Annotated in this window: 92 protein-coding genes, 2 tRNA genes and 2 pseudogenes (1 of these 96 running past the window's edge); 45 read left to right on the forward strand and 51 right to left on the reverse strand. The window is 57.7% G+C overall.

Features of this window, described 5'->3' with window-relative positions; genetic code table 11:
* Positions 1-132: 132 nt before the first annotated feature.
* From HNE_RS12215 to HNE_RS12225, 3 genes are read left to right on the forward strand one after another with little or no spacing between them, the layout of a single operon-like run.
* Positions 133-909 (forward strand): hypothetical protein, encoded by a 777-nt coding sequence (locus tag HNE_RS12215; protein ID WP_011647465.1) that lies wholly within the window; start codon positions 133-135, stop codon positions 907-909.
* Between the two features lie 11 nt (positions 910-920).
* Positions 921-1,475, forward strand: a complete 555-nt coding sequence (locus tag HNE_RS18745) for a hypothetical protein (protein ID WP_011647466.1) — start codon at positions 921-923, stop codon at positions 1,473-1,475.
* A gap of 4 nt (positions 1,476-1,479) precedes the next feature.
* Entirely contained in the window at positions 1,480-5,244 is a 3,765-nt protein-coding gene (locus HNE_RS12225) for an Ig-like domain-containing protein (RefSeq protein ID WP_011647467.1), read from the forward strand.
* Positions 5,245-5,396: 152 nt separating this feature from the next.
* On the opposite strand, the gene HNE_RS12230 is transcribed toward HNE_RS12225, so the two are convergent.
* The 15 genes from HNE_RS12230 to selA form a co-directional block, all read right to left on the reverse strand.
* Complete coding sequence (locus tag HNE_RS12230) at positions 5,397-5,786, reverse strand: hypothetical protein (protein WP_011647468.1); 390 nt, start codon at positions 5,784-5,786, stop codon at positions 5,397-5,399.
* A gap of 395 nt (positions 5,787-6,181) precedes the next feature.
* Positions 6,182-6,976 carry a sulfur oxidation c-type cytochrome SoxA gene (gene soxA / locus HNE_RS12235; protein ID WP_011647469.1) on the reverse strand — a complete coding sequence of 265 codons (795 nt, stop codon included), beginning with the start codon at positions 6,974-6,976 and terminating at the stop codon, positions 6,182-6,184.
* Positions 6,973-7,293 carry a thiosulfate oxidation carrier complex protein SoxZ gene (soxZ, locus tag HNE_RS12240; RefSeq protein WP_011647470.1) on the reverse strand — a complete coding sequence of 107 codons (321 nt, stop codon included), beginning with the start codon at positions 7,291-7,293 and terminating at the stop codon, positions 6,973-6,975. The genes soxA and soxZ overlap by 4 nt, the downstream gene beginning before the upstream one ends.
* 14 nt (positions 7,294-7,307) lie before the next feature.
* Entirely contained in the window at positions 7,308-7,781 is a 474-nt protein-coding gene (locus tag HNE_RS12245; RefSeq protein ID WP_011647471.1) for a SoxY-related AACIE arm protein, read from the reverse strand.
* 7 nt (positions 7,782-7,788) lie between these two features.
* The gene (gene soxX / locus HNE_RS12250) at positions 7,789-8,244 is read right to left on the reverse strand and encodes a sulfur oxidation c-type cytochrome SoxX (protein WP_011647472.1); all 456 of its coding nucleotides are present in this window, start codon (positions 8,242-8,244) and stop codon (positions 7,789-7,791) included.
* Positions 8,241-9,518: an NAD(P)/FAD-dependent oxidoreductase gene (locus HNE_RS12255; protein WP_011647473.1), complete on the reverse strand. Its 1,278-nt coding sequence runs from the start codon at positions 9,516-9,518 to the stop codon at positions 8,241-8,243. The genes soxX and HNE_RS12255 overlap by 4 nt, the downstream gene beginning before the upstream one ends.
* The gene (locus HNE_RS12260; protein WP_011647474.1) at positions 9,515-9,856 is read right to left on the reverse strand and encodes a c-type cytochrome; all 342 of its coding nucleotides are present in this window, start codon (positions 9,854-9,856) and stop codon (positions 9,515-9,517) included. Before HNE_RS12260 ends, HNE_RS12255 begins: the two co-directional genes overlap by 4 nt.
* Before the next feature lie 2 nt (positions 9,857-9,858).
* Positions 9,859-12,045, reverse strand: a complete 2,187-nt coding sequence (locus HNE_RS12265) for a xanthine dehydrogenase family protein molybdopterin-binding subunit (protein ID WP_011647475.1) — start codon at positions 12,043-12,045, stop codon at positions 9,859-9,861.
* Between the two features lie 15 nt (positions 12,046-12,060).
* Positions 12,061-12,516 carry a (2Fe-2S)-binding protein gene (locus HNE_RS12270; RefSeq protein ID WP_011647476.1) on the reverse strand — a complete coding sequence of 152 codons (456 nt, stop codon included), beginning with the start codon at positions 12,514-12,516 and terminating at the stop codon, positions 12,061-12,063.
* 389 nt (positions 12,517-12,905) lie between these two features.
* Entirely contained in the window at positions 12,906-13,313 is a 408-nt protein-coding gene (locus HNE_RS12275; protein ID WP_011647477.1) for a hypothetical protein, read from the reverse strand.
* A gap of 120 nt (positions 13,314-13,433) precedes the next feature.
* A complete protein-coding gene (locus HNE_RS19065; RefSeq protein WP_011647478.1) occupies positions 13,434-13,952 on the reverse strand; it encodes a UGSC family (seleno)protein in 519 nt (172 codons plus the stop codon).
* Positions 13,953-14,008: 56 nt separating this feature from the next.
* A complete protein-coding gene (locus HNE_RS12290; protein ID WP_011647479.1) occupies positions 14,009-15,598 on the reverse strand; it encodes a TlpA family protein disulfide reductase in 1,590 nt (529 codons plus the stop codon).
* Positions 15,599-15,668: 70 nt separating this feature from the next.
* Positions 15,669-15,763: transfer RNA gene (locus HNE_RS12295), tRNA-Sec, on the reverse strand.
* A gap of 40 nt (positions 15,764-15,803) precedes the next feature.
* On the reverse strand, positions 15,804-17,675 hold the full coding sequence (gene selB / locus HNE_RS12300) for a selenocysteine-specific translation elongation factor (RefSeq protein ID WP_011647480.1): 1,872 nt from the start codon (positions 17,673-17,675) through the stop codon (positions 15,804-15,806).
* A complete protein-coding gene (gene selA / locus HNE_RS12305; RefSeq protein ID WP_233351909.1) occupies positions 17,672-19,051 on the reverse strand; it encodes an L-seryl-tRNA(Sec) selenium transferase in 1,380 nt (459 codons plus the stop codon). The genes selB and selA overlap by 4 nt, the downstream gene beginning before the upstream one ends.
* Positions 19,052-19,224: 173 nt before the next feature.
* Between selA and selD the strand changes: the two genes are divergently transcribed.
* Positions 19,225-21,411, forward strand: a complete 2,187-nt coding sequence (gene selD, locus HNE_RS12310) for a selenide, water dikinase SelD (protein WP_011647482.1) — start codon at positions 19,225-19,227, stop codon at positions 21,409-21,411.
* Here the strand turns inward: selD and mnmH are convergent.
* The 3 genes from mnmH to HNE_RS18585 form a co-directional block, all read right to left on the reverse strand.
* Positions 21,404-22,486: a tRNA 2-selenouridine(34) synthase MnmH gene (gene mnmH, locus HNE_RS12315; protein WP_011647483.1), complete on the reverse strand. Its 1,083-nt coding sequence runs from the start codon at positions 22,484-22,486 to the stop codon at positions 21,404-21,406. The two genes, selD and mnmH, sit on opposite strands and share 8 nt — an antisense overlap.
* 454 nt (positions 22,487-22,940) lie before the next feature.
* On the reverse strand, positions 22,941-23,324 hold the full coding sequence (locus tag HNE_RS12320) for a hypothetical protein (protein ID WP_035590989.1): 384 nt from the start codon (positions 23,322-23,324) through the stop codon (positions 22,941-22,943).
* Between the two features lie 83 nt (positions 23,325-23,407).
* Positions 23,408-23,749 (reverse strand): hypothetical protein, encoded by a 342-nt coding sequence (locus HNE_RS18585; protein WP_148205882.1) that lies wholly within the window; start codon positions 23,747-23,749, stop codon positions 23,408-23,410.
* Between the two features lie 72 nt (positions 23,750-23,821).
* Here HNE_RS18585 and HNE_RS18590 point away from each other — a divergent pair, with 72 nt between their 5' ends.
* Positions 23,822-24,268, forward strand: a complete 447-nt coding sequence (locus HNE_RS18590; RefSeq protein WP_148205883.1) for a hypothetical protein — start codon at positions 23,822-23,824, stop codon at positions 24,266-24,268.
* On the opposite strand, the gene HNE_RS12330 is transcribed toward HNE_RS18590, so the two are convergent.
* From HNE_RS12330 to HNE_RS12340, 3 genes are all read right to left on the reverse strand, one after another.
* Positions 24,255-26,669, reverse strand: a complete 2,415-nt coding sequence (locus HNE_RS12330; RefSeq protein ID WP_011647487.1) for a fimbria/pilus outer membrane usher protein — start codon at positions 26,667-26,669, stop codon at positions 24,255-24,257. The two genes, HNE_RS18590 and HNE_RS12330, sit on opposite strands and share 14 nt — an antisense overlap.
* Before the next feature lie 26 nt (positions 26,670-26,695).
* Positions 26,696-27,436, reverse strand: coding sequence for a fimbria/pilus periplasmic chaperone (locus HNE_RS12335; RefSeq protein ID WP_011647488.1), 741 nt, complete (start codon positions 27,434-27,436; stop codon positions 26,696-26,698).
* 74 nt (positions 27,437-27,510) lie between these two features.
* Positions 27,511-27,990, reverse strand: coding sequence for a hypothetical protein (locus tag HNE_RS12340; RefSeq protein ID WP_011647489.1), 480 nt, complete (start codon positions 27,988-27,990; stop codon positions 27,511-27,513).
* Between the two features lie 428 nt (positions 27,991-28,418).
* Between HNE_RS12340 and HNE_RS12345 the strand changes: the two genes are divergently transcribed.
* On the forward strand, positions 28,419-28,760 hold the full coding sequence (locus HNE_RS12345) for a hypothetical protein (RefSeq protein ID WP_035590991.1): 342 nt from the start codon (positions 28,419-28,421) through the stop codon (positions 28,758-28,760).
* Positions 28,761-29,325: 565 nt separating this feature from the next.
* Here HNE_RS12345 and HNE_RS12350 read toward each other — a convergent pair.
* Positions 29,326-30,708, reverse strand: a complete 1,383-nt coding sequence (locus tag HNE_RS12350; RefSeq protein ID WP_035591105.1) for an aldehyde dehydrogenase family protein — start codon at positions 30,706-30,708, stop codon at positions 29,326-29,328.
* 42 nt (positions 30,709-30,750) lie between these two features.
* Positions 30,751-32,406: an acetolactate synthase large subunit gene (locus HNE_RS12355; RefSeq protein WP_011647493.1), complete on the reverse strand. Its 1,656-nt coding sequence runs from the start codon at positions 32,404-32,406 to the stop codon at positions 30,751-30,753.
* A gap of 201 nt (positions 32,407-32,607) precedes the next feature.
* On the opposite strand from HNE_RS12355, the gene HNE_RS12360 reads away from it, so the two are divergent.
* The 6 genes from HNE_RS12360 to HNE_RS12385 all read left to right on the forward strand — a co-directional run bounded on the left by HNE_RS12360 (position 32,608) and on the right by HNE_RS12385 (position 43,888).
* Positions 32,608-35,283, forward strand: coding sequence for a LuxR C-terminal-related transcriptional regulator (locus tag HNE_RS12360; protein WP_035590993.1), 2,676 nt, complete (start codon positions 32,608-32,610; stop codon positions 35,281-35,283).
* A 166-nt stretch (positions 35,284-35,449) separates the two neighbouring features.
* The gene (locus HNE_RS12365; protein WP_011647495.1) at positions 35,450-37,036 is read left to right on the forward strand and encodes a hydantoinase/oxoprolinase family protein; all 1,587 of its coding nucleotides are present in this window, start codon (positions 35,450-35,452) and stop codon (positions 37,034-37,036) included.
* A 2-nt stretch (positions 37,037-37,038) separates the two neighbouring features.
* Complete coding sequence (locus HNE_RS12370; RefSeq protein WP_011647496.1) at positions 37,039-38,193, forward strand: DUF917 domain-containing protein; 1,155 nt, start codon at positions 37,039-37,041, stop codon at positions 38,191-38,193.
* Between the two features lie 65 nt (positions 38,194-38,258).
* On the forward strand, positions 38,259-40,436 hold the full coding sequence (locus HNE_RS12375) for a TonB-dependent receptor (RefSeq protein WP_148205884.1): 2,178 nt from the start codon (positions 38,259-38,261) through the stop codon (positions 40,434-40,436).
* 760 nt (positions 40,437-41,196) lie between these two features.
* Positions 41,197-42,780: an alpha-glucosidase gene (locus HNE_RS12380; protein ID WP_011647498.1), complete on the forward strand. Its 1,584-nt coding sequence runs from the start codon at positions 41,197-41,199 to the stop codon at positions 42,778-42,780.
* A gap of 142 nt (positions 42,781-42,922) precedes the next feature.
* Positions 42,923-43,888 carry an aminotransferase class IV gene (locus HNE_RS12385; protein ID WP_011647499.1) on the forward strand — a complete coding sequence of 322 codons (966 nt, stop codon included), beginning with the start codon at positions 42,923-42,925 and terminating at the stop codon, positions 43,886-43,888.
* A 60-nt stretch (positions 43,889-43,948) separates the two neighbouring features.
* Here the strand turns inward: HNE_RS12385 and HNE_RS12390 are convergent, their stop codons facing one another.
* Positions 43,949-44,698 carry a TetR/AcrR family transcriptional regulator gene (locus HNE_RS12390; RefSeq protein ID WP_011647500.1) on the reverse strand — a complete coding sequence of 250 codons (750 nt, stop codon included), beginning with the start codon at positions 44,696-44,698 and terminating at the stop codon, positions 43,949-43,951.
* Between the two features lie 267 nt (positions 44,699-44,965).
* On the opposite strand from HNE_RS12390, the gene HNE_RS12395 reads away from it, so the two are divergent.
* Positions 44,966-45,718 (forward strand): PGN_0703 family putative restriction endonuclease, encoded by a 753-nt coding sequence (locus tag HNE_RS12395; protein ID WP_011647501.1) that lies wholly within the window; start codon positions 44,966-44,968, stop codon positions 45,716-45,718.
* Positions 45,719-46,324: 606 nt separating this feature from the next.
* Here HNE_RS12395 and HNE_RS12400 read toward each other — a convergent pair.
* The 3 genes from HNE_RS12400 to HNE_RS19170 all read right to left on the reverse strand — a co-directional run bounded on the left by HNE_RS12400 (position 46,325) and on the right by HNE_RS19170 (position 49,505).
* Positions 46,325-46,588, reverse strand: a complete 264-nt coding sequence (locus HNE_RS12400) for a DksA/TraR family C4-type zinc finger protein (protein WP_011647502.1) — start codon at positions 46,586-46,588, stop codon at positions 46,325-46,327.
* A 365-nt stretch (positions 46,589-46,953) separates the two neighbouring features.
* The gene (locus tag HNE_RS12405) at positions 46,954-47,658 is read right to left on the reverse strand and encodes an IS6 family transposase (protein WP_011647503.1); all 705 of its coding nucleotides are present in this window, start codon (positions 47,656-47,658) and stop codon (positions 46,954-46,956) included.
* Between the two features lie 617 nt (positions 47,659-48,275).
* Positions 48,276-49,505: an RHS repeat-associated core domain-containing protein gene (locus HNE_RS19170; RefSeq protein ID WP_407637719.1), complete on the reverse strand. Its 1,230-nt coding sequence runs from the start codon at positions 49,503-49,505 to the stop codon at positions 48,276-48,278.
* Between the two features lie 237 nt (positions 49,506-49,742).
* Here HNE_RS19170 and HNE_RS19175 point away from each other — a divergent pair, with 237 nt between their 5' ends.
* Positions 49,743-49,982: a hypothetical protein gene (locus HNE_RS19175; protein ID WP_407637691.1), complete on the forward strand. Its 240-nt coding sequence runs from the start codon at positions 49,743-49,745 to the stop codon at positions 49,980-49,982.
* A 2,921-nt stretch (positions 49,983-52,903) separates the two neighbouring features.
* Here HNE_RS19175 and HNE_RS12415 read toward each other — a convergent pair.
* On the reverse strand, positions 52,904-54,367 hold the full coding sequence (locus tag HNE_RS12415; protein WP_160162623.1) for an Ig-like domain-containing protein: 1,464 nt from the start codon (positions 54,365-54,367) through the stop codon (positions 52,904-52,906).
* Positions 54,368-55,585: 1,218 nt separating this feature from the next.
* Between HNE_RS12415 and HNE_RS12420 the strand changes: the two genes are divergently transcribed.
* The 10 genes from HNE_RS12420 to HNE_RS12465 are packed head-to-tail and all read left to right on the forward strand — an operon-like array spanning position 55,586 to position 64,280.
* Positions 55,586-57,670, forward strand: coding sequence for a secretin N-terminal domain-containing protein (locus tag HNE_RS12420; protein WP_011647506.1), 2,085 nt, complete (start codon positions 55,586-55,588; stop codon positions 57,668-57,670).
* Positions 57,667-58,371, forward strand: a complete 705-nt coding sequence (locus HNE_RS12425) for a hypothetical protein (RefSeq protein ID WP_011647507.1) — start codon at positions 57,667-57,669, stop codon at positions 58,369-58,371. Before HNE_RS12420 ends, HNE_RS12425 begins: the two co-directional genes overlap by 4 nt.
* On the forward strand, positions 58,361-58,816 hold the full coding sequence (gene gspG, locus HNE_RS12430; RefSeq protein WP_011647508.1) for a type II secretion system major pseudopilin GspG: 456 nt from the start codon (positions 58,361-58,363) through the stop codon (positions 58,814-58,816). The genes HNE_RS12425 and gspG overlap by 11 nt, the downstream gene beginning before the upstream one ends.
* Before the next feature lie 11 nt (positions 58,817-58,827).
* On the forward strand, positions 58,828-60,450 hold the full coding sequence (locus HNE_RS12435) for a GspE/PulE family protein (RefSeq protein ID WP_011647509.1): 1,623 nt from the start codon (positions 58,828-58,830) through the stop codon (positions 60,448-60,450).
* Positions 60,447-61,634, forward strand: a complete 1,188-nt coding sequence (locus HNE_RS12440) for a type II secretion system F family protein (RefSeq protein WP_011647510.1) — start codon at positions 60,447-60,449, stop codon at positions 61,632-61,634. Before HNE_RS12435 ends, HNE_RS12440 begins: the two co-directional genes overlap by 4 nt.
* Positions 61,635-61,654: 20 nt before the next feature.
* Positions 61,655-62,005 carry a hypothetical protein gene (locus tag HNE_RS12445; protein WP_233351910.1) on the forward strand — a complete coding sequence of 117 codons (351 nt, stop codon included), beginning with the start codon at positions 61,655-61,657 and terminating at the stop codon, positions 62,003-62,005.
* Positions 61,995-62,318, forward strand: coding sequence for a hypothetical protein (locus tag HNE_RS12450; RefSeq protein ID WP_011647512.1), 324 nt, complete (start codon positions 61,995-61,997; stop codon positions 62,316-62,318). Before HNE_RS12445 ends, HNE_RS12450 begins: the two co-directional genes overlap by 11 nt.
* Complete coding sequence (locus tag HNE_RS12455) at positions 62,315-63,247, forward strand: pilN family protein (protein WP_011647513.1); 933 nt, start codon at positions 62,315-62,317, stop codon at positions 63,245-63,247. The genes HNE_RS12450 and HNE_RS12455 overlap by 4 nt, the downstream gene beginning before the upstream one ends.
* Entirely contained in the window at positions 63,244-63,795 is a 552-nt protein-coding gene (locus tag HNE_RS12460; protein WP_011647514.1) for a GspMb/PilO family protein, read from the forward strand. Before HNE_RS12455 ends, HNE_RS12460 begins: the two co-directional genes overlap by 4 nt.
* Positions 63,792-64,280 carry a hypothetical protein gene (locus HNE_RS12465; protein ID WP_011647515.1) on the forward strand — a complete coding sequence of 163 codons (489 nt, stop codon included), beginning with the start codon at positions 63,792-63,794 and terminating at the stop codon, positions 64,278-64,280. The genes HNE_RS12460 and HNE_RS12465 overlap by 4 nt, the downstream gene beginning before the upstream one ends.
* 506 nt (positions 64,281-64,786) lie before the next feature.
* Here the strand turns inward: HNE_RS12465 and HNE_RS12470 are convergent.
* The gene (locus tag HNE_RS12470) at positions 64,787-65,824 is read right to left on the reverse strand and encodes an Ig-like domain-containing protein (protein WP_035591006.1); all 1,038 of its coding nucleotides are present in this window, start codon (positions 65,822-65,824) and stop codon (positions 64,787-64,789) included.
* A 233-nt stretch (positions 65,825-66,057) separates the two neighbouring features.
* A complete protein-coding gene (locus HNE_RS18965; protein ID WP_148205886.1) occupies positions 66,058-66,636 on the reverse strand; it encodes a hypothetical protein in 579 nt (192 codons plus the stop codon).
* Positions 66,637-67,676: 1,040 nt separating this feature from the next.
* Here HNE_RS18965 and HNE_RS18595 point away from each other — a divergent pair.
* From HNE_RS18595 to HNE_RS18600, 3 genes are read left to right on the forward strand one after another with little or no spacing between them, the layout of a single operon-like run.
* Positions 67,677-69,488 (forward strand): hypothetical protein, encoded by a 1,812-nt coding sequence (locus tag HNE_RS18595; RefSeq protein WP_148205887.1) that lies wholly within the window; start codon positions 67,677-67,679, stop codon positions 69,486-69,488.
* 49 nt (positions 69,489-69,537) lie between these two features.
* Positions 69,538-72,051, forward strand: a complete 2,514-nt coding sequence (locus tag HNE_RS12485) for an RHS repeat domain-containing protein (RefSeq protein ID WP_049755127.1) — start codon at positions 69,538-69,540, stop codon at positions 72,049-72,051.
* On the forward strand, positions 72,041-72,451 hold the full coding sequence (locus HNE_RS18600; RefSeq protein WP_148205888.1) for a hypothetical protein: 411 nt from the start codon (positions 72,041-72,043) through the stop codon (positions 72,449-72,451). Before HNE_RS12485 ends, HNE_RS18600 begins: the two co-directional genes overlap by 11 nt.
* A 332-nt stretch (positions 72,452-72,783) precedes the next feature.
* On the opposite strand, the gene HNE_RS12490 is transcribed toward HNE_RS18600, so the two are convergent.
* Complete coding sequence (locus HNE_RS12490; protein WP_011647520.1) at positions 72,784-73,137, reverse strand: hypothetical protein; 354 nt, start codon at positions 73,135-73,137, stop codon at positions 72,784-72,786.
* A 174-nt stretch (positions 73,138-73,311) separates the two neighbouring features.
* On the opposite strand from HNE_RS12490, the gene HNE_RS12495 reads away from it, so the two are divergent.
* From HNE_RS12495 to HNE_RS12505, 3 genes are read left to right on the forward strand one after another with little or no spacing between them, the layout of a single operon-like run.
* Positions 73,312-74,805: a recombinase family protein gene (locus HNE_RS12495; protein ID WP_148206000.1), complete on the forward strand. Its 1,494-nt coding sequence runs from the start codon at positions 73,312-73,314 to the stop codon at positions 74,803-74,805.
* Entirely contained in the window at positions 74,802-75,713 is a 912-nt protein-coding gene (locus tag HNE_RS12500) for a plasmid partitioning protein RepB C-terminal domain-containing protein (protein ID WP_011647522.1), read from the forward strand. Before HNE_RS12495 ends, HNE_RS12500 begins: the two co-directional genes overlap by 4 nt.
* Positions 75,710-76,624: a plasmid partitioning protein RepB C-terminal domain-containing protein gene (locus tag HNE_RS12505; RefSeq protein WP_011647523.1), complete on the forward strand. Its 915-nt coding sequence runs from the start codon at positions 75,710-75,712 to the stop codon at positions 76,622-76,624. Before HNE_RS12500 ends, HNE_RS12505 begins: the two co-directional genes overlap by 4 nt.
* A gap of 5 nt (positions 76,625-76,629) precedes the next feature.
* Here the strand turns inward: HNE_RS12505 and HNE_RS12510 are convergent, their stop codons facing one another.
* Complete coding sequence (locus HNE_RS12510) at positions 76,630-81,777, reverse strand: RecQ family ATP-dependent DNA helicase (RefSeq protein ID WP_011647524.1); 5,148 nt, start codon at positions 81,775-81,777, stop codon at positions 76,630-76,632.
* Between the two features lie 93 nt (positions 81,778-81,870).
* Positions 81,871-83,019, reverse strand: a complete 1,149-nt coding sequence (locus HNE_RS12515; RefSeq protein ID WP_049755128.1) for a hypothetical protein — start codon at positions 83,017-83,019, stop codon at positions 81,871-81,873.
* A gap of 152 nt (positions 83,020-83,171) precedes the next feature.
* On the opposite strand from HNE_RS12515, the gene HNE_RS12520 reads away from it, so the two are divergent.
* Positions 83,172-83,552, forward strand: coding sequence for a helix-turn-helix domain-containing protein (locus HNE_RS12520; RefSeq protein WP_011647526.1), 381 nt, complete (start codon positions 83,172-83,174; stop codon positions 83,550-83,552).
* Between the two features lie 69 nt (positions 83,553-83,621).
* On the opposite strand, the pseudogene HNE_RS18970 reads toward HNE_RS12520, so the two are convergent.
* Positions 83,622-84,265 (reverse strand): annotated as a pseudogene (locus HNE_RS18970) (DDE-type integrase/transposase/recombinase); the annotation flags it as partial.
* On the opposite strand from HNE_RS18970, the gene HNE_RS12530 reads away from it, so the two are divergent.
* Positions 84,236-84,529 carry a hypothetical protein gene (locus HNE_RS12530; protein ID WP_035591013.1) on the forward strand — a complete coding sequence of 98 codons (294 nt, stop codon included), beginning with the start codon at positions 84,236-84,238 and terminating at the stop codon, positions 84,527-84,529. The pseudogene HNE_RS18970 and the gene HNE_RS12530 sit on opposite strands and share 30 nt — an antisense overlap.
* Before the next feature lie 517 nt (positions 84,530-85,046).
* Here HNE_RS12530 and HNE_RS12535 read toward each other — a convergent pair.
* The 10 genes and pseudogenes from HNE_RS12535 to HNE_RS12570 all read right to left on the reverse strand — a co-directional run bounded on the left by HNE_RS12535 (position 85,047) and on the right by HNE_RS12570 (position 96,640).
* Positions 85,047-85,646: a hypothetical protein gene (locus HNE_RS12535; protein WP_035591016.1), complete on the reverse strand. Its 600-nt coding sequence runs from the start codon at positions 85,644-85,646 to the stop codon at positions 85,047-85,049.
* A gap of 6 nt (positions 85,647-85,652) precedes the next feature.
* Positions 85,653-86,459 carry a CBASS oligonucleotide cyclase gene (locus HNE_RS12540; protein ID WP_233351911.1) on the reverse strand — a complete coding sequence of 269 codons (807 nt, stop codon included), beginning with the start codon at positions 86,457-86,459 and terminating at the stop codon, positions 85,653-85,655.
* Between the two features lie 126 nt (positions 86,460-86,585).
* Positions 86,586-87,452 carry a hypothetical protein gene (locus HNE_RS12545; protein ID WP_049755131.1) on the reverse strand — a complete coding sequence of 289 codons (867 nt, stop codon included), beginning with the start codon at positions 87,450-87,452 and terminating at the stop codon, positions 86,586-86,588.
* A gap of 104 nt (positions 87,453-87,556) precedes the next feature.
* Positions 87,557-88,123, reverse strand: a complete 567-nt coding sequence (locus HNE_RS18415) for a 7-cyano-7-deazaguanine synthase (RefSeq protein WP_011647529.1) — start codon at positions 88,121-88,123, stop codon at positions 87,557-87,559.
* 606 nt (positions 88,124-88,729) lie between these two features.
* Positions 88,730-88,852: pseudogene (locus HNE_RS18420) on the reverse strand (integrase core domain-containing protein); the annotation flags it as partial.
* Between the two features lie 296 nt (positions 88,853-89,148).
* Entirely contained in the window at positions 89,149-92,553 is a 3,405-nt protein-coding gene (locus HNE_RS12550; protein WP_011647530.1) for a DEAD/DEAH box helicase family protein, read from the reverse strand.
* Positions 92,550-93,314, reverse strand: coding sequence for a hypothetical protein (locus HNE_RS12555; RefSeq protein WP_148205890.1), 765 nt, complete (start codon positions 93,312-93,314; stop codon positions 92,550-92,552). The genes HNE_RS12550 and HNE_RS12555 overlap by 4 nt, the downstream gene beginning before the upstream one ends.
* Positions 93,315-93,493: 179 nt before the next feature.
* On the reverse strand, positions 93,494-94,639 hold the full coding sequence (locus HNE_RS12560; protein ID WP_011647532.1) for a restriction endonuclease subunit S: 1,146 nt from the start codon (positions 94,637-94,639) through the stop codon (positions 93,494-93,496).
* Complete coding sequence (locus HNE_RS12565; protein ID WP_011647533.1) at positions 94,636-96,177, reverse strand: type I restriction-modification system subunit M; 1,542 nt, start codon at positions 96,175-96,177, stop codon at positions 94,636-94,638. Before HNE_RS12565 ends, HNE_RS12560 begins: the two co-directional genes overlap by 4 nt.
* Positions 96,178-96,430: 253 nt before the next feature.
* Positions 96,431-96,640 carry a helix-turn-helix domain-containing protein gene (locus tag HNE_RS12570; RefSeq protein ID WP_011647534.1) on the reverse strand — a complete coding sequence of 70 codons (210 nt, stop codon included), beginning with the start codon at positions 96,638-96,640 and terminating at the stop codon, positions 96,431-96,433.
* A 118-nt stretch (positions 96,641-96,758) separates the two neighbouring features.
* Here HNE_RS12570 and HNE_RS12575 point away from each other — a divergent pair, with 118 nt between their 5' ends.
* From HNE_RS12575 to terL, 4 genes are all read left to right on the forward strand, one after another.
* Positions 96,759-97,358, forward strand: a complete 600-nt coding sequence (locus HNE_RS12575) for a hypothetical protein (protein ID WP_011647535.1) — start codon at positions 96,759-96,761, stop codon at positions 97,356-97,358.
* 149 nt (positions 97,359-97,507) lie between these two features.
* Entirely contained in the window at positions 97,508-98,860 is a 1,353-nt protein-coding gene (locus tag HNE_RS12580) for a site-specific DNA-methyltransferase (RefSeq protein WP_011647536.1), read from the forward strand.
* Positions 98,857-99,252, forward strand: a complete 396-nt coding sequence (locus tag HNE_RS12585; protein WP_011647537.1) for a DUF5681 domain-containing protein — start codon at positions 98,857-98,859, stop codon at positions 99,250-99,252. The genes HNE_RS12580 and HNE_RS12585 overlap by 4 nt, the downstream gene beginning before the upstream one ends.
* Positions 99,242-100,666: a phage terminase large subunit gene (gene terL, locus HNE_RS12590; RefSeq protein ID WP_011647538.1), complete on the forward strand. Its 1,425-nt coding sequence runs from the start codon at positions 99,242-99,244 to the stop codon at positions 100,664-100,666. Before HNE_RS12585 ends, terL begins: the two co-directional genes overlap by 11 nt.
* A 267-nt stretch (positions 100,667-100,933) precedes the next feature.
* Here the strand turns inward: terL and HNE_RS19180 are convergent, their stop codons facing one another.
* The 6 genes from HNE_RS19180 to HNE_RS12615 all read right to left on the reverse strand — a co-directional run bounded on the left by HNE_RS19180 (position 100,934) and on the right by HNE_RS12615 (position 108,372).
* Entirely contained in the window at positions 100,934-101,299 is a 366-nt protein-coding gene (locus HNE_RS19180; protein ID WP_011647539.1) for a DUF6527 family protein, read from the reverse strand.
* A gap of 1 nt (position 101,300) precedes the next feature.
* Entirely contained in the window at positions 101,301-102,692 is a 1,392-nt protein-coding gene (locus HNE_RS12595; RefSeq protein WP_011647540.1) for a ThiF family adenylyltransferase, read from the reverse strand.
* Positions 102,692-103,546: a multiubiquitin domain-containing protein gene (locus HNE_RS12600; RefSeq protein WP_035591023.1), complete on the reverse strand. Its 855-nt coding sequence runs from the start codon at positions 103,544-103,546 to the stop codon at positions 102,692-102,694. Before HNE_RS12600 ends, HNE_RS12595 begins: the two co-directional genes overlap by 1 nt.
* Before the next feature lie 69 nt (positions 103,547-103,615).
* On the reverse strand, positions 103,616-107,029 hold the full coding sequence (locus HNE_RS12605) for an ATP-dependent helicase (protein WP_011647542.1): 3,414 nt from the start codon (positions 107,027-107,029) through the stop codon (positions 103,616-103,618).
* Positions 107,016-107,564, reverse strand: coding sequence for a hypothetical protein (locus HNE_RS12610; RefSeq protein WP_035591024.1), 549 nt, complete (start codon positions 107,562-107,564; stop codon positions 107,016-107,018). Before HNE_RS12610 ends, HNE_RS12605 begins: the two co-directional genes overlap by 14 nt.
* Entirely contained in the window at positions 107,554-108,372 is an 819-nt protein-coding gene (locus tag HNE_RS12615) for an RNA polymerase sigma factor (RefSeq protein WP_011647544.1), read from the reverse strand. Before HNE_RS12615 ends, HNE_RS12610 begins: the two co-directional genes overlap by 11 nt.
* A 456-nt stretch (positions 108,373-108,828) precedes the next feature.
* On the opposite strand from HNE_RS12615, the gene HNE_RS12620 reads away from it, so the two are divergent.
* The 4 genes from HNE_RS12620 to HNE_RS12635 all read left to right on the forward strand — a co-directional run bounded on the left by HNE_RS12620 (position 108,829) and on the right by HNE_RS12635 (position 111,484).
* A complete protein-coding gene (locus HNE_RS12620; protein ID WP_148205891.1) occupies positions 108,829-109,047 on the forward strand; it encodes a hypothetical protein in 219 nt (72 codons plus the stop codon).
* A gap of 126 nt (positions 109,048-109,173) precedes the next feature.
* Positions 109,174-109,428 (forward strand): DUF3489 domain-containing protein, encoded by a 255-nt coding sequence (locus tag HNE_RS12625; protein ID WP_011647545.1) that lies wholly within the window; start codon positions 109,174-109,176, stop codon positions 109,426-109,428.
* Positions 109,429-109,451: 23 nt separating this feature from the next.
* Positions 109,452-109,829: a DUF2924 domain-containing protein gene (locus tag HNE_RS12630; RefSeq protein WP_011647546.1), complete on the forward strand. Its 378-nt coding sequence runs from the start codon at positions 109,452-109,454 to the stop codon at positions 109,827-109,829.
* Positions 109,829-111,484 carry a recombinase family protein gene (locus HNE_RS12635; protein WP_011647547.1) on the forward strand — a complete coding sequence of 552 codons (1,656 nt, stop codon included), beginning with the start codon at positions 109,829-109,831 and terminating at the stop codon, positions 111,482-111,484. The genes HNE_RS12630 and HNE_RS12635 overlap by 1 nt, the downstream gene beginning before the upstream one ends.
* Before the next feature lie 350 nt (positions 111,485-111,834).
* On the opposite strand, the gene HNE_RS12640 is transcribed toward HNE_RS12635, so the two are convergent.
* Positions 111,835-111,924: transfer RNA gene (locus HNE_RS12640), tRNA-Ser, on the reverse strand.
* Positions 111,925-112,148: 224 nt separating this feature from the next.
* Here HNE_RS12640 and HNE_RS12645 point away from each other — a divergent pair.
* From HNE_RS12645 to obgE, 5 genes are all read left to right on the forward strand, one after another.
* Positions 112,149-113,378, forward strand: a complete 1,230-nt coding sequence (locus HNE_RS12645) for a GGDEF domain-containing protein (protein ID WP_011647548.1) — start codon at positions 112,149-112,151, stop codon at positions 113,376-113,378.
* A gap of 195 nt (positions 113,379-113,573) precedes the next feature.
* Entirely contained in the window at positions 113,574-114,191 is a 618-nt protein-coding gene (locus HNE_RS12650; RefSeq protein ID WP_011647549.1) for a 50S ribosomal protein L21, read from the forward strand.
* Positions 114,192-114,227: 36 nt separating this feature from the next.
* On the forward strand, positions 114,228-114,497 hold the full coding sequence (gene rpmA, locus HNE_RS12655; RefSeq protein WP_011647550.1) for a 50S ribosomal protein L27: 270 nt from the start codon (positions 114,228-114,230) through the stop codon (positions 114,495-114,497).
* Positions 114,498-114,642: 145 nt separating this feature from the next.
* Positions 114,643-115,173 carry a GNAT family N-acetyltransferase gene (locus tag HNE_RS18085; RefSeq protein ID WP_011647551.1) on the forward strand — a complete coding sequence of 177 codons (531 nt, stop codon included), beginning with the start codon at positions 114,643-114,645 and terminating at the stop codon, positions 115,171-115,173.
* 19 nt (positions 115,174-115,192) lie between these two features.
* On the forward strand, positions 115,193-115,343 hold the beginning of the coding sequence (gene obgE, locus HNE_RS12665; RefSeq protein ID WP_011647552.1) for a GTPase ObgE. It continues 920 nt past the right edge of the window; only the first 151 of its 1,071 coding nucleotides appear in the window; the start codon lies at positions 115,193-115,195; its stop codon lies beyond the right edge, outside the window.

Raw genomic sequence — 115,343 nt, forward strand, 5'->3', positions numbered from 1 at the left:
AGGCTACGCTACTCCCGGAAATGATCTTCTGGCCGCTTGAGGCGTGTCAACGACAGGAGAAACAATGAGATCAAACGCAATCGCAGGCGCGGTGGGGGGCACCAGTCGGGGCAACAGTGGGGAACGGCAAAGATGAGAATACGGCTTTTTCTTGCCTCAGCCCTTATGGGGACGCTCCCGGCATATGGTGAAATAGACGGGCACGGACCGGACGCATGGCGGGTCACAGGAGTCGCCGAAGAAGATGTTCTCAATGCCCGAACTGGCCCCGGCACAAGCTATCCTGTCATTGAGCATTTCACCCATGATGAACGCGGCATGCAGCAGATCACCTGCGTGCCGTTTTATCCCCCGGCTTACTTTATGACGTTAAGTGAAACGGAAATGGCCGACCTTCCGCCGCGCTGGTGCCTGATGCGCTCTGCAGATATGGGACGCGCCGGATGGGTCGCCCAGCAATACATTCGGCCTGACGACGCATTCGCAACCCCGAAGACTGAGTTGGCAGGCTCTGGCGATGAGTTGGTCCTGGAAGCACAGCGACTTGTGCAGGCGCTCTATGATGCAGCAGATCCCGCGTCAGAAGATGGGACACATCCGCTTAACCCGGCCAATGCAGGTGATTATTTCTCTTCCGATGTGGTGGAAAGCATGAAGGCCAGTCCTCTCGGCGCTGATCCTCTCTACGGCGCACAGGATTTCGAGGGAACCATTTCGAAGCCTCTACCTGATCCTGATCAACCGGTGCTGCGCGGCATGATCACCCTTCACGTCGACATCGTCAATTTCGGCCAGAAGCAGCGCGTGACGTTTAGACTGCGCCCAGACACCTCCCTTCCCCGCTCTCCCATCAGGATCTTCCGCATAGAACACGATGGCTGGTCCTTTCCGGAAAGACCCTCAGAATAAGGAACATCTTCATGTTTTTCATACCGGCCCGTATGCTTTGCGTGGCCGCTCTCACCGGCATTGCATTTAACACGACACAGCAGGCAATGGCACAAGTGCAGAGCGCGCCGATAGGAACCATCGAAGCTTCCATCGGCGGCAAGGCCTATGCTGGCGAAACCCGAAAAGTTGCTTCCGAAGGCACATCCACCGCCGGATTTCGCACCTTTGGTCCGGTGGTCAATTTGGTCCTTCAGGCGCACGACCCTCAATCCGAGCGGATGATGCATAATGTGCTCGCGCTGGATATTTCTGTGATGGGAAGCGATGCCTCCGCATCAGTAACCGCAGGCTCGGTGTCCTACTGGCCGGAAGGTGTGGGCAAGCCTTTCTACACCAGCGATGAAGGCGGCGGCGAAACTCAGGTAACCTTCGATACCCTTTCATTAGATGATGGCAACGCGAACGTATCCGGCCGCTTCACGACAACCATCTGCGCCAAGGAAAGTTATTTCGAGGAAATCAACATGGCGGACTGTCTGCCGGTTGAAGGCACGTTTGAGACTGCTCTCCTCAAGGAGGAGTAAGCACATGTACCGTGTCAGCCGTTTACTACCATCGCTGTGCCTTGGGGCGCTTCTCGCACTGCTGCCGGCGTCTGCTCAGCTGAGGGATGAGAATGCACCTTACAAGGACGCTTATGACGCCCTGCACGGAGACAGGGTCGTGGGTGAATGGCAAGGGACGGTCAGCGGCAGCACGGTCTCTCAGGGAAGCGGCAGGCTTGGTGGCCAAGCCGTTTTCGTGAGACGCGGCTATCAGGACAGGGATGATTTCGCCATCATCCTGCATGACCAGCTAAACCGTAAAGGTCTGTCGTTTTCTGAAATCAGTATCGGCATGATCCCGTGCGGCCCCCAGCGGGGCCAGACCCGTCTGGTGCATGTCCTGGAATTCAAGGATGCAGCTCCCGGTTCCGGCACGTTTAACTTCCAGAACCTCTTGGCGGACACGGGCCGCGATGATCTCATGGTCATGCCAATATATGGTCCGGTACTCGACAACCCCGCGACACTGCAAACACAGTGGACTGACGACACGTTCACGCTGCAGGTTTCGGGGCGCCTCAGATCCGCCGTGGTTCCCGCCAGGAACGGTTTGATCGATACGGACAGCGACCAGGAAGGCTGGCTCGAATATCTCAATCTTGATCTGAAATTCGAACTCGAACGCACGCCGGAAACGGAAGAACTGTTCGCCTCTACCCTTTGCGATGAAGCCGAGCATTTCACAGTCGTTGAAACCAAGCCCATGAGCGGCCGGGAGAATGTGGTCCTGGACGGCGCCGAATTTGATATTGAATTCAGCGAGCCCCTATATGAAGGCAGCTTCGATAACTCGACCATAATGATGACAACCCGCGATCCGGATGGCGAATACATCTACGTAGATGCGGAATATTCTCTGGAAACGCCTACCCTGCTTCGCATCACGCCACGCGAGCGGCTGCGGCCAGGCACCATCTACGACATCATCCTTGCCAGCGGTGTTGGTGGTGTTGTCGGAGAAGACGGAGAGACGCTTGACGAAGACTATGAATTCTTTTTCTCCACGCTGGTGGAACCGGAAAACCTGCGCCTCGACATCTATCAGGTTTCCCGCAATGCCCCGCTTGTTGATGGCAAGCCAGCGGCCGCGCGCATCTATGTGGACTGGGAGGAGCTGGAAGATATTCACCCGGACTATCAGGTGAAAAGCTATCCGGTCGAGGTCGATGTACGCGACAAGCGGGACAAGCTGTCATTCCCCATGCGCAAGATGCGGGCTGAGCGGCCTGACCAGTTCGATGATGAAGACAGACGACTGGGCCATGACAGCCTGAACCTGTTCGGTTGGACGCCCACGGCCAGCGACCGCCCAAATGATTTCATCGCTAATGTGCTTGCCGATGAATACTTTCCCGAGGACCCCGAGCTTGAGCCCGAAACCATTGAGCGCGACATGGATTATGCCAGTCAGAGCGTCGATCAGTTGACGGTAGACTTTTTCATTGCCGAACATTCCGAATGGATGAACGAAGGCCCGGAAGACGCGGCCGTTCACCAGATTATCCAGTCAGCTCAGAAAGAACGGATGTTCGCCAACCAGCTCCTGCCGGTTGCGCGTGTCAGTATGCGGTATCGCGGAACGTACAATATCACCGACACGATCTGCTCTGTTCCGGGTATCGAATGGGTCGTCTGCAGTGACGGGTATAATAATTACCGCGACGGCGATCATCCCGTCTCAGCCGCCGAAAGCATCGGCGACTGGTCCGGCCTCCTCAACCTGTTTCATCAGCATATTTCCGCCACATCCAGCGCCGACATCCTGGTCTCCTACCACCCCCCCAGCCTGGGCGGCGGGCAGGCAGGCACACCCTTCGAGCAGCCTGACGGCCTGATTGTCGATCCGGGCGAGGCCTACGGCGGCGCGCCCGCCAGCCCGGTTCTCAACGACCTGCTGCGCGACGATGGTTCCTCACGCCCCCTCGTTGCCATGGGTACCGCGGGGTTCAGACCCAATGGAACGCCTGCGATTGTGACCGCCCCGCTGGTGGTCCACGAATTCGGCCACATCTTTGGCCTTCCCCATATCCCGTTTGCGCAAGGCCCGGCACACCGCAAAGAAGTCTGCGCCGCCGGATTCAAGCAGACCGCGGCCAGTATAGAGGGCATGCGCATCACACTGGATGGCGCCCATGGCTGGCCCAAATCCAGCGAGACTGGCAATGCGCAAAGCACGGCGCCGCTGCTCAACCTCATGTTTCCCTGTCTCTGGGAGCCGCGCCAGCAATACTGGATCGACGACCGGCAATACAACTGGCTGGTGGAGCGTATGCCCTCCATGCTGCGCCTGACGCGCAGCGGCCATGCCTCTATCCCATCCGCCCTCAGAGAAATCCGTCAGGCGAACCAGACTTCGCCTGGCCTGGAGCCCCGGCTCTGGCCCGCATCTTATACGCCGCCGGCCGCCCCTGCGCCGCCGGCGTGGATCATGGTTTCCGGACTGGCGGACGGGGAAAATTCAGGATTGCTGCCCGCCATCCGTGTGCCCGGCCCGAGGGCGCGCCTTGCTGACGAAGACGGCCCCTATGAGATCCGTATTGAGGACGCAGAGGGCCGCACGCTCGCCCGCGCCGCGGCTGGTCCCGACAGCGTCGCGGGCCGACGCGCCGATCGCTGGCCCTTCGCGGTAACCCTTCCGGTTTCCGCCACACCGTCGCGCATTATCTTTTCACTGGACGGTAAAGTCCTGGCAGAACGGCGCGCCTCTGGTGGACTCGCAGCGCCCCGGTTCACATCCCATCCGCGCAACGCGGCATTCAGGGCGGGGGATCAGCTTGAATGGCTGCCCGGCAGCCAGGATGACGCCTTATCCTACACGGTCCGGTTCACAGCGGACGGCGAGAGCTGGTCGACTTTGGCTGTCCTGCTGAATGAAACAGCCTTCCAACCTGATCCTGCCACCTTGCGGCCCGGCCCGGCGGCGGCCTTCGAGATCATCGCATATGACGGCGTGAATGAACGCAGCGCACGCCTGCCGGTCGAAATCGACACGCCGCTACAGCCGCTTCTGGCCCTGCCCGCAGGCGGTGCCGGATCGGCCCCTGTGGAGGCGGCAGAGCTTGTCTTTAACGTCCCACTTGATCCTGGCTCGCTCACACATGTACGCTTGCTCGACCCGTCGGGCCGGGACGTGCCGGCTAAAACAGTTCTGGACCCTTCTGGTACGGTTATATCAGTCAGCCCGCAGGAACCGCATCAGGCCAACACCTACACCGCCGTATTCGGGACCATGCTCAAAGCGGCGGACGGCAGGCTCCTGGCTTCAGAAACACGCATTCCGTTCAAAGCCTTATCTCTGGCCTCGGCGACAGCGGCCTCCCCATCTTCAAGGAAAGTGCTCCCGCCACCTCGCCCCTCGCGGCCGGTGCCCGCGCCGGATGAGGTCCCTTCTTCACCTGCCCCGTCGGGCGCGGCAGGCCGCGCGCAAATCACGTTGAGCTTGGGCCAATCAGTTACCTTGCCCGCACAAATCCTCAGCTGTGAATCAAATGCAGGCACCGGGACGGTTGAGATCCGCTTCGAGACAGAACCGGGCACTCCTCAGAAAATTCTTATGAAGCGTTCTGTGGAAGGACTGATCTCAGCCACGTTAAGCCGCAGCACATCTGCTGAAATCCACAGCAAGGGAGAAGATGGCGCAGATTGGTTTCTGACTCTCAAGGACGGGCGCGTGTCGGCGGGTGGCATCCTCAGTGGCGAGGGCATGAGTGCTGGTTTCACGGCGAATGGCGAATGCCCATCAGGATGAAGCCAGTTTCTCTGAATTAGATTGCGGGCGCATTGCAGGAAGAAGTTTTCATCTCCCCTCGTCGTCGCAGGGCGCCGCACGTGATTTCCGAAAATAGAGCTGTTTGGGAGGTTGGCAGGAGGGCGCGCGCCTCCGGAATCCGGGCCAGACTTCTAACGGCAGCGAGCGATGAGCGTCACGGTCTTTTCGCCATCGTCCTGAGCAGCTGTCAGCAGCGCTTCAACGCGAATTGAGTCCCCCCATTGGGTGATAATCGGCTCACCCGCCTCTCCTTGATTCATCCAGTTCCCACCCATCAACAGCCGGCTCGCAGTCCAATTTTTATTGTCCCGGATCACGCTGATTGACTGCATATGATCGGCATGGACAACATTGAGTGTCAGGTCCATTTCTTCGATCAGAAGCCGAGCGGGCATGCCGCCATCCGCTTCAATGGCGCAGGCTGTAACTTCGTGCGTGGTGGTCTCGCCGTCGAGGGTCAATTGCGCCGATCCGATGGAGAGGGCCACGGCGAGAGGCGAAACAAGTGCGAGTAACATCATACATGGCTCCGTTCAGATGCGGTTTGAATCAATTTGCAAAATCGCCTGCACGGCGAAAATAGTGCAGTTGCTCTATGGAAGATAAATAGAAGCGCCGAACTTCACTGCGGAACTGGCATTGCCCAAATGAAGCATCTGATCATTGTGGCGCGCTGTTCGCCCGACTTTTACATCGGTGGCTTTACACCCAAAACCATCCGTAGTTGGACAATTATAACAATTCTTTCCAGCTATTCTTCCGATCTCTCCAGCTCCAATCGCGCGGCTTTTCCAAGCGCATCCGGCGCAGTTCGTATTCTCACCTGAACAGCTGGCGGAACGGAAAATAGCACCATTCAGGCCGGAGTAACCGGCTCTCCATCGGAATCATACTTCGGAAGCGGAGGCGGGTCAGCTCATCGGCGCACGCCGGGCGATTCCATGGGAAGGCCGCCAGCCCGGCTGGCGAGATAGAGTTCCACGGCGGTGTAAAGTTCCGAGCCATAGTCTAGGGGCTCAGCCCTTATGCCCGCATCGCAGTCGCGCAACCGCCGGTGCAGGGAACCGAACGCCTGCCATTCCAGCCGGTAAGCCGGGAAGGCATTGCCATGTCCCTGGCTGATCGTGTCGCCGCGCAGCTGCCGTCCCCAATGCTCATTGTGGCACTGGCTACAGGCAAGATTGAGCTGGCCCTTGCGCTGGAAAAAATAAGCCCGCCCCATCTCGTAATAGGGTGCGGCCGGGCCTTCGATCGACACCGAAACAGATTCGCCCCGCGACAAACTGGCGACATAACCGGTCAGCGACAGCAGATCATCGCTCTCATAGGCCAGAGGCGCCAGCGCCTGATGCTGCTGGCGGCAGAGATTGATCCGGCCTTCCAGATTGACCAGCGATTTGGAAGCCTCGTCATAGGCTGGGTAGCGCGCGGCGGCGCCCTCCAGCGGCAGGTTCGCGCCCGTATGGCAGCTGGCGCAGGCTGCCCCGCCCTTTTCGGGCGCCTGCGAAAACAGCCCGGCGCCGCGATCGATCCAGAGATAGGAGGGATTGGAAAAGTCATCATCCTGCAGCGCCTGGGTTTCAGGCTGCAGAAAGGTGTAGCCCGACCGGACTTCGGAAGGCGCAAGGGCGCTGTCTGCGGCCATCTGAGGCGGCGTCTGCTCGCCACAGGCCGCAAGACAGATCAGGGCAGCGAGACTTGCCCTTATCATGAAACCGTCAGAACACGGCGCTCAGACCAGCTTTGTCCGTGCTGATCGGTCCAGACGAATTCGATCGGGCCGGTCTGCACGGCGCGCGCAAAGAAAGAAACGAAGGGATTGGCCGCCGTCCCTGGAAAGAACTCCGCTTCGAACACCACAGCGTCATTATAGGTGCACCGGAAATCGGTGATAATGTCGCGCGGAATGATCTTGCCTTTCTGGTCGCGACGGTAGCCGGTTTCCATCGGGTGCTGGATCATCGCTTTGAGTTCGATGATCTCGCCAGGCTTTGCAGTTTCGGGTGCGGAGATCCGGATCACGGCCATGGGCGCTTCTCAAATTATCCGATAATGCACGCGGCAAGCGTGACGTAGGTGCTGGCCTTGCCCACCCAGAGCGATCCATCATTCATCTCGGCTATGACCCTCAGCGATTGCGTACCCGCAAGGCGCACGCGCGTAGAGACCTCCGCCCGGCCAGAATAAGGCCCCAGATTGAAGATTGCGATTTCGGGAATCGGGTTGCGAGGTGAGATGATGGCGATCTTTCGAACATGGTCTTGCTCCGTCATCGGACTGTCGACGGAAACGGTGAGCTGCACGGAATTGCCGTTCTCGGCAATCGGCGGCAGCTTGAGGGTTACCTTGCCTTCGCGGATGGGGCGATCGCCAAACAGATTGCGGATGGCCTCATCGGCGTCTTCTGGCTCGGCAGCTGCAGGCAGGGGCAGAAAGGTGAGGCATACAGCCGCCCCAGCGGCAGCGAGGAACGCGCGCCGGCGCCACAATGGCGGGTGTGAGTGAGGACGAGACATGGCGCAGTCAGCTTCCCTGTGAACTCAAATAGGCGACCAGGTCTTCTATCTGCCCAGCAGTGAGCGCAGGCCGACCGTCAAATTCCTGCCCCACCTGCCGCAGGCCGCCGGTGCGGTAATAGGCGGGCATCACAGTGTCCGGCCAAATCCGCTGGGCGTCAACTATCCTGAGGCGGATCTGGCCCGGCGTGAGCCGCTCTCCAACGCCCGTCAGGTCCGGCCCGACATTGCCCTGAAACTCCGCCTCCAGCCCCTCAATGGCATGGCAAAGCACGCAATGCCCGCCCTCGCGGGAAACAAACTCTGCCGCGCCTGCCGCCATGCTGCCAGCCTCGCCCGTCAGCGAGGCCGGAATGGAGTCGGCCTCGATCACCACCTCGCTGGCAAGGCCGGCGCCGCTATCTTGCCCGCAGGCGCTCAGCAATACCATAAGCGCCGCCGCCAGCGTGCCCTGCGTATTCATCCAAACGCCTGCCGTGTAATGGTTCGAAACCAGGTTTGCGCCTGCATCGCCTCGTTTTCGCGCACATATCTTTCCGCGCCCAGCGGAGTGGTGCCTCCGGAGCCATCGACCGAGACGAACGCGCCCTCGCCGCTGCGGTAGACGCCGGTGATCGAGATAGCCGTGTCGCTTGAGGTGAAGGAGTAGCACGTATTTGTCAGCGTCGCGGGCCGCGGCGCCAGGCCCGCCAGCAGGCGCGAAACCTGAAAGGCACAGAGCTTGGCCTGCAGGTTGGCCGCAAAGGCAGACTTTGGCATCGGCGCGGCGATGATGGCGTCCCCGATGATGTGAATGTCCGGCTGCAGGGTGGAGGCAAAGGTCACCGGATCAACCGGGCACCAGCCGGTCGCATCGCTCACCTCGGCAATCCCGGCAATGGCCCCCGCCTTCTGGGGCGGAATGACATTGGCCACATCGGCCGTCACGGACTCAAATTCCGTTGCCAGGGTCCGCGCGGCGGGATCAACAGAGACCACCCGGCCGAAATCCTGCGCGCCCCGGCGCTCGACAACGCCCGGATAAAGCTCCGCCCAGGCCTCCTCGAACAGCGGCTGTTTCGAAAACTGGTCCTGCGCGTCGAGGATCAGCAGTTTTGATTTCGGCTTTTGGTTCTTGAGATACTGCGCAATCAGGCTCGCCCGCTCATAAGGCCCAGGCGGGCAGCGGAACGGCGCAGGCGGAACCGACATCACCACAAGCCCGCCATCTGGCATCGCTTTTAGCTGCCGGCGCAGAAGCAGGGTCTGTTCACCTGCCTTCCAGGCATGGGGGAAAATGGCGGCGGCGTCCTCACCATAGCCCTCGATCGCGTCCCATCTCAAATCAATACCCGGCGAAAGGATCAGCTTGTCATAGCTCCACACGGCGTCGGACTGGCCGGTCACCGTCCGGCGCGCGGCATTCACCGCGATCGCGCGGTCATGCACGACGCTCACGCCAGCGGCGGCCAGCGCTTCATAGCTGAACTGCTGGCCGGTGATCTCCCGCTCCCCGCCAATCACCAGATTGCTGAACGGGCAGGCGGTGTAGACAGGGTTTGCTTCGATCAGGGTGACCGAAGCCTCCGGCAGGAATGTTTTGACAAACCGGGCCGCCGTCGCGCCGCCAAACCCGCCGCCCACGATTACGACGCGCGCACGTGTCCGGGCTCCGGCGCCGGCAGGAAAAGCAGTGGTCAGCGCCGCCGCTCCAAGGCCGGCAAGTAGTGCACGGCGGTCGGGTCCGGCGCGGCTCATTCGGTGGCCTCCTCACCCAAATAGGCGCTGATCGCCTCGATGTCGGCTTCACTATAGCCCCGGATCATGCGGTGCATCACCGTTGTGCCATCCGGGTCCTGATAATAAACCAGAAGGGCCTGCCGGATGTTGTCTGCCGTCCGGCCCTCAAGGTTTGTGATCGCCCCGCCCGCCGGGCTGTGACAGCCCGAACAGCTGAGCGCGAGCGCCGCGCCAAGAGACATATCCGCCTCTGTCGCCGCGGGCGTCTCCACAGGCGCCGTCGGCGCAGTGCCACACGCTGCGATGACAGGCAGCAGGAAGGCAATCGCCAGGGCCGGAAGTCGTATCCGGCCCATTATCAACGCAGGGCCTGATCCTTGATCGGAAGCTTGCGTATCCGCTTACCCGTCGCCGCGAAGATGGCATTGAGCACCGCAGGCGGCGCCACGGCAATCGTGGGCTCGCCGACCCCGCCCCAGAATCCGCCCGAGGGCATGACCAGCGTTTCGACCTCCGGCATCTCTGCAATCCGCATCGAGTCATAGGTGTCGAAATTCTTCTGCTGGACTTCGCCGTCCACAAACGTGACTTCCTGATGCATCATCGCGGACAGGCCGTACACAAAAGATCCGGACACCTGCGCATCGATCTGCTGCGGGTTTACCCCATAGCCCGGATCGGTCGCCGCCACGATCCGGTGGATCTTCAGCTCACCGTCATCCGAAACGGTCACCTCCGCGCAGGCCGCCGTATAGCTGCCGAAGGAATAATAGCAGCAGAGCCCGCGAGACATCCCGTCATCCGCGCCCCAGCCGGATTTATCCGCCACCGCCTGCAGCACGGCCGCAAGCTGCGGGCTGTTCTGCAGGTGGGCGAGGCGGAATTCCAGCGGATCGCGCCCGGCCGCATGGGCCAGCTCATCCATGAAGCATTCAAGGTAAATCGCGTTCTGGTTCGCATTCACGCCGCGCCAGAAACCGGGCCGCACCGGCGGATTGCGCATCGCATGGTCCACCACCAGGGCCGGAAAAGTGTATTTCAGTGACTGGTCTTCAAACCGTGGATCGGTCCCGGCGGGCAGAAGCCCCTGGAACGTCGCAAAATCCATCCCGTTGACCAGCGCCTGCGGCATGATACCGGCAAGGATCGACTGACCGGAGATGCGGATCTTCAGCCCGATCAGGTTGCCATCTGCGTCCAGCGCCCCCTGGCAGCGGCCTTTGGAGATCGGGTGGTAGAAGCCCTGCTCCATATCCTCTTCGCGCGACCAGAGCAGCTTGATATGCGTCCCCGGCATCTGCTTGGCGATCTTCACCGCTTGCGAGACATAATCCGTTGCGCCCTTGCGACCGAACCCGCCGCCCAGTAGCTGCTTGTAGACCTCGCACTGCTCGATCGGCAGCTCAGCCGCCTCAGAGGCCGCCGCCAGCGCCGCTTCGCCATTCTGCGTGGGGCACCAGACTTCGCATTTCTCCGGTGTCCACACGGCGGTGGCATTCATCGGCTCCATACAGGCATGGTTCTGGTGAGGCGCATTATAGCTCGCCTCCACCACCTTTGAGGCCTCGCGGAAGGCGGCGTCGACATCGCCGGTCTGATTTCCAATAAACGCATCCGTCGCAGTCAGCCCGGCATCAAGCTCGGCCTCGAACGCGGCGCTCGAATAATCAGACCCTTCGCCCGGTGCCCATTCAATCTGCAGGGCATCCAGCGCGGTCTTGGCCTGCCACCAGCTGTCGGCAACCACGGCAACAGCGGTCTCATCCACCTGCACAACCTTTTTCACGCCCGGCATGCCAGAAACGGTGGAAGCGTCGAAGGAGGCTACAGTCCCGCCACGCTTCGGAGCCGCCTTGATCGCGGCGTTCAGCATGCCGTCGAATTTCAGGTCGGTCGCATAAAGCTGCTCGCCGGTCACCTTGCCGGCCGTATCGAGCCGCTGGACCGCCTTACCGATAAGCTTCCACTCAGAGGGGTCTTTCAGCGTCACGGATTCCGGGGGCGTCAGAGTGGCAGCATCAGAGACAACTTCACCGAAGCGCAGCGTCTTGCCCGACGCCGTATGCGTGATCACGCTGTTGGACACAGTGCAGTCTTCCGGCGTGACGCCCCACCGGTTGGCGGCCGCCTGGACCAGCATGACGCGCGCGGCCGCGCCGCCTTCGCGCACATAATCATGGCTTGCCCGGATGCCCCGGCTACCACCCGTCAGGAAGTCGCCCCACACGCGGTCCCGCGCGAGGTTCTGGCCCGGTGTGGGATATTCTGTGCGTACCTTGGCCCAGTCGCACTCAAGCTCTTCGGCGACGAGCTGGGCAAGCCCGGTCAGCGTGCCCTGGCCCATCTCGGAGCGAGCGATGCGAATGGTCACCACATCATCAGTGCCGATATGCACCCAGGCGTTAACTTCCGGTGGCGGCGGCCCATCCGGGGCATCCGATTCTCGGGTGGAGGGTGCACAGGCGGCAAGAACACCAATCGCCAAGCCGGTCGCTCCGGTGGCAATGATAAAGGCGCGGCGGGAAAGATCCGTAATTCCAGTCATATCCGTCTCCCGTCCTCAGGCTTTCTTGGTCTTGGCAAGATGCACGCCCTTGCGCACACGCGTGAATGTTCCGCACCGGCAGATATTGGTGATCTCAAGATCAATGTCTTCGTCGGTAGGATTGGGGTTGCTGTTGAGCATGCCGGCCACGGCCATGATCATGCCGGGCTGGCAATAACCGCACTGGGGCACGTCCAGTTCCACCCAGGCCTGTTGAACGGGATGGCTGCCATCCGCCGAAAGGCCCTCGATGGTCGTGATCTCTTCTTCCCCGGAAAGGGCGCCCAGCGGATAAACGCAGGCGCGCACGGCGGCCCCATCAATATGGATGGTACAGGCGCCGCAGGCTGCAATCCCGCATCCGTATTTCGTCCCCGTCAGGCCAAGCTGTTCCCTCAGAACCCACAAAAGCGGCGTACTCTCATCCGCCTCGACGGACACCGGTTTCCCATTGACTTTCAGATTGGCCATGTCGCGTCTCCATTTCCATTCGCTGCAGGGTGCGTCTGCAGGTGCGTATCACGTGTGCTGGGCTCTCATCTACCATTCGGAGAACAGGATTCCCGACCAGTCAAATCACGTTTCTTTGCCGGGCTTTGTCAAACGCATTTTGATGAAATGTAGATATTTCGCAATTCTCCGGACGCCGCCATCCGGAAACAGCGATCAGGCGGTAGCAGCTGGAGGGGTCATTTTGGCCTTTATTGCCGTCTGATTAGAATTTTCTGCAGTCTACAGATGAGTTTGATGCAGCCTAGAAGCTCAATCGGGCATTTTGGATAGCGCCGCAGCGTCGCCAGCATCACAAAGCTGCGCTATCCATTGGCACCAATTGCGATACTCGCTGCCAACATTTCAGTTCAGCCCACAGATTGCTCCCGCTTCCATGTCCAGATCAGCAGAAGAAGACCGGTGATGATGCCGATGGCAAAGCCCGAGAGCATCCACGGATTAACAAACCACTGCTCGCCCCATTTGAACTCTCCACTCATGATGTTTGCCCATCCCCTGAAATGCTGTGTCGAAGCGGCCGTCAGACCGAACACCGCAAAGACGGCGGATAGATAGCGCACCAGCCAGTGCGCTGGATTTGGCAGCATGAGCAACAAGCCGAGCAGGCCGATAACGGTGCGCTGGCTCCGGCAAAAAGGGCATTCATAGACGAGCCCCGCAAGGTCGATTGTCCATGTCAGGACGGCGATGGCAATCGCCACAGCGCCGACAATCCTGCGATGCCGCAGCAGCAAATCTGGCAACCTGTCGAACACGATCAATCCCTCCCTCTATCGGTCGATAGAAGTTCAGCACGCCGCAGGCGCCCTCGCAAGCACAGCCCGCGCCCCGAGGACCTTCAAAGCTCGAGCTGTTCTACCGCAACATATTTGCGATCACCGCGTCAAAGCGTCGATAATAGCCGATAGCGCCTGCTTCGCCTTGGCCCGCATCTCATCGTCTGTCGCATCCTGGATAGGATGCGGCACAAGAACATACCGGGCGTCCGGCATACCGAGCGCGCTCCGCTGGAAATTGGCAGCTTCTTCGAACTCTGATGAAGCGATGGAGACCGATGGGATTCCCTGGATTTCAAACCAGACTGTGTCGTGCAGACTGCACGTCGTACAGGAACCTCAATCAGCCAGCGCTTCGACCAGATAGTCGACCTGGCCAGCGATGTCGCGACGCAGGTCATCGGGGCATGGCTTGGTGAAAGTGGGCTTGGCGAAGCGCTTCACGGTGATCGCTGGCGCGGCCGCCTTCAGCTGCCGCTCGAGTTCGTCGAGCAGGACGTTGCCGCGGGGCTTGCGGATGTCGAGCAGGCCAACCGTGCCGCTCAAGCTTCCGGCGCGCGCCGTGACCTGACGCGAGACGGGCTTTCGCTCATCGGTCGGATCGAGAATTATTGTCATCTTTCACCCTTCTTCTGCGAACGTCGGTACAATCATACATGTTCGCGCCTCCCGCTCTACCCCAAATCGATCTTGCGCGAGACCGACTGAGACCCGATTTCCCCCGTCGCCCAGCCATGAAAGGCGGAGCTGAACTTGCCAGCGTCTGAACCGGCCACAACGATGTGGATATATTCCTTCCCTGCAAATTTCGGCGCAGGGGTTTTGAGCTTCTCGGCCCCCATTTTCACGGCAGTCGCTCTGGAGATACCGGCTCCGGATGTATCGCTTGCAACCATTTCGCTCAGCGGCCGCATCGTGACTTCCTGAATACGCGCGCGCAGCTGCGCCTTGGTGTAGGGGCCCTCACTCATCAGCGTATCGATATGCTCCGGGCAAACGACGAGCAGCGCGTCGATGGGCATGTTCCTCAGCTTTGGCAGAAACACCCCTTCCAGCCCGAGGCCGATCGAGCCCGCAACCTCCTGAGGCGCCCGCGATTCCTGGTCGACGATGTGAACCGGCCCGCCCGTCATCGCAAAGACCGTTACGACCGAATCTTCCTTGTTGAACCCACGCTCGACATGCAGCGGCGGCCAGGGAGAACGTTCCTCGTTCTCGGCAAAGCACATCGTGTATTTCATCGGGTTACCAAGCGTGGAGCGCTCCACCCCGCCTGGTTTTCCGCCGCCGACATTGCCGACGATCAGGCGCAGCGCCCGCCCGATTGTGGCATTGGCGCGATTGCCCGAACCGAGCGCGCCGAGGCCCTTGTTCATGCCGATCCTGTCGCGGATTGGCCCATTGACGACAATCACCGGCGCCGCCCCCATCGTCGTCGCTGTCACGCCGTGGATATTGAACTCGTCCGTACACACCGCTTCCAGGGCTGCAATAAGAACCGGCATGTATTCCGGTTTGCAGCCGGCCATCACCGCATTGATGGCGATCTTTTCTGTCGTCGCCTCTCCCATGTTCGGCGGAACAACCGCAATCACGTCCTGCGGCGCGCGGTGGGTGCCCGACAACATTTTCAGGACGCGTTCGGGTGTCGGCGGCACCAGCGGCAAGCCATCGGAAAAGCCCTGATCGAACATGAATTCGATCACATCATCGGCTTCGGCAATCTCGATACGGCGGGCCAGGAGGGACTGACCATCGGCAGCGGCGCGCAGCTTGTCATGGACTTCCGGATAAAGGTGCCGCGATCCGCATCCGGGGCGCCAGGGGGGCAGGCTCGCCCAGTCGATGTGCGCCACCGGCAGGCCGAGGCTCGCCGAAAGGTCTGCGTTGAGCTTTTCCCATTCCGGCCGCACGAACCCTTCGAAATGCTCTCTTACGGTGCCATCTGCGTCCATCCAGAATACAGAGGGCACAATCTCGATGTCCCAGTCGAACGAAGCCTGACAGCTTGTGTCGTCGAGGACAGGAAAGGTCAGGCTATGCCGCGCGCTGAAGACCGCATTGTCCTCGCCAGACTGGGCCGGCATCAGCACCTGAATTTTGTCGCCATACGCCTTGTGAAGCGCCTCCACCACAGGCGCTGCGGTGTTGCAGGTCTCGCAGTCTTCCTTGACGAATACGATGAGGGAGGCGCCGCCTGTTGGAAAGGCATGCTGGCTTCCCGACAAAGACGCGAGGGAAAAGGCCGGCTTTGTTTCGGTCATTGAGTTTCTCCTTCGTCTTTTGGCGGCCTATTGGTGGCCCATAGCCGCATTTGTCCAGAGCAGCGCCCGCTGGCGGAGGTGGATGGGAATCGAACCCACCACACGCCTTGCCGGCGTGTCCATAGTTTTGAAGACCAGGGAAGCCACCAGACTCCAGTCACCTCCAGAAGCGCAACACTAGCGGCGCCGGGGGCTGCGTCAAACATCATACCATGCAGCGTGTATCACCCTGCCGCTGGGTAATGCCGGCCGCGTCGAGATACTCCAGCAGCGGGACAATATGCTTGCGGCTGGTCTTCAGGGCTTCGCGCGCTTCTCCGGTCGTAAAAGCCGTTTCGCCCGGAAAGCCCGTTCTCAGCATCTGTATTGCGGACGAGACCGCTTCTGCGTGCAACCAGATCGTCTGCTTCAGCGAGACATTGCTCAGCCGGATTACCTCGCCCCTCTCAACCAGCAGCTCGAGCAACTCCGCATCTTCGGGGCTCCTGATCAGCGCCGCTGTCCCTGACGGCGTCAGTCCGTCTGCCTGGAGCTGGCGGGCAAGCCCGTGCATCCGCGCCGTCTGGTCCGGGGTAAGGTTTGCCGCCGCGTCATGGATGGCAAGCGCCACACCGCCGCCGGAAAGCCGGATCACGCCCGCAGCGGCGAGGCTTTCCTCGACGTGGAGGTTGAGCAGAAGGGACACGTGCCCGGCCAATATCTCCGAACGCGGCGCCTGGGGTCTCAACCTGTGCTCGGCGTGATAGGCGCAAAGGCGTGCCAGGTAGGCGTCCCGCGCTTCAGCCACGACAGCCGCCGGCGAGACAAACCCGTCCGCGATTTGCGTGAAGGCCTCACCGAGACTTGCCCGCACCGAGGCTTCCGGCGCCCGTGCCAGCCGGCAGACATCACCGAGGCGCGCGACGCCGCCCTGCTCGGCAGCCAGGGCAGCGGCCAGAGCGAGCGTATCACCGCGATAAGCCGCCTCAAGGGTTGCAAGCCGTAAGGCTTTGCTGGCCGTCAGAGGGGTTGCCGCCGGATCAAGGATAATTGCGCCGCCCAGTGTCTGGCTCGGAGACAGGCTGCGCAGGACAGCGCGCTGACCCGCGAAAGCGGCGGCGGGCGCCGTAAACCGCAGTTGGGCAAATCCGGTCTCGCCAGGACTGACCTCTTTGCGGCCAAGCAGACGGAGCGTCGCCACCCCGTTCCCCGTTCCATACAGCACACGGATTTCCTCCATGTGACGAACAGGACGGCCTGCTCTGGCAGAAACAGAAATCGCAGCGTCAAGGTTGAGCGATGCTGCGCCAGCGTCCGCCGCATGAACGACATCCCCCGGTTTGATTTTGGAAGCCGCCACGCCCCGCAGGTTCAGCGCGGTACGCTCACCCGGCTGCGCCATTGATACAGTCTCACCGCGCACCTCGATCCGCCGGATCGTCACTATCTCGCCTGAGGGCGCAAGCAAGAGTTCGTCCGCGGGCTTCAGCGACCTGCCGAGCAGTGTGCCGGTCACCACCGTGCCGTGACCCTCGGCGACAAACACCCGGTCTATGGCGAGGAAGGCGCCAGCGGGTCCGGCGCCTGCCGGAAGCGCGGCAAGACCCCGCAGCGCTGCGGCAATATCTTCAAGGCCTTCGCCGGTCACAGCCGAGCAGAATATCAGCGGCGCGTCGCGGAATGCGGTTCCCGCCAACGCCGCCTGCAGGGCCACTTTCCGGCCGGGCCGCTCAGAAGGCGCCACTAGGTCTGCCTTGCTCAATACGACGATCCCGGCATGGATACCGAGCGTTTCTATGACCGCGATGTGTTCGAGTGTCTGCGCCTCGACCCCTTCGGCGGCGGAGACCACCAGCGCCGCGCTGCGGGCGCCCGCCGCGCCGCCGACCATCGCACGAATGAAGTTCTGGTGGCCGGGTGCATCGACCAGATCAATGTTGGCATCGCCGCCCTTCAAATAGGCAAATCCGGAGGTAATGGAGAGGCCCCTCGCCTTTTCTTCAGGAAGCCTGTCGGTTTCTATCCCGGTCAGCGCGCCCACCAGCGAAGTCTTGCCATGGTCGACATGCCCGATCACGATGACAGGGCAAGACTTCACCGGAGGGCCACCTGGCGAAAGGCTTCCACAATCCCGGGAAGATCTCCATCGATCAGCGTACGAACATCCATAACGAACCGGTCTTCCCGGATCATGCCGATGACGGGCGGGCGCGCAGCGCGCAGAGCCGCCGCGAGCGCATCGGGCGAGAGATGCGGCACTATCACTGTAACCGCACAGCTCTCGAGGTTTTGCTGCGGCAGGGAGCCACCCCCGACATAGGCCCTGCTCGGAATGCACATAACATCCACGATGCCGGCGACGGTGAGCTCCCCGGCAAGCCGGCGCGCCCGCGCTTCGATCTCCTCCACAGGCTGGGAGATGGCGCGCAGAACCGGCACTTTCTGAAACGGGTCATGCGGCGCCCGGTAAAGGCGCAAAGTTGCCTCCAGCGCTGCGAGCGAAAGCTTGTCGATGCGCACGGCCCGGCAGAGGGGATGTTTTTTAAGGCTGACAATTATGTCAGCGCGTCCTGCAATAATCCCGCATTGGGGCCCGCCGAGAAGTTTGTCGCCGGAAAACATCACGACATCCACTCCGGATTTGAGCACATCAGAAACAACCGGTTCGTCATTCAGACCATACGGCGACAGGTCGACCAGAACGCCGCTTCCAAGGTCTTCCATCAAGATCGTGCCCGTCTCACGCGCCAGCGAAGCAAGTTCTTCGCGCTGCGGCGCATGGGTAAATCCGACGATCTGGTAGTTGCTGGTATGGCTCTTCAGAAGTACAGCCGTCTCGGCATCGATCGCCTGGGCATAATCGGATGCGCGCGTCTTGTTGGTGGCGCCCACCTCCTTTAGCGTCGCGCCGCTCTGCTGGATCACATCCGGCAAGCGGAAGGAGCCGCCGATCTCGATCAGTTCGCCCCGGGATGCGATGACTTTTCGCCCCTGGGCGGTCGCCATCAGGCTGAGGAGGACGGCCGCCGCGCAATTGTTCACGACCAGTGCCGCCTCCGCGCCGGTCAGCTCGCAGATCAGCGCTTCAACGTGCGCGTATCGCGAGCCGCGCCTGCCTGTGGCAAGATCAAGCTCGAGATTGGACGCATGCGCGCCAGCGGCCTGCACAGCGGCCATCGCCTCAGGCGCCAGACGGGCCCGGCCGAGATTTGTGTGGATAATAATGCCGGTTGCATTGATTGCGGCCACCAGGTTTGGCCTTCGCCGCGCTTCGATGCCGGCCATAACGCCGCTCACAAAACCTGCGCTCTCAAAGTCCGGCAGGCTGTCCATGTGGCCAGCCTGAACCCCTTTTCGAACCTCCTGCAAGGCTGCCCGCAGCGCATCGGCGACTTCTTCGCGTGAATAGCGCTCCAGCAAACTCGCCATCGCCGCGGTGCTGAGAAGCGCGTCCAGCTGAGGCAGATGTCTCAAGAGATTGCCCATGCGCGGCCCTCACACTGCCAAGCCCAACTGTAGGCGCAGACCGCGCCGGATCAATACATGACGCCGGGGCGCCGCCCGGGCCCGGCCAGCCACGCGCGCTGGCGCTGACAGCCACACTCCCCTAAAGATCGCAACCTTATTGGCAAAGGCATCCGACGCACATGCACCCTGACTGGCCCCTTTCGAGAGACCTTGTCCTCATCGGCGGCGGGCATACCCATGCGCTTGTCCTGCGCAAATGGGGAATGAACCCTTTGCCAGGCGCGCGGGTCACGCTGATCAATCCGGGCGCGGCCAGCCCTTATACCGGCATGCTCCCCGGCCACATTGCGGGTCACTACACGCGCGATGAACTCGATATCGATCTGGTGCGCCTGGCACGGTTTGCGGGTGCCCGGATCGTATTCGATACCGCCTGCGGCCTGGACCTGATGGCCAAGCGGGTCCACCTCACCGGGCGCCCGCCCATCCGCTACGATGTCGTCTCGATCGACATCGGCGCTACCGCAGAACTGCCCGGTATCGAGGGCTTCACCCAGCATGCCCATTCGGTCAAACCCCTCGGCCTTTTTGCAAGCGCCTGGCAATCCTTTCTCGAGAAGGCGGCGATGCAGGGCAGACCCGCAGACTGCGCCGTGATCGGCGGCGGGGTTGCGGGCGTTGAGCTTGCCCTCGCCATGGCATACCGGCTGAAAACGAGTGGCCTGGCTGAGGCCCGCATCACCCTGATCGAATCCGGGCCCGGCCTGCTCCAGGCCACCAGCGCCGTAACCCGACGGATCTTGATGCGCGCACTCTCGCGTTCGGGCATAACCGTCCTTACCGGCGCGCAGGTCACGCGCATCTCCAGCGGCGCAATCGCGCTTGCAGGGCGCGAAAGCCTGCCGGCGGATTTCATCGTCAGTGCGGCCGGGGCACGGCCCTACCCCTGGCTCGCGGAAACGGGCCTTGCGCACACAGGCGGCTTCCTCAATGTCGGACCAGACCTGCGCACCCTGACAGACCCGGATGTTTTCGCGGCCGGAGATTGCGCCCACCTGACCCATGCCCCCCGTCCAAAGGCGGGCGTGTACGCCGTGCGCGCAGCGCCCATCCTGTTCGAAAACCTCAGAGCCCGCCTCAGCGGCCAGACATTGCGGGAATTTGCGCCGCAGTCTGACTATCTGAAACTCATATCCAAAGGCGACAGGTCTGCCGTTGGGCACAAACATTTCTTCACACTTTCCGGCCGATCCGTCTGGCGGCTGAAAGACCATATCGACAAGACATTCATGGCCCGCCTGCATGACCTGCCCGCCATGCGCACGCCGCCCCCGCCCCGCGTGCGCGCGCTGGATGAGGAAGCAGAAACCCGGTCAGAGCCGCTTTGCGGAGGCTGCGGGTCAAAGGTCGGCCGCCAGAATCTGATCTCTGCCCTTTCGGGCCTGCCCCCTGCCCTGCACGCCGATACAATCACCGGGGCGGGTGATGACGCCGCCGTGCTGCGCTCAGGGGCGCGTCTTCAGGTCATTAGCACAGATCATCTGCGGGCATTCGTCGACGATCCGTATCTCATGGCCCGCATTGCCGCCGTTCATGCTCTTGGCGATGTCTGTGCGATGGGCGCTGCGCCGCAATCTGCGCTCCTCTCCCTGATCATTCCGCGCATGAGTGACCCGATGCAGAAGGCGACGGTCGCGGAAGTGGTCGCCGCTGTAAGCGACGTACTGCGCGCCGCAGGCGCAGACCTCGTCGGCGGGCACACAAGCATGGGCCGTGAACTGACAATCGGGCTCACAGTCACCGGCTTGCTGGATGGCCCGGCCATTGGCCTCACAGGCGCCCGGCCAGGCGATGCGATCCTGCTGACTAAGCCGCTCGGAACAGGCGTGATTCTCGCCGCCGAGATGCGCGGGCTTGCCCGCGGCAAGGATGTAGAACACGCGCTCGCCAGCATGCAGCGCCCGCTGGCCGCCGCCTCGAAAATCCTCGCCCCGGCCGCGCATGCAATGACAGACGTTACGGGTTTCGGACTAGCTGGGCACCTCATGAGCATTCTGGAGGCATCCGATGTGTCGGCCAGAATTGCACTGCCGGACCTACCTGTTCTTCCGGGTGCTGAGCAACTCTCAGCTCAGGGCATCCGCTCATCCCTATGGCAATCGAATGCGAGCCTTGAGCCGCGTATTTCGCGTCCGGCATCGCCCATCAGTGATCTCATCTACGATCCGCAGACTGCAGGCGGGTTGCTGGCGGTTGTTCCGTCCCAAAGTGTCACCGGCTTGCTATCGGCGTTTCAGGCGGAGGGAGAGCCAGCCTTTGTGATCGGCCGAATTGAAGAGGGCCCGCCCCGCATCCTTGTCAACTGATACCAGTGAGAGCGTCGCCAGCAAGGGTCAGAACTTCCTGCGCGGCGCGATCCAGCGCATCAGGACCAAACCCCTGCAGCCGCACGCAACCGAGTTCCGGCCGCAGGTCGCGGGCGCGCTGCCGGGCGTATTTCGGGTCATAGTGATGCGCCGCAAGTTCACGGGCAAGGTCCTCCATTCGTCCCTCCGCGGCCAGCGCATGCCAGGTCTTCAGGCGGTCTGCGGCATGGTAGGGTTTAAGGAGGTCCAGCGTCCGGGAAAGCCGGTCGCGGTCAGACGCAATATTGGCATAGGCCAGGGCGAGATAAGCTCCGCGCTCTGAGAGCGAGGCCTCCAGCCGGACCTTGGGCGCTGCACGCATCAGAGACCAGAGGACATTCGGCAGGGCTAGCCGGCCAATCCGGCTGGACTCCGCCTCGACAAAAATCGGCCGTGCCGGATCAAACATCACAAGCTGCCGGGCAATCGCGCTGTCGAAAGTTTTCTGAGACGGCTGGCAGGCGTCCAGTCCGCCAAACAGCGATCCGCGGTGCCCCGCCAGACCTTCCAGATCCATCACCTGGGCGCCGCGCGCCGCCATGCGGTGAAGCAGGTCGGTCTTGGCCGTCCCCGTATTGCCGTCCACAACGATGATACGCCGGGCCAGCACCTCGGCCGGACTGCCGGGCGCGTAGAGCAAATCCACGACCGCGCGGCGATAAGACTTGTAACCGCCTTCCAGTATTTCGGCCCGCCACCCGATCTGCTTCAGGATCGTCGCAAATGCGCCCGAGCGCATGCCCCCGCGCCAACAATAGACCAGCGGCCTGTAGCTGCCTGGCTTGTCGAGGAGGTGGCGCTCGATGTTCAGGCCCGCGCGCTTTGCCACCAGCGCGCCGCCGATCTTGCGGGCACGAAAGGCGCTCTCCTGCTTGTAGATCGTCCCCACAAGAGCACGTTCCTCATCGTCCAGAACGGGCAGGTTGATGGCGCCGGGCACATGATCATCCTGAAACTCGCCGGGCGAACGCACGTCGATAATCTCGTCAAACGAAGTGTCGGCCAGATCGCGAAGGTTCTTCAGAACATAGACCATACGCCTGCCTAATTACTCTACCGTCCCAGACAAGAGCCGTATTACCGGCGAGGGAGGTGTCAGGTAACGATTTCAACCTGGCCCTTTCTTGTATTTCCATGATGATTGAAATGATTGGGTGCAGACGAATGAACCCAGACAACCTTCTGCAGAGTCGCTGCCGGCGGAAGTGTGACACCGACCATTCAGGCTTTAGTCTCTTCGATCCATTGTCGTGCTGCTGCTGCTTATCCTGCCCACAGGCGATTCGAGAGGCCAGCACACAATGCGGCGCGGCCAGCATCAGTTACAATGACCCGTCGTACCTCGGAGAACAGCGGAGGGAATCCCGTCGTATTCACAAACAGCTCTGGCGTATCGCCACCAACAGGGTCAGATCTGTTATGGCACTTCCTGTACGTACAGATGATACGAAGGGAATTGCCGGCGCCATACCCTAAGGGCAGGCCGCGCCTCACATGGGCTGGAAGGACAGCAGAATTTTCGGAGGTGACGGGTTGGGCGTTTCGATGGCGAGGGTCGCTGACCCGAAATGCGCTCCGGAGCGATATATGCGGGCCGTGCCGTCTGCTCCCACCCGATGGGCGATACCGCTGACAGCGACTTGTGCCCCTCCCATATCCGGGCCGAGATCGACAATAATGAGGTGGGGCGCGTTACAGTTGTAATCCGCCTGTCCGGCCCATGATCCAGGCATCAGAAGAGAAAGCGTGACTGACCCGGTCTGAAAATCGCAGTGGGGCGGCACGACGCCCGCAACTTTCAAGCGGCTGGTCGTGTCAGCAGATGCTGAGCCGACAATGGCGGTCAAAGCCCAAACAACGAATAATGCACGCATAGCCGCCTCCGGTGCCGAAGCGCTGGACGGTAAGCGGCATGCAAAAAAAATCCGTTAATAAGACCAGCCAGCCTCGCTGGAATTCAGTAAGGTGTCACCTCGACCTCGATGATATCCTTGTACGTGCCTGCAAAAGACAGAGGGCTGGGCGCCGTACGGATACCAAGGATCATTCTGTCCCCGAGCAGCGGCGTGCGGTCATTCCGGTAAACGGTCATGGCCTGCGTCAGCGAAGCGATCTGATCATCGGCCTGGACTTCATAGCGTATACCCGCCAGCCGGCGGTCTTCCGTATGCGTCAGAACCCCGCGATTCTCTGACCGGATAGTCATCTTGTACGGACCATTGGATTGAACATAAAAGCTGGCGTTGCCGCGCGCCCCGGGACGAAGGTCGCCCAGATAAACGGTCCTGTCGGCGTTCATTCCCGCAAGCGAAATTGCCGTTGAGGCCAGAACCTCAACGTTCAGGTCAAAGGGCGTCGAACCAGCCTGACTTTGAAGGCTTCCATCGTAGATATCTGCAGTCAGTTCGAACTGACGCGCGCCCCGAAGGGGCACATTGGTAAAGCTCAATTGTGGTGTAAACTGAATTTCCTGTTCCTTTCCGGCCGGCACCCGGACGTCCTTAATGGCGAGCGCTCCGGGAACCGACACTGCGGAGCGGCGCCGTTCGATGAATTCCAGCTCAACTCCCTGCCGGGACGCGCGGGCGCCTTGCTGGTGGAGCTGGTCCCGGATCACTACGGAGGCAACACAGTCCTCATCTCCATGGTTAGCAATCACCAGGCTGATCTGAGCGGGCCGCTGACGGGCATCGAACGGGTCAAGCAAAACGCCCGGCGCCTCAACCCGGCGAATTTCTGCTTCACATCCGGCGTCGGCGCCCTGGACAAGCAGCGCGCCAAGGAAAGCGAGCCCGGCGAGGTTTTTAGGGGAGAATGATATTCCCAAGATCGACATAAGATTCTTCGCTTTCGGTTATTTTCAGATTGACGGCAAAGTCATCGCCATCGAGCCGTAATTCATAATCACCCGGCGCGATCCGCTCTAACACGAACCGGCCGGTTCTATTTGTAAAGAACGCGTAGGCTTCTCCGGATTCCTGAGATGTGAGGGTGCCGGTAGAGAGGTAAAGATCTCGCGTCTCTGACACCAGAGTGCCAACGATCGTGTAGGAAGCGTCAGAGCCGATCACGATGTTATAGCCCGAACCCGAACCCGGCATCACATCATATCTAGCAGATCCAATGTCATAGCCTGCCGGAAGATTTCGCACATCGACCCGGACAGATTGTGGGACATAAGGCTGTATGAGTGGCACCGCCACCGCGCCCAGGCCGTCCACTTTTGCAACGGCGCCCCGCGCATAACCCGCGCCCAGATCAATATCCTGGCCTCGCAGCGACTTGTGAGGGCGCACAATCGCAAACCCTTCATCGGTGCGCCGGCCCAGGGCCCATCCTTCTGGCGTTATCCCGATACCGGTCGACACCCGGGCAGTCGTGATCTGCTCCGACGGACTGCGGCTGACATCCGGCGCCGCCATAATGTGCCTCGCGGCAATCTCGACGCGATTACCCCGATAAAGACCATCGCCATATATGACATCCGCCTCTGGCCGGCGTTCATACCCAAATCGTCCGCTCAGATCCTTCACCTGCAGACGCGGCATCCGCTCGGCTTCCACCACGAAGAGATCATTCCGGCTGTTATAGGACGATCTTACCGCAGAGCGCTGCCCCCATCTGAGACTGACCCCGATCCGGCCTGTCGCATTCTGGGTGACGGCATCATAACCGACACTGACAAAGGTGTTCACACGCCCGAACAGCTTGCTGACAGATACGTCATATTGTTCTTCATCCGGAACAGTTCCGCGTCCACGAGAGAGACGGGCGCCTACCGTAACACTGGCGGCTGCCGGCAGCTGGACTGACGCTCTGGCGGCAGCGTCCCACTCTCGAGGCTGAATATCCAGACCGTCCCCGAGGGTCGAAAAATGCGGCGAATAGGAGGAGGCTGCCAGCTCAAGGCTCGCGCCCAGCTCTTCTGTCACATTGAAGAAGTTGCGATAAGTGGCCGCGAAGGCATAACCGGTTTCCTGACCCTGCCCGCCCTCTCGCGTGCTGCCGGCCATGTCCACCGAAATTCGCCCCAAGCCCGACGCTGTTGCGGCCCGCAAACCGATCGTGGATTCGCGCGCGCTCGCCTGAATATTCGCGCCCAGTGTCAGGCCCCGCGTCAGGCCGCGTTCATAGTATCCTGTAAAAGCGAGGTCGCCATCATAGTTCTCATTAGGTGTCCGTGTTTCCGACTGCAGGCCAAGCGTCCCGGAAAAGACACTTACACCCGGCTCGATCAGTCCGTCACTGCCAAACAGGGAGAGCGAGGCCACCTGCTGGCGTCCCGCTCCGTCGTCAACATAGAACTCAACATCTGCGGCCGCATCAATGAAGGGAAAGTCCCTGAGCTCATAGCGCCCGGCAGCCAGGTTCAGTGTGCGGATAATGACTCCATTGACGACCACATCGACTGTAGCGGCCCGTTGGAGGTAAAGCCCCTGCTGGCCGCTAGGGCGAATGTCGCGGAAGGGCTGAATTGTACCAAATTGCCGGCTGACAGATAGACCGCCCAAGGTAGGTGTTGACTGGAAGCCGGTAACCGGCGGATCGATATCGCCCGCCGAGTAACGGATGCCCCGCTCATAATCATCCTTGGAGAGAACAACGCCGTTCCGGATCAGCTCGGCGTCTTCGGTGACCCGCACATCGAAATCGAGCGTGAAACCTTCAAAACCTCCCACATTCACAAAACCCTGGGCCGCCGCCTCGACCGGCTGGAAGCCGGCATCCCCGACATCGGTCTCATGGCGGTATTCGGCGAGCAGCGAAGCGGTGATGCCGGCCGCGGCGCGGGAGGGCGCCAGGTAATTGGCCGGATCGGGCCGCTGCACACCGGTCAGCGAGAGGATCTGCTGCCGGGTTTCCTGCTCTGTGGCAGTTATTTCCAGACGGAGCGCCTGGGAATTGTATCGTATATCAAGCCCGGCGGTGCGCAGCCTGTCCAAGCCGACGCGGCGCTCGTCAGGCAAATTTGAAGCAATCCGGCTAAGGACATTCTGGTCGAAGGTCTTTGAGAGGAGGCCTAATAGCTGTTCCGCATCAACATTCGGATCGGTTCGCAGCCCAACATCAGCCAGGACATTGCCCGCAAGCTGCCCATTGACCGAGACTGGAAAGGTCAGTTCCAGCGACTGAGGCGCTTCAGGAAAAGGCTCAGCGAGGGCCTTGCCCCCGCCAAACCAGGTCGCTGACGTCAGAAGAAGAGCGCGCTGCCAATTCACGGAAAGTACCGGTCTCTCTGCCGCACCTACTCAGCAGGCAGAGCAGATATTTCCGCGCTGACAATCGGCTGACCGCTTAATGTTTCCGGAATATCCACCCTCAGCTTACGCCGGGCGTTGGGCATGATCAGCGGGGTTTCGAGGCCCTGAGTGCTCACGGACGGAGGTATGACCGCACTCGCGCCTTCCTCGGTCTGAAGCCGGATGTGAAACTGATCAACATAACCATACGCGTTGCCGCTATTGGTAACCCATATATCGATCTGGTCGGGATTATCCGGGAGGGCTTCCACACCAAGGGACAGATTTGCCGTGGCGCCGGGGGGAGATACATAAGCGGCGGTCCCGAGCGCCATCATGACATCGATCCCCGAATTGCCTTCCGCCCGATTGCGGATCGGCAGCTGACGGAACATGACGACGTAACTTTCCATGACGTCCAGGCTGGGTGGCCCGACATACCGAACCCGGAAAGCCTGCTCCTGACCCGCCGGCACGAGGCTCTGGGGGGGGAAGACGAGAAAGTCATCGTCAGCAGGTTCCCGAACCTCTTTCCCGTCCTCCGTAATCGTGCGGCGAAACACCTCCACCTCGATGGGAAGGTCCACCGGATAGGTATTCTCGAGCCGAAGGGTGATTTCCGCGTCCGTCCCAGCTGGCGCCAGGATGTATCGCATCGGGCTTAAGCGAAACGCCAGCGCTTCGCCTGCCAGCGCGAGAGATACCAGGAAGAGCGCGCCCAGTCGGATGAGGCCCTGTATATGCATGTATGTTACTCCACAAAAAGAAGTCGAGCCGGCTCACCTGAACCGGCTCGACCCTATGTCCGGGCGGAGCCGGATTAGTTCGCCGTCACCACCAGGGTGACATCATCTTCAAAGGTGCCTGCATAGAGACCGGCCGTGCTGCCGGAGACCTGAACCCGGAAAGCGCCAGTCTGACCTGCGATGAAAGCAGACGAGCCGCTGAGGTTGGTCACCTTCGGGCTGGTAAGCTGTTCGGGGCTGAAGCTCAGACCCGACCCGCCACCATGGGAGACGTTGTAAGCGAGCTGCTGAGAGCCGTTCACCAGGAAGCCGCCACTGGCTGAGGAGATCGTGCGGGTGAAGCCGGCCGCGGTGTTGCAGACGTAGGTAAAGCTACCCAGGGTCTGCTCTGTGCTGAGCGTCAGATCAATAATTTCAGGGTCAGCAACCGAATTGTTTACGGCTTCACAGATTACCGGCACATCACCTTGTACGGTGAAAGTCTCAGACGAGTCAGCATGAGCGCCAAGCGCCATCGCACCGGCCGCAGCCAGCGCCAGAATAGATTTCTTCATTTTTTACTCCAATTACTTGGTTTGCCTGCCAACTTCTGATGACAGACGGACAGATAGACTGGAGGGGACACGCCTCACCCCCAATCCCTCTGCGCGCCGCGATGGTTAAAGATACCTTAATCATTGTCAATCGAGAATTGAGCCATTGGCCGCGCATACGCCAAGGTTCAGCGATGCCGCCATTTTGGCCATGCGTCCGTGAGTTGCAATCGAGGCCAAATCAGAGGGGGATCGTTCTTAAATTCATGCCCCCTCCCGCGCGCCGTCTCTGTATTAATGGCAACAGATCGCCGAGGAGATGAAGTTTAGATACCGATCGTCTGGAGCTTGCAGATGGAGGTTGCATATCGGGAAAGTAAAATAATGGAATCGTTCTCACGTGCGTCCGGCGGGCTTTCAAGACTGAGCGGTTGGCGGAACCATTCGGTATGACGAGCGCCTATTTTTGTCATCCACTCGACTGCAATGTCACCACCCCCAGCGCCGTGACGAATCCTTTGATCGGCGGCGGGTTGAAGATCAGCGCCGCTGACTATGGAAACTTTCTCAGAATGATCGCCGGCGGAGGAATACACAACGGGCGCCGCATACTTACCGAGGAAGCCGTGGCAGACCTCTCCACCGTCGTGACGGCCGGTTTGAACCGGGGCGCAATGCCGGGTGTAGCGAGGTCCGACTGGGAGTACGCGCTCGGGCAATGGTGCCATGAAGGCGACGATGGAAACTGTAGCATCATGCAGAGTGCGGGCGCATTCGGCGCCTATCCCTAGATCGACAAAGACCGCGGCCTCTCTGGGATTTTTATGACCGAGTCGCTTTTGCCCCTTGTCTACGAAGACGTGATTTCAATACGAACGATCGTTGAACAAGCCTATGATGCAAGGCTGGCAGGGCTTGAGGAGAATTCGGACTGACCGAATGAATTCATTTTGGCCCACCCACTTATCCCTGTTCCGCGTTTAGGGAATTTGCGCGCACCTCTCTGAAATGATGTACGTTTTATCGTGCCCTCCAGAGGCACTCCCTGATCTTGTGCGGAAACTCCCTGTAAATCGGCACGGAACGGGGAAAACCACACAACACCCTGTTGTTATTCGTCATAACAGAATCGTTGTGCACCACTTTAGCGGTGAAAGGCTGACCGGCGATGGACTAGAGGACAGCCACTCGAAAGGGATACCCGAGCGCTTATGCAATCGCCGAGCCCGATATGGGTGAGCAGCGGGGCTCCAGCAGGCTCAGGAAGAAACTCTCCCCTGGTTTCGGTTCGTCATTTGAAACGGGTTCCAGGGGGCATATGGAAGGGTATGAGCGAGGTCCTCGAATCCTCCGCCATCACTCCCTGCGCATCAGGATCATCTTCTCCTGTGTCATGTCTCGCATAGTGTAAGGAATGCCACCAGTACCGTATCCGGATTGTTTCCGGCCCGCGAAGGGCATCCAGTCGGTCCGGAAGGCGGTTGGCTCGTTGATCATGACGGCCGAAGCATCGAGATGGTGAGCGGCGCGCATCGCTACATCAATGTCCTGCGCGAAGACGCTTGCCTGGAAGGCGGTCGGGAGACTGTTCGCCTGTGCGATCGCCTCGTTCAGGTCGTTATAGCTATAGACTGCAATCACGGGCCCGAAGACTTCCATCGTCGATATCTTCGCGTCCGGCGCCGGATCCAGCAGTACGGCAGGCTGGAGCGTCGTTTCCGACAGCCGCGCGGCGCCGATGGCGAGCCTCGCCCCTCCCGCGACGGCCTCTTCGATCCAGTCGGTTACGCGATCGGCTTCCCGGGGCAGGATGAGCGGGCCAACTTCAGTGTCTTTCAACACAGGATCAGCCGTACGCAGCCTCTCAACACGCGCCACCAGCCTCTGCGTGACGTCGTCGGCGATGTCGGCATGAACGAAAAGCCGCTGCGTTGATACGCAGACCTGCCCGGCATGATAGAAGCCGCCCTTGACGATCGGCTCGATGACCTTTTCGAGGTCGGCGCTCCGGTCGACGATGGCCGGCGCGGCGCCGCCATGTTCAAGCGCCACGCGCGTGCCGGGAGCAACTTTCGAACGCAGCGACCAGCCGACCTTTGCTGAGCCAATGAAGCTCAGAAAAGCGATACGGGGGTCCGTTGCGAGCTTTTCCGCCAGCTGATTGTCTTCGGTGATCAGGGTCTGACACCAGGCTTCCGGAAGGCCGGCTTCGTGAACCAGCGCCACGAATTCGAGACAGGAGAGCGGCGTTGTGAGCGCGGGTTTAACAATAACCGGACAGCCCGCCGCAATGGCAGGCGCGACCTGATGTACGATCAGATTGAGCGGATGATTGAACGCCGAAATCGCGGCAACAACACCGATGGGCTCTCTCGTCGTGAAGGCCCAGCGCCCTTCGGACGCCGCCGTGAGGCCCATCGGAATTTCGCGGCCCGCAAAATTGCGCAGCTCATCCGCCGCATTGTGAACCCCGTCGATGGCGCGGGTCGTTTCCACAATGGCATCAGGCAAGGGCTTGCCACCCTCCCGAGCGATCTGCAGGGCGAGAGGGTCGCGTCTCGCCTCCATCAGACCCGCCAGCCTGCGCAGGATCGCAACGCGCGCGTGCGGCGGCAGCCAGCTGCCTCGGTCCTTGAAGACGCGATCTGCCGCCTGAAGCTTGCGCTCCAGCGCGCTGGCATCGTCCGTCTCAATTTCAGTGATCAGGGCGCGGTCATAAGCCTGCAGGACTTTCAACATCATCAACCTCTCCAGGTATAAGGCCTCTCAGAGTAGATCCGCTCACGCACAATCCACATCCGGCTTGCGGTTGCGCAGTTCCTCCACGAGCACCCGGGTATTCTCGGAATAGTCGATCGCCACATCAACTAGATGGACGCCGCCTCCCAGGAACGCCGCTTCGAGCGCCGGCGCCAGGTCCGCCACGGAGGTTACCCGTGTTCCCATGGCACCATAGGCTTCTGCGTAATGTACGAAGTCAGGATTTCCAAAACGCATGCCGAAATCGGCAAAGCCGTCGACGGCCTGCTTCCAGCGGATCATGCCATAGGCGCTGTCATTGAGGATCATCACGACAAGGTTCAGTCTAAGGCGCACCGCCGTTTCCATCTCCTGCGAGTTCATCATGAAACCGCCGTCACCACAGACCGCTAGGACCCGCCTGCCGGGATAGAGCATCGCGGCCATCATTGCAGATGGCAGCCCCGCGCCCATCGTGGCCAGCGCGTTGTCGAGCAGCAGCGTGTTGGCGACGTGCGTGCGGTAATTGCGGGCGAACCAGATCTTGTACATGCCATTATCGAGGCAGACGATGCCGTCCTCCGGCATGACCTTGCGGACATCATGAACGATACGCTGCGGCGTGATCGGAAAGCGGTCTTCTTCGGCGCGGTCGTTTAGATGCGCGAGGATTTTCTGGCGCAGATCCAGCATGCCCTGATCAGGCTGCAGCCGGCCTTCCAGCCTTTCCCCGAGCCCTTCGACCGTTGCCCCGATATCGCCGATCACTTCGAAGTCAGGATGGTAGACCTCCTCTACATCTGCCGAATGATAACCAATATGGAGGACCGTCTGGCCCCCCGCGTTCTTCATCAGGAATGGTGGCTTCTCGACCGTGTCATGGCCGATGGCGATGATCAGGTCGGCGCGGTCGACCGCCTCATGAACATAGTCGCCTTCCGAAAGCGCCGCTGTTCCCATGAAAAGGCTGGAGCCCCCCGTAACAGCACCCTTGCCCATTTGGGTGTTGAAGAAGGGAATCCGGGTGCGCCGGATGAACGCCGAAAGCGGCTCCACCAGACAGGGCCGGTTTCCGGCCGCGCCGATCATTACCAGAGGGTGTTCCGCGGCGAGGATCACATCGGCGGCTTTATCCAGTTCTGACGGGCTGGCGATGGGGCGCGCAATGTCATGAACCGGGATCATAAACGCGCCGCCTGTTTCCTCCGACGCGACATCTTCGGGCAGTTCAAGGTGGACCGGTCCGGGCCGCTCCTCCATGGCCGTGCGGAACGCATCCCTTACGATTGCCGGAATGCTCCCCGCACTGATTATCTGGCGCGACATCTTGGTGAGCGGCTTCATCGACGCGACTATATCGACGATCTGAAATCTCGCCTGCCGGGCGCTCTTCACCGGCTTCTGGCCCGTGATCAGGATCATCGGCATAGCGCCAAGATGCGCATAGGCGGCCCCCGTTGCCATATTCAGCGCGCCCGGCCCAAGGGTGGCGAGGCAGACGCCCGGCCTGCCCGTCAGGCGCCCATGTGTCGCCGCCATGAAGGCGGCCGCCTGCTCATGACGGGTCAGGATCAGCCGAATTCTGGAGGTCCGCAGGGACTCCAGAAAGTCGAGGTTTTCCTCCCCGGGCACGCCGAAGATATAGTCCACGCCTTCGTTTTCGAGCGCGGCAACGAACAGGTCCGACCCCTTCGGCATCGCATTAACTCCTTATCGAGGACCTCTTGAGAGCGCCCGCTCATCAAGAGAAGACACATATCCCGCCACGCTAAACCACCATGATCAGGTCAGGCCCGTTATTAGTGCCACTTCCTAATCAGGTGGGAAAGGGTATTATCCCGGCGCGCGGTGGCATGCCCGAGCTTGACGCAAGGCCTGCTTGTGCGAACCCTGTCATGCATGTCGTCATCTGAACCAGATATTGCGCCCTGGCTGCTCAGGTCAAAGGTCACGCCGCCGCGGCAGCTGTTGTCGCTCATACGACGCCCTGATCTCATCCAAAGGCTGGAAACAGGCGCAGAGGGCAGCCTCATCATGCTGGAGGCGCCCGGCGGCTATGGCAAAAGCTGTCTTCTGAGCGAGTGGAAGGATCAGTCCGCAAGGCAGGGCGCAAAAGTCTGCTGGCTTGCCATCGATGAAGACGACGATGTCGAAACCTTCATCGCTTATCTCGCCTATTCGGCTCACATCGCCGGCATCGACACGGCGGGCTCCGGTCTGCTGAACTTCGAGTTGTCCAGTGACGGGAATCCCAGCCAGGCGATCTGGCAGTTTCTCGCCCGGATCGAGCGGTCAGGCCACCCGGTTCATATCGTGCTTGATGACTTTGAGCGGCTCTCGCCGGCTGTGAGCCGTCTGGTCATTCCGACGCTGCTGCGGCGCCTGCCAGAGAACGCCACCCTGGTGATCGCCTCGCGTGGTGCTGTAGACATCAGCACGGTCGATTTTGACCATCGCGGCCTGGTCACCCGGCTCGGTCCGGCAGACCTGTCCTTCGGCCTCCAGGAAATGACCCGCCTCTGGAAGGGCCGGCTGACTCCGCGCCAGATTGAGCGTCTTTCTGAATGGACCGAAGGATGGCCCGTCCTCATCCGCCTCCTGCTGACGGCTTCGGATATGGGCACATTCGATATCCGGCATATCGATGAACCCGGTTATCGCGACATGGCCATCCCGGCCTATTTCGAAGAAAAGATCCTTAGCCGGATAGATTGGGACCTTATGGTTTTCCTGCGGGAAGCCTCTGTTTTCGAAGAAATCCCGTTCGATGCCATACAGGAGGTTCTCGATCAGGACGATCCTGACTTCTGGCGGCGCCTGGAATCTCTGGAAGCCTTTCTGGTGCCGCTCTCAGGCGAGCGGTCAGGCTATCGGCTGCATCCGATGATGCGGGAGTACCTCAGACAAACCCTCAGTGAACAGCAGCCTGGAAGGTATGGCGCGCTGCAGGTCAGGGCGGCAAACTGGTATTCCGACAGGGGAAACCATGTGCGCGCCGTCAAACACGCACTGGCCGCCGGTGATGAAACACTGCTGATTGAAATTCTTGAGCAGACCGGCGGAATCCGCCTCTGGCTTCAGGAAGGCCTGATCGAGTTTCGCGCCATTGACCGTCACCTGAAGCCCGAGATCGTGCAGAAATCGCCGACCTCGGCCCTGATGCGGTGTGTCATCCTGATGAAATCGGGCAAGCAGTCTGACGCGGCCGCGCTCTATGACGGGATTATTGCCCGTCACAGAGCGCGGATCGCTGCCGATGATCTGCTCTCGATCTCCAGCACCGTGATGCGGGTCATGCTCGCCGTCTATGGCGGCAACAAGATCAATGATCAGGACGTTCAGCAGATTGAAGATGCCATCCGCAGACCAGAACGCGTATTCGAACATTTTGAAGGCTTCATACTGACATTCAAATGTCTCGCTGCGCATCAGGCCGGAAAGCTCCGGGACGCCATTCAGTTTGCCCATGAGGCGCTCGACGTCTTCCACGTCTCCGGTTCGCTCTATGGCGAAGTCTACATTCATATCCACCTCGCCATGATCCATTCCTTTATGCGCCAGACCGATGAGAGCGTCGGCGAGTTCAGGCAGGCATCCGACCTGATCCGCAGGGATCTTTCCTTCGAGGGCGGCATAAAATATCTCAACGACGTGATCGCGATCGAGGCGCGCCATGAACACGCCCCCTATGATCAGAAGGATATGCCGCGCCTGAAGAATCTTGTGGCCCGCCTGCTGCGGGCAGAAGGGTGGATCGACATTTATTCCGGCGCTTTCAGGACCCTCTCGGAGCAGATCTATCTGGCTGGCAGCCTGGACGATGCGCTCCATGTCCTGAGCCTCGCTCTTGATTTTTCACGCCGCAACCGGATCACCTCGCTCACCCGCATCTGCGAGGCCCAGCGCGAAATTCTGTCGCTCATCTCCTCTGCTCCCCGACAATCCGGCGGAGGGGCTGTGGCGCACGATGCATATGATCCGATACCTGCCCTCGCCACCTCGCCCTGGCGGGTCGTTGAGGCAGAGTGTGAACGCCACCTTCATCTGGCACGGTCTGGAGAGGTTACCCCCAATCTGGAGCGCGTGACGGCCTTTCGCGATGACCAGCTGGCGGAAGGCAACCTCCGCGTTGCCACGCGCATCAGCGCCCTGCTCGCCCTGGTGTCCTCTGGCCGGGATCTTGAGCGCAGCCTCGGCATTCTCGAGGAGGCTCTCGACGACAATCGCTTTGGCCGGGCAACCCTGTTCGTCGAGGATATCCTACGCGCGCAGATCGCCGGAGCCGGTCTGGCTGCCCGGTTTCCGCAGCTCTTCGCCCGTCTCTCCGCACGCCCCCGACCCGCCGCTGGCGAGGCACCCGGCGGCAGGCGCGAGTCCATCGTGACGCAGAAAGAATGGGCTGTGCTTCGGGAGCTTCACAAAGGACAAACCGACAAACAGATCGCGCTCACGATCGGGGTCACCGAGCATGCCATCCGCTACCATCTAAAAAACATCTACGCGAAACTGAATGCGCGCACGCGGCAGGAAGCGGTTCAGCGCGCCGCCGCGCTCGGGCTCCTGACGCTGTCCTGATTGCGCCCGGCCGCGCAGACGGCCCGAAATGCCCCCGGAAATGGCCGCGCCGGAGCCGGAACTACTAATCCTGTAAGCAACCTACTAATTTAAGCCAGACCGGGGCCCGGCAATTGGCACTAGCGTCTGCTTTCCAAGACACCTCCCCTCTTGTCGAAAGCAGCAGATGCAACGGATCAGCGAAAAGAAGCCCCTCCGCATCGGTGTGGATGTTGGCGGAACGAACACGGACGCCGTCCTGATGCAGGGGGAGCGCGTGCTTGCCTCGACAAAGTCCCCGACGACCCGGTCTGTGCGGGACGGCATTGTCAGCGCCATCTCCGCCGTCATCGGGTCCGCCGGCGCTGCCGTCAGCGATATTTCCGTGGTCTCAATCGGCACGACCCATTTCACCAACGCCTTCGTGCAGCGCCGCGGTCTTGACCGGGTGGGTGTGATCCGGATTGCCCTGCCCGCCGCTCAGGCACTCCCCCCCATGACAGACTGGCCCGAAGATATTGCCAGCGCTATCGGCGGGCAGACATATGCTGTCAGGGGTGGCTACCAGTATGATGGCCGCATCAATGCGGACCTCGACGAACTGGCCGTCGCCGACGCAGCGAGAAAACTCCGCGCAGAGGGCCTGGCTTCGATCGCGCTCTCGGCCCTCTTCGCTCCGGTGAACGACGCCATGGAGCGCAGGGCCAGCGACATCATCCGGAATGAATATCCCGACTGCACGCTGACCCTCTCCTCCCGGATCGGGCGGATCGGACTGCTCGAGCGGGAGAATGCCGGGATCATGAATGCCAGTCTTGCCAGCCTCGCGCGGGAGACCGTATCCGGGTTCCGCTCCGCGCTCGCCGAGCTGGGCATTATAGCGCCTTTTTATGTGTCCCAGAACGATGGCACGCTGATGAACGCAGAGTTCGTCGAGCAGTATCCGGTTCTGACTTTCGCTTCCGGCCCGACCAATTCGATGCGCGGCGCCGCCTATCTGTCCGGACTGAAAGACGCGCTGGTGGCCGATATCGGGGGCACAACCACCGATATCGGGGTTCTCAGCAACGGATTTCCCAGGGAATCTTCGGTGATGGTCGATATAGGCGGGGTACGGACCAATTTCCGGATGCCTGACATAATAGCACTCGGGCTCGGAGGCGGCAGTATCGTTACCCCCCTGAGCGACGGCACGGTCCGGATCGGTCCCCAGTCTGTCGGATATGACATCACCACGCAGGCGCTCGTATTCGGGGGCACAACGCTGACAACCACCGATCTGGCCGTGGCGGCCGGCTATGCCGACATCGGAGACCGGTCCCGTGTGGCAGGCCTAGATTCCCAGCTCGTGGAGCGCGGGATCACCGAGATACACCGGCTTGTCGAAACAGGCGTTGACCGGATGAAGACCAGCGGGGACGCCGCCCCGCTCATCCTGGTAGGCGGCGGCGCCATCCTCATCAACCGCGAGATCAGAGGCGTTTCTGACATGCGCACGCACCGCGATGCCGGTGTGGCCAATGCGATCGGAGCGTCCATCGCCCAGATCGGTGGCGAGACCGACAAGGTCTACGCCTACGATACAGATGGCCGGGACGCAGCAATGGCGGACGCCATCAGCAGCGCCCGGGCGCGCGCCGTTGCCGCTGGCGCCGATGCAGCCAGCATCGAAATCATGGACATTGAGGAACTGCCCCTCGCCTACATCCCGGGCGGCGCGGTCCGGCTGAGAGTAAAGGTAGCGGGCAACCTCGCTGCGGCAGGAGCAGACTGAACATGGCACAGACACCTTCCCTCCCGCGCAGCCTCGCCGTCTCCGGTCACACGTCCGGGGACGAACTTGTCCTGTCGGCGGCAGATCTCCACGACTTCGCCCGCGGCGCCGCCTTCCTCGGAACCGGCGGCGGCGGCGATCCCTATATTGGCCGGCTTATGGCCCAGAATGCGATCCGGGAGTTCGGGCACCCGAAGATCATTAGCCCGGAGGCTCTGGCAGATGATGCCACAGTGGCTTTCGTGGCAATGCTCGGGGCGCCTACCGTCCTCAATGAAAAGGCCGCATCGGGCGCAGATATTGATCTGGCCGTTACGCGGCTGGCAGAGCGCCTGGGGCGCCCGATTGATGCGCTGATGCCCGCTGAAATCGGCGGGGTGAATTCGGCGGTGCCCATTGTGGCTGCCGCGCGGCTGGGCATCCCGCTTCTCAACGCCGATGGCATGGGCCGCGCCTTTCCGGAAATCCAGATGGTCGTGATGAATTTCGAAGGGATACGCGCAACCCCCTTTGTCATTGTCGACGAACACCTCAATTCGGTGATCGTTGAAACCGGGTCCGCGCGACGCGCCGAAGAATTCGTGCGCTCCGTCGCCATCAACATGGGCCTGAGCTGCATCGTGGCAGGCTATCCCATGACCGGCGCGGAGGCGAAACGTGCCACCGTGACGGGGACCCTTACCGAAGCCCTTGAGATCGGCCGGGCGATAGAGGCGGGCCGCAAGGCGGGCGACGCGGTCGGCGCCTTGGTCCGCCGGCTCTCGGAGTCGGCGATCTACGGCCATGCCTGCGATCTCTTCGACGGCAAGATTGTGGATCTGAGACGGGAGACCACGGCGGGGTTCTCAATGGGGCATTGCCGGATTGTCAGTCTCACCGACCCGTCCCGCACGATGGATATCCAATTCCAGAATGAAAACCTGGTGGCCCTGGAGAACGGCGCCGTCAAAGCCATCGTGCCTGACCTTATTACGATCGTGGACAGAGAGACGGCCGAGCCGATCCCGACAGAGGCCCTGCGCTACGGGCAGCGCGTGAAGGTCATAGCAGCCGCCGCGCCTCGTCTGCTCACCACCCCCCAGGCGCTCGAATACGTCCATCCGCGCTGCTTCGGGCTCGATTTTGACTTCACGCCCCTCGTGAAGCCCGCCGACTGACTTTGCTCACCTCTTCCATCATTCAGATCAAGACAACGGGGTACCAGACTGTGAAACGCGCTAATATGAAGACCCACCTTCTCTGCTCTGCCGGCCTGCTTGCCATAACGGCTATGGGCCATTCCCTGCCGGCGATAGCTCAGGAAAATGATACGTCTGCAGATGAGGTAAGCCGGACATTGGAGACGGTCACCGTCACGGCCCAGTTCCGCGATCAGCAATTGCAGGATGTGCCCAACAGCATTGTCGCCTTCACGGCGCAGGACATTGAAGATGCGGGCATCCGGTCAACCGAGGACTTTATCGCCCTCACGCCGAACGTCTCGTTTGACAACAGCTTCACCTATCTCAACAGCTTCGTTGTTGTCCGGGGCGTCACCCAGATCAACAATGCCGACTCGCCGGTTGCGATCATTGTCGACGGGGTGCCTCAGAACAATCAGAAACAGTTCAAGATGCCCCTCTTCGATGTCGAGCAGATCGAAGTCCTTAAAGGACCCCAGGGCTCGCTGTACGGGCGCAACGCGATCGGCGGCGCCATAAATATCGTTACCCGTCAGCCCACAAATGAAATCGAAGGGTTCGTGTCAGGCGGCCTCTCGAACGGAAGTGGCTACCGGATGGAAGGCGGTATCAGCGGCCCGGTCATCAAGGACCAGCTGATGTTCCGCCTGTCAGGCTCGTACTATGAGACAGACGGGCTGATCGAGAACGCCTATCTCGGCCGCACGGTCGATACGGTGGACCATGACTATTCCATCCGGGGCAAACTTGCCTACACCCCCAACGATGTGTTTTCGCTGGACCTGCGCGCCGCCTACACCGACGCCCGGGCCGGGGCTGCTTATGACGCGGTCGTCAACAGCCAGCTGAACCCGGACTTTCGCTCAGGAAACGATTCCAACGATATTTTCGCCCCGGCCTCAAATCTCGCGGGTATTACCGAGGCAGACATTCTGGACCTGAGTGGCAAGGCAAGCCTGGACATGGGATTTGCCACGGCCACCTACATCCTTGGCTATACCGATCTTACCGAAACCTACCGGTCGGATCTCGACTTTTCGAATCCCGATCAGCCAACCTTCGGGCCGTTCGGACAGCTCGGCCAGGGCCAGAATCTCTCTCTGGACCTGCTTAGCCAGGAACTGAGATTTGTCTCGCCCGATGAGCGCACCTTCCGCTGGATTGCCGGCGGTTATTATCTGGAAACTGATCGCAGCCTGCTGACTCGGGGTTTTCTGGACCTCACCGGTTCTGTGGACCAGTTCGACACCGGTATCGCCATCATTGACCGCAGCGAAGACAACGACAACACGGCCTGGGCCCTGTTCGGACAGGCGGAGTTTGATCTCAATGACCGCACCGTACTCCAACTCGGCGCCCGCTATGACGAGGACGAACGCAACCAGACGCAAGGCGCAGCCGGTCCCGTCCGGACAAGGAGCTTCAGCGCCTTCCAGCCAAAAATCACGCTCAGCTATGACATCCTGCCTGATGTCCTCGGTTACGCCACCTACAGTACGGGCTTCCGCTCCGGCGGGTTCAATGCGCCAGGGGTCGTCCTTGACAGTTTCGGCGACGAAACCCTCACCAATTACGAAGCTGGCCTGAAGACAGGCTTTGCCGACGGGAACGGAACGCTCAACATCGCGGCATTTTCCTCGGAAAGCGAAGGGTTCCAGTTCTTCTTCGTAGATGCCAGCACCGTCTCCCAGATTATCTCCAACCTCGACAAGGTGGATCTGCGCGGGTTTGACGCCGACTTCCGCTATCGTGTCAGCGAGAGCTTCACGCTTTCGGGCGGCGTCGGGTATACAGATTCCGAGATCAGATCGATCGGCAACGCGCAGCTGGAATCCTACCTCACCGCCTCGGGCGTGGACACTGACGCCGTTATCGGATCGCGCTCCCCCAAGACCACAGACTGGTCAGTCAGCCTGAGCGGTCAGTATGTCCGCCCCGTAAGATCTGGGCTGGATGCGGTCCTGCGGGCTGATTACGAATATCAGGGCAACAAATACTGGCAGATCGACAATCTCGATGTCCGCGACCCGGTGAACCTGCTCTCCCTCAGGTTCTCGTTGGAAAGCGACATCTGGTCTGCCTCTCTCTGGGGCAAGAATATTCTGGATGAGGAATATTATGCCGACTTCAACCCCGCAGAATATGCAGGCGCTCCCTTCGACCTTGGCTCTCAGGCCCGGCCGGCAACATACGGGGTCGACTTCAAATACAGGTTCTAGGCAGAACCCGAGGTCTTAGGGCAGCGGGCAGACAGCGCACAGCGTTGTCTGCCCGTCTGTGCTGGCCCCGATCCCCTTCCTTACGGGCTCAGGACGGCCGATAGGGAAATACGTCGCCCCTTTGGCCGGTGTTGCCTGGTATGGGGTCTCCCTGCTTTGCTCCGGGCCAGAGTTTCAGAGACCGTGTGAAGGCTGATCCAGACAATATCCGGCGCCTCTATCTGATTGTAGCGGCCGGGCACCCTACGTCTCAGATGATAAATGCCGCCGCGTTGAACGATGGCCATGACGCCCCCGGAATGTGCAGCAGATCACGGCACACCCCGTCCGAGCATCGCAGGATGGAGACGGATATTTTTTATTTTACAGGATCTTGCGGGTACTTCCGGTAAGTTGGGCTGGCGGTGCAGTCAGGCTAACGCGAACCCGTATCCGCTATTCGCGGGTCGGTAGGTGCTAGAGAGCGATAAGTTCGCGGCATTCGCGAAGGGCGGCGTCACGTAAGCGTAGAGACTGGCAGGCTCCGGGTAGCCTGTCGCGTCGAGCCCCCGCCCACCACACAACCCGTTTTATCATGCACTCTGAATCGTCATGCGACAGAGCCCCAAAAAAGCCGATCCCACATTGTCAATATTTATTGACTATAATAGGGTGCGCAGAGAACCGGACATTGCAGGGCACCGTCACCGCCTGACCACCCTGGAACCCAAAGCCCCGCACGCTGGCCGCAGACCCAGCCCTCAACAAGAGAGTGTCAAATATGAGCGAACCCTGGTGGCACGGCGCGACGATTTATCAGATCTATCCCCGCAGCTTTAGTGATTCCAATGGCGACGGGATCGGAGACCTTCCGGGAATAACCGCGCGACTCGATTATATTGCGTCACTGGGTGTTGATGCCATCTGGATATCCCCGTTTTTCAAAAGTCCGCAGGCCGACTACGGCTACGACGTGAGTGACTACCTCGATATCGACCCGCAATTCGGTACGCTGCCTGACTTTGAGACACTTATTGAGCGCGCCCACGGTCTGGGTCTTCGGATACTGGTAGATCTGGTCTGGGCGCACACCTCCGACCAGCATGAATGGTTTGCCGCAAGCCGTGCCAGCCGAACGAATCCGAAAGCCGACTGGTATGTCTGGGCGGACGCGAAAGCCGACGGCACGCCTCCAAACAACTGGCAATCCGTGTTTGGCGGGCCTGCCTGGACATGGGATGCACGCCGCGGCCAATATTACATGCATAATTTCCTCTCCGCCCAGCCGCAGCTCAACGGGCACTCTGCGGAAGTTCAGGATGCCTTACTCACGATCGCGCGCTTCTGGCTCGATCGTGGCGTTGACGGATTCCGGCTGGATGCGCTGAACTACATGATGCACGATCCGGCGCTGACCGATAATCCAGCTGCGCCAGAGGATGGCCGACGACGCAGCCGTCCGTATGACTTTCAGCGGCACCAGTACAATCAGAGTCATCCTGACATTCCGGCTTTTCTGGAACGTGTCCGACAACTGCTTGATAAATATGGAAATCGTTTTGCCGTTGCCGAAGTTGGGGGCGCCGATACCGACCGCGAAATGAAGCTGTTTACAGCGGACAGCAACCGGCTTCAGTCAGCCTACGGATTTGATTTCTTCTATGCCCGCAAGCTGACCCCGTCGGTCGTTCGCTCCGTGCTGGAAAAGTGGCCCGATCGTCCGGGAACGGGATGGCCAAGCTGGGCATTTGAAAATCACGATGTGCCCCGTGCGCTGTCTCGCTGGTCAGAGCAGAAGTATTTTACGCAGTTCGGGCGGCTGAAAGCTCTCCTCCTTGCGTCCCTCAGGGGGAACATCTTCTTATATAATGGCGAGGAACTTGGCCTGCCGCATTCGGATCTGGCATTCGAAGACCTCCGCGATCCGGAAGCGATTGCCAACTGGCCGCTCACGCTTTCACGCGATGGCGCGCGCACGCCGATGCCCTGGCAGGAGGATGCCCCTAACCTTGGCTTCAGCGACGCCAGGCCCTGGCTGCCCGCGTGCCCCGAGCACCGTCCTCTTTCTGTCGAGACGCAGGAGCGCGCCTCCGATTCCCTGCTCGCCTTTACACGCTCTGCTTTGGCTGTCCGCAGGGCCAGCGCCGCTCTGAGATGGGGCCGGATAGAGTTTATCGAAACGACGGACTCCCTCCTCGCCTTCGAGCGTCAGCATAAGGACGAGCGGTTGCTCTGCGTGTTCAATATTGGACCGGAAACACTGCAAACATCTCTGGCAGAGGTGGCGCACGAACCCCTGCTGGCTACAGGCGCGGCGGAAGGCGGCCAGCTAGGGCCGTTCGCAGGCTTCATTGCGCGTGTGTAGCAGGAGCGAGCCGCAGATCATTACGGCTGTCCTGATAGACATACGGGATCAAATCTACGAGCTTTTAGTCAATATTTATTGACTTTCTGGGCGCAGCAGTTTCGGATGATGTCGTGAAATGCAAAAACGACAGGGGACCGCAATGCTGACATTTCAAAAAGTGCTGACCGGATTTCAGACGCGGGCAGACGCTCGCGCAGAGCGAACAGACGCGTTCGCCGACGGTATTGCCTGGATCGAAAACGAATTTGTGCCCATCGGAAAGGCGCGGATACCGATACTTGATCAGGGCTTCCTGCATTCGGATCTGACCTATGACGTCCCCGCAGTCTGGAATGGCCGGATCTTCCGTCTCGATGATCACCTGGACCGTCTGGAAGTTAGCTGCGCCAAAATGCGGCTCCCGCTGCCGATCGCCAGGCCAGAGCTCCGCAGGCTGGTGATGGAGCTGGTCTCCAGGAGTGGGCTGCGGGACGCATATGTTGAGATCATCGTGACCCGCGGGTTGAAGTTCCTGCGAGGCGCACAAGCCGAAGACATCATCCCGAACCTGTATCTCATGGCGGTGCCTTACGTCTGGATTCTCCCGCTTGAATACCAGAACCATGGCGCGCCGGCCGTCGTAACGCGAACGGTGCGCCGCACACCCCCGGGGGCCCTGGACCCGACAATCAAGAACCTTCAGTGGGGCGATCTCGTCCGAGGGCTTATGGAAGCAGGTGACCGGGACTCTTTCTTCCCCATTCTTCCCGACGGCGACGGGAACGCCACAGAAGGCGCTGGCTATAATATCGTCCTTGTCAGGAATGGGGAACTTCACACACCCCGTCGCGGGGTGCTGGAAGGCATCACACGCAGGACAGTACTGGAAATAGCGGCCGCGCGCGGCCTGAAAACACATGTTACCGAGATACCCATCCAGGCACTCTATGAATGCGATGAATTGTTCATGTGTTCGACGGCAGGCGGCATAATGCCACTCGTCCTTCTGGATGGGAACATTGTGGGTGATGGAACAGTCGGTCCGGTTACACGGATGATTTGGGAGGCTTACTGGGATCTTCATGATGATCCTCAGCTCAGCGAGCCTGTGACTTACGCGCCCTGAGCGCAGCGCCAGCCGCGCCGGGCGCAGCTCCCCCTGCCCCCCCTACTCCGGATATCCAGATCAGCTGCTCGGATCTTCGCCGCGCGCATCCGTCATCTGGCGGACGATGCGGACCGGCTTGCCGGCGGCGAGGCTCCTGCGATGCTCGTCGCGCAGCTCAATCCGTTCAGGAAGGAACAAACGACAATAAGCGGTGCAGGCATCGACCGCTTCGAGATAAAATTCCTCAGTGATGCGCGCATGCTTGAGATAGGAAATACCCCATACCGCATCGAGAATTTCAATTGTGATGTGGAATTTGGTCTCCGGATCACGGACGAAAGGCATATGAAAGACGGTATCCAGGCGGCGATACATTTCTTTGCCTGCCTGAACGTTATACCGTGTGTCAGCCTGCCGGGTTTCCAAACCCCCAAAACCGCCCAGAAGCAATTTCAAAGCAGCCGGATGTTTATTGTAGAATTGCATGGCCTGTTTTTGATCCCAGGCCATCAGCGACTGCCAGCTTTCAAGGGCTGATGGGTCGATTGGCATGCCAGCAAGCGCTTCAAATGCGCTGAGGTAACGATTGGCAAGTGCGAGAAAGGCCGCCTCCTTGGTCGGGAAAAAATGATACACCGACCCCGGCGGCACGTTCGCCTGCTCGGCGATCTGATACAGACCAATCTCATCAGGACTATGATCGGCGAGAAGAACCTCGACAGCATCTACGAGCGCCGCAAAGCGAAGCACACCGCGTTCGCGGGAAGGTTTGCGAGGACTAAGCTGGCGCTTGGCCGCTGGTCCCACAGATCCGGCCTTCTTCGCCATTTTCCCTCCGTCAACATAGCTGATGGTTTCAACTACCCCGAAGCAAGCCGCCAGCACAACGTCTGCACACCACCTTGCTCAGCTTCGTCAGTTCAAGGCTCCTTAAGTTCCTACGGGCTGACTTGTCGAGGACTGTACCAAAAACTCCCCGATCTGAGTTCACGCACCCTCCAAATGTCACGTCATGATCAGTGGCAGGTCACTCCATAAGCTGCACTTCAACATTCCTACTTGCCGGCGATAACTCCACCGCTTATCCAAGGCGCTATGTCATCAATTGAAAATGTGTTCTTACCCGGCGTCCCGAAAGATTATATTCTAGAGCGTCTCGCCGCATCTCCCGGAAATGAAATAGCGTCAGGCAAATTACTCAGCCCAGCGAGTTCAGCTGCTCTGGCAATAAACTGCATCGGCTGGTTTATCGAACAGGCCAATCTTTTCCCGCCCCTTCCCGGTCTGGAAGGGCTGTTTCCGGCAGAGATCGTTGATGTGGAATTCCAGGCGCGCTTTCCCTGGCGCGGCGGACATCACCCCTGGCTCGATGGCGTCGTGATAACCAAAACCCATTTGATTGGAATTGAGTCAAAGAGGTACGAACCCTTTCGGGACGCCAAGAAAGCGGCCTTCTCGGATGCTTATGAGCGGCCCGTTTGGGAAGGTCTCGAGCCCTATGCCGCCCTGAAGGACGCCTTGCGTTCAAATGAACTGAGATACCAACATCTCGATGCTGTTCAACTGATCAAGCACGCACTCGGATTGTGCACGGAGGCCAAACGCAGGGAATTGCAGCCAGCACTTTTTTATCTGTATGCTGAGCCAGCGCATCTTCTCCATTCTGACAAGGGACGTAGCGCAATTGCCCGACACAGAGCTGAGATTGCAGAATTTTCTGAGCGCGCCTCTTCAGCCCGAATTCAGTTTGCGGCGGCCTCGTACAATGACTGGATCGGGCGCTGGCCTACGGACGACCGGTATCTGGCCGAACACGCCAAAAGTATTTCTTTCGTATTCGAATTATAGAAAAATTCGAATACGCTTCAGTTAAACTGGTGCATCCAATCGGATGCCCTCCGCTCTCTTGTGCGTGCAGGTCATATCTATTCCGCTCAAGGGCTTCGAAGCGTTTTAAAGTAAATTGAATCTCGCTCTCAACCTGATGATCAACGGTCAATTGCCGAGAATCCAAACCGAGACGGCCAGCCCGCGCCAAATCCCACCCGTTTGCGGGGTTTTGGGGGCTGGCTAACGGAACTGTCTCAAAATCTGAAAATGGCTGGCGGTGCTGCGAATCTAACGCGAACACCTCTCTGCTATTCGCGGGTCAGCAGACGCTAAGTCATGAGAAGGTCGCGCCATTCGCGAAGGAAAGCGCCGCGTGGCGATTTAAAGCCTGCGCTCTTTCCATGTTTCCCTGCTAGCAGAAAAGATCGCGCACAGACGAATGAAGACAAGCGAGTTTCTGAAGATTTGGGCTTCACCGGAATTGGGACATCGCCCGCTCGCGTCATTCGGAGTGGCAGGCACGCGTTTTCGGCGCGATTGTCGAGGGGTCAGCCTGTTTCCTGCCGGCATAGGTTTCCGATCAGTTTCATCGCCGCCCGACAGGAAGGGCAGCTGAAGCCTGGCTCAGCGCAATTGGCTGTCCTTGTTGCCGCGTCGATTAATGCTGGAGAATTTCGGCTGCTTTTCGCGTACGGACTGACAGGAGACGCAGGTCCGCGCGCCGATCAGCGCCATTCGGCGAGCCAGCGGGATCGTCTCGCCGCATTCCTCGCATTCTTCGAGTCCAATACCCGACGGCATACGCGCTCGCGCAGCCGCCAGAGCATCCCGCACGCTATCCTCGATCTGATCCTGAACAGAGCCCTCAGGCGCCCATCCACTTGCCATGTTCCGCTTTCCTTATGCCTGTTTGTGGCGAAGACAGACAATATAGGAAAGTGGCGGCGCAGTTTCACGGGCCAAAAGACATTGGAACGGCCTCAGAAATTGCGCCGGTTTCGCATTGGCCGAAGCTTCCCCTTGGCGGTCACACCGCAACTGCCCGGCCAAGCTGAGCCAGCGCGCGAATTGAATGGCTCACCTTATCCGAAGTGACGCGCAGCCCACCGATACCGGAAACGCCGGGCCCACGTGCGGCGCCAATGCTCACGGTAACGTTCGAACGCCCGCATTCCCTGGAGACTACGCAGAAAGTCTGGCGGTGCTGTCAGTCGAATGCGAACCCGTCTCCGCTATTCGCGGGTCAGCAGGTGCTAGACAACGAGAAGTTCGCGCCATTCGCGAAAGGCGGCGTCTCGTAGCGATTTGAAGCCGGCCCTCCTCTTGATGTTTCTCTGATGATTGAAATGATTGTGTACAGACGAATGCATTGAAGCGAATTTTTGAAGACTACGCATTCGCCTGAAGCGCGACATCGCCCGCTCGCGTCTTCGAAAAGGCAAGTGCGAATTCTCGGCGCGATTGTTTAAATGACGGCCTGTTTCCTGGCGTCCCTCGTTTCCAATCACCTTCATCGCTGCGCGGTAGGATGGGCACTTGTCAGTCACCACGACTTCTGGATTTCCATAGCGTTTCATGGCTTTTCTGAGGAATTTCAGCGCTGCAGCCTTGTCCCGCTTCTTGGTGACGTAAGCTTCAAACACCTCCCCTTCGTGGTCAACCGCGCGCCAAAGATAGTGTGTCTCTCCGCGGATCTTCACGAAGACCTCATCCAGGTGCCAGCGCCATTGCTTGACCCGGCGCATTGCCTCTGACCTCCGCTTACGGATCTTATCTGCGAAGTATGTTCCGAAGCGATCGACCCACAAGCGGACACTCTCGTGACACACGTCTATGCCGCGCTCGTGCAGAAGATCTTCGACATTGCGAAGCCAAAGCGGAAATCGGACATACATCAGCACGCCAAGCTGGATGATCTCAGACGAGGTCTTGAAGTAGCGAAATGGTGATATGGCCATTCCCTGAGGCTACATGGCCGAAATCACCTCCTCAAGGCCGATTGCACTGACAATCCACTTGAAATATCGGAACGGCGATTTTGTCATTTTCCGAGACTAGGTACCAGGATCGGCCGCCTTAAGCCCGGTTCCCCTGACAATGCCGGCTCGCACACAAGGCGTCTGAGAATAGTAATATCCAAGATCAGCGTCGACGAGTAGCCGCAATTTACCGTTTAAGCCTCTTCCGATTTGGCTCATCAATTCGCTTGGGACCTCACCGTTAAGAGATAAGCAACTTTGACCGGAGGGAGAACGACACTCAAAACCTCGAAGAGCTAAGCCTTCTATCTCAAGAAAGTAGTTACTCGAGCTGAATGGCAATAAAGAATCAGACTCCAATACTTGGAGTGTCCATACTCCACTGTTCTGAGCTTCAATGTTATTATCGCGTCTGAATTGTGTGAAGGTGCCGTCCTCTGCCAATTCTATTACGTCGAGTTCCAATGCAGAATTGCGCGCAATCCAACATCCAGCCAAAACGCCGACCTCAACTCGACTAGACGAACAAGCAGCGGAACCGATAACTCCTAAAAGTGCCAACATCTTAAGTAACAGCCAAACAATATGTGTCATTCTCATTTCAACGGTTCTGTCCAGCAGTAAGTTTGGCGCATGTTCCCCATCGGCGGGAAGTCAGACCTCTCCCAATTGGGCCCAAGTCCATACGCAAATGATGTGAAACTCGAATTGTTCGTAACGATAAAGTTCAGGTAGTTCCCATTTCGATGAATGTCGACTCCGAAGCTCCCGACAAATTGCTCTGTCAAATCCGCTCCTGCTCGAATATAGCCCTCAGCTCCGAACACGCCCTTAAATCCGATCACGGACGCATCTGCAGGAATGCCTGCTGAGTACTTTTCATAGAAATAGTCCCTTGCTTGATTCGTGCGCCAGGCATCTTTCAGTCGTTCGGAATGAATAGACCCGTGGGAAAAGGTTCTTTCAGATGGGCCTATCCCGGTAAACCATTGACCAGTCATCCCGATTGCTCCAGTTTTTTGGTTTCCGCTAGGAGCACAAGCATATAATTCGTCGGGAATGTTCGAGAGCTGGTTATCCAGCCAGCCGTTGCCATTGTTGTTTCCCAACCACTCGTCCAATTCGAACACCCAGCGATCAAGTGGATTGTTTGGAGGTGCCGTAACTGTAACCGTACCAAGCCTTCTCTCTTGTTCATCATCGGGCTGCAGCCCGAGAGAATCTGTTAGATTGATGGGATCTCCGGAGGCGTAGGCATACAAATTAAGACCACCCGCCAGCCCTATCGGATCGGTTTGTAGGAACCTGCCAAGCACCGGATGATACGCCCGCGCCTTATAGTGATAGATTGACATATCCCCCAGCCACATCTGGCCCGTATATTGGAACCTTCCCAGATTCGATGCGCCGGGCTCTCCAAAATCGCCATACGTATTTCTCTGCAGCACGCCCCCGGAACTACTCGTAATCAGAACAATTGATCCACGTTCATCCGCCACCAGATACCGCCGGGCCGTCTCCGAAACACTTGCTCCTTCATACCAGACCAATGGCTCATCCATCCCTGGGCCGAACACATAGCGACGCAGCACGGTGCCACTTTCGCTATACTCCGCGATGGGGTGAACGCCGTCATAGAGGAACCTGGTGGCTGCCCCACCTGAACTTGCCTGGTAGAGGCGTGAAGCAGGATCAAAAGAAAGGGCTCCACCTCCGGAGCTTCCCGTCAGTCTGTTTGCGACATCGAAGGCATAGGTCGACGCGCCGATCCCTGTCACATTCCCTCTTCCGTCGTGCGCCACGGAGAGACCATCTACTGAGGTCATCTTGTTCTGTCCATCATACGTATATGAGAGAGACGGTGCCTGCTCTGCTAGATAGTCACTATTTGACAGACTTTTAGTGACGATCTGGCCCAATGGATTATAGGCTATGTCTGTCTGCTGATTATACGGCGCGGCTGCGGGGAGCGCAAAGTCCTGATCCGAGACCAGAGAGGCTTCGTTGTAGCCCCAGGATGTGGTGACACCATTTCCAAGTACCTTTGATATCCGGCGACCGAATTGATCATAGTTGTAGGTGGCCAGCGTCGCAGTGTCATTTTCCCTGATAGTCTTCAACGCGCCACGATTGTCATACGCGTACGTGACAAATACCTGATCCGGCCAGGTCAATCTTGTCCGTCGTCCCGCCGGATCATACTGATAACTGACCGTTCCAAACTCGCTCTGCTCGCTCTGCAGTCGGCCAAGCGCGTCCCAACTGTATGTCAGGACCTGCCCATTCGAACTGGCGGATGCTAAGCGGCTCAGATTGTCATAAGTATGGGTTATATCTGCAACGACTCCGGGAGCATCAATCTGCAGAAGACGTGACTGCAGATCATAGCCATAGGATACGTTTTGTCCGTCCCGCATCCGGAAACTGGAGACTAGTGGGGTAGCATTTCCGCCCTCGACAAGATACGTGTACTGCTCATAATCAGTCGTCGAACTGCCGGAACCGGAAAACACAGGGTACCGCACCTTGCGCTGACGGTCGTGCCCATCATACTCATATGTGGTCTGGCGCCCTCGGCCATCCTGGATGGACTGCAGCAAGCCATTGGTTGTAAGTGACCGCTCCACAGAGGTTACGTAAGAAGTTCCAACGCCTTCGTTCACTTTATAGAGCCTGCCGTACACATCATAAACATTCTGGCTAATCCGGTCATCTCCACCCGATGACTGGTTACAAGCAGCCGGAAGGGCGCCATAAGAAGCAGGATTCATACGGATCGCGGTGCAGACAACCTGCTGGTCAGAATTGTAGCTATACTGCGTAATTAGGAGCGCCTCATCGGCAGAGTTCCGTCTGGTGGCCCGGATCGGCCGACCGTAGGCATCAAAGGTGCTCTCTGACTTTATCAACGGGGTAAAAGTACGGGAACCGGTATAGCCGTTTACGCGGCCCGTGATGGATTCGGATATCTGACCTGCGTCATTAAAATTTGTCTCTACGTATCTTTGCTGAAGACTCCCTGTTCCGTCCGGATCTGGAAACGTCGTCCGGATGACTCTGGCCATTTTATCATACTCAATCCCCACACGGTCAGCATTGCCCGGCAAAGGACCGTCGATGAAGGTTGCCCGCCCCCATGAGTCGTGCGTTTTACTGGTCACGGATACGACAGCACTATCCGCCGACCGCTCCGTCACGGACAGAACCCTTAAATTGCTCGGAACGGAAGCACTTCCGACCTCGTATGCGTAGTCGACAACTCTGATGTCGCTGCCCGAGGAGGCTGAACATGCAGCGGTGCTGGTTGTGACACTACATTGGCGCGCCTGAGTGAGGCGCCAGACGGGCGTTGGCGCCTGCGTGCGCGACGTCCCGCTCCCGGTAAGGTACCACGCATATTTCTGCCCGAAAGAATATTCCTGAACAGCCCACCGCCCCGACGCTGACTCTCTGGGAGAGAGAACCCGAACCAAGCCCCCGTGGGAACCATTGTATGTATACGTAGTTACCTGACCGCGCTCGTCGGTGGACGTAGCGGGTTTGGCGCAGTATTTTCGGTTTCCTGTAGTACAAGTAACATAGGAGAAGCTACGAACCATATCCGGCAGTCCGGAACCTGGTTTACTGATCCTGCGAATTTCTGTGACGCGCCCTACGCCATCATAAGAATAAACAACTTTGTTGCCTTCCGGTTGAATGACCTCGTGCAGCAATCCGTTTGTGTCGTAGGAATAAGTGATTTTGATGCCGTTTGTCGCTCCGGCGGCTATTGTCTCCCACTCCAGAAGCTCATCCTCTGAATTAAATCTGGCAATGAGCTTTCTTCCACTCGGATAGGTCAGAGTGGTGCTCGACGCCGTGTAAGCGTATGACCATGTTTGCCCCATCTTCGAAAGAGATGTCACACGCTCGCCGGCGTCGTGGATCATCGAGATCGTGCTACCGTTAGGAAGAGTAAACTCACTTGTATTGACGTCGGGTTCCTCAGAGTTGTCATACGTAAAACTTGCGCCAAGGGACTCCCCTTCAGCATTGCCTTTTCCGGAAGGTGCACCCGTCGTAATTGGCCAAGCGCCAGATGTTACATCAGCGCAGGTTCCAGAAACCAGAGCACAGTATTTATAGGCAAGATTTATCAGGATATCTGCCGAATAACTTACCCTATACTGATAACCTAGGGTACTTTCGATATTGCCTGTTCCAAACCCGTTGCCATAGGAATCGGGATCATAGGTGATTACTTCCCCGTCCGGCTTTGTGACTTTCTTGATATTTGCCAACAACCCATAATAGAGCGTATGCGGAAACCGCACGAACTCTATAACAGTTCCATCCGGCGCAGTATATGTGTAGTCATAGCCCATATCCCCAGGCGCCATCTGCACCCGCGTTAGCGTCGAGACAGTCGGCTTCGTCGGCACCAGATTGGAACCTTCGACATCGAAGTGCTCCTGCCACGCACCATATCTAACGGTCACGGACATATAATTTCCATAGACACCTCCCCCAAGACCGTTGCTCACCTCATCATTGGAGAAGTTTCGTGAGACTGACAGCCCGCCCTCCCCGCCCGGATCGCCGATAACGATCAAGGGCTGTGTCAGCTGAAATGTCCCGCTAGCGAGATCCACTCCATTTTCATCTGTAACAGAAGGCTTTATGGGCCAGTTGGAAGGTTCATCCGTCTGCGCGATAGCCAAACCTCCTCCCCCTCCAAACACAGCAAATCCCGTCGCGATCAAGAGCTTCTGAGCACGCGCCCAGATGGATTTTCGCAATTCTCTGATATCCATCCAGACACCCTCCCTGAAACCTGCGTTGTCGCAATAGTTGAGCCTGGCCAACTTACCCGACCTTGATGCCAATTCTAAAAAAGTTCCCGCTCCTTCACCCTCCAATGGCTCGCTACGGAGATAGCTTGGGTCGTTACCATCCGTCGACAGACTTCTTCCTGACCCCGGATTCGATCCACAGATCGTATTCGCACAGCAGGCTAGGGTGCGACTGAAACGCCGCACGACGACAAATCTCGATTCCAACGTGAACTCACTTTCGCTCAATAAGGTCATGATTTTCACCGGCGGCAGACTCTATGAATTTATGAATATTTCTCAGGCGCACGGGAAAAATTCGTGGATCACCCGCCACGAAGAACGGACTCTGTTCCGATGCACCACGGCTCCTCGCGCCCGCCCAAGCCCATCCAGCACATTCTCTCGGAGCCTCATTCGCAGGCCGCGCCCGCGGCGCCCGCACCGGCTTCCACAGACTGCCGGTTGCCGCTGGGATCGTAGCAATACGCCACCCAGCCAACTGGTAGGCCTCCCAGGTCTGTAGAGGTCTGCACTACCTTTAGCCGGCCTAATGCATCGTAGGCATAGTCAATGTGTGAGACAGAATAAGAATTGTCGACCGTCACGGACACGGTCCCCGCACCGGAGTGCGTGCCATCATTGTCTGTCACGCGATATGTGAAACTGTCGCTTCCGGAGTATGCAGCTTCCGACGTATACGTAATAGTCTGATCGGAATTTAGTAGGGCAGATCCGTTGGCAGGCCCGCTCAGGATTGCCACAGCGACAATGGTCCCATCGCTATCAGAGTCGTTCGCCTTGACGTTGATCTGCACCGGAATTTGCGTGAGAGCCAAAACAGAATCATTTGCTGCAACCGGAGCGGCATTCGGGACAGTTATTGTCGCAACAGCGCTTGCCGTGCCGCCGCGCCCATCGGCTATCGTATAGGTCACCGGATAGGAACCAGGTGATGCTGGCGCCGCAAACCGCAGCTTGTTCGAGACGATCGATGCGTAGGAACTGTTTTCACCCGTGATCGTCAGAGCATCGCCATTTGGATCACTGTCGTTGGAAAGCACGTTCCGATCGACAGTTGTTGACCGTGCCTGAGTGTAGCTGTCATTAACAGCGGTCGGCGCCACATTCGGGACCGTAATTGTCGCAACCGCGCTGGCCGTGCCGCCGCGCCCATCCGATATCGTATAGGTCACCGGGTAAGTTCCGGGCGTCGCCGGGGCGGCGAAACGCAATTTGTTTGAGACCACAGACGCATACGGACTGTTCTCTGAACTTAACGTCAGGGGATCGCCGTTCGGGTCAATATCGTTTGAAAGAACATTGTGGTCGACCGTGGTCGAATGCGCTTGGGTATAGCTGTTGTTGACCGCAACAGGGGGATAATTTGGATCTACGACGGTAATCCGCACACCAACCCGCCCAGAATTTGCAGGGCCGGGATTACTGGTGTGCCGCGCTCGCATGGTGAATGCATAAGTACCGACAACAGCATTCGTGATTACAAGCCGACCCGAACTTGCCGGAGTGTTGGACACGAAGGACGGATAGCCTTGTGTGTACCCTGTCAACCTATAAGCTGTGGGCGCAAGCACAATTGAAAACGAAGAGTCAGGACTCCCTTCCTCACCATACCCATAGTCGCGCAAGTCGAGCACCATGCTCGATCCGGTTTCGATCGTCCTTCTGATAGGAGATTCGGTCCAGGCATAAATCTCCTGCGCGAAGGCAGGAAATGCCAGCATCAGGCCCATGAACATCAGGGCCAATGACCGCCGTAGCTTTGGAGCCCCCTTTCCAGCGCCCGCCATCTGCGACACGAACTCCCCCCCCGCACCCACAACACCCGACAGCGAGCCGCCAGCTACGAACTTCATCGCCATCTCCAGATCAAAACAAGCAAGCGGTTCCCAGATACAGCCCGAGAGTTTTCCAGTTCCAGAAATCGCGCAACCCCGGATTACAAACCAATCTGTGGAATTTCAAAAACCCACCCCCGAGCCACCTCAACTCAGAGGCGCACCCCGAAAACAAATCACCTACAGCGCACTGTTTTATCATTATATTATTCTTCCCAAGACCTCCCTCCTCTTGGAAAACGTCTCACCAAAGTAGATTTAAGGAGTCGCCCCCAGAGCTGTGCAATACGCATAAGCACCCCCCAACGAATCTATCCAGAGGAGCGCACTCATCCGTACTTTTCTGTGAACTGACTAAAATCCGGCGCAGGCCCCGGCAAGTTGCTGCTCGGTGGTTAAGAGGTTTCCGGCATGATGCGCAGATTGCTCCTAGTCGACTGCAGCGCTCCGCGCATGACAAAAATGGCTTGAAAGTGGCCGAAGAACTCTGCCGCCCGTCGACCTTGTCAGCCCGAACAAGCAAGCGTCTCAGATCTTTTTTTTGCGATAATGGCGGGCATCAGAAATGTCAGCTCTCCCAGAATTGGCACGCCCATAGTCGCTCACGCGAAACAGCGGCTGGAATCTGCGCAAAAATTCGCCGAGCAATTTCCTCAACAGTGACGCCGTGGCAAGATGTTAGGGCTGGAAAACTCAGACGCATTCGATGCCCCCCTCCCGTTAGTATCCTGCCGCAACGAAACATTTCCGAGCCATTTGAAAATCCCGCCGCTTTCAAGCGCCCGGATTCACCGCACACGCACGAAACTGTATCCGCCTTGTCTCAGCTGCCCCAATCCCGAATCCGGAAAAGATCCACCAAGTGAGCCCCGACACCCCAGCAGGGCCCTTTGCCGAATTTCCATTCAGAATTGCCAACATCTGCAGCAGAGGTGCTCAGATTGAATTCACGCTCAGGTAATCAAGGGTGTTGCAACAAGAACGGTCAGCCACTGACTTAAATGATGGTGAATACTGTAAATACGGTTACATGTTTTGTGCAGAGGCGATGTTGGCGATCCGTTTCCCACAACGCTGACCCCCAAATTGCGCGATTACTGAGCATCTCTGGTACAGTCAGAAATTCACCTGTGAGTTTATTGCGGACTGCCTTTTCCGAACGTCAGAATCATCTCCTATCCTGAGACTGCAGCATGGCCGGACACATCGTCAGCGTCGGCGGGCGGAGAAGATGTCATGAACCCACGCGCTGTCCGACTGATTGGATTTGCCGCTCTACTGACAGGACTCCCCGCCTGTCAAACTGTGTCAGATCTGTCGAAGCGATTGGATCCCAACCCCAACGCTAATATGATACGAGACGTTCCAGACAAGCGCACCAGCATTGCGGGAGAAAACAACCTTGCGAGCCAGCGTCAGACTGCAGCTGAGGCACAGTCTGAAGAACTTATGTATGGTAGCAGTAGGTTTTTCGATGACGCTCAAACTGCCGACACTCTTGTCCCTGCTGATGACAGTCAGACGCGGGGCGAAAGTTTTGTGTTCCGTAATGCGCCGATAGACGCTGTACTGAATGAAGTGCTGGGCGAGCGTTTTGGCCTCAGCTACTCGATAGATCCGAGTGTAACTGGGAGCATTACGCTTCGCCTGGACGGCATATTGACACCCGATCAGGCCGTCGCAGGGATGGACGCCGCCCTGAGACTTCAGGGTTTCGAAATTGTCGAATCGGGCGGCAATTTTGTTATCGCTCGTGTGGGTCAGTTTCAGGGATCAGTTTCAAAACCCGTGTTTCTTCAGCCTAATGACGTTCTACCACCCGGAACTTCGCTGGCGGTGCTTCAAATAAGATATGCGAGTGTTTCAGAAGTTACGGCGATTGCCAAATCGATGCTTGCTGAGGACCTCATCCGCTACGGCGATGATGCCCGAGGTTTTGTGGTATTGTCTGGGGATCCTGAGCAAGTTTCCGCCGGTGTCCAACTTCTCAAGTCCCTCGACGTTAACTGGCTCTCATCCGTTTCAACGGCGTTGATCCCTGTGGTTAATGCCAGTCCGGAGGAGATTGCTTCGGATCTTGAGCCAATTCTCTCTCGTCTGGGCGGCGTATCGGTCGTCCCGCTTGAACGCCTTCAGACTTTGATGGTGATTTCGCGTCAGCGTGAGAGTCTTGACCAGGCCCGCGAATGGATCGCCCGGCTTGACAAGGGTGCGCGTCCACAACTTATGCGGGACGTACTCGTCTATGAGGCTCGCTATGTGAACGCCGAGGATCTGGTTGCGCTCACGGAGGGTGGCTCTGCGTCCTCCTCGGGCTTCACGACTAGCGCCTTCAATGAACCGCGAAAGACATCCGGGCGTCGCGAAGTGACTGACCGCCCCTCCGAGACAGCTGCCCTGCCTGGGGACACTTTTTCCGAGCCTGGAACCTCTCTGTTTGAAAGCCTGTCCATCCGGGTCGACCCGGGCCGCAATGCGGTCGTTGCGCGCGGCGCATCCGTTGAACTGGAATCGCTTTCCGAGCTGTTATCTCTTCTCGATAAGCCCAAACGTCAGGTCCTCATCGAAGCGACGATCGTGGAAGTCAGCCTGACGGACGGCACATCCCTTGGTGTTCAGTGGGATCTGGTACAGGATCGGCTGTCCGCCACGTTCACCGATACCGGCAGCGGCGATCTGACCTCACTCTTTCCTGGCGTTTCAGTCTCCTACATCAACACCGATATCGCCGCCGTAATAAATGCGCTGGCGGCGACCAGTGACGTGGAAATTGTCTCGTCCCCCCGCATGCTGGTTCTGAACAATGAAACCGCCCGGCTTCAGGTTGGCGACCAGGTGCCGATCATCACCCAGAGCGCCGTCAGCGTTTCCGACCCAGGCGCCCCGGTCGTGAATTCCACGACGTATCGCGACACAGGCGTCATTCTGACGGTGACACCGCGCATACGCGCCGGGGGCATGGTTGAAGTCGACATATCTCAGGAAGTCAGCGGCGTCTCGGAGACCACAACCTCCTCGATCGACTCTCCGACAATCTCTCAGCGCAGCATTCAGAGTGTGCTGGCGGTACCCGACGGGTCCACCGCCGTCCTCGGCGGATTGATGAGTTCAACGCGGTCCTATTCGCGGACGGGGATTCCCATCCTCAAGGATACGCCCGTTCTCGGCGCAGCGTTCCGGTCGACGAACCAGTCTGAGCGGCGCACCGAGCTTATCGTCCTGATCGAACCGACGGTGGTTGTTTCCGAAGAACCGTCCTCGGATATTCCCGCCCTTCTGAGAGCCGCGCTCGTTCGCGCAAGGGGAGCGCCCGCAACATGACGCGGAGTGATGAGGGATATGCCACTATTCTTGTGATGGGGTTGATGGGAAGTCTTTCAATCATCGCGATGGCCTGGCTGAACCTGGCTTCCGCAGAAGGCCGCAAGGCGCTGGCGTTGAGCGAGCAGATTGCGACCGATTATGCGATAGAAGGCGCTTTCCATACGGCTCTGGCAGACGTCATAAATCACCGCGCCGGGGTTGGGGAGCGACGTGCCGCGTTCAGAAGCGATGGCAAAGACGGGTACGTTAGCATCTCGGTTGCTCCGCTCACGGATCACATAGATATCAACCGCACTCCGCTCGAAGATATCAAGACCCGCATCAGCGAAGTGGTTTCCCAAAAGGATCTGGCAGCGGAAATCACCCAATACATTCAGCATCACAAGGACACGTCCGAAGTACCGATCGGCCGTATTGATGATCTGGGATCTGGTGTTACATTTGAAAAGGCTCTTCCCTGCCTGCGCGAGGCGTTGACCGTTTTTCACAATGCGGCGCCGCCCTCGCGGCTTAACAATGACAACGACCTGCGAGATGGAACGCTGATCCGTATCCGTGTCGCCACAGATGGCGATTCTTCGAGGCGCGGTGTCGAAGGCACCGTTCTCCTGACAGGGAACCGTTCAGAACCCGCCTGGATCATGGACTGGCGGCGCATCTCGGACTCAGAGGCAGAGGAGTGCCCAAGTGACAGCTGAATGCCAGAACAGATGCCGTAAGCACGAACAAGGGTTTACGCTGACCGAACTGCTGGTCGTGATGGTCATCCTGAGCCTTCTGGCAGCGGCCATCACGCCGCAGGTCATGGGGCGGCTCGACAAGTCAAAGGTGCGCGCCGCAAAACTTCAAATCGATACGCTGGCCGCCTCGCTCGACCTCTTCAAAATCGACACCGGGCGCTATCCGACGGCGCAAGAAGGACTGACGGCCCTTATCGAGCAGCCGGCCGCCCTCGAGGCATGGGACGGCCCCTATGTCCGGTCCGGGACGTCGTTGACTGATCCCTGGGAGCGGGAGTTTGTCTATGATGCCGGGTCGGCGTCTTCCTTTAAACTGGTGTCCTATGGGGCGGACGGGAAGGAAGGCGGGTCAAAGCATGACAGTGATATCATCTGGCCAGACTACAAGCTGAAGGATAATTAGGGCAGTACGCAATGGATTCCGGCTCCCTCCACATCGCTCCCGAACCGGAGGCAGAAGCGGCTGCCATCGACTGGCTGATCCGGGAAGGCGTCCTCGCGGAAGCTGACATCGCGCATGCGGAAACGCTAAAACAAGGGTCCTCCCGGGACCTGCTCATCATCTTGAACCAGATTGGCGTCCTCGGCGATGACGCACTGGCCGAAGCCTATCACAGGGTCACCGGGCTCGGTATCTCCGACGGTCCATTCGTTCCGCCCCCTGATCTTACCCAATCACTGAATCCTGAATTTCTCCGGGATACGCAGGCGCTGTTGCTCGGGCCGGATGGCCCACTGGCGGTCGTTAATCCGCTGGATGAGCGCCTCCGGCGCGGCATCGAGTTTGCCCTGGGCGTGCTGCCGGACCTTACCATCATCCGGGCCGGTGACTGGGCGAGAGCTTTTGGCCGCTTCTATCCGAGCGAACCCCTCCTGATTTCCAGCTCAGGGGGTGAAGAGGACGCTTTCGCCGTGGAAATCGCTGACCAGGAACGCGATGCGCCGATCGTGCGGCAGGTGGCCGCCTGGCTCGGAGAAGCGGCCGACCTCGGTGCATCCGATGTCCATTTCGATGCCCGGCGCAATTCCCTGGACGTGCGCTACCGGATCGACGGCGTTCTGCAAGCGGCCGCGCGCGAGCCAAAAGCTGTGTCTGCGTCTGTCGTCTCCCGTATCAAGGTTATCGCCGACCTTGATCTCGGTGAGCGCAACCGGTCCCAGGACGGACGATCCACGATCGTTGTGCGCGGACGCAGGCTGGATGTCCGGGTGTCGATCATTCCGACAATAGACGGGGAGAGCGCCGTTGTGCGCCTGCTCGACCGGCCCGAGAAGCTTCTTTCACTCGAAGGACTCGGATTTTCCGGGGAGATTGCAACAGCCCTTGAAGCAGTCTGCAACCGGCGTCACGGGATGTTCGTTGTCGCCGGCCCGACGGGTAGTGGTAAGACCACCACGCTCTATTCCTGTCTCGAGAAGCTGAAAGGCCGCGGCCTCAAGATTCTGTCCGTTGAAGATCCGGTCGAATATCATTTCGATCATGTCAGCCAGGTCCAGATCTCTGAAAAGGCCGGCCGGAATTTTGCCGGCGCCCTGCGCTCATTCCTGCGTCATGATCCGGACGTGATCCTCGTGGGCGAAATCCGCGACAGTGAAACAGCGCAGGTTGCCGTGCAGGCGTCGCTATCGGGGCATCTTGTTCTGGCCACCCTGCATGCGATCGATACGGCCCGGGTCCGCACCCGCCTCATCGACATGGGCGTCGAGCCGTTTAAGCTTGATGCCTGTCTCGTCGCATCCATGGCCCAGCGCCTGGTCAGGCTGCTCTGCCCGGACTGCCGGATGCCTGTACCGGTAACCGAAAACGAGGCCCGCCTGTTCGAGACCCATGGACTTGCCGTGCCGGAGTCCATCTGCCGAGAGAAGGGTTGCCCCGCCTGCCGGATGGAGGGGTACAAAGGCCGCACGGCGCTGGCCGAGTTCGCCCAAAATGGCGCTGCGCCCGATCGCGGCCAGACGCTAATGGCGCAGGGTCTGCAGCTGGTCATCCGTGGAGAGACCAGTTTGGCAGAAATAGCGGGTCTGAGCGAAGCATGACGCAGTTCCGCTACATTTCTGTCGGCCCAGACGGGACCCGGAAGTCTGGCCGGCTGGACGCGCCCGGCGAGGCCGATGCGCGCCGACTCATTTCGGCAAATGGGGATCTGCTTGTTGATCTGCAGGACGTCTCAAAGCGAACCTGGTTTCGCCTGGAGCGCCGGACAGACGTTCCGCCGGCTGCCGCGGCGGAATTTGCCCTCGAATTGTCAGGGCTCCTCAGGGCGGGCGCGCCCATGCGTAGGGCGCTCGATATCCAGTCGGGCGGCGCGGGGCCGACCGCGAAGCTTGCCGGCGCGGTTCTCGCTCATGTCGAGAATGGTGGCTCGCTCTCCGAGGGGCTCCGTCAGGCCGGGGGCAGCGCAGTGATGCTTGCCGAGTTTGCTGCTGCGGGCGAAGCTGGCGCGGGCCTTGACACATTGATGGAAAGTGGCGGCCGGTTCCTGAAGGCCCGTATCGAGGCCATCAGCCGTATCCGGAACGCGCTCGCCTACCCGCTCTTCATCGCGCTTCTGGGGCTCGTCGCTGTGAGCGTGATCACGATCTATGTGGCCCCCGCGCTCGCGCCCACGCTGAAAGGAACCGGACAGGGCGGGTTCGTTATCTGGCTCGCCGGCCTCGGCGCCTGGACGCAGGCGCATATCTCCTGGCTGGCGGCAGGCTTGGCCACCTGTGTGCTCGTCACATCCCTGATTCTGGGACGTGCGTCGGTGAGGCGGCGCCTCGCCGCGGGTCTCTGGTCCCTGCCCATCCTCGGCCCTATCGCACGCGACCTGGACGTTGGCCAGTCCTGCGACGTTCTCTCCGCGCTTCTGGCGGCCGGGCGGCCGCTGGAAAGTGCGCTACGCTTTGCGGCAGCGGTCTCCGGACCGCACCTGGCGAGCGTCTATGACACGATCGGTCAGAACATTCGGGACGGTCAGGTCGCAGGCGCAGCCTTTGCTGCAGCGGCCGGATTGCCCCCTGAAGTCAGGCGTCTTGCTCTGCTCGGCGAAAAGTCGAGCGCGTTCGCCAGCGCCATGCGTCAGGCCGGGCAGATCTGTCATGACCGGGCCCTGCGCCGGATCGACCGGTTCGCCGCCCTCGTCGGCCCGGTCCTGGTAATCGGCATGGGCGCCGCCATCGCGCTTCTGATGCTCAGTATTCTGGGCACGCTTTCGGGCATCGGAGACAGCGTACTATGAGACAGGATCGCGGATTTGCCATGGCCGACGCGCTGATCGCGCTTCTGCTGACCTCGCTCTTTCTGAGCGGATTGCTGTCTGTGAATGCAACCACGCTCCGAACTGCCGTGTCCGGAGAAACACGGTTGACGGCTGCTCTGATTGCCCGCGCGGTCATCGAGGATCCTTCCATGCGCGAAGATGCTGGCAAGGTGGAGGTCGCCGGACGCACCTATACTTGGCAGCGCGATCGGCAAGATCTGCCACCGGATATGAAGGACCGCGCCTTGCTGACCACAATCAGCGTCGCGGTTCACTGGCAAGGCCGGTCGGGCGATCTTGTCTACCGGCTAGAGACCGCAAGAGTGAAAGGACGCGCCCATGAAGGATGAAGGGTTTTCGGTTGCCGAAGTCATGGCCGCGCTGATCGTGCTGTCGCTGGCAGCCCTGTTCCTCGGTGAATCCGTCAGTCAGATGATGGCGGGTTGGTCGCGAACCGGCGAGCGCCTGTCGCGTGCCGGGGCGCTCTCAGAGCTGCTGGCAGATATCGATGCCGGCGAGCGAAAGCTAAAACAGGATGCTGCGCCGCTCGGCGAAGGGCCGGTTCTCAAGATCGATGACGGCCCGCCCCTTGAGCTGACAGCACCTCGCATCGACCGGGGCGCATCCTGCGTGTTTGATCTGATCGGGAGACGCTGCCGATGAGTGCCATTCCTGTCATCTGGCCGAATGGCGACGCACTGGACCAGATCATCGGGTGGGGGCTGAATCGTCTAACACGGAATGGCCGACGCAAAAGCACTGACACCGTGATGTCCATCACAGAGTTTCTGGCAGCGAGCGCCCGCCCTTCCGCCCACGTCACCGTGTGGCTGTCGCGGCGCGAAGCGTTCGTTCAGACCTTCAATGGGCGGTCGGCCTCAGCGGGCGATCTCCGGAAGATTGTTGCCAACGAAGCGGGCCGGCTCAGCCCCGCGCGGAATGCCGACATGGTCATGCTCGCCCGCGTGTCCTCGTCTGACAGGGGCCGGGTGGATCTTGTCCATGTCCGGACCACTGACCTGGATGCCATCGAATCAAAGGCACGCAAGCTCGGGATTGCGTCGGTCAGCCTGAGCCCTGAGGACACACCGGACCTAACCTTTCCCTCACCCGCCACGCTGAGCCAGACACATCGGGAACGACGGCTCTGGACGATTGCCCTGCTCGCTCTGATCGGCAGTCTGACGCTGGCGCTTGCCGGACTGGGACACGGGTTATCTGAAGCGGCCAAGCTGGCTGAAACACGTGAAGCCGCGCTCAGGTCCGAATTGCTGCAACGCCGGGAGGCTGAGCGGGAAATCGGGGCGCTTGGCGCTCTGGCTGCCTTGAAGCCGGAGGCGCGCACGCCGCCAGCCCGTCTTGAGATGCTGGCTCGGCTGAATGAACACACGCCCCAGACAGCCTGGTGGACAGGTATGGATATGACGGGCACGGAGATCCGCCTGACCGGTCTCAGTGACAACGCCGCCGCGGTTCTGACCGCGCTGACCTCCGCGTTCCCCGATCAAACCGTCCGGTTCGAAGAAACAGTCGCGGATACGCCCGAGGGCAAGCAGAAATTTGTCATTCTCATTACGGAGCCCGGCTCATGATCGGCAGGCTTCAGCCTCTGTTCGGCCGCGTTGGGGGATGGCTGGTACTTGCGGGTCTCGTAGCCACCGTCTGGCTCCTTCTCTCTCCGCGTGTGTCACATGTTCTTTTGCAGTGGGACCGTTTCAATGGGGCCGAGCTTCTCGCCCTGTCACATGCGGAGAAGCTCGGGCGCCCGGCGCCACCCGATATTTATGCCGGATACAAGGCATTCATTGTGCCCGTCGGGCCCGATGCTGACAGAGCGCGTCTCGCCGGCCTCATTCAGTCCGCGGTGATCGAGCGCGTCCGGGCTAGTCAGGCACGGCTAGTGGACCTTCGGGAGACCGGAGCGAGCGTTGCGATTGAAGGTCTCAGTGCCATCGCATGGCATCTGGAAGTGGAGGGTGATATCGAAGCCGTGCTGGAGGTGATGCGATCTCTGGAAGACCTGCCTCAGCCGGTCCTGATCGACAGCCTTGATCTCCAGACTGCCGGAAGCGCAGGAGAGCCAGACCGGAATATGCGCATGACTCTTAAGCTGACGCTCTGGACGGGGAATCCCGAATGAATCGCGCCTGGCCCCTCACACCGCTCCTGCTGATAGCAATATCCGTTCTGATCGCTGGCGCGGGCAACCTCATGTACGTCCGACCGGTCATCGCGCCCGCTGCTCTGCCGGTTGTCTCCAGCAATTCTAGCCAGCCACACCAGCCTGCTGACGAGACCCCGCTCCTTATTATTGTACCACGCGGAGACAGCGGCGAATCTATGCGCAATGTCCTGGCGAGATCACCATTCTCCCCCGCGCGCGCGGCATTCAGCCGGTATGCACCGTCGGAGCCAGTCCCGGCTGAACCTCAGTATAACCCCGAATTTGTCGGATTGCTGGGAAAGGGCGACACGGTGCGGGCCATGATCACCTGGAACCCTGGCGAGCCGGCGCAGGTCCACGCGATTGGCGATCCGACCCCGTGGGGAGAACTCGTATCAGCCAGCAGCAATGAACTTCTTTTCGAAGGCCCTGCAGGGGAGAAGTTACTGAAGCTGTTTTAACGCACCGTCAGGCGCCGCACTCTGTTTGACAGCGATGATGCGCAGCCCTGTGACCTGCGCATCATCGCTCCCAACAATTGCCCACGCTGCGGCAAGCAGCAGTCAGCACGCCACCAACCGGGCTAAGCTTTGAGCTATTTTGCTTCTTCTGGGCCATGACTTGAACGTCCTTTTACATATGCGTAAGGAGGCTCTGAAATACGTCTGACTTCCTGCAATTTCCCCGAAGAGCGGAAGGGGCTGGCCCATTGATTTCCGACCTTTGCGATCTCCCGCGTTTCGCTATTGACGATTGCATCTGAGCAACCAGACCGTGACGGCGCACAAACCCGCACAATCCGCCATGGTGAGCGCAAGCTGCCGTCTTCATTGATGATAACTTCTCCCCTCGGTGTGAGAGCTGCTTCTTTCGATATTTGATCTGCGTCCTGAGCATTTGAGTCTAGGACTGCGATACCTAACAGTAGGCCCGCCAGGAAAAGTAGCTTCATGTCCAGCCTCTGCTCTCAGTCTGCGTAGAAATAAACATCGATCCTGGCGCTGTCTGTAGCGCCAGATGAATCGGCAATTGTGTAATTAACAGACTGGTGACCAGATCCGATTGCACCCGAATACCTAAGCGTCTTACCGCCAGACGGTGATGTAAGTATGTAAAAATTTGAGTTTCCGCTGATACTATCCAGAAAAATGACATCACCCGCATCTGGGTCGTAATCATTCTGCCTCCACCCATAAATTTCTCCGTAGAAGTGGGTATTGCCTGGATTGTCCAGCATAAAATAGAGGATATCATTATTGGCAACGGGCGGACTATTCGCCTGAGGCGAGACGGCCACTGTTACGGTCCCGGTTCCAGCAGCCCCCTCGTGATCTGCGACGACATATGTGAAAGTCGCCGCCCCCGAAAACCCATTAGCAGGCGTGTAGGTAATACTTGGGCCCGCCGGGTTGAACGACGTCGAACCGCTTGATGGGGTCGAAACCGAAACAAGCGTTTTATCATCGCCTTCGCGATCATAGTCGTTGGAGAGGGGATTGAAAGTGACCGGCGTATTGTATGCGGTGGTCACACTATCGGCAACAGCAACTGGTCCTTGGTTCAGGATCGTGACGGTTACTCTCGCCGTAGCGGTCGCATTCTGAGGATTCCGAATGGTATAATCAAATGTTGCCAATCCAATCGAACCAATCGGTGGCGCGTAGGTGATTCCCGTACCGCCACCGGTAATTATGGCAGAACCAACCGGCGGCCCGTCAACCGAAACTATCGTCAGCGCGCCGCCTTGTGGATCGCTGTCATTGATGCGGGGATCGAACGATTTTGACGTGTTCGAATTGGTTGAGATCGCGTCATTGACCGCAATAGGCGATTGAATCGATACAACAGAAGTCCGGTTGCCGGCAGCATCGTAGACATATTTGGTGGAGGCGCCAGCCGGATAGTCGGCGCCCGTCAATCTACCGAGCGCGTCGTAAGTGTAGGTGACCGTTTGCGCCGCAGCGACTTCAGCAACGGCCGAAAGTGAAATCGAAGCGTACAGCATTCGAAATGCTAAAATATTCCGCACACTTGTCCTCATCCCGCCCCGCCCATCACGCCATTTTTCCCTGCATCCCACCTAATAAGCGGTACACGTCCTGAACCTCGTGACAATCTCAAAAACGCGAGGATATTATCTGCGCACCTACAATCCCTTGTGAAACCTGCTTTATAAAATTTCCATGACACAGAGCGATTTCATCTTGCCAAACCGCGTCTACGCATCGTCGGAGTTGTTCACGATAACTCGAAAACGGAGCAAATTTGCATTTGCGATTCAATAGATCCGTATTTCTGTATACGGCCATGTGATTGGCATTCAATTTTCTCGAACAACTTGATCAGCGATAAGTTGGGACCAGAAAGGTACGCAATCGGGACGAGGCCTGCCGGCGCTCCTAATAGTTTCGAAACGGACGAATTCGGAGCTTTGTTCTGTTCCTTCGCGCGAGCGATTGCGCACCCTCCCGTCATGACCAAGAACGCGATGAACTTCACCAGTATATCTCTCCACCATAGAGATCCTTGATCACTCAACGACGCAGACAAATCCACGTTGGCGGCAACTTTGAACGCAAACATGATGGAATTCGATAGATTCGAGAAACTCGCAAAGTCCAAGTTCACCGGAACCAGTACGAGCAAGCAAGACACTGTCAAGCTCAGCACAACGGACACTGGCAATGAAGCGACGCTGGAAAAATAAACCAAGGCAAACCAGATAGCGATCGTGAAGCCTGTCGCGCGCCACCCCAGGAACGCGCCGAGAAATAGTGCGTATACGATAACAATTAAGGTCGTGAAATAGACGATCACTTTTTTTATGTCGCGCCTCAATCAATCGCATGAGCCAGTCTTACGGTACTGTCGATTGGCTCTTTCTGATAGCGAACGCCCATACGGCCCCCAAATGCTATTGATAGTCCCGCGGAACATGCCGGAATCCCGCCCATTTGCTTGAAGCGCGCCCACGCCCTCACCGAAGTGGCTGATGCCAAATGTAGCATATTCGACCGCACGCATATATTTCAAAGGACCGTTTCGCCGTAAGCGTCCGACCTGACTGACCTTGCAGCCTCTCCTGATCCATTGACGCTGGTGTGTTCGATTGAGGGCGATGGTGTCCACGATCGATAGTGGACAGACCGGGTCTATCGATGTCGGGCAAGCGGATGGGTCGTTTCTGGGACTGCGCGGAGAAGATCCAGATAATTGCCTACAACCTAGTGCCCATTGCGAGGGATGCTCGCAGGCGTATTCTATCACCAGCCAAACCGTTCACTCACGCACCTCAGGCGAGTAATGATGTCTCTGCTTTTGTCTGCCATAGGGCCAATCTCTCAAAGAACGGCCCCTGGAAAACCCAGCTCGGTTCAAACCCCTCAAGTCCGAGAATGGGAAAAATTATACAAAAAATGGGTGATGGATCGATATAAAACATTCACTTGTTAGTTTAACAGCCACCTTGCAAAATGGTCGCACAACTGGAATGGCGAGCAGATAAGTGGTCCGGTTGTTGATACTAAGCGCTGCATTTTTTTGACAGATTTTTTGTCTGTATAGGAATCATTACTCCAAGTAGGATTTGACCGAAAGTGGCGATGCGCTTGGGGGTCGGGAGGTCGCAAAAGTTGGGAGCGTCCAGTCTACGCAGTTGAAATCGACCGGAAAGGTCGCAGAGATGCGCAGCCGGTTTGTTGGCCAGTCGCCCGGAAGACTGGGACTTCGACCACCTAGCATTTCATCCACGCCCCCTCAAACTAAAAGCCTGCGGATATCCGTCGGCGGGTCGCGTTACCTGTGATCGCTTAGTTGATTGTCCGTATCCGCAACAAGTATGGCTGGAGCAAAGTATCATGCAGTTGGTTCGATCTCTCCTGATCGGTATTGGCATTCTCGTTCTCGGGGTTTCCGCGCCTCACGCATTTGCGCAGGATGTCGATGCATCGGACGTTCTTCAAGATGTTCCTCTGGACGTGAGCCTAGTTGATAAAAACAGGATAAGTATTCTTTACGGCACGCATCAGGGCCAGTCCCACACGGTGACGATTGGAGGCGATGGAGGCGGGTTATCCTATAGCACTCACATCTCGGGCAGAAAGTGGCGAAGCAACGTGGAGGGGGACGTCGATGTTCGGCGTGACGACGAATTGTTCGATGAAGACATTTTGGTCAATTATGGCGGGGGCCAGCAACGTTTCAATGTTTTGAACAGCGGAGTAATTGAGGAAACTGAAGATCTCGGGGCTACGCTCGCATATGATGGTCCCAATGACAGTTATAAACATATTGATGCAGGCGGAACGGAGTATACGTTTTCAGACCCTAATTTGCCGAGCAATCATTATCCACTCAAGCTAATCGAAAAACCCAACGGTGAAAGGCTGCAGTATGAGTATGCTTGTCTGCTGATCGTCTCCGGAGGGGGGTGCAAGACAAAACTGATATCCGTTACCAGCAACCTCGGTTACCAGCTCAGATTATCATATATTTCTGGAGACGGTATTCCCTATGCAAGCTATCCCTTTCTGGGAAGTCCGCCATATCTGTCATCCGTCACAGCGATAAATCTCGCTGTAGATTACTGCTCGCCACTCGCTGTTGACTGCCCGATTTTTTCGCGACAGTGGCCCACGCTGGAATTCGCCTATGGAATCGTGGCGAACAAGGCGAGGATCACTGTCTCTGATCCTGATGGCGCGACGACGACATATGAAGGTCTTCACACTCTGGAGCGCATTCTGAAACCAGGAAGAAGCAGCGCGTCTTTGACTTACGTGAATATGACCGGTCCGGGAACGGTCAACTCGGATGTATCTTCATACAATGACGGTGCTCATGCCTGGAGCTATGGTATCAGCAACATCTCGTCCGGCGAATACAAGATGTCTGCTGGCATCCCCTCTGGTGGAACCCGAAGCTATGTGTTGCGTCGATTGGCGCTGGATTCCTGGGAGAGGCATGGAGACACTCGGCGAGCCCATTATCACAGACTGAAATCCGTGACCGATGAAACGGGGCGCACCACGCAGTATGGCTGGGAGAACAAGATCAACCACAGACTTGAGTATGTCGTTTTTCCAGAAAGCAATCGGATCGACTACATCTATGACAATCGGGGAAATCTCATTCAATCCGTACAGAAATCGAAACCGGGTTCCGGGCTCGCAGATGTCTCAACTGTGACGGGGTACAGCCCCACGTGCACAAACAGAGTCACATGCAATCAGCCTCAATACCATATCGACGCCAACGAAAACCGAACGGATTACGCTTATGACCCTATTCACGGCGGCGTGACATCGATTACACGGCCAGCAGTGAACGGCGTAAGACCGCAGGTTAGATTTGAATATCTTCAGCGGTTCGCCTGGTTCAAAAATTCTTCAGGCAGCTATGTACAGTCATCCCATCCTATATGGGTGCTCAGTGGCACTCGTTTTTGCAAGAGCACATCATCCTCCGGAGGGGTATGTGCAGGCGGAACGACTGATGAGGTGCATACGACGTATGACTACGGATCGGCCGGTGGTCCCAATAATCTGAATGTGCGCGGCGTCCTAGTCGAAAACAACGGCCTCTCTGTGAGAACCTGTTTCGGATACGATGCGGTAGGGCGAATGATCAGCGAGACAAAACCTCGCGCGGGATTGCTTAGCTGCCCGTAAGCCCACGTCCTAGTCAGAATTTTTTGAAACAGAGAAAGCAATCAGGCAAATGGCGAGTGTGATTGGAAAGCTGATGTCAGGTATCGGCGTGGGTTGTATGATAGCCGGAACCTGCGGGGCCATTGCCAGCGCTCAAGCTTCGCCCGGGGCCTACACTACGGGATATCGATACAATCTTGCAGGAAATCTGACCGGCGTCATTCGTCCTGATCCGGACGGGGCGGGACCAAACAAATATCTCGCGGAGCGCTATTCATACGATTCCAACGGCATGTGGGTCAGCGTTGAATTCGGCGAACTGTCTACGTGGCAATCTGAGGCTATCGCTCCTTCAGCATGGGGAAGTGTTTTCACGGTCTTCCGTGCTGAAAACGCGTCCTACGACACCTTAGGTCTCCAGGCAAAGACTACAATTACCTCCGGCGGCGCCACTCTCAAGGTAACGCAATTCAGCCATGATGAAGACAGGCGGCTTGAATGCCAAGCTTTGCGAATGAACCCTGCCGTGTTCAGCAGCCTTCCCGTAAGCGCCTGTTCATTGGGGCTTTCAGGGGCGCATGGGCCTGATCGGATCACAAGAAACGTTTATGACGCAGCCGGGCGGATTTTGAAGACCCAGAAGGCGTATGGGACGCCCCTTCAGCAAGATTATGCAACGTACACCTACAGTCTAAACGGTCAATCGGCCAGCGTTGCAGACGCGAAGGGCAACAGATCAGCTTTTGTATATGACGGCCGTGATAGGCTGCAGCGCTGGGAGTTTCCGTCCAAGACTACACCAGGTCAGACTAATACAGCCGACTACGAATTATACGAATACGATCCTGCGGGAAATCGGACCTCGCTGCGAAAGCGGGATGGTCAGACGATTTCATTTACCTTTGATGCGCTCAATCGGCTATCGAATAAAAACGTGCCGGGGACTGTCGGCGATGTTCATTATGGATATGATCTCAGGGGCCTGCTTCTCTATGAGCGCTTTGGATCGGTCGCGGGGCAAGGGATAACGACAGTTTATGATGGTCTAGGACGAGCAACAAGTTCGTCAACCAATCTTGGAGGCGTGGCGCTCATCCTGTCGTACCAGTACGATGCGAATGGAAACCGTAGCCGGATTACTCATCCCGATACCAGCTTCTTCACTTACACGTTTGACGGCATGGACCGAGTTGTTACTATTCATGAGGGGGGTGGGACTCAGGTGCTCGCTATCGGTTACGACGAGCAGGGGCGGCGTAAAACGCTTGTTCGCTCCGGCGCAGGCGTCACCACATATGATTATGATTCAATATCCAGGCTCTCGTCAATCTCGCAGAATATTCTGGGGACTGCCGAAGACGTCACTCTGGGTCTTGGCTACAATGAATCCAGTCAGATCGTTACACGGACGACTTCGAACAGCCAATACTCCTACACCGGGCCCGCGGGACTGGAAGGAAGTTATATCTCTAATGGCCTGAATCAATATTCAGGCACGGCTGGTACAGCAAGGACGTATGATGCGAATGGCAACCTCTCCTCTGACGGCACTACTAGTTACGCGTATGATTCAGAAAATCGTCTGATCTCTGCTTCAGGTGCAAAGAATGCAAGTTTGGAGTACGATCCTCGCGGTCGACTTCACCAGCTAATCAGCGGGGGGAGCGTCACACAGTTTCTCTTCGACGGTGATGCGCTGGTGGGGGAGCTTGATAGCACTGGCAACCTGCTTCGCAGATATCTGCACGGGCCCAGGATTGACGAACCTCTCATCTGGTATGAGGGCCCTACCGTGGCTTCTGGATTGCGCCGGCATCTGTATGCGGATCATCAGGGATCGATTATCGGTGTTACGCTTAGTACCGGGTCATCGGTTTCACGCAATACATATGACGCCTTTGGCTACCCCGGGTCTGCAAACCTGGGCCGGTTCTCATATACAGGGCAGATCCAGCTGCCGGAATTGGCACTCTATCACTACAAGGCCCGCGCATACGATTCCGCGACAGGTAGGTTCCTGCAGGCAGATCCTGTTGGGTATGAAGATCAGACGAATCTTTATGCATATGTCGGGAATGATCCGATGAATGCGACAGATCCGACGGGTATGATCTCCGAACTTAAACTCGCTGCAGCATTGGGTAGGTCGGGAGGTCGGTACGTGGTTTCCGGCGGCGTAGCGTTAGCCGACAGCCCGGCCCCAGGCCCCGCGGACGTGGTTGGAGGAGCGTTGGCCGTTGGCACGACTGCGCTCCTGCTCTGGGATTTGGGAGACGCACTCCTTAGCCCAAGTGACAACCAAAACGATAGCCTATTAGACGGTATCATGGAGGGTGCAACCAAAGGACGAGAGACAAAAGGGCGATCAGAACTGTGGGACAAAACCGGGGGATGGGATAAGGCCAATGAGGACTTCGACAAAATTGTCGACCCAGATTCTGTGCAGGATCGAGGAGATGGCGTTCGCACCGGTAAGTTGTCCGACGGCAGAAAGGTGAATGTGAGGCCGGATAGTACCGATGGCAGGCCAACGGTTGAAGTTCAGGATGGAAAAAATAGGAAAAAATATAGATATGAAGACTGATGCCAAATACCCAAAACCAACTGCAATAACGTTCGATCGTATGTTCGAACGCTCTTGGGAAGTAACCGAAATAGTTGATAATCGAAAAGGCTTCCATATACATGTGTCGGCATCAGAAAATACTAAGGCCGACTTTATTATAGGATTTTCGGCTGTTTACGGCTATCGGAACGCAGATGAAGGGTCACGTTCCCAATATTGGAAATCTCTGGGAGGATATCTAAAAAGTGGTTGCTATGAAGCTGCTGGCTCTGACTTTTTAGACTGGGCAATCTACGAAAGCTTAGACAAGGAACTACCTACGGGGCTCAGGCACTTTATAGTAGTGACGGCAAATGATGTGATTGATGTTTTAAGTTTTGATGAGCCGGAATTTACTGAGGATGGCGCGGCTGCGTAGAGAGCCGCGTGCGGTCGAAGCAGCGGCGTTGTCACTTCCCACCTAGCTCGAGATTCGTAGAAAATCGCATCAATGAATTCGAGCTGCCAGAAAGCAGGGTTCGCCAGCATATCGAAGAATGAACTTTGTGCGCCACAAGGATTGTTGCTTGAGGCTACTGCCTTCAACAGGAAGCATAAGTTTATCAGAATCGCTTCCCTCCGAAGGTTGAGCGTATCCGTTTTGAAGGTATATGCGCGCTTGAGCTGCAATCGTCGCTTCGTTGGGCACAAGCGAGATAAGCTGCCATAAGGCGGCGCCGCCGGCTCGAGAGGACGACGGAAAGCGCGAAACTAAGTATCCATCCGAAGCACAACCATCAGCTCTCGCAACAACTGTTCGGCCCGGTCTGCTCGCACCGTATGTAACAGCACGGACCTACCCGAAAGCTCTAGAACAATTTCAAGCACATCGTCCGAATGCCGCATAAGTCCGATGAGGTGCTCCCCGCTCGGACCATACTTTCCAGAGAACCAGTTTTTGACGGTGCGCTCGTTCGCCCCTGTCCAGGCCACGGCCGTCTTGATCCGCGCGCGATTTGCGCCAAGCGATCGATTTAAGGCGCCGGCAATTTCGGCTGCATAGCGATGTTCGATCCCTGCCCCGTCTCCTGGGGGAAAGAACTTGCCCTCTTTCGGAAACGACATTCCTGCCTCCTTCGGTTATGAAGTTGATCCGAACTCGTTCCCTTCTTTTAGCTTGAAGGGCCTATCTGCTGATAATGAGGAATTGTTGAGGTGTCTGGAAGGAGACAGCCGACAACGCGCCCGCACGCGCCAGATGATCAGGCACCGCGCGATCCCGTGGTTGCCTATGTCCGTATGTCGACCGACCACCAGAAATACTCGACCGAAAATCAGCTTGATGTCCTGCGCCGCTACGCCGACGATCGGGGCTATGAGATTATCCGTGTCTATGAGGATTCCGGGCGGTCGGGTCTGAGACTGGATGGACGCGAAGCCTTGCAGTCATTGATCGCAGCGGTTTCGGCTGGCCAGGCCGACTTTCAAGCGATCCTCGTTTATGATGTCAGCCGCTGGGGCCGGTTCCAGAATGCAGATGAAGGCGCCTATCATGAATATGTCTGCTCCCGAGCCGGGATAAGGGTCCACTATTGCGGCGAGCAGTTTGAGAATGATGGCAGCATCGGCTCGAACCTTCTCAAGACCGTCAAGCGCGTGATGGCCGGTGAGTACAGCCGGGAGCTTTCGGTCAAAGTCTTTGCGGGTCAGTGCCGGCTTGTGGAACTCGGCTACCGCCAAGGCGGCCATCCCGGCTACGGGCTGCGCCGCATGCTCATCGATGAGCAGGGATCGCCGAAGGGAGAACTCTCCAAGGGGGAACGAAAGAGCCTACAGACTGATCGCGTGGTGCTCATCCCTGGACCAGAGGCTGAATGCGACATTGTTCGAGAAATCTACGCGCTGTTCGTCCTCAGAGGCCTTTCTGAAACGCAAATCGCCGCGCTTCTAAACGCGCGCGGCGTCCTGACAGACTTTGATCGCCCATGGACCCGCGCCGCCGTTCATCAGATTCTGATCAATGAAAAATACATCGGCCACAACATCTTCAACCGGGTTTCCTTCAAGCTGAAGCAGCGCCGCGTTAAAAACCCGCGCGAGATGTGGATCCGGGCCAACGACGCCTTCCCGGCAATCGTCGAGGAAGCCCTTTTCCTCCGGGCCCGGCAGATTGTCGATGCGCGCAGCCAACACCTCTCCGATGACGATCTACTGACTAGGCTGCGAGGCCTTCTCCAGCAGAAGGGCGTGCTCTCAGGCTTCATTATAGATGAGTGTGAGACGATGCCGTCTTCGGGTGCCTACAGGCACCGTTTCGGCAGCCTCCTACGGGCTTACCAGCTGATTGGGTATGATCCGGAGCGGGACTACCGCTACATCGAAATCAACCGTCGCCTGCGCGCCGCCCACCCCCAGTTTGTGGCAGACATCATCTCAGGCATACAAACGGCCGGCGGAAAGGCTGAGGTCGATGCTGCCACGCAGCTGATCTGCGTGAACGGAGAGTTCGCCCTCTCTGTGATTCTTGCCCGATGTAGCGCGACTTTGGCCGGCTCCCTGCGCTGGCATGTGCGTCTCGATACCGGGCTGGTTCCTGACATCACGATTGCCGTGCGGATGGATGAGTTCAACCGCGGCCCCCAAGACTATTTTCTCCTGCCGAGCTTGGACATCACGTCTGAAAAGCTTCGCTTGAGCGAGCAGAACGGCCTTGGGCTCGATGCCTATCGGTTCGACACCCTCGACTATCTCTTTCTCATGTCCCGAAGGGCTCAGCTTGTGGAGGCGTTATGATCGACGACGAATATATAGAGAGCGCGCCAAACCAGGTGACGGTAATCCCCATCGACCGCATTCGGATCCTCAATCCCCGTGTTCGCAACAGGCGCAACTTTGCCGAGATGGTCGAGAGCATTGCCAAGGTAGGGTTAAAGCGCCCCATCACCGTCGCAGTCCGCAAGAATACCGATCCTGCCGAATACGATCTGGTCTGTGGCCAGGGCAGATTAGAAGCCTTTGTTGAGCTCGGGCAGTCAGAGATCCCAGCCGTCATCATTGAGGCTGATGAAAGCGACTGCCTCGTCATGAGCCTGGTTGAGAACTGCGCTCGCCGACAGCACCGGGCGATCGATCTCATGCAGGAGATCGGGTCCCTCAGGAACCGCGGCTACACTGATCGTCAGATCGCGGGCAAAATTGGTGTTACGGCGGAATATGTCAGCATGATTGCCGGACTTCTGGAACGCGGCGAGGAGCGCCTCGTCGCAGCGGTGGAGACAGGGCTCATCCCACTCAATCTCGCCATCGATATCTCTAAGACCGATGATGAAGGCGCCCAGCGCGCGCTGACAGAAGTCTATATGGAAAAGAAGCTCCGGGGGAAAAAGCTCTCCGCCGTTTTGAAGCTGCTCCAGCAACGCCAACGGCGCGGCCCACATATCAGGTCGTCGCCCGCCGGCCGAACCGGAGCGAAGCGTCCCCTGACGAGCGACGCTTTGGTCCGGGCATATCGACAAGAGGCAGACAGGCAGAAGCTGATCATCAAGAAGGCCGAAGTTACGCAAGGCAAGCTGCTGTTCGTCATCGAAGCGTTTCGGTCCCTGAAAAGAGATGAAGCCTTTTTGAACCTGCTGCGCGCCGAAGGGCTTGGCTCATTGCCGCAATATCTTGAAGACAGCCTGACCGCTGGAGGAACGTCATGACCGGCCCTTTCGATCACAAAGCCAAAGTCTTCGCCGCTTTCGAGCAGGACTGTATCACGCTTCCTATTCTCTCCATTCTTCCGCTACGCACGCTGCCGGCAACCCTCAAGCTCAGCCAGAAATATCGCCAGATTCTGGCATCTATAAAAGAAGTGGGGCTCGTTGAGCCACCCGTCGTGGCGCGTAGCCCAAAGCAACGGGACACTTACTTGCTGGTGGATGGCCATGTTCGGCTCGAAGCCTTGAAGGATCTCGGTGTCAAAGAAGTCGAGTGCCTGGTTGCAACCGATGACGAAGCCTTCACCTATAACAAACGGATCAGCCGCCTCTCTCCTGTCCAGGAACACCGCATGATCCGGAAAGCGATCGATCGCGGCGTCCCAGAAGAAAAGATCGCCAAAGCGCTAGACCTTCAGCCCATGAGTGTCCGGCGCAAGGTTCGCTTGCTGGATGGAATTTGTGACGAGGCGGTCGCCATCCTCAAAGATAAACCCTGCCCCATGGCGCTCTTTGAAATCCTCCGGAAAATGAAATCGCTCCGGCAGATCGAAGCGGCCGAACTTCTCGTCAATGCGAACAACTATACCGTCGCCTACGCCTCTGCCATCCTAGCCGGCACGCCGCAGTCTCAACTCGTCGATGGTGCCAAGGCCAAACGGGTCATGAGCGTCACGCCTGAAACCATGGCCCGTATGGAGCGGGAGCTGACGAGGCTGCAAGAATCCATCACCTCCATTCAGGAGTCTTACGGCAAAGACCACCTGCAGCTGACCGTCATCAAGGGGTACATCTCGAAGCTCCTCGGAAATCCTCGGATTGTCCGTTATCTGATGCAGTATCGGCCGGAGTTCTTGAGTGAGTTTCAAGCGATCGCTGAAATGGCTTCGACGATGCCGGCTGAGCCTGTTTGATGTCGTCATTTAAAGGTCAAGTTGGGGATAATGACTTCCCACGCGTCTCTCTGCAAAGGATGCAGCCATTCTGGAGAAACATCACCCTTCGTTCGCGAAATGCAGGCATGGATTTCTCCGCGCTCAAATTTCAAACCTTGCGGCGGCGAAAATGCCTTCGAGAGTCGCGCAAGCTGAATCCCTCGATCAGTCTCGATCGACCAACTTTTATCCCTCCAAATGAGCGATACTCGGTCCCCAATACTAGCGGCTGAGATCGCACTCAACACGGGATCGTCTGGCTTCAATCGACCCGCATAAGATAGATCGACATCTCGCATACTGACGGATTGGTATATGCGACTACAGCGCGCCAAATCGCTGGGGTCTAAGAACACCTCCCGCTCCAAGATCTCTCCTCGCTCACCACCCTTTGCAAAAAGCTGGGATCCACTATTCGAGATCAATGAGAGGCTCTGCTTGGCCCTTGTCATCGCGACATAGTAGAGACGCCGCGGCGCATCCGGATCTTCATTTTTGGAGGCTTGATCCCATCCTCCATCTAGAACCACGACGTGATCAAACTCCAATCCCTTCGCCGCATGCGCAGAAAGCAACATTAGTCCCCGGGGCGCCTGGCGCGTCTCCTTTAACCATTCTGCCAACCACTCGAGCACCTCATCGATCGGGATAGATCGATCCCCAATATCAATTTCGAGATCTTTGACGGCTTCCTGGAGCATACACCACCATTCGTTCGATGGGTGTGCCGCGATGAAAGAGCAGAGCTCGTCGCTGCTCACCATTTTTCCCAGACGTCCCCGGATGAACTCGACCAGCGCCTGCGTTTCGCGCAGACGCCATAGTGGAAGGGAGTCCTCATTGCCCATATCGACGGGGATACCCAGATCTTCACAATAGCTGCGCACAGGCTGAAGGTATTTCCATTGCCGCGCGATGATCGCCGTTCGTTTCCAGTCCCAGTCGGGCGTAAGTTGGGATAGGCGTTTCAATTCATTCACGGCGGCGATCGCCTGGTCCTTGCTTCCGCCTTTCACCCTCAGTCGCTGCACACGCCCCTGGGCTACCGGGTCGAGAGAGTGGAGCACGCCTCCCTTGGGCGCTGTTCGCCGCCCCTGGTCAATCTCAATTGCATGAGCGATCTTCATGCGCTCTTTGGCCGGGGCAATTACCTGGTTCGCCGCTTCAATTATATGCCGCGTCGAACGGTAGTTCTGGACCAAGAATGCCGGCTTTGCCGAGTAATCTGCCTCGAACTTGCGAATGTATTCGACACTGGCGCCGCCAAACGCATAAATATTCTGATCGTCATCGCCAACAGCGAAAAGACTGAGGCGTTGATCTGGATCATCCAAGCTGCGACCGGCAATGGCAGCGACCAACCCATGTTCATTAGGGCCGATGTCCTGATACTCATCAACGAGGATCCACCGATATCCCTGAACGAGCGTATCTCGCTGTGCCTCGGCCTCGACGGTTGTTAGGCCATCTCCATTCAACAATTGCGTAGCCGCCTCGATCGCTCGATCAAAATCTGCGGTGGTCTGCATGTCGGAGCGGCCGACAAAGCTCATCCCCACCAAGCGCATCGCAAACGCGTGACAGGTAGAGATGTTGACGCCCGCAGCATCTTCACCAATCAGAGCCCGCAGGCGCACAAGGATTTCCTGAGCGGCATGGCGATTATAGGCGAGAACCAAAATCCCCTTGGGGTCTTCCCGCCGAACCCGTATCAAGAAGGCGATACGATGCACCAGCACCTTTGTCTTTCCAGAGCCGGGCCCCGCCAGAACGAGCACATTGGTTTGATCACGCTCATCAGAAACAATGTCCATCTGAACGCGGTTACCGAGGCTTCCCACAATCTTTTGCCAAGACGCTGGCATCGTTTGGCGGCGAAGATCAGCGCTCCGATTGGGCAGCCAGCGCCTTAAGAATACGTCGCGCTCCAAGGAAAAGTAGTCATGCGACAGCGAGAGCGCCCTATTCATCGAGATCAGGCCTTGCTCAGCAAACACAGCCATCACATGCGTTTGTGTCGTTTGCTCCGTATAGTGATCGGCTAACGGATCAAAATGTCGCTTGGTGAAAGCCTGCGTGCCAGGGCTAAGTTGAAGCGTCATGGCGGGCCTGAATATCGTTAGCCCTCGGCCCAGAGTGATGATTTCTTGCTCATGCAACCAAAGCAATGACCGGTCGAGCAGCTTGGATATATTGCTGACCGAACTTGCAAGCAGAACATCTGAAGAAAGTGCTGCGCTGAGCTTTCCGACAGTCGTCGCGACCTGAATGTCCTTACCGCGCGTTCGCGGCGGAACTGCTCCAATAAGGGCACTGAGGATGAGTTCAGCGCCGCGCCGGCGTAGATCGGCAATTTCGCGAATGGCCCTCCAAGACCGTTGAAGCTCCAAAGTGATCGTCGAGCGATTGGGCTTTCGGAGCCTCAGGCTCCCCTGCCCGCCGCTGTCATCTCGCCCATCTTCAGCGATGCTCTTGAGCATCCGCTGCAGAACATCGGGTCGAACAGATGCGTATCCCTGGTCTCTCAGACGCTGACATACCCCAGAAATATGAAGGGTCAGCTTTGTGCCATCTGCATCATCGGCACCCACCTCCTCCATTTCCTGAATGAAGTCTTTTTCTAGCTGCAACGCCTGCTGAAACTTCTGCATTGAGGTTTCTGCGACGCCGACAGTCACATAAGCCGTTAACGCGGTATCGTTGGCGGCGATCCCTAAGGTTTCTAGGTCGATGAGGGCTTTTCTCAGTTCGCTGGCCGCCAGTCCTGAAACCGATGAAAGCTCATCCGTTGACACCCCGGCATCAGGCTCAGCATCAACAAGGTGACCAACGATGCGGAGAAGCTGAGCCCGCCGACGCTCTGTTATGTTGGCATTCCCAATGATCGCTCTTGCCTCCTCGACACTTCGGATTTTCAGAGAGGATGGGTAGACGTGCGTGCGGTTATGCTCGCGCGTGAGCAATCCAGCTTCTTCGAGCCAAGCTACGGCGGTTTTGACGCGCGTGTCGTCGGTTGCGCTGTCGCGCATAAACTCTCGGTCTTCCTCTTCCTTAATTATCTCGCCAGGGGTTGCGACGACCTCTCCGTCCTTTTGAAGACGTTGATCGAGACGCCGAATGGCTTTGAGCAATGCGGCGATTTCATGCTTTTCCAAGCGAGAGCGAGCAGAGAGACTAAACTGGCGCTCAACATCCTCTTCTGCATACAGAAGGACGCAAGTAGCCGGCAGTCGGTCGCGCCCTGCCCTGCCCGCCTCCTGCATATAGTTTTCAAGGGATCCTGGAACGTCACTATGAATGACCAATCGGATGTCTGGCTTGTCTATGCCCATTCCAAACGCATTGGTCGCGGCAATGATCCTCAAATCCCCGCTCCGAAAACGTTCCTGGATGTCTCGCTTCGTCTCAGGGGTGAGACCCGCGTGGAAGCACTCAGCCTCAAGCGACTGAGCTTTCAGGAAATCGGCCATACGCTCCGTGCCGGTCCGCGTGGAACAATACACAATGGCGCCCGAGCGCCCTTCTTGCGGGAGATCTGACCTCAGGGTTTGAAGTACGTCTGCAAACTTTGTGGCTTTGGTCGTCCTCTCAACCCGAAAGCTGAGATTGGTCCGGACTGACCCGCCATCTAAAACTGCGAGATCAACATCGATCTTCGTTTTGAAATGAGATCGAATGTCCTGCACGACCTCTGGTTTGGCCGTGGCGGTTAAAGAGATCACCGGCGCGGGCGGTTCGTCGCCAGAAAACTCCCCGATGAAGCGGGAAACATATCTGTAGTCTGGCCGAAAATCATGGCCCCATTTGGAAATACAGTGCGCCTCATCGATTACCCAATACCCAATCTCACGCTGTTTGAGGACAGATCGCACCGAAGGTGTGCGCAGCTGCTCTGGCGCGATCAATAGAATGGCGGCGTCCCCCAGCCTTACCGCATCCAGCGCTGCCTGGCGCTCGGGGAGCGACAACATACCGTTGATTGTGAAGCAGCCGCTGACGCCGGCCTCGGCAAGCCCCCGGACCTGGTCAGCCATCAGGGCCACCAGCGGCGAAATCACAACGGTGAGGGCCCCGGTTTTCTCATACTTGGAGAGCGCAGGCACCTGATAACAGACAGATTTGCCTGTCCCCGTCGGCAAAATACCCAGCACGCTCTGGCCCTGCATCGCCTCGGCAACGATCCGCTCCTGAAGCGGAACGCCTTCAGCATCTTTAGGCTCTGGGCGAAATGCCTCGAACCCAAACCAGCTTTTCAACGCGCGCTTCGGATCGTTCTTTTCTGCGCACCAGGAGCAGGACGAGGACCCGCAGCGCGTATCTCGCAGGTCACGGACGATCCGCGCCGCCTCTGGGAACTGGATCCTAACCCAAGGCGGCATAACCGACTCGCCGCCAGCCACACTGATCCAAGAGAGGGCATAGGCCGTTGGCCAGCCCCGTGCTGGTTCCGAGAGTCGATCGATCAGTTGCTCGACCTTCAGACCGCAAGCCGCACCCACCAACAGCTTACGAACGGCATCGCGCGCCCTAGGCTGGTCAGGGCGGGCTGCCTTGCGGATATGGGTGAAGACGGCGTCAAACCCCGCTTGCGCTTCGCCCAAGGTGGAGAGGAAATGGTACGCAATAAGGGCGTCAGGATAGGTTTGATCAATACCCGATAGCGCCGTGACTTGGTTGCCCAGCACCTCAAAGACGAGCCTGGCATCCCGCTCGGGGTCATTGAGTTGTCCGGCCAGCAGCCGCCCGTCCTGATAATGCTTCACAAGCCGATGGTAGGGGTTTTTGGGAAAGGCGAGCGGATTGAGCCAGAGCGTGTCAATGACGCGGTCCGTCAGCCCGCTGAGTTTGGGTCGCACAGCGATCAGCTGCGGTAAGTCAAATCGCAGAAAATTGTGACCGATCAGAAAGTCATCCGGCGCAACAAACTCTTCAAGATCATCAATCGCCCTGTTCAGCGCGAGTGAACTATCCGTCACCGATTTCGGGGACCGGAAAGCGATCTTGATATCTGACGCATGGCGGACAGCCGCAAAGGCGAAGATCTTTGCGGCGTTCGGATCGACCTCTAAGTCGATCGACACGCAGCGGCGCAGAAGGTCACCCAGTCCTGGTAAGTCGAGGCCAACTTGCATTGTCTACTGATCTTCCCACCAGGCGGCACGCTCACGCCGAATCAGACTTTCTGCACGCGTCGATGGAGCCATTACCGAACGTGAATAGCAATCTTAGCGCGCGATCGACTTTTCTTTCTCCGCGATTATCTCTTTGAGACGTTCATTGAGCTCATCGCCACGCTCACCGAAATGGATCTCTCGGTGAGCCGTCGGACTAATGGCAGCGACCCAGCGGGGGTGGTCGAGCCCATCGTCTGACAGCCGCTGTGTATGATGGACTTCCAGATAGGGATGGCCTGATTTTGTGAGGAACGGGGCTTTCTCACCCGTCAGTTCACAGACGCCGCCTGCTCGCGCGAGAATGTAGGCTTTAATCTTTGCACTGCGCTGACGATAAACTCGCCGCGCTTCCTTGGGATTAGAATTTCTGACCGCGGTCGCCGCCTCATAGGCAGACGTCCGCAGATCATCGATAGACGTATCAGGTTGATCTTCAATTTCTTCGTCTGTTTCAGAATCAGCGACAGCATCGGCCCGCACGAGATGAAACTGAATGGCCTTACGCTCCAGCTTGTCGATGTCGTGAGAGTCGATCATCTCCCAGCCCGCACAGACAAACTCTCCCATAAATTCGTATAGTTTGCCTTTGCCGAGGGCTTCGAAAAGCAAAATGGCCTTCCCGTCAGTGGCATGCTCTTGGATCGCGCGATTCCCTCTTTTAAAGGTCATATCGCCCCGTTGACCTTCCCCGGTATAGAGGAAGGTCTCACGGTCTTCCTGCCAGCCGTCGCGGTATCCATGCTGTTCGCCGGCGTCGCCTGTAAAGATAAAGACAAAGGGCGCATCAGCCGGCGTTGAAATCCCGCCCTGCATTTGTCCGCCATACACTTCATGAATATCCGCGCGCCGACTATAGTGCGCACCGATGCGAAAGGAATGTCCGTGAGGCGTTTCATTCTCGAAGATCTCTCCGATTGGAACGTCCTTACCGCCCCGTCGGATGATCATTTCAAACCCTAGCTTTTGTAATTGGCGCGCAACACCCGCGCCACCGACAAACTTGCCGATGTCTGCTCCATGCTGATGAAAATACGCGCCAGCGAGGATCGCCTTTGACGGCAACGCTTCCCCCTCATGCACCACATAGTACTCCCTCGCTTCCCCGCGTTTGTATTTCTGGAGGAAAGCGTCCGGACCGCGGCGATATTCTGCGATCGCATCGAGGACGGCCTGCGGCTCTGTGACTTTGGAGATGGACATTGCTGATCCTGTGCGCATTCGAAAGTTAGCGGGTTAGAATTTCTCGCAAAGATTGCGATTTTGCAAAACTTATCCGGAAATTGGGCGCTACTATTGGATTTATGGGAAGTGACCCAGGCCAAGCTGATGAGCCGAACACTCAGGAGAAACAGATGCCCCCGAAAAAAGCGAAAGCGCCTGCCTCTCGGTCTCCGAACGATCTCGACCGAATTGTTGGCTCTAACATCCGCGCGCTGCGGCAAAGCCAAAATATCACACTGCAAGCCCTGGCCACCGAAATCGGGGTTAGCCATCAGCAGCTTCAAAAATACGAAACATCCGCCAACCGACTAAGCGCCGGCATGTTGCCCATCGTGGCAGAAGCTCTGGGGGTGGAGGTTTCAGATCTGTATTTCAACGAGCAGTGCGCCAAGTCGGACCAGCACGACGAAGCGGCCCGCCTACGGAAGGAATGCGAGGGCGTGATCCAGCGGGTGAAGTCTAAGGAAGTGCTCGCCAGTATGGCGCGGGTATTGAGGGCGATGGCGGTTTGACAATTCTCTCTCGAACGCGAGACGGAAGGTATTCATTCCATTTTTACGCGGCTGGATTTCTTGACTGCACGCGGCAAGTTTCAGTTTCATGGCAGGGGTGATTCCGCCGATGCCCTTGTTTGAGCACTGGCTGTTTTAACTCCATAGCCACCGGTGGCGGCTCCTTGACCTCCTCGATCGTGTTGAAGATGAACTGGCCAGCCATTCCTGACAGACCGTCCGGTTGTATCCTTCGACATAGACATTCTACTGCGGCTTGCCGGGCTGGATGTAGAAGATCCCGATGCCACACTTTGCCGCCCAGGTTTGCATCGCGGCGCTGATTTTTCCGGCCCGTTGTCGACGCGAACGCCCATCGGCTTTCAGCGCAATTCGATGATCTGGCTGAGCGTACGAACGGCGCGAGCCGCTATCCGAGAGAAGTCAACCTCAACGGTAAGGCATTCACGGTTGAAGTCGTCAAGTACATTCAGTGTCCGGAAGGATCGCACGTCGCCGAGCTGGTCTGCCATACAGCCCATCGACCACATTTCATTCCGTCGCTCCGAAACGGCCAGGGGCTCAGGAATTTCCCGAACCATCTGCCTCTTCGGCTTGATCCGCAGGTTCAGCTCCAAGTCGCAATAGTTACGCGGGATGCGCTTATGGTTCAAAGCGAAGCCCGTCACATTGCGCAGGTACAGATGGCACAGATCAAGAAGGCCCCAGCGCCGAGTTGTATCGCTGTGTGGAATAAGTGGGTGTCGGTGGCGCTGGCGAGCCAGACCTTCGGGATCAACGAGACCTACTACCGGTATGAGGTGAAGCTGTCAGACGAGATCCGTGAGCAAGACTGCTTCGGTAAATCTTTCCATACGACCTTGCTTTGTTCAGTGAGAATTCAAGTACGGAGCATGACTTGCTTGAAATCGCCACAAGACCGCGTCCACAACATCTTCGGTATCGCCAGACTCGGTGGAGATGTCTCGACAAAGTAACATTGGACAATCGTATCCCAATTGTTTGGCTAATCGAACCAGGTGACGATCTGGCTTCGAAACTGCGAACCCCAAATTCTTAGCTAGATGCATTACAGTTATGGGCCCGATAAAGGGGAGTTTCTGCAAGTTTTCAATTGGAGTCTTTCGGACGCGTTCCCAGTATGCAGCAAACCCCTCCGCCGACACCAGCGTAGCAACATCAGCTATTGCGGTCAGTTTCTGAACGTTCCGGAAAGCGTTCGCACTAAGCCGGATTGCGTTCTCTCTATCCGTTGCAATCAACTCGGCGCAACGCCAATCGAAAAAACAGAGTGATACGTATGGGAATAACTTCCTCACAACCGTCTCACGAAAGCCTGAATTCAAAATGACCCAGGCCGTTTCGCACAGAAAGGTGCGCTCGCTGACGTGTTCCGGAAAAATGGACTTCTGGTGCAGTATTTCATGTGCCCACGGACCATCCATCACGGACAATTTCGCAGTATTATAGTAGGTTAGTGAGCTCTTCTGCATGCTAGGATATATCTCCATTAAGGAGTTCGCGATTGTGTGCAAAGCGCAGCCGAACTTTCATCAGCATTATGTTGGCAAATGGATTTTTATCCAACGCCTTGCTTAAAGCTACTTTGCGCAGATGCTTTTGTTTTTGCTTTAGGAATTCCGGCTCTGAGATCTCGATAGAGTTTTGACCAGCTCGAGCATAATCCGCTTTGATATTGTCGTAGTCCTTTTGTGACGCGCCTCCCTGTTTCGCCATTGCATGCGCGGCGCTGGTCTTTACCGCAGAGAACTGACGCAAGCCAGATCGATGTGCTTCGGCCCGTCCCTTCAAGTTTAAGGGTAGATGAATCAGGGATAAGAGACCGGTAAAGAACGCGAGCACTCCCAACCAAATCCTAGGCTCGATTCCTTTCGGCGAAAGAGAAGTGTTGGTCACAGGGTCGATGAAAGCAAGCGCCACTCCCCAAAGAGAGAGCGTGAATGTAAGTACATCAAGACCCGTGGCGTAACGTGAATATCGCTGAGATAAACTTGCGTGCGCAGAACACATCTGATCTGCAAGCCGCTTGATCGACGCGACATGGCGCTGCCAATGATTTTCATCCACTTCCATTTTTTGTTACTCAAAAACCATGCGCCATTGTTGAACGCTTCGTGTAGCCTCTGCAACGTCAAAGCGTTTTGAAATTCGATCAAGCAACAACTCAGAGTCCCTGCGCATCGGGCTGCCGCTCGGCCCTAGGTAATCGTCTACATGCCGAGATTGTCCTGTGCTGTCAGCAATGGGTTGCGCGACCAGACCTTTTGCTTGTCGAAAAAAGTGAGGGAGCATTTCTTTTGTCGTGTGAACGCCGCGATAATTCTTGAAAACTTCTATCGCTAAGCTTTCGATATGGTAGCCGGAAAGTCGATTGTCGGACGGGAGTCCCGCGATGACAGATTTCGCCAACTTTATCGTTGGCACTAGCTTTGAGCCACATAGGTTGTTTAGGTGGGACAGTGTTTCTTGGAACTTTTTTGGTTTGACCACATTCGACCATTCTTCCGTTCGAGATGAAGGAATTCTCAGTCCCGTTGAAGTTCGAATGGCAGGCAGAAGTTGCAGTTCCATGCCATCGTTAAACCGCATTGTGACCGCCATTTTTCCCACAGAAACCTCTGCATCAGGATTTTCTTTTCCGAGGACAGAAGCAAATTGAGCAAGCACACTTTCCGGCTTCGTTCCTTCAAATTGGGTGCCATTCACGACCACAAGAGCGTCCACGTCGCTGAGGCCATCAACGTAGGTATGCTTGGCAACTGAGCCGCCCATCAATGACGTAAAAGATTCTTCAAATGCGTCATCCAAAGACAACAGTACACTGTCGATACGTTCTCTTGCCAACTTTGCATCGCGACTATTCGCGTCAGCAAGCAATTCGTTCAACAACGAGGCCACTTCGACATTATACGCCGCCGTCGTGGGGTCATTACCCTGGTGCTCTCGAAGCTCTTCCGCAAATTCTCTGGGTGTTCGGGTGCCCGAGAAGAATGACCCACCGCCGCCTCCCATTTAAATCCCCAATCTTGCTTGCATTGAATCATAGGCTTTCATGATCAATTCAGAGTGCGGAAGGCCGGCAACCGATTGGCTTGCAATTGCCGCCCGCATCTTCGACTGGATCTCTTGCAGCCGATTGTAGTTGTGAACGTGCATTTTTGACTCGGCTCTATCTGCGGGCTCCTCAAATCGGTTCTCGATAATCGGATGGTGCCTTCGATAAACGGTGGAATCCATATGATAGTAATGACGAAGCCAAGTCAGGCCGTCGAAAATATCTGCACCAGCTAAAAAGTATGCTTGGGTGAGCAACGTATCCAAGCTGCCAAACACATGAATAGGTGCATCGCCCCCGATATCGTCCAGACATTGACGCAGTTTTGCGATGAAAACCATTCGGTCAGTCAAGCTGCGACCCGCCTCGTCTTCCGTCACCCCTATCGCGTCAAAGACTGCAATGGATTTAGCGTGACCCTTGATGGAATCAATATCCAGCTGGGTTTGCCCAGCACGTTCTGGCTTCATCAAAAATATAATTGAATCGTCTGGGTACCGATCTTTGAACTCGAGCGCGCGAGCTATCTGGATCTCCATGCTCGTTCGCAACGCTGGATGATCATAAGTTACTAAAGCCTTCGGCGCAGCAGATTCAAACTTGGAAAGTGCCTCGTGGAGATGCTCAATTGTCCAAGGATTCGGTCGATGGTGCTGCGATGGTGTCTCTGAGAACTCTGGCTCACAATTCGCTTCGTAACCACCGCTATCGATGATGAGCAATGGTACAGAATTGAAACTCGGAAACTGTTTATCGCTCTCTACAAGGTCAAAGTAGATGTCGTAAGCGCTGATCAGAGTCGGCGAATAGATGTACTCTTGCATTAGTGACATCGTACTTAGGTGGTGTTTGAAGCCTTTCGAGGAGAACGACGGAATCAATATAGGCGTCGTTTCGCTTGAACTGGACGTGCGAAACTTCCGGTGTTTTAGCGTAGGCCGAGTTTTGTTCGGTCTTGGCATGAGGCACATATCCCACAAGGCTCTTTGCTGCCGGATTCGCAGCTGTAAGTTAATGAAGCCTCAACTTTAGATCGTTGCAAGTAGCTGAACACTTCGGATTTCGACGCATTTACAAACGGGGCGCTGATGCGCACTAGCCCGTTGGTTGATTCGGCCAACATATTGTCCATCCGCGTTATAAACGTGGATGAACAATCGTAGTATGTAGTTCCCGCGTGAACTCCAATTGCTATCACTCCTTTTTTGATGCCGGATGCAAAAACAGCCGACCAAATAAGGAGGGCATTGCGCCCGACAATTTCACCGGGGCCAGTGATGCGGTCAGTTGAAAACGATGTTTTGAGGAGTGGGATACCCAACGCAGCGCATACTTTTTCTGCTGAGGCAAACTCTTCTATCGCGGCTGGATGACCGTAATCGACAAAAACTCCTGTTGTAGATCCGCCATTGTTTGCATACATCGCTGCGCAAGCCGCAGAATCTATTCCACCGCTGACAAGCACTACAGTTTCAATCGAATCGTCTGCTGTCATTCAGTCTAAGTATCAGGAACGAAGGACATGAACAGTCTGATCCTTCGGATTGGACTGGGAAGTCCGACAGGATTGTGCTTGAGAGCGAAAGAAATCTTGCACCTAGCGCTATCTTGGCCTCGCCTATGCGAGATTGTTCGGCCTCGCGTGCCGCAACGCCTTGAACCCTTTAGGGATAACAGTCGCGCTTAGGTGACCTTGCCATTATGATCCGCGCAACGTGAACAAAACGGTTGGCAGCACATGCTGATTCGGCGGCTCATTAGGATGGTCTGGCTTTCTGCAGGCGGGCCGATAAGTGATAGCGCCTCTCTTTGCGCACGTTGAGCTCACGTTCGAGGCGCTCAAAGACGGGCTAGGTCTGCTCAGGCAAGTCTCGATCTCCTGTTCAGTAACCTGCTGGCCCTTGTCAATGAGCGCGACTTTCGTGTCCTTAGAGCTTGTTATTTCAGGCCGGGGCTTTCGCCCGGTTGGCAAATATCACTCTTAATCATTGCCAGTTAAGCTACATGATCATCGCTGATGATGACCCAGCCCCCTGATCCGGGCCGTTTAATTGAAGACTCTGTTCGCTGGTTGGTGCTGACCCCGAATTTGGTCCGGCCTTCATGCGACTTTTCGGGCTGGTTCAAGTAGGGCCGCAAAGGCGCTTGGCGTCAAGTTTCCAAGCGCCGAATGCGGCCGGTTTTGGTTGTAATCATCTCGCCATTCATTCAGCCGGCTTCGGGCGTAGGCCATTGCCCAACAAAGCGATATCGCCAACCATTGCCAGGACCTCTCACGTCAAGTCACGACCACACAAAGCATCCTGAACCGTCTGCTATCACTCGGGGCATCGGAGACGAAACCGGGGCTCCATCTCTAATTCGGTCCCTCAAGAAAGCGTATCGAGATGGGAGTACCGACCCCGCTTCCGGCTGCGCCAGCGTATCATAGCGAGGTCCATCTACTTCGCGCCCGATCAGTTCGCTTGCGGACGAAGGTTCCGAAGCCTGAACGTTGTCGATGACATCACCGACTTAGGCTTATGCCGCCGCCCGCCTTCCAACCTCGGTCAGGAGATGCACAATCAGCTGCACGTCATTTTGCGCAAAGATTCCACTGATCCCTTGATCATCAAAATCTGTGAATGGACTTTCATAGAGGCGACGCGGATCCATAGCGCCCCGCTCGGTAAGATGCTCGATGATCAGGTTCACAAATTCAATCTGGTTTGCATTCAAGTTTCGATTAGCGAGAAACTCTGAAAATGCAGCTTTAGCGGCTTCACGCTCCAGACCAACTAGCGAACGAACGAAGAGACCGAGTCCACCGAAAGCGCGAACCTCTTCCAGGTCGCTGTCCGTTGCACCAGCTTGCTCCACTAGGATGCGTTCCAATTCACTCAAATCCTGCTGCGTTAGCTGTTCATTTCGTCTAAGCTTCTGAACAGAAATATGGTCGAGATGGCGCCTGAGAAATTCTTGGACCTTCATCTGGAAGCGGGCTTTGTCTGTCCCAATGCTAGCGCTCGGGATAGTGACAATCGTCGCCTCGCCTATCTCGTCGGAAAAATCTGTGTATACGAGAACGCGATCTTCCCCTTCAATGAGCTTGATAAGATCGCGCAGTCGGCGGCGCATCTGCTCTAGAGACCAAGCGTCCATATCCTGCCAGAAGTCATCAGTTTGCGCTTCCAAGATCAATGTCATGACAGCGGCAACCATTGGCACGTTACCCAATGCCTCAAGCTTGGCGGCAATCGCCATCACCTTCTCTTTGCATCGCGCGAAGCTGGCTTTTCCGCACAACAAGGCGAGCTGACCGTTTAAGACGAGCATATCGAACTGTTTGGCTGCCACATCGTCATCAATAAGAGCTGTGGGCAGCCCAGCGATCTCATTGATTAGAGTTTCACGATCGTCGGCAGATAGGTCTATCCAAGCCTCGGGCTGTTGGAACGTCTCAACCGCGCGCCGCTTGGCGCGCACGAGAAAATTCTCAAGGCTCATACTTGTCACTTCGTCCAGAAGGCGACGACGAGTGTCTGTGTCGAGTTTATCGAGCCCATCGCCACGCTCGTCTTGCGGCAAACCCTGGAGAGCGCTTGCGATCTCTACACGTGTCGCAAAAAGCCTTTGGCTGAGAGAGCGTCCAAGTGCGCCTTCCGTCACCTTAGGGTTCTGGTTGAAGAATTCGAAGTTCTGACAGAAATCGAAAATGTAGAACTCTGACTTGTGCTGTCCTGGACCAAAGAGATCGGGACTCAATCGCGTTCCGCGCCCAATCATCTGCCAGAACTTGGTCTTTGAACGAACGATCTTGAAAAAAACGAGGTTGACCACTTCCGGTACGTCAATACCAGTATCCAGCATGTCCACTGAGATGGCGATATGCGGCGCGCGTTCTGGCACCGAAAAGTCATCGATTAACGACTGCGCATATTCTGTCTGATAATCGACAACGCGGGCAAAATGGCCCTTCAGATGCGGATAGTTTGCATCGAACCGCTCGCAGATGAACTTGGCATGCTCATGGTTCTTCGCAAAGATGATCGTCTTACCCAGCCGATCGCCGCTCGCGACCTTTAGGCCGTAGGTCATTAGATGCTTGAGCACCTTGTCGACCGTGTCAGTGTTAAAGAGCCATTTATTGACCGCGTTCGCATCGACATCGCCAGGGGGAAGCTTGCCCTCCCATTCCAGCGCGTCCCACTTCGTCTTTTCCTCATCGGAGAGGTCGTCATACTTGATGCCCTCCCGCACGAAACGCAACGGGACAGAAATCGCGCGCGGTGGCACCAGAAAGCGATCGGCAACGGCCTGATCCAGATCGTATGAGTCAGTCGGAACACCGCGCTCCAGCTCGAAGAGTGAGTAGGTATCGCGATCGATTTCGTCGCGCGGCGTGGCTGTGAGACCGACAAGCAAGCTGTCGAAATAGTCAAAGATCGATCGATACTTCCGATAGATAGACCGGTGCGCCTCATCGATGACGATCAGATCGAAATGGCCAGGGCCGAAACGACGCTGTCCGTTCTCCATCTCGTCAATGAGATTCATCATCGTGGGATAGGTCGAAAGACACACGCGGGCCGCGTGATGGTTGTTCTTCTGTGGATCGTGCGCCTGTATCAAGTTGGCGCTTGGCGCAGAAGGCAGGTGTTTTTTGAAATTATTGTGTGCTTGCCGGACGAGGGCAACGCGATCGGCGAGGAATAGCATGCGTTTGCACCAATTGGCGCGCATCAACTGATCGATCAGCGCGATAACCGTTCGGGTCTTGCCGCTGCCGGTTGCCATAACCAACAGCGCTTTGCGCTGATGATCTTTTTCGAACACTTCACCGACACGCCTGATGGCGCGGGTCTGGTAATAGCGCTCGACGATTTCGCCATCGATGCTGGTCGTCGATAGCATGCGGCGAGCGGTCTTTCGCTGCCGCCACAGTTCCAGCTCGTCTTTCTTCAGAAACCCATGCACGGCGCGCGGCGGGTAGCGTTCATCATCCCAGAGCCAGTGCTCATATCCGTTCGTGTAAAATATCAGGGGGCGGATGCCAAACTGCTTCTCCAAGCAATCCGCGTAAAGCTTGGCCTGCTGCTGGCCGACGCGCGCATCTCGGCGAGTGCGCTTTGCTTCGATGACGGCGAGCGGTATACCGTCATCACCCCAGAGCACGTAATCGACAAACCCCTCCCCTTTTGTGTTGGGCATGCCGGTGACGGGAAACTCTCTGTCCCGCTTCTGATCGAGCGGCCAGCCCGCTTCGCGCAAGAGCAAGTCGATGAATGCGTCGCGGGTTTCCTCTTCATTGTAGTCATGGGTGTCTTGCGTCGCGGCATTGGCCTGTTTGATGGCGGCGATCTCGGCTTGAAGCCGTGCGATCTCCGCATCGCGTGCTCTTGCGTCTGCTTCGCTTTGGATGCGTGCAGATTCCGCATCCTCATGCGCCTTTGCGGTGCTCTCACGCTCCTTCGCTAGAGCTTGCAACTTGGCGAGGGTAGAGGCCTCGACTTGGACGGCTCGGGGCAACGCGTTCTGGTCGAAGGTCAGCCCTGCATCAGGCTTATTCCCGCGCGCATAGGTACGCACCAGCCAATAGCTGAAATGGAACAGTTCGCGCACGGAGATGATGGCGTTGCCGGGCGGTATGGTGCGTGTCTCGTGCGCAGCGGCGTTGCCGTAGTCCTTGATGATGCGCGCTTTGGTGACGAGAGCGTTGCCAACCAAGGCCCGGAAAGTGCCTTCATGGATCAGTGCGGAGAGCGCGGTGTCGTAGGGAGAGCGAAGGTTGCGATCGTGGGCGTACATCCACTTGACCGCCGTCTCCAGTGCAAGGCGCGCATGGAAGCATGCCCCGCGCGCGTCTGTGGTCGCAGACATCTCCGCCTTCCTCGCTAAGGCGAAGACCTCGGGAAACTCGGTCTGGAGGAAGGCGAACTGGGTCATGCGCCAACTCCATAGATCGCTTCATTACTCATGCGGTCAGTTAGGTAAGGCGTGATTCCGGCTAACATTACCGAAACAGCGATAAGGTCGCGTAGCTCAATCTCTCGGAGCTGTGTAGCATGAGTTCCAGCATGGCGAATGCCAGGATACTGGTTTGCAAACCTATAAATGCTCTTGGCGGACTCTTTCAGACCTTCATGGGGCCAAGTCCCCACTTGATCGCAGATCGCACCGAGGGTGTTGCCGGTGACATTGGGCGCTATCTGACCAATAGCCTCCAGCAAATTGGCCTGCCGAGAAATGCAGGCCTTGATCCGGGCGGGCGTGACTCCCGATTTTAAGTCCCGGAAGGAATCCTCGAAGTCGCGCATGATTGCGTCCAAGTGCACATCGTTCGTCGTTGCGCCTTTGAGCTGACAGATCAGTTGGGTGAAAACACCCGACAGCGTCGGGTGCAGAGTGAACGGACGTCGCAAATCGTAACGTAGATTGTATTTTTCGATGAACGCCTCAACGAGGTTGACATAGCGATTTGAAAGCGCGTCGCCGCCAATGTCATTGAGCTTGGTGAAAGCCTTCTCCAGGGCAGTGACCGCATCCGCTTCCGTTCGCAGTGTAGCTTGAAGGCCCTCCCGCAACCAAGTCCGAGCGCTCTCGGGTTCGGCGGTCAATGCCTGCTCGTAGGCAAGACGTTCCCTGTTGTAGGCTTCCAGCGCTTCTCGGAAGGCCGTTGCCGCTGCAATCTCTTCGGAATCAGTCATGTTTCCGTCTGCGTCGAAAACCGTGGGCTCTGGCGGCGTCGCGGGTGGGCGAGGCCTTGATATCAGCGCAGCGTACATCTCGGAGAACAGCTCGACTGGGGCACCCCTAGTTTCGTAGAGCCGAACCCAGATATCACTCCACACATATGGCCAAGCTGATTTGAGGTCGCCTCGCATCGCTATAGTTCTCCTCGGAATGCGCGGTGTTGGAGAGAAGCGAACAGCTCCTCTAATCGGCTATTGTGTAATGAAGCGTCGGTCAGCGAACATTGAACAATACCTACACGATGGGCGAATTCCTGCTGCTCAACCATCGGCGGAACAAAAATCTCTAGTTTTTCAAACTCAGATTTTTTCAGTATTGGAAGCGTAGTGGATGCCCCCTTGCCCTTGTGGATTATTAGGCTGCGAATTTGCTGAACAGCAAAGAAGCCGAAGGCAGCCCCAATTCGATCACCCCAATCAACAGCGTTTATCTGTTGATTAAACGCTGACCGCTCCCTTGCTTGCCCCATCTTCCCGATGGTCGCGCCGATACAGCACACCAACGTGGCTCCAGGGCCGACCAATCGTGACTTCTGAGCACCGGCTTCAGTCAGACTTCGTTTTACGGCTTCACCGGAGCCGAGGTCTCCTGGCGTGACAAAGGGCACCGGTCCGCCGAAGCTATCCGCATCAGAGGTGGGTGGCGTTGAGCCAGTTGAGACTCTTCCTAACGTTCTGAGTGATGCGCTCTCGAACGAGGCCCCATCACCAAACATGTCGATGAAGATGGCTTGGCCGAGTTGGTTGAGGCGGTCGAGGGCGCGCTGGCGTTTGCGGCGCAGCTCATCGGCCTGATCCAGGATCGCCGCAATCCGCTTCTGCTCCTCCAGCGGAGGGAGCGCGACGATGACTCTTTTGACCAAGTCGATGTTCAGGTTCTTGACCGTCGCGCCCGCCGCCAGTTTCTCAAATTGCCCGAAGATCGCAGGCGAGCCGAGCAAGTGATAAAAATAGTCGTGATCCACGTTGGCGCGGCGTGGACTAAGAACAAGCCAGCCGTCATGTATGCAACCGTGTGTATCGAGGATGTAAGGCCTTCCGAAGCTCATAGAGTTTGTGAGAAGGAAGTCACCCGGTTTAACCAATCGGGACCGTGATACCCCAGATGGTTTGATCTTTTTCTTGGTCTCACGAATGTGCTTCGAGCTGTTTGACGCATCGCCGATCATGATCCAATTCACGCCGTCGTCCGCATCCGTGATGAATTGGTCAATCGGACGGGGCGAGCCTCCGCGCGCGATCTCGAAAATCTCGTCAAGCGTTCTGAGGGGCCAATTCATCCCAGCATTGCCTCCAGGTTGGTGAGGCTTTTGCTTATCTCGTCCTCCAGCTTGCGCAGGTCGGCGATTATAGCGGCGGGGCTTTCGTGCTCCACCTCCTCATGCTCCACCTGCTTGTAGCGGTTGAGCGAGAGGTCGTAAGTTCCGGTCGCGGCGATCTCGGCCTTCGGCACGCAGAAGCTCTGCGCCGTGCGCGGGTTCTCCCGCTCAGCCGCGTCGCGCGCGAACCAGCGGGCGAGCGCGTCCGGTAGATTGTTCTTGTCGTGCTCGCCCTCGACTAGCGCCTCGCGCGGCGTCGCTCCCAGTTTTTCTGGAGCCAACAGCTCGGTGCGTTTGTCATCGAGGCTCTGGCCATCGGCCTGGAGGTCATAGAACCAGACGTGATCGGTGCCGCCCACGCCGGTCTTTGTGAAGAAGAGGATCGCGGTAGAGACGCCCGCATAGGGCCGGAACACCCCGGAGGGCAGTTTCAGCACCGCCTCCAGCTTGTGCTTTTCGACCAGCATTTCACGCAGCGTCTTGTGCGCCGTGGAAGAGCCGAAGAGAACGCCGTCCGGCACGATCACCGCCGCGCGCCCGCCGGTTTTCAGAAGGCGCAGGAAGAGCGCGAGGAAGAGAAGCTCGGTCTTCTTCGTCTTGACGATTTGCTGAAGGTCTTTCGCGGTCGTGTCATAATCCAGCGAACCTGCAAACGGTGGGTTGGCGAGAATGAGGGAATAACGCCCCGCATCAGCGTCATGCTCCTGTGCAAGGCTGTCACGATAGCTGACATCGGGGTTCTCAACCCCGTGCAACACCATGTTCATAGAACCAATGCGGAGCATGGTCGGGTCGAAGTCGAACCCGTGGAACATGCCGTTGTGGAAGTGCGTACGCTGCTTTTCGTGCCGGAAAAGCGATGCATGCTTCTCCCGCAGATACTCGCCCGCCGCGACAAGGAAGCCGCACGTTCCCGCTGCCGGATCGCAGATCACATCTTGCGGGGTTGGCTGCGTCATCTCGACCATCAGCTGGATGATGTGGCGCGGAGTGCGGAACTGGCCGTTCTGCCCTGCACTCGCGATCTTGCCGAGCATGTATTCGTAGAGATCCCCCTTGGTGTCGCGATCATCCATCGGGATTTTATCGAGCAAATCGACGGCCTTCGCGAGCAGCGCGGCGTTGGAAAAGCCAAGGCGCGCATCACGCATGTGCTCGCCGTAACTGGAGCCCTCCTCCCCCATCTGGCGCAGGAAGGGGAAGACACGCTCCGCCACCACGTCCATCATGGCGCGGGCTTCAAAGTTCTTGAACCGCGACCAGCGCAGGTCTGACCAGTCACGCCCTTGATCATCTTTCCCGTCTGGGAAGATACGGCGCTCCATCTTGATGCCGAGATTGGCCGCCTTGTTTTCCTCCAGGGTGTGGAGATCATCTAGCCGCTTGATGAAAAGAAGATAGGTGATCTGCTCGATCACGGAGAGCGGGTTCGATACGCCCCCTGACCAGAAGGCATTCCAGATTTGATCGACCTTGATACGGATGTCGCCGGTGAGCATTACGCCTCATTCTTCGTTAAATAGTGACCATCGCAAAAACAATTTAAGCGAGCCCAATTCATTTAGTGAATTCACGATCCCCGCGGGGATCCATTTGCGGTAAAGCATCCACATCTGATGCAGTTTGCCGGATAGTGAGAATGAACTTCCTAGAATCTTTCATCATGAAAGCTTAGCCGCGAGATACAAATCCCGCTACCCTAGATCGATGCGCACCTTTTTGGTTGGTGACGCGCACTCCTATTCCAGCGCATCACACTGACTGGACTAATTCCGAAAGCTTAATGTCCAGCGCCTTCGCCAGCCGCTCCAGGACCGAAAGCGTGGGGTTTCTGACACCCCGCTCCACCGCCGAAACGTAAGTCCTGTGTAGCCCTGCCCGGTCCGCAAATTCTTCCTGTGACCAGCCGCGCTCTTCGCGCAGCTGGCGGAGCCGTTTGCCAAATTTCTGTCGGATATCCATGGCGCCCTAGCGACGCCGATGTTGCCGATTGATCTACAGACTATGAGTCTCTTTTTCCGCTTGAACTCCGACGCAACCTGAGCGGCAATGAGACTCATAGAGTGCAACAGGAGACCTCATGACATTCCGAACAATACTGCTCGCCGCCCCCGCTTTGATGCTTGCGCTTACCGGATGCGCCGTGACTGAAACCCTGGAGGAGCGAGAAACCGCCTTCCTGACCAGGGCGACGCCTGATTTTGCCGCCGGCATCAAAGTCATTGATGATCCGCTCAACCCGACAATCGAAATCAACACGATCGCCGCATATCAAGACTATCAGTTCAGCTGGGGTCCTCAGGAAGACCAGTTCCTCCGGGCCTATAAATTCCGCGACACAGGGAATGTTACTCTGCAAGGATATGTCGTGAGCGACATCCACGGGACTTGGCTTCAACCCATATCGGTGACCTTCCAGCACACGCTCTCAACCCGGACGGTTGACCGGATCAACTTCGATGCCAACCGGTGCTCTGCTCAAGGCTGCATGCATCGTGAGGATATTGTTTTTGAATTCACCGCAGAGGAACTCAATCAGGTGATTGAAGACATGGAGACGAAGGGCGAAACGGTCCTTGTGTTTCGGATCCAGGGCCGCTCGGGCGTCGACCGCGACGGCAGATTTCACATCAACGAGCTGAAGGCGTTTCGGCAGGCAGTGACCCGCGAGCTTTTTTGAGAACTGAAGCGTCACTGGCGTAGTTGACTCATGTCGCCGAATCAACTTTTCTGAAGACTGTTCCAAGGACGGGTCAGCTATGTGTAGCGCCCGTCCTTTTTTCATGGACGCTGCATGTAGCTGACCCATCCCCTGCTTCGGAGGATGCAATGACTCATGCCCAGAATGCACAGCCCGAACGCTGTGATCCGCTAAATAACTTTCCCACACCAACAATCATCCACGTCGCGATCGCAGTTCTGATCGCCTACCCAAGGTCTGCCCGGCGCCACACGGCCAGCAAGCTCAAAAAGCTGATCAAATCTATCCAGGACATTGGCCTCCTGGATCCGATCATCATCGATGAAAGCAACATGATTCTCTCGGGGCATCTCCGGGTGGGGGCTTTCAAGGCCATTGGCCTCGACAATATTCCGGCGATCCGGATCACCCATCTTTCACGTGATCAGAAAGCCGCCTTTGTTTTGCACGCCAACAAGATTGTTGAAGAAGGCAGCTGGGACAAAGGCATCCTGAAACAGGAACTCTCCATGCTCGTGGAGTTTGGCTGCGACATCGATCTTGAAACCACCGGCTTCGATATCGGCGAGATCGATCTGGTCATTGGCAGCGATGAAGCCGCCGTCGATGAGGAGCCGCTGGTTCCTCCGCCTCCCGCGCAGGCCGTTACGCGGCCCGGAGATCTATGGATTATGGGCCAGCACCGGCTTCTCTGCGGTAGTTGCCTTGAGCCATTGGATTGGCAGTGCCTGATGCGCGGTGAGCGCGCCCGTGTCTGCTTCACCGATCCGCCCTATAATGTGAAGATCAAGGGGCATGTTTCTTCGAAGGACCATGACGAATTCGCCATGGGATCGAGCGAGATGTCACCCGAACAGTTTGTGGCGTTTCTCTATGGGGCGCTGGGTGGGGCGGTAGAGTGGAGCATCGATGGCGCCATCCACTATATCTGTATGGATCACCGGCACATGCGGGAGCTCTACGCGGCCGCCGATCCCCTCTACTCCGCCCAGCTCAATCTCTGCGTCTGGGCCAAGACCAATGGCGGGATGGGCTCCTTCTATAGAAGTCGGCATGAGCTCGTCGCGGTCTACAAAGTTGGGACTGCGCCACACATTAATAATGTCCAGCTCGGTCGCTTCGGCCGGAACCGTACGAACGTCTGGTCATATGCCGGCGCCAACACGTTCCGGAAAGGTCGGGACAAGGACATTGCCGATCACCCTACCGTTAAACCGGTGACCATGGTTGCCGACGCGATCATGGATGCTTCGGCGCCGGGCGACATCTGTATTGATGGCTTTGGGGGCTCGGGCACGCTCATCCTGGCGGCGGAGCGAACCAACCGTGTTGCCAGAGTCATCGAACTCGAGCCGAAATACTGTGACGTTGCAGTTCGGCGCTGGGAAGAAATGACCGGACGCCAGGCTGTTCTGGACCGGACGGGGAAAAACCCGCCAGCCCTTTTTCTGCCTCCTCCGGGTAAGGAGGGCGCAGCATGAGCAACCCTCCGATCGGTTACGGCAAGCCGCCGAAGAAATCGCAATACAAGCCGGGCCAGTCTGGCAATCCCAAGGGCCGTCCGAAAGGGGCAAAATCCCTTAGGTCGGTGCTGCAAAAGGAGCTCACGTCCAAGATCGAGATCAAAGTCCAGGGCAAGAAAACCAAAGCCACGAAACTTGAAGCCGCGATCATGAAACTCGTCAATGACGCCCTATCGGGCAACGCTAAAGCGCTGTCTGAGCTTTTGAAACTGGCCGCCATTCACATGCCTCAGGATGCTGATGGCGTTAGCAACACACTGCCACCAAGCGAGGAGGACCAGGCGCTTCTCGCCGCATATGTCGAGCGTGCCGTGAAGCGACAAAGCAAGGAGACGAACAATGTTGAATGATCTTGGTAAGGACGCATTGAACGCAGCTTTGCGAAACGATTTCCCGACATTTCTCGGCAAGGTGTTTCTCACCCTCAATCCTGGCACCAAGTTCAAATTAAACTGGCACCACTTTGCGATCGCTTATTTCCTCCAACAAATGTGGACCGGCAGGTTCAGGCGAGGCATCGTCAACTCGTGCCCCCGCTCATTGAAATCGACCATCATCTCTGTGGCCTGGGTCGCATTTGTCCTAGGACACGATCCTACAAAGATGTTCATTGTGGTCAGCCACAATATGGAACTCGCCAAAGAACTCTCTTTCCTGTTCCGAAAGGTCGTGAACGCCACATGGTACAAGGACGCATTTCCGACAATGCGCGGCAAGCCCGACGCCGACAATGAATTGATTTTCAGGACATCCCTGGGTGGCGGGCGTCGCGCCACATCGGTCAACAGTGACGTGACAGGGCTTGGTGGATCCGACATTATTATTGACGATCCTATTGATGCGAGCATCGCGGACAATCCCGAGCAATGCGCGAACAACAATCGATGGATCACGAAAGTGCTAATGTCGCGTCTCAACGATAAAGACACTGGCACCGTGCTTTTGGTGATGCAGCGCGTCAGTGTCCACGACACCACGGCATTTCTGCTCGGGATGACCGGGTGGAAAAGCCTAATCCTTCCTGCCATCGCGCAGAAGGACATGGATGTGCCCATTAGCGAGGGTAAAGTGCATCATTGGAAACAGGGAGAGCTGCTTCATCCCGAGTTCCTGTCGCAGGCAATTCTGGATGAACAACGGCAGCTACAAGGTCACGCGGACTTTTCAGCGCAATACCTCCAGATCCCCGTTCAATCCGGTGGCGGAGCAATTGACGTCTCAAAGTTCAAGCGGTTCGCTAAGCTACCACAAGCGATAGACTTCTGGTTCCTCAGCGTCGACGCCTCCTCTGGTGTCGAAAGTGGCTCTTACTCTGTCATTCAGCTATGGGCCGCGAGCAATGGGCGAATATATCTATTCGGTCAGAAGCGGGCTCACTTGGAGTTTCCCGCGCTTCGTTCCTCCGTGATTGCCATCGCAAAGAAATACGGCGTGCGGTACATTCTCGTCGAAAACGCATCGGCAGGCCAAGCGCTGCTGCAGGAGCTTCATGGGCATTATTCTCCGGAGGAGGCCCACGAAAAGCTCGTCAGCATCAAGCCCACTCATGCGAAGACCGTCCGGATGGGGAAAGCGATGATCATGGTGGACGCAGGCAAGATCTGGCTCCCTGCCGAGGGGAGCTGGATCGACGGCCTCATATCCGAACTGCAGGCATTTCCCAAAGGTGCCCATGACGACCAGGTGGACGCACTCAGCCAAGCGATCAACTGGTTCCGTGGCTATCTTGCCGGACCGCCTATGGTGACTGTGACGATGGTGTAGCGCTGTTCTAGCTATGCAAGCTGAAGTGAAACTCTTTGGGCTTGCTGCTGTCAGAATGACAAACGCCGCCACATTTGATCCATTTTGCGGAGCCGCGACGATTATCGTCGCGGCTCAAATATCCCCATAGGAGACATTGGGATCGTAGTTGCAAACCATTGCTCAAGTGCATTAGCGGGCTTTCCGTTTTGCGCGATCGAGGCCGATACTGTTACCTAGGTGGTCAGACATGCCGCGGGACGTTTTCGTGGGGAGCTGACAAATAAGTTAGTCTTTCATTGAATGCATAGGACGTCCGTCCTTACACCAGTGTACCTTCCCAGATTTGATCCAAAAGTGGCATCCACATTTGTTTTTTTGATGGACCGAAGGATGTATTGTGGGCCGCAACCAGAAGTCTTCCGAGATTTGCCACCGCGGCCGCTGCTTAGGGTTGAGCGAAAGATTGATGACTTCCCCACAACCACCAGGACACTTAAAGCATGCCCATTTCTTAACATTGCCACTTTGGACGAGGGTGAGCTTGTCTGCTTCCATTGTTGAAGAGTCCGGCAATCTCGAAACTCGGGTCGCCAAAAAGTTAAACTGCAATAGGTGGACGCTTCTCAATAACCGTGAAATTTTCTCTTTCATGTCAGCTGACCACGTCCAGAAACGGTTGCATATCTGCCCGACCAAGTGTTGCTGGCTGGTTGCAGCAGGGGCAATCGGGTTGCGACTCAACAAACGGTCTGCGCTCGTCTCTGGCGTGAAAGCGCCGCATCCGCGTAGACACCATTCCGGCCTCTCCAGCAAGCCCGGTCACTCCGGCCAACCACTCATTGACTGCCATCGCCGCCGCTTCGGTCGTGAAGGTGACGACAGCCGGGGACGGATCACCTTCACCCAGAACGTAGGCTTCTTCTTTCAACCGCTCATATGCATCGGGATCATTGCGCCGCATTGCTTCTTCACGCGCTCGCCGCGGATCGACGAAGCCGCCGCAAAGTAAGCAGGAATGCCCAGGCACTAGCGTCGAAACGCGGGCAAAGAGATCAAATGCTGTGTCGGTCCGCCGCTGCATCGCGAGTCCGACATCGATAACGGGGATGCCGTAGAACCGCGCGAAGCGATTGAGAAACAACCGTCCGGCGTGGTCATCTGTGCAGCAAAAGATCACATCGCACGCTTTTAGAGCATCCCAGGTTTGCGGGTTTCCGGCCCAGGCATCCACGCTCACCAAGGTCATGCCGAGCCCGGATTCCTTCACCGTTCGCGTGTGAATAGCGGTCTTAGGCATTTTTTCATCGACATCCGAGCGCCGCGCTCCGTGAAGGCGGTTGAGATTTGTTTCGTCCACGATGTCCTTCTCGAATTGGATGGCCTCCTGAACCCCAAGCCGCAACAGCAGGGGCAAGACGGCACTTCCGGTCGCACCTCCACCAGCAATCCCACATCGGAACCCAGCTATTTGACGCGAGGCTTCATGCCCGAAGAGCCGGACCTGGCGATCCAGAAAACCCGCCGGCGCTCCCTTCACTCCCGAGATATGCAGGCGCGGTCCGACATGCAGGATCCGACCGATGTCTTCTGCTTTCTCTGTCTGCGCCCAAAAGCGTGCAGCAATATCGCCATTCCCGGCAATAACGACGCTGATCAATCCTGGCGCCCCCTTCAAAAGAGCGGTGCGGGCCAGCTCGGCTTCGTTGCGGTTGTCCTGCTCAGAGAACTTGGCCTGGCCGTCGGGATGGGTATGAACTAGGGCTGGAGCGAGACCCATTTCCTTGGCCTCGTTCAGGAGGCGCATGAAGCCATCGGTCTGCCAAGTCACATGCCGCGCTGATGCTGATACAAGGTCGTGACAGCTGATGGATTGGAAACGATGAGAAACCAGCCGGCGCCGCGGCTGGTTTGACCATGGATCGACTTGGATATCGGCGATGCCAAACAGCATGTAAGCCGAGCGCTCCGACCCAGCCCCCGCTGTCAACAAGGACCGAATCAGCGCCTCGTGCGGCTCCAGAAGGATGAGATCAAGCGCCTCCATTACGCCCGGGCCTCCGCCAATGCTGTTTGGACGCGGGCGACCATGGTTTGAAGTCCGTCAACGCCTGGGCGCCACGCATCGTTATGACGGGACCAGCGCTGCCAAACGCGACCACCGAAGCGGTGCTCAACAGTGCAAGCTTTCGGTACTTGCCCGGTGCCTGCCAGAGTGAGTTTCGGGGCAACGTAAAACATGTCGGGCGGGCAGTCGGGATATCCCTTGGGAAGTAGGATCAGAACATCTGCCTCCGTATGGGCGAATTTGCCTTCCGGCAGCGGTAGAGCATTGAGGATGATCCCCGTGCTGCCGCCTTCCGTCACCACTTCGAACTCATAGCCGTGACCGGAAAGGTAAGTCTGATCTTTAGACGGAAGGGCATCCCCCTCCGTCGTTTGATCAATCAGCGAAACGAACCGCTCAACTCCGGCATCAGCCAGGTTGATCACGTCCGTATCGGCGATCTTCTTGTCATGTTGCCCCGGCATTTCCTGCCAGAGGCTGTAGTTCGGTGGCAATTTGGCCAGCTTACGCAGCACGAAGCCGCTGATGCAGGCCCGTGGCCATTCAAGATCGGCGTCGTCAATTTTGAACTTGAAGCTCCGATCTGAACGGGCGACCAGCACCTTCTCGATTCCCCGACCACGCAGGTCGTAGAGTTCGTCGAGCCGGATGTCTTCGAAGTCGCCATTGGGCAGGATCGCGATGGCCGCATGCTCGTCGACGGGGTGACCACCTGCGGCCTCAATAAGCTGGCGCCCCAAGACCTTGGGATCGTCGAAGGCGTGCTTTTTAAAGTTGAGGCCCTCATCAGCGATGAGGACCGGAAAGCGAGGAGTGTTTCCTTCCGATTTCATAGTGTTAGTCCTTGTGCAACTTGAGGTCACAGACACCATGTCTGCGCCGTCACAAGGACAATCGCCCCGTCAGGAAGAATCCGGTAAGCTGGATCCAATCTTTTTTCTGAGCGTCCCGGATGGAGGCGGGTTGCAGATGAAAAAGTAGGGGCAACGCGCACATCGGTCGCTGCGGTTCGGCGGGAATCGTCCCTCGATGATTGAGATCACGGCGTTCGCGATCTTCTTCTTTCTGGTGGCGATCTTGCCCTCAGACATGGTCAAACGGTCCCGATCCCCGCCCGTCAAATATACGAATTCCGCCTCACCGCGTCCGTCAACCGCGATCTGAAACGCGGCAGCATCGAGAGCGTCCAACGCCGTGCTTGTCTTGCGACCTGTGCGGATACGCCGGAACACTGTCGAATGACTGGTTTCGATCTGCTCGTGCGCTGTGACCACGACCTCGGCGTCTTCGAAGCGTAGTGAGAGAGTTTGGGGGGGGCGCCGACATTCACCCTGCCGGAGCAGGATGAAGAACTTCAGCAATTCGTCGCAAATCTGCCGGTACTCGGAGGCGTAACCGTGTTCTATGGGTCCGTGAGCAACCCACGCGGCGTCGATAATCGATTGCATCTCGGTCTCATCAGGAGTGTCGTCGGGACGAGCTGTCAATTCATCGATAACAGCCTGCACGGCGTTGTGCATGCGCATCGGCGCCGACTCCAAGCGCCGTCCGCCAACCTGCAGCACATGTGCGAAGAAGAACCGTCGTGGGCATTTGTCGAAGGTCGCGAGTTGAGACGGCGACATGCGGGCAACGCCATCGACCTCCAACGTGAAGCGCTCAGCCTCTCCGACGACATCTCTCACCGCTGAAATCGGCTTTTGATCGGCCAATTGGCCGGAGATGTCGTCGACAAAACTGGACCGGCTCTGCCGGTGACCGTTGGACTTCTTGTTGGGCGCATATAGGAACAGACCGTCTTTTGCCCGAGATAGCGCCACGAAGAACAAACATCGTTGTTCCTCATCATGGCCGGCATCTATTGCGTCGCTACCTCGAAACATCGGGCCCTCGATCATGCCGTCCGGCGGATGAAGGCCGCGGCTCTGTTTGGCCGAGCGGGGGATCGAATCGCTTGTCAAAGACGGAAGATGAAGCATCTTGAACTCAAGACCCTTGCTCCCGTGAATCGTCATCAAGCGAACGGCGTTTATGGTCTGAGCGGTGGCCGGCAGATCGCGCAGATCCCGCTCATCCGACAGGATCACGAGCCGTCGAATGTGGTCCAGGAGGTCGCGGATTGGGTAGCCTGATTTTTCTGGAAGGACCGAGCGCAAGAAGTTTTGAAACTGCCAGAGAGCAAGCGCAGGGTTGGCATTGCCCTCACGAGCCTGCGTTGCGATATCGGCCGCGAGGCGGGTCCGGTCCAGATAGATTTTCGTGAACACCTGCCATGCAGTTGCCGTAGGCTCGATTTCCTCAAACGCACCGACAAGGGCCTTTGCTGAGGCCCGACCGCCTTCGCTCATTCCTGATGCCGTTTCCAATACGGTGCGCCAGTCGAGCGGGAGAGGTTTCTTAGTGGTCCGAACTGCTTCGATGGCGACGGCGACGTCTTCGATGAACATCCGAAATGGCTTCATCGAGGCAATGCACGTGAGCGCCATGGCCCTCGGATCGATCACAAGTGACAGGAGAGACAACGCTTCCTTGATCTCCGGTCGGTCGAACAAGGGTCCGAGAAAAAGCACAGGAATCCCACGTGCCTCTAGGCCCGCGGCTATTTCTGCCAGACGCGCGTTTCCTTTGCAGATGACGGCCTGGTCTCGAAAGGTGGTCCCATCATCGCAGGCAGCTGATATGCGTGCTGCGATTTCGTCGATCTCGTGATCTTTGGATTCAACGGAGACGAAAGACGGTGCGACACCACTTTTGCCCTTGAACGCATTTGCCTGAAAACCCGAAGCTGCCATTCGTGTGGTCGCGAAAGTGCTGAAGGTGTTGCAGATTTCCTGGGATGATCGATAGTTCGTGCTAAGTTGCAGTGACGTCCCTCCGGGGAAGTCTTCCGTCTCGAACCGGTCGATATTGTAGGACGATGCACCCCGGAAACGATAAATCGACTGCTTGGCATCCCCCACGACCCATAGGTTGCTGCCATCTGGTTTCAGAGCACGCAGTAGTCGAACGCTTGCACGGTTCACGTCTTGGTACTCGTCCACGAGAACGTGCTCATAGCGCCTTTGTATCTCCACTCGCACGGCCTCGTCGGACTCGACCAAGGCCGTCGGACGTGCGATAAGATCACCGAAATCAACCGCGCCGCGATCCGACTTCAGTTGTTCGTAAAGGTCGTAAACGGAGGCGATCTCGAGGCATTTTTCTGCGGCTGCCTGTTCTTCTGCCGTCTCCGCTGCATCGGCCATCTGCTGGGCTAGCTCGCGGTAGCGATGCTGATCGACCACTTCGTCTTTCGCGCGTGAGATTGCCGAGAGGATGGACCGTAGATTGTCAGTCGGGTCCCAAAGATCGTTGAAATGCTTCAACCTCAAGCGCGGGAACTCGTCTTCGAGGAGCGCAATGGCTTCGGTCGCATCTATTAAGCGTGGATCTGGAGGCAAACCAGCCCGATCATGGAAGCGGCGCAGAAGATCGAGGCCGAAAGAGTGAAATGTTCCGATCCACGCTGACCCAGCCGCTGCCGGCCAGGCCGCTATCGCGCGATCCGTCATTTCACCCGCAGCTTTGTTCGAGAAGGTGAGCAACAAGATGCTCTCTGGATCGACGCCGCGGTTCTTCAGCACTGACAACCGGCCAACGAGCGTTTGTGTCTTGCCGGTGCCCGGTCCTGCTTTCAGAAGCACGGCCTTTCCATCGTGTCCTGCCGCGCGTTTTTGTTCCTCGTTCAACGGCTTTGTTGGCGACTCACCATCGCGGTCTGGCTCACTTGGCGGAAGCAGGAGCGCATCGAAGAGCTGAACCGCCACCATCGGATACGGCGCACCAAGTTTTTTGGCGATGTCATTTGCGCTCAAACCGTCATCGACATGCCACGACCAAGCCAGAGCGCGCGGAAAAAGAAATTCGCGAGCAAAGAGGTCCATGTGAATCTCCTCCCGGGCGCGATTGCTGTAGTCGACAACACGATCTGCGCCAACTGACGAGGGATCCGCAGACCGCGCCGGATCGATTTCCATGGTTGGCGGAATGTCAACTGCGCCACCAAACTCGTGATGCCCGATCTCGTGAGCGACCAAGAAGGCGTCGAGAAAAATATTCCCCGTATCTTCATGTAGGATGGTGCCGGACGCTCTCTGGAGAAGAGCTTTGCCGCCCTTGAGTTGCGGATGGCCTGCTGGCAGTTTCCTCACCTCGAGATCGCGGGCTCCGGCCTCACCCAAAACGAAATCATACGGGGTCGTCCGAATGCCGCCTTTGCTCACTTGGAGATCGTGAAGGACTGCGGCGCGGGCGCGTATCGCTTCAATCCGATCCATCGTCGGCAAGCAACGCCTTCAACGTGCGTTGCTCCTCCTTCGTGAGGCCGGCAGACTCGACATAGTCTTGAAACTCGATCGCTGGGATAGCACTCGGCTTTACCTCGGATTTCATCGCAACGGCTTGCCCATCCCCTTGCTGCATTCCGCTGATGACATCCTGCATTTGTACGCCGAGCCTATTTGCCAAGGCCTTCAACAGGCTCGTTGGCATCGAGGCGATATGTACAACTTCGGCGTTCAAGCCAGTAAAAAAGCCACGAGGAAGTCCGAGGTCACGCGCGAATTGCCTTACACCTGTGCCAAACAAGGATTGCCTGACGTGCTGGACGCGCAGGGTCTCTGCGCTAACCGACTTGGTCTCAAGGGGAAGGCTTGCCTCAGCTAACTGCAGGTCGCTCATCGATAGTTCGTTGAAAAGCGCAAGGAGGTCCTGGGTATATTCGGGGTAGCGCTGAAGATACGCCTTGAGGATGGCGGGCGACATCTCCTCTTCCACAGTGAAGTCGTTGAGGACGTTTTCTCTACTGGCCATCATCCACCTCCAACTCTAATGCTTGCCGGATCTTTGCAAAAGCTCGATCCCGCCGATTGCGCACAGTCTTTTCCACGCAGCCCAAAAGCTCGGTTATCGACGCTTCGCCATTTTTGTTCGTTTCAATGGGAATGTCTGCGAGCATCAAATCAATCACCTCTCGTTCGTCAGTCGGTAGAGCATCAATCGCGCCACGCAGGTGAATCCGGTAATCGAGATCTTCTTCAGCTGTGAGACCAACTTTGTTGTAGCGCTCCAAGGCGGCTTCGACGACAGCGCGCGCCGCGCCGGTGACTTCGTCCTCTACGTCTTCACTCGCCCGTTGCCGCCGGTATACCTTTCGGAGCTTCGTGATATGAGCCGCGCGGACCGCCTTGTCGAAGACAACCTCGTAGATATCGAGCTGCTCGTCATAGTCCTGCCGGTCGGTAAACATCAGCTCCGTGACATGATTGACTGTCGCGTCACGTATCTCGGAAAGATGCGCATTTTCATAGATTTTTTCGCCCGCGTGTCGGTTTGGTCGTGGACACGCGGCTTCGGTCCGATCGCGCAAAATGTTGTAGAGTTGAATGAATCGACCGTCTGAATTGTCCGACTTCGTCTGGCGCAGATGATAAACAAGAACTTCTGAGGGGACATAGTTGCTGTGAGACCGATCCCGTATTGTTGCACGGTCGATCAGGTCTTCGAATGGCCAGTCGAGGCTCTTATCGATGAACTGGGTTGTTGGCGATCGCCGTGTGTAAAGTTCGCCGTCGACTTTATGCTTTCTCAGCGGCACAACGCGAAATTCGTGTTTACGCATGCCTCAGGCTCATCCTCCTCCGCAAGCACGCAATATTCAGTGCTAATGACGCCACTATATGCACCCTCCGAGAGTATGCTTCTTATTAAATATTTCGGTATCTCCTCTAAAATATCCGGGTCGTAAAGCCGGCGGTGGCAAACCCGTGCAGGCACCATAAAAACAGTAGCTATGTGCCACACATTCGCCGGATAACGTGTTGAGGTTGAATCGAATAGGTGCAAATGAAGGCCTAATATCTCTTAATGCTATCGAAACGCTATGTCTGCATTTGCCGAGAATTTGTTTCAATTGCTTTTGCGCCCTCAGCAGACACAAAAGACCTTTCAGGCGCCGCTCCCATTTGGCGGCTTTCAGACCAACGGCTCACACCTCTGGAATTCAGCTTGAACAATTGTCGAAGTAGACCAGCCAGCAACGTGGACTTCTGCTTCGACCTGAACCCAAATGCTCCGTATGGACAACGTCGATAAAATCCGCGGGAAGCTGATAAAGGTCCTGGAGGTACTTGAGGACACCTGCGAGCAGGCAACTGAAGCGCAGCTGCCAGATTTGCCAAACGAAACGAGACTCCAGGAAATCCAAGCCCTCAGCCGCCTCATCGACACTGCGAAATCGCACTGCGACGAAGCGGAATCCTTTATGCTCCAATATATCCGCTCACAGAGCGATTAGGCTGGACTACGGCCTTATTCCAAGCATTGCTGTCTCTGTCGCGTCCGCCTCCGCGACTGCCCGCCAGAACGTCGGGCCTTCGGGTCGTGGAAGCACTGATCGCTTCCTCAACCCGAAAGGCACCCCATGACCAACCGCAAATCGACACGAGCCGACAAGAAACCACAACCGAAGTCCTCGAAAACAGATCAACTCAAAGGTCTCCTCAGTAAATCCGAGGGCATGACAGTCGAGGCGCTCTCCGAGAAACTCGGCTGGCAGACCCATACAACGCGGGCCGCGCTTACACGCCTGAAACAAGCCGGTTTCAGTCTGGAGAAACTCGCCCCAGCCGACGGAGCTCGCCAGTCCCATTACCGTATCGCCGGAGCGAAGAAGTGACGTCCACGGTAGAACTTGAAAGAATGCCTCGCTCCAGCCTTATCGATCAGTATGAGCACCTGATCAGCGCGCCGCCGCCCAAAGGTATAAGCACGCCCTTGCTCTGCCGCCTCGTTGCATATGAAGTTCAGGCCGCTAGGTATGGCGGCCTGCCTCTCAGGACCCGAAACAAGCTGCAGGCGATTGCCAGTAACCAGGCCGTCGCGCCGGCAGGGCCTTCCCTTCGATCCGGCACAAGGCTTGTCCGCGACTGGAACGGCGTCACCCATGTCGTTGATGTTCTCAAAAGCGGGTACCGATATCAGGGGCGCATCTACAGATCCCTTTCTGCAATCGCGAGAGAAATCACGGGCGCCCGCTGGTCGGGCCCCCGCTTTTTCGGCTTGAAAGGTACATCGTAATGTCAGCAGGCGCATCGGGCCGGCGGATTGTCCGCTGCGCCATCTACACGCGCAAGTCCAGCGAAGAAGGTCTCGACCAGGCCTTCAACTCGCTCGACGCACAGAGGGAGGCCTGCGAAGCATACATCGCCAGCCAACGCCATGAAGGCTGGAAGCTGATCCCCGCGCATTACAATGATGGCGGGCTTTCCGGCGGAACGCTCGAGCGCCCAGCCCTAACCCGGCTCCTGGAAGACATCGACGCCGGCAAGATTGACCTTGTTGTCGTCTACAAGATCGACCGACTGACGCGCTCGCTCGCTGACTTCGCCAAGCTGGTGGACAGGTTCGATGCGGCCGGCTGTTCCTTCGTTTCGGTCACGCAAGCGTTCAACACCTCCACAAGCATGGGAAGGCTGACCCTGAACGTGCTGCTCTCCTTTGCCCAGTTCGAACGGGAAGTGACCGCTGAACGTATTCGGGACAAGATCTCAGCATCCAAAAAGAAAGGCTACTGGATGGGCGGCCTGCCACCGCTCGGCTACGAACCTCATCCTGATCCTCAGACCCGCAGCCTGGTGATCAATGCTCCCGAGGCGGAAATCGTCGGGGAATTGTTTCAGCTTTATGATACGATTGGCTGCGTCCGGCTGGTCGAGGCAGAAGCTGCGCGCCGAGGCTACCGAACCAAACCCCGGACCTTCAGCAATGGCCGCAAAGTCGGCGGCGAACCGCTGAGGCGCGGCCACATTCATTTCCTGCTGCGTAATCCAATTTATGCGGGCCGCATTCGCCACAAGCGCGAAGTTCACGACGGTTTGCATGAGCCGCTCATCGATGAGGCGCTGTGGGACCGGGTTCAGGCAAAGCTCGGCGCGCAGGATAAGCCGGGCCGGCGAAGCGCATCTGGCAATCGCCCCTTGCTGACCGGGAAGCTGGTCGATGAAACCGGCGATCGGCTTACGCCCTCTCATGCGAGCAAAGGCCCTCGGCGTTATCGCTACTATGTGTCGTCTCGCCTTCTCGAAGGCAGAGGCAAGCGCGCCGATGGCTGGCGCCTGCCCGCCAAGCAGCTCGAAACCCAGCTTGCCCAGGCTGTCAGCGAGCATCTCATCACCGCAGGACCTCAGATATTCCAAAGCCCCACTGCGACACTCATTGAACAAAGTATGCCCCAGTTGGCGTCAATCTCGAACCTCGAGTCCCTGGAGCTCATCGCGCAATGCAAAATTTCAGAGGGGCAGCTCGAACTGGAAATCGCCGCAAAACCTCTGGCCGAAAAGTTGAGGATAAAGGAAACTGAATTGGCTGCTCCCTTTCTGAGCTTCACCTCGCCCTTTCAGATCAAGCGCCGAGGCGTCGAAGCCCGTCTCATCATCGGCGGCGTTGCACCCCGGACGAATGAAACATTGATCCGCGCCATTGCGCTGGCGCATGCCTGGGCAAAAGAGCTTCGCGCCGGCACATCTATGACCACCCTCGCCGAGCGCCGCAGCTGTACGCTCGCGTTCATCCGTCAGCGTTTGCCGCTGGCGTTTCTCTCGCCCAGTATTATCGAGGCGATCCTTGCAGGCCGCCAGCCTCACGACCTGACGCTCACCAAGCTGATCACTCATCCTATTCCGCTCGACTGGGATGATCAGTGGGCAGAACTCGGCTTTTCAGCCAGCGCCTGATAACGACAAATCATTCCCTGCTTTTGCAAAGGCCTTCCCTGTTTGGGCCGGGAAAATTCCCTGTTCCGCGTTTAGGGAATTTGCGCGCATCGCCCTGAAATGACGGGCGGTTTATCGGGCCTGTCAGAGGCATTCCCTGATCTTTTGAGGAAATTCCCTGTAAATCGGCCTGGAACAGGGAAAATGGCGATAAGGGAACTGTTGCAAAAGCCGAACAGAGACGGGGCGCCAAAAAGCGCCAAAAAATTCGCTGATACGGAAAACGGAGACCGCAGCCTCGCGCCAAACCCCGCCTGTTTGCGGGGTTTTGGAGCCGCACTAACGGAACTGTCTCAAAATCCGAAAATATCTGGCGGAGAGGGAGGGATTCGAACCCTCGATACCCTTGCGAGTATATCGGTTTTCGAGACCGACGCGATCGACCACTCCGCCACCTCTCCGCGCCGGGGTCTTAGAAGGGGCGTGCACTATCGCGGCCCGGACAAAAGCGCAAGCGCCGGTTTGGTAAATCCGCCGCCCCGGCTGCAGCTTTTTGAGCCGATTACCCTCGGCGCTGCGTCAGCCCCGCGCAAATCGATCAAATTTGCCGCTTCGGTTAAAGGTCACTTTAGCCCAATCCTGCGCAATAGGCCGTTTGGACAACAAGGACTGCTTGCCCAAGCCCATGAGCGCCCAGTTTTTCATCATGCTTCTGAATCCCGGCATCGGCGCCCTTCTGGCGGCGGCGTTCTGTATGCTGTGGCTCAACCAGCGCGACAAATCCTACGTCATGCTGGCCAGCGCCGGCTATGCGATGACTGCCCTGGGCTTTTTCATTCAGGATGTGGCGTTCCAGTATATCGCCGCGCCGCTGCCGGGACGCGCCGAGCGCATCCTCTCCAATATCGGCTTCCTGTCGGCAGGCTGGCTGCTGACCATGGCGGTGCTGGGCCGGTTCGGCATTCGGCCATCCTATCCCGTCCTTATCGTCGCCAGCATCGTTGCGCTGGTGGGGCATGCCTGGTTCCTGCTGGTTGATCCCAGCGTTGCGGGCCGGGTGCTGGTCGTCAATGCCGCCCTGGGCGCCATGATGCTGATGATCGTGGTCAAGGTTGCGCCGGTGCGCAGCAAGCACCTGACAGACCGGTTGCTCATGGGTGTCGCCGCTCTGGCGGCGGCCAACTACATCCTCCGCCCGGTCGTCATCCTCTGGCTTACCGGCGGCATCGGCAGCAGCAACGACTTCCAGCACTCCCTCTACTGGACCACCGTTCAGTTCACCCAGCCACTGATCTCGGTCGCTTTCGCGCTCACCCTGATGGTCGCCATTGCCATCGACCTGATCGATCAGCTCCGCCACGAGGCGCGCGCCGACAAGCTCTCCGGTCTGCTCAACCGCGGCGGCTTCGAAGCGGCCGCCGACGCGCTGCTCAAGCGCCACAAGCCCGGTCACAACTTGCCGGTCTGCCTCATCATCGCCGATCTCGACCATTTCAAGCAGATCAACGACACCTTCGGCCATTCGGTCGGCGACGCGGTGATCGGCCTCTTTGGCCGCCATGTCGCGGCGATGACGTCAGAAGAGATGATTGCCGGCCGTATCGGCGGCGAAGAGTTCGCCGTCCTCCTGCCCGGCCATGAGATCCAAGCGGCGCGCCTGTTCGCCGAATCCCTGCGCGCCTGCCCGTGGGACTACTGGTCGGGCATGCTCCCTGGTGGCCTGGCCCCCAGCGTCAGTATCGGCGTCGCCGGCGGCTGGCCGGGCGTTGACCTCTATTCGCTCATGAACAACGCCGATGAAGCCCTCTATGACGCCAAAAGAGCGGGCCGCGACCAGGTTCGCCTGTTTGGGGTCAAGCCGCCGCCTGTCGCTTCGGTGACCGCCGCGCTCAGCCGCATCCGCGTCAAATCCTGACGTTCCGGGGCGCCAAACCGCCCTTTTCCTGCTATATAAAGAATAACCTGCATATCCCCCCACATTTCCCGCAATCGGCGTGAAGTTGGGGTTTGACAGCCGGATCGCTTTGGTGTTTACCCCCGACCTTCGGGCGCGGCGCCTTCTGGTGCGGCGCCCTCACATATTTTCACTATTCCGGAAGGAACTGGCCCCATGTTCGCGGTCATTAAAACAGGTGGCAAGCAGTATAAAGTTGCCGAAGGCGATACCATCGTCATCGAGCGGCTGGCAGCTGCTGCCGGCGAGACGGTCACATTTGACTCCGTTCTCATGGTTGGCGCCGGCGCCGGCGTGACTGTGGGCGCGCCCATGGTTGCAGGCGCAACGGTCACCGGCGAAGTCGCCGCTGAAGTGCGCGGCCCCAAGCTGATCACCCGCAAGAAGCGTCAGCGCCAGACTTACCGCCGCACCATCGGCCACCGTCAGGACCTGATGGAAGTGACGATCACGTCGATCAACACTGACGGCAAGGCCCCTGCCAAGAAAGCCGCTGCGAAGAAGGAAGAGGCCCCCAAGGCTGACACCGCGCCGAAGGCTGCAGCTGCTCCGACAGAAGAAGCAGCTGCTGGCGGCGACAACCTGAAGAAAATCACCGGCATTGGCCCGGCCCTCGAGAAGAAGCTGAATGCCGCTGGCATCACCACCTTCGCTCAGATCGCCGCGCTCTCCGCTGACGACATCGCCAAGCTCGAAGAAGAACTCAGCCTCGCTGGCCGTTTCGCCAAGGATGGTTGGGTCGAGCAGGCCGCAGAACTCGCTAAGGAAGCATAAGGCTAAGGCCTTCCGCTAAAGGATCAGGAGCAGACCATGGCTCATAAGAAATCAGGTGGTTCGTCCCGCAACGGTCGCGATTCGAACCCTAAATATCTCGGCGTGAAGAAGTATGGCGGCGAAGTCGTCGTTCCGGGCATGATCATCGTGCGCCAGCGTGGCACTGTGAAGTGGCCGGGCAAAGGCGTCGGCATGGGCAAGGACCACACCCTGTTCGCACTTAAAGGCGGCAAGGTTGAGTACGCTCACAAGTCGGGCGGCCGCATCTACGTAAATATCGTACAGATGGCGGACGCCGCCGAGTAAACGGCCTGGGGAGCATCCGGCCGCGCTTTTAAGAGTGGTGGCCGGGTCGCTGTAACAGGACGACCAGTTTCCGGGGGGAGGCAGGCCACTGTCTCCCCCTTTTAATTTGCCCTCCCCCGCCAGGCCCCGCACATAGGAGGCGGCCATGACGGAAGCGATCGAAATCGAAACACAGCGGCTGGGCCTGCGCCGGCTTACCCCTCGGGACGCGGGGCCGGTGACAGAGGCCGTAAACGACCCGCGAATCTACCTCATGCTTGCCAGCGTTGCCCCCGCCCAGTCCAAAGCCGAAACCCTCGCCTGGTTCGCGACGCACGACACGGCGCGCCAGAACGATACCGGCCACATCTTCGCGATCATCTCGAAAGACACCGGCGCGCTGGCAGGGCTGATCTCGGCCAACCGCCAGCGCACCGACGATCCCTTCAATATCGGCTACTGGATGACCCCGCCTTTCTGGGGCAAAGGCCATTGCACCGAGGCGGGCACAGCCCTTGTCGGCTGGCTGGAAAACACCCGCGCCGCCGCCGCCCTTGTCTCCGGCTATTTCGCGGACAATCCGGCATCGGGCAAAGTGCTGCGCAAGCTGGGCTTCCTGCCCTGCGGGCGTAACACCATGTTCTCAAAGGGCCGCGGCCATGCCGCAGACCACATCATGATGGCGCGTATCGCCTGAAACGGATAAAGACCACCCCATGAAGTTCCTCGATCAGGCCAAGGTATATATCCGCTCCGGCGGCGGCGGCGCAGGCTGCGTCTCGTTCCGGCGCGAGAAGTTCGTCGAATATGGCGGCCCTGATGGCGGCGATGGCGGGCGCGGCGGCGACGTATGGATCGAGGCCGTAG

The sequence above is a fragment of the Hyphomonas neptunium ATCC 15444 genome (assembly GCF_000013025.1).
Classification (GTDB): domain Bacteria; phylum Pseudomonadota; class Alphaproteobacteria; order Caulobacterales; family Hyphomonadaceae; genus Hyphomonas; species Hyphomonas neptunia.

What these genes read in the sequence shown, in the direction of transcription:
- HNE_RS12510 (WP_011647524.1), bottom strand. Translation starts at nt 81,777, where the DNA reads ATGCAAGTTGGCCTCGACTTACCAGGACTGGGTGACCTTCTGCGCCGC.
- selD (WP_011647482.1), top strand. Translation starts at nt 19,225, where the DNA reads ATGCACCCTGACTGGCCCCTTTCGAGAGACCTTGTCCTCATCGGCGGC.
- HNE_RS12260 (WP_011647474.1), bottom strand. Translation starts at nt 9,856, where the DNA reads ATGGGCCGGATACGACTTCCGGCCCTGGCGATTGCCTTCCTGCTGCCT.
- HNE_RS12345 (WP_035590991.1), top strand. Translation starts at nt 28,419, where the DNA reads ATGACGAGCGCCTATTTTTGTCATCCACTCGACTGCAATGTCACCACC.
- HNE_RS12630 (WP_011647546.1), top strand. Translation starts at nt 109,452, where the DNA reads ATGCCTCGCTCCAGCCTTATCGATCAGTATGAGCACCTGATCAGCGCG.
- HNE_RS12530 (WP_035591013.1), top strand. Translation starts at nt 84,236, where the DNA reads ATGGCACAGATCAAGAAGGCCCCAGCGCCGAGTTGTATCGCTGTGTGG.
- HNE_RS12255 (WP_011647473.1), bottom strand. Translation starts at nt 9,518, where the DNA reads ATGAGCCGCGCCGGACCCGACCGCCGTGCACTACTTGCCGGCCTTGGA.
- HNE_RS18085 (WP_011647551.1), top strand. Translation starts at nt 114,643, where the DNA reads ATGACGGAAGCGATCGAAATCGAAACACAGCGGCTGGGCCTGCGCCGG.
- HNE_RS12370 (WP_011647496.1), top strand. Translation starts at nt 37,039, where the DNA reads ATGGCACAGACACCTTCCCTCCCGCGCAGCCTCGCCGTCTCCGGTCAC.
- HNE_RS12230 (WP_011647468.1), bottom strand. Translation starts at nt 5,786, where the DNA reads ATGATGTTACTCGCACTTGTTTCGCCTCTCGCCGTGGCCCTCTCCATC.
- HNE_RS12505 (WP_011647523.1), top strand. Translation starts at nt 75,710, where the DNA reads ATGACCGGCCCTTTCGATCACAAAGCCAAAGTCTTCGCCGCTTTCGAG.
- HNE_RS12425 (WP_011647507.1), top strand. Translation starts at nt 57,667, where the DNA reads ATGACGCGGAGTGATGAGGGATATGCCACTATTCTTGTGATGGGGTTG.
- HNE_RS12395 (WP_011647501.1), top strand. Translation starts at nt 44,966, where the DNA reads ATGTCATCAATTGAAAATGTGTTCTTACCCGGCGTCCCGAAAGATTAT.
- HNE_RS12565 (WP_011647533.1), bottom strand. Translation starts at nt 96,177, where the DNA reads ATGCTCACCGGCGACATCCGTATCAAGGTCGATCAAATCTGGAATGCC.
- HNE_RS18585 (WP_148205882.1), bottom strand. Translation starts at nt 23,749, where the DNA reads ATGAACGCCGACAGGACCGTTTATCTGGGCGACCTTCGTCCCGGGGCG.
- HNE_RS12600 (WP_035591023.1), bottom strand. Translation starts at nt 103,546, where the DNA reads ATGAAATCGGAAGGAAACACTCCTCGCTTTCCGGTCCTCATCGCTGAT.
- HNE_RS18595 (WP_148205887.1), top strand. Translation starts at nt 67,677, where the DNA reads ATGCAGTTGGTTCGATCTCTCCTGATCGGTATTGGCATTCTCGTTCTC.
- HNE_RS12415 (WP_160162623.1), bottom strand. Translation starts at nt 54,367, where the DNA reads ATGAAGTTCGTAGCTGGCGGCTCGCTGTCGGGTGTTGTGGGTGCGGGG.
- HNE_RS18600 (WP_148205888.1), top strand. Translation starts at nt 72,041, where the DNA reads ATGAAGACTGATGCCAAATACCCAAAACCAACTGCAATAACGTTCGAT.
- HNE_RS12605 (WP_011647542.1), bottom strand. Translation starts at nt 107,029, where the DNA reads ATGGATCGGATTGAAGCGATACGCGCCCGCGCCGCAGTCCTTCACGAT.
- HNE_RS12490 (WP_011647520.1), bottom strand. Translation starts at nt 73,137, where the DNA reads ATGTCGTTTCCGAAAGAGGGCAAGTTCTTTCCCCCAGGAGACGGGGCA.
- HNE_RS12485 (WP_049755127.1), top strand. Translation starts at nt 69,538, where the DNA reads ATGGCGAGTGTGATTGGAAAGCTGATGTCAGGTATCGGCGTGGGTTGT.
- HNE_RS12380 (WP_011647498.1), top strand. Translation starts at nt 41,197, where the DNA reads ATGAGCGAACCCTGGTGGCACGGCGCGACGATTTATCAGATCTATCCC.
- HNE_RS12495 (WP_148206000.1), top strand. Translation starts at nt 73,312, where the DNA reads ATGTCGACCGACCACCAGAAATACTCGACCGAAAATCAGCTTGATGTC.
- mnmH (WP_011647483.1), bottom strand. Translation starts at nt 22,486, where the DNA reads ATGGTCTATGTTCTGAAGAACCTTCGCGATCTGGCCGACACTTCGTTT.
- HNE_RS12245 (WP_011647471.1), bottom strand. Translation starts at nt 7,781, where the DNA reads ATGTCTCGTCCTCACTCACACCCGCCATTGTGGCGCCGGCGCGCGTTC.
- HNE_RS12440 (WP_011647510.1), top strand. Translation starts at nt 60,447, where the DNA reads ATGACGCAGTTCCGCTACATTTCTGTCGGCCCAGACGGGACCCGGAAG.
- rpmA (WP_011647550.1), top strand. Translation starts at nt 114,228, where the DNA reads ATGGCTCATAAGAAATCAGGTGGTTCGTCCCGCAACGGTCGCGATTCG.
- HNE_RS12465 (WP_011647515.1), top strand. Translation starts at nt 63,792, where the DNA reads ATGAATCGCGCCTGGCCCCTCACACCGCTCCTGCTGATAGCAATATCC.
- HNE_RS12545 (WP_049755131.1), bottom strand. Translation starts at nt 87,452, where the DNA reads ATGCAAGAGTACATCTATTCGCCGACTCTGATCAGCGCTTACGACATC.
- HNE_RS12515 (WP_049755128.1), bottom strand. Translation starts at nt 83,019, where the DNA reads ATGTCCATCTCCAAAGTCACAGAGCCGCAGGCCGTCCTCGATGCGATC.
- soxA (WP_011647469.1), bottom strand. Translation starts at nt 6,976, where the DNA reads ATGATAAGGGCAAGTCTCGCTGCCCTGATCTGTCTTGCGGCCTGTGGC.
- HNE_RS12650 (WP_011647549.1), top strand. Translation starts at nt 113,574, where the DNA reads ATGTTCGCGGTCATTAAAACAGGTGGCAAGCAGTATAAAGTTGCCGAA.
- HNE_RS12420 (WP_011647506.1), top strand. Translation starts at nt 55,586, where the DNA reads ATGAACCCACGCGCTGTCCGACTGATTGGATTTGCCGCTCTACTGACA.
- HNE_RS12320 (WP_035590989.1), bottom strand. Translation starts at nt 23,324, where the DNA reads ATGCGTGCATTATTCGTTGTTTGGGCTTTGACCGCCATTGTCGGCTCA.
- HNE_RS12520 (WP_011647526.1), top strand. Translation starts at nt 83,172, where the DNA reads ATGCCCCCGAAAAAAGCGAAAGCGCCTGCCTCTCGGTCTCCGAACGAT.
- HNE_RS18745 (WP_011647466.1), top strand. Translation starts at nt 921, where the DNA reads ATGTTTTTCATACCGGCCCGTATGCTTTGCGTGGCCGCTCTCACCGGC.
- HNE_RS12435 (WP_011647509.1), top strand. Translation starts at nt 58,828, where the DNA reads ATGGATTCCGGCTCCCTCCACATCGCTCCCGAACCGGAGGCAGAAGCG.
- HNE_RS12355 (WP_011647493.1), bottom strand. Translation starts at nt 32,406, where the DNA reads ATGCCGAAGGGGTCGGACCTGTTCGTTGCCGCGCTCGAAAACGAAGGC.
- HNE_RS12635 (WP_011647547.1), top strand. Translation starts at nt 109,829, where the DNA reads ATGTCAGCAGGCGCATCGGGCCGGCGGATTGTCCGCTGCGCCATCTAC.
- HNE_RS19180 (WP_011647539.1), bottom strand. Translation starts at nt 101,299, where the DNA reads ATGAAAGAGAAAATTTCACGGTTATTGAGAAGCGTCCACCTATTGCAG.
- HNE_RS12645 (WP_011647548.1), top strand. Translation starts at nt 112,149, where the DNA reads ATGAGCGCCCAGTTTTTCATCATGCTTCTGAATCCCGGCATCGGCGCC.
- HNE_RS12610 (WP_035591024.1), bottom strand. Translation starts at nt 107,564, where the DNA reads ATGGCCAGTAGAGAAAACGTCCTCAACGACTTCACTGTGGAAGAGGAG.
- HNE_RS12560 (WP_011647532.1), bottom strand. Translation starts at nt 94,639, where the DNA reads ATGAATTGGCCCCTCAGAACGCTTGACGAGATTTTCGAGATCGCGCGC.
- HNE_RS12550 (WP_011647530.1), bottom strand. Translation starts at nt 92,553, where the DNA reads ATGACCCAGTTCGCCTTCCTCCAGACCGAGTTTCCCGAGGTCTTCGCC.
- HNE_RS12620 (WP_148205891.1), top strand. Translation starts at nt 108,829, where the DNA reads ATGGACAACGTCGATAAAATCCGCGGGAAGCTGATAAAGGTCCTGGAG.
- HNE_RS12215 (WP_011647465.1), top strand. Translation starts at nt 133, where the DNA reads ATGAGAATACGGCTTTTTCTTGCCTCAGCCCTTATGGGGACGCTCCCG.
- HNE_RS12400 (WP_011647502.1), bottom strand. Translation starts at nt 46,588, where the DNA reads ATGGCAAGTGGATGGGCGCCTGAGGGCTCTGTTCAGGATCAGATCGAG.
- HNE_RS12470 (WP_035591006.1), bottom strand. Translation starts at nt 65,824, where the DNA reads ATGCTGTACGCTTCGATTTCACTTTCGGCCGTTGCTGAAGTCGCTGCG.
- HNE_RS12390 (WP_011647500.1), bottom strand. Translation starts at nt 44,698, where the DNA reads ATGGCGAAGAAGGCCGGATCTGTGGGACCAGCGGCCAAGCGCCAGCTT.
- terL (WP_011647538.1), top strand. Translation starts at nt 99,242, where the DNA reads ATGTTGAATGATCTTGGTAAGGACGCATTGAACGCAGCTTTGCGAAAC.
- HNE_RS18415 (WP_011647529.1), bottom strand. Translation starts at nt 88,123, where the DNA reads ATGACAGCAGACGATTCGATTGAAACTGTAGTGCTTGTCAGCGGTGGA.
- HNE_RS12360 (WP_035590993.1), top strand. Translation starts at nt 32,608, where the DNA reads ATGTCGTCATCTGAACCAGATATTGCGCCCTGGCTGCTCAGGTCAAAG.
- HNE_RS12225 (WP_011647467.1), top strand. Translation starts at nt 1,480, where the DNA reads ATGTACCGTGTCAGCCGTTTACTACCATCGCTGTGCCTTGGGGCGCTT.
- HNE_RS12580 (WP_011647536.1), top strand. Translation starts at nt 97,508, where the DNA reads ATGACTCATGCCCAGAATGCACAGCCCGAACGCTGTGATCCGCTAAAT.
- HNE_RS12265 (WP_011647475.1), bottom strand. Translation starts at nt 12,045, where the DNA reads ATGACTGGAATTACGGATCTTTCCCGCCGCGCCTTTATCATTGCCACC.
- HNE_RS12340 (WP_011647489.1), bottom strand. Translation starts at nt 27,990, where the DNA reads ATGAAGAAATCTATTCTGGCGCTGGCTGCGGCCGGTGCGATGGCGCTT.
- HNE_RS12445 (WP_233351910.1), top strand. Translation starts at nt 61,655, where the DNA reads ATGGCCGACGCGCTGATCGCGCTTCTGCTGACCTCGCTCTTTCTGAGC.
- HNE_RS12535 (WP_035591016.1), bottom strand. Translation starts at nt 85,646, where the DNA reads ATGGAAGTGGATGAAAATCATTGGCAGCGCCATGTCGCGTCGATCAAG.
- HNE_RS12455 (WP_011647513.1), top strand. Translation starts at nt 62,315, where the DNA reads ATGAGTGCCATTCCTGTCATCTGGCCGAATGGCGACGCACTGGACCAG.
- HNE_RS12555 (WP_148205890.1), bottom strand. Translation starts at nt 93,314, where the DNA reads ATGACTGATTCCGAAGAGATTGCAGCGGCAACGGCCTTCCGAGAAGCG.
- HNE_RS12365 (WP_011647495.1), top strand. Translation starts at nt 35,450, where the DNA reads ATGCAACGGATCAGCGAAAAGAAGCCCCTCCGCATCGGTGTGGATGTT.
- HNE_RS12575 (WP_011647535.1), top strand. Translation starts at nt 96,759, where the DNA reads ATGACATTCCGAACAATACTGCTCGCCGCCCCCGCTTTGATGCTTGCG.
- HNE_RS12270 (WP_011647476.1), bottom strand. Translation starts at nt 12,516, where the DNA reads ATGGCCAATCTGAAAGTCAATGGGAAACCGGTGTCCGTCGAGGCGGAT.
- HNE_RS19170 (WP_407637719.1), bottom strand. Translation starts at nt 49,505, where the DNA reads ATGACCTCAGTAGATGGTCTCTCCGTGGCGCACGACGGAAGAGGGAAT.
- HNE_RS12350 (WP_035591105.1), bottom strand. Translation starts at nt 30,708, where the DNA reads ATGTTGAAAGTCCTGCAGGCTTATGACCGCGCCCTGATCACTGAAATT.
- HNE_RS12450 (WP_011647512.1), top strand. Translation starts at nt 61,995, where the DNA reads ATGAAGGATGAAGGGTTTTCGGTTGCCGAAGTCATGGCCGCGCTGATC.
- HNE_RS12385 (WP_011647499.1), top strand. Translation starts at nt 42,923, where the DNA reads ATGCTGACATTTCAAAAAGTGCTGACCGGATTTCAGACGCGGGCAGAC.
- HNE_RS12595 (WP_011647540.1), bottom strand. Translation starts at nt 102,692, where the DNA reads ATGGAGGCGCTTGATCTCATCCTTCTGGAGCCGCACGAGGCGCTGATT.
- HNE_RS12500 (WP_011647522.1), top strand. Translation starts at nt 74,802, where the DNA reads ATGATCGACGACGAATATATAGAGAGCGCGCCAAACCAGGTGACGGTA.
- HNE_RS12335 (WP_011647488.1), bottom strand. Translation starts at nt 27,436, where the DNA reads ATGCATATACAGGGCCTCATCCGACTGGGCGCGCTCTTCCTGGTATCT.
- HNE_RS12405 (WP_011647503.1), bottom strand. Translation starts at nt 47,658, where the DNA reads ATGGCCATATCACCATTTCGCTACTTCAAGACCTCGTCTGAGATCATC.
- HNE_RS12375 (WP_148205884.1), top strand. Translation starts at nt 38,259, where the DNA reads ATGAAGACCCACCTTCTCTGCTCTGCCGGCCTGCTTGCCATAACGGCT.
- HNE_RS12585 (WP_011647537.1), top strand. Translation starts at nt 98,857, where the DNA reads ATGAGCAACCCTCCGATCGGTTACGGCAAGCCGCCGAAGAAATCGCAA.
- HNE_RS12460 (WP_011647514.1), top strand. Translation starts at nt 63,244, where the DNA reads ATGATCGGCAGGCTTCAGCCTCTGTTCGGCCGCGTTGGGGGATGGCTG.
- soxZ (WP_011647470.1), bottom strand. Translation starts at nt 7,293, where the DNA reads ATGGCCGTGATCCGGATCTCCGCACCCGAAACTGCAAAGCCTGGCGAG.
- HNE_RS12570 (WP_011647534.1), bottom strand. Translation starts at nt 96,640, where the DNA reads ATGGATATCCGACAGAAATTTGGCAAACGGCTCCGCCAGCTGCGCGAA.
- soxX (WP_011647472.1), bottom strand. Translation starts at nt 8,244, where the DNA reads ATGAATACGCAGGGCACGCTGGCGGCGGCGCTTATGGTATTGCTGAGC.
- HNE_RS12290 (WP_011647479.1), bottom strand. Translation starts at nt 15,598, where the DNA reads ATGACCGAAACAAAGCCGGCCTTTTCCCTCGCGTCTTTGTCGGGAAGC.
- HNE_RS12625 (WP_011647545.1), top strand. Translation starts at nt 109,174, where the DNA reads ATGACCAACCGCAAATCGACACGAGCCGACAAGAAACCACAACCGAAG.
- HNE_RS12615 (WP_011647544.1), bottom strand. Translation starts at nt 108,372, where the DNA reads ATGCGTAAACACGAATTTCGCGTTGTGCCGCTGAGAAAGCATAAAGTC.